The organism is Rhizobium grahamii CCGE 502 (assembly GCF_000298315.2).
Classification (GTDB): Bacteria; Pseudomonadota; Alphaproteobacteria; order Rhizobiales; family Rhizobiaceae; genus Rhizobium; species Rhizobium grahamii.
In genome coordinates this window covers 1-109,242 of sequence record NZ_AEYE02000010.1, presented here as the reverse complement: position 1 = coordinate 109,242, position 109,242 = coordinate 1, and the positions used below count along the sequence as shown (strand labels likewise).

120 protein-coding genes, 2 tRNA genes and 1 riboswitch (1 of these 123 only partly in view) are annotated in these 109,242 nt (G+C 59.7%); of the genes, 40 read left to right on the top strand and 82 right to left on the bottom strand.

What is annotated here, in order from left to right:
• The 3 genes from gatA to RGCCGE502_RS08030 all read right to left on the bottom strand — a co-directional run.
• Positions 1-579, bottom strand: the 5' portion of a protein-coding gene (gene gatA, locus RGCCGE502_RS08040) for an Asp-tRNA(Asn)/Glu-tRNA(Gln) amidotransferase subunit GatA (protein ID WP_016553654.1). 903 nt of this gene lie to the left of the window's left edge; 579 of the gene's 1,482 nt are visible here — the first part of the coding sequence; it begins with the start codon at positions 577-579; the stop codon falls past the left edge of the window.
• Between the two features lie 54 nt (positions 580-633).
• On the bottom strand, positions 634-921 hold the full coding sequence (gene gatC / locus RGCCGE502_RS08035; RefSeq protein ID WP_016553653.1) for an Asp-tRNA(Asn)/Glu-tRNA(Gln) amidotransferase subunit GatC: 288 nt from the start codon (positions 919-921) through the stop codon (positions 634-636).
• 124 nt (positions 922-1,045) lie between these two features.
• A complete protein-coding gene (locus RGCCGE502_RS08030) occupies positions 1,046-1,750 on the bottom strand; it encodes a metal-dependent hydrolase (protein WP_016553652.1) in 705 nt (234 codons plus the stop codon).
• Between the two features lie 118 nt (positions 1,751-1,868).
• Between RGCCGE502_RS08030 and ruvX the strand changes: the two genes are divergently transcribed.
• A complete protein-coding gene (gene ruvX / locus RGCCGE502_RS08025) occupies positions 1,869-2,363 on the top strand; it encodes a Holliday junction resolvase RuvX (protein ID WP_016553651.1) in 495 nt (164 codons plus the stop codon).
• Here the strand turns inward: ruvX and RGCCGE502_RS08020 are convergent.
• From RGCCGE502_RS08020 to RGCCGE502_RS08000, 5 genes are all read right to left on the bottom strand, one after another.
• The gene (locus tag RGCCGE502_RS08020; protein ID WP_016553650.1) at positions 2,300-2,632 is read right to left on the bottom strand and encodes a DUF6105 family protein; all 333 of its coding nucleotides are present in this window, start codon (positions 2,630-2,632) and stop codon (positions 2,300-2,302) included. The two genes, ruvX and RGCCGE502_RS08020, sit on opposite strands and share 64 nt — an antisense overlap.
• Positions 2,629-2,802: a hypothetical protein gene (locus tag RGCCGE502_RS37175; protein ID WP_016553649.1), complete on the bottom strand. Its 174-nt coding sequence runs from the start codon at positions 2,800-2,802 to the stop codon at positions 2,629-2,631. Before RGCCGE502_RS37175 ends, RGCCGE502_RS08020 begins: the two co-directional genes overlap by 4 nt.
• A 123-nt stretch (positions 2,803-2,925) precedes the next feature.
• Positions 2,926-3,588: a TetR/AcrR family transcriptional regulator gene (locus RGCCGE502_RS08010; RefSeq protein WP_040674200.1), complete on the bottom strand. Its 663-nt coding sequence runs from the start codon at positions 3,586-3,588 to the stop codon at positions 2,926-2,928.
• Positions 3,589-3,737: 149 nt separating this feature from the next.
• A complete protein-coding gene (locus tag RGCCGE502_RS08005) occupies positions 3,738-4,355 on the bottom strand; it encodes a GNAT family N-acetyltransferase (protein ID WP_016553647.1) in 618 nt (205 codons plus the stop codon).
• Entirely contained in the window at positions 4,355-6,004 is a 1,650-nt protein-coding gene (locus RGCCGE502_RS08000; protein ID WP_016553646.1) for an acyl-CoA dehydrogenase family protein, read from the bottom strand. Before RGCCGE502_RS08000 ends, RGCCGE502_RS08005 begins: the two co-directional genes overlap by 1 nt.
• A 181-nt stretch (positions 6,005-6,185) precedes the next feature.
• Between RGCCGE502_RS08000 and RGCCGE502_RS07995 the strand changes: the two genes are divergently transcribed.
• Genes RGCCGE502_RS07995 through dprA form a run of 4 tightly spaced genes read left to right on the top strand, consistent with a single transcriptional unit; the run spans position 6,186 to position 10,217 of the window.
• On the top strand, positions 6,186-7,142 hold the full coding sequence (locus tag RGCCGE502_RS07995; RefSeq protein WP_016553645.1) for an aspartate carbamoyltransferase catalytic subunit: 957 nt from the start codon (positions 6,186-6,188) through the stop codon (positions 7,140-7,142).
• Positions 7,139-8,428 carry a dihydroorotase gene (locus tag RGCCGE502_RS07990; protein WP_016553644.1) on the top strand — a complete coding sequence of 430 codons (1,290 nt, stop codon included), beginning with the start codon at positions 7,139-7,141 and terminating at the stop codon, positions 8,426-8,428. The genes RGCCGE502_RS07995 and RGCCGE502_RS07990 overlap by 4 nt, the downstream gene beginning before the upstream one ends.
• Before the next feature lie 18 nt (positions 8,429-8,446).
• Entirely contained in the window at positions 8,447-9,067 is a 621-nt protein-coding gene (plsY, locus tag RGCCGE502_RS07985; protein WP_016553643.1) for a glycerol-3-phosphate 1-O-acyltransferase PlsY, read from the top strand.
• Between the two features lies 1 nt (position 9,068).
• Positions 9,069-10,217 (top strand): DNA-processing protein DprA, encoded by a 1,149-nt coding sequence (gene dprA / locus RGCCGE502_RS07980; RefSeq protein WP_016553642.1) that lies wholly within the window; start codon positions 9,069-9,071, stop codon positions 10,215-10,217.
• A gap of 5 nt (positions 10,218-10,222) precedes the next feature.
• Here dprA and RGCCGE502_RS07975 read toward each other — a convergent pair whose 3' ends face one another.
• Positions 10,223-10,402 carry a hypothetical protein gene (locus RGCCGE502_RS07975; RefSeq protein ID WP_016553641.1) on the bottom strand — a complete coding sequence of 60 codons (180 nt, stop codon included), beginning with the start codon at positions 10,400-10,402 and terminating at the stop codon, positions 10,223-10,225.
• 258 nt (positions 10,403-10,660) lie between these two features.
• Between RGCCGE502_RS07975 and topA the strand changes: the two genes are divergently transcribed.
• The 5 genes from topA (at position 10,661) to rpmG (ending at position 17,890) form a co-directional block, all read left to right on the top strand.
• Complete coding sequence (gene topA / locus RGCCGE502_RS07970; RefSeq protein WP_016553640.1) at positions 10,661-13,315, top strand: type I DNA topoisomerase; 2,655 nt, start codon at positions 10,661-10,663, stop codon at positions 13,313-13,315.
• Complete coding sequence (gene rnr / locus RGCCGE502_RS07965) at positions 13,312-15,684, top strand: ribonuclease R (protein ID WP_016553639.1); 2,373 nt, start codon at positions 13,312-13,314, stop codon at positions 15,682-15,684. The genes topA and rnr overlap by 4 nt, the downstream gene beginning before the upstream one ends.
• A 32-nt stretch (positions 15,685-15,716) precedes the next feature.
• Positions 15,717-16,172, top strand: coding sequence for a DUF983 domain-containing protein (locus RGCCGE502_RS07960; RefSeq protein ID WP_016553638.1), 456 nt, complete (start codon positions 15,717-15,719; stop codon positions 16,170-16,172).
• A 269-nt stretch (positions 16,173-16,441) separates the two neighbouring features.
• On the top strand, positions 16,442-17,629 hold the full coding sequence (locus RGCCGE502_RS07955) for an MFS transporter (protein WP_016553637.1): 1,188 nt from the start codon (positions 16,442-16,444) through the stop codon (positions 17,627-17,629).
• 93 nt (positions 17,630-17,722) lie between these two features.
• A complete protein-coding gene (gene rpmG / locus RGCCGE502_RS07950) occupies positions 17,723-17,890 on the top strand; it encodes a 50S ribosomal protein L33 (RefSeq protein WP_003587245.1) in 168 nt (55 codons plus the stop codon).
• Positions 17,891-18,576: 686 nt separating this feature from the next.
• Here rpmG and RGCCGE502_RS07945 read toward each other — a convergent pair.
• Both RGCCGE502_RS07945 and RGCCGE502_RS07940 read right to left on the bottom strand, forming a co-directional pair.
• Positions 18,577-19,947: a PleD family two-component system response regulator gene (locus RGCCGE502_RS07945; protein WP_016553636.1), complete on the bottom strand. Its 1,371-nt coding sequence runs from the start codon at positions 19,945-19,947 to the stop codon at positions 18,577-18,579.
• Positions 19,948-19,965: 18 nt separating this feature from the next.
• Positions 19,966-20,337: a response regulator gene (locus RGCCGE502_RS07940; RefSeq protein WP_007531841.1), complete on the bottom strand. Its 372-nt coding sequence runs from the start codon at positions 20,335-20,337 to the stop codon at positions 19,966-19,968.
• A gap of 132 nt (positions 20,338-20,469) precedes the next feature.
• Between RGCCGE502_RS07940 and RGCCGE502_RS07935 the strand changes: the two genes are divergently transcribed.
• Together RGCCGE502_RS07935 and RGCCGE502_RS07930 are read left to right on the top strand one after the other, a co-directional pair.
• Positions 20,470-20,778 (top strand): DUF3572 domain-containing protein, encoded by a 309-nt coding sequence (locus RGCCGE502_RS07935; RefSeq protein ID WP_016553635.1) that lies wholly within the window; start codon positions 20,470-20,472, stop codon positions 20,776-20,778.
• Positions 20,779-20,780: 2 nt separating this feature from the next.
• Positions 20,781-21,452: a hypothetical protein gene (locus RGCCGE502_RS07930; RefSeq protein WP_016553634.1), complete on the top strand. Its 672-nt coding sequence runs from the start codon at positions 20,781-20,783 to the stop codon at positions 21,450-21,452.
• Here the strand turns inward: RGCCGE502_RS07930 and RGCCGE502_RS07925 are convergent.
• Complete coding sequence (locus tag RGCCGE502_RS07925; RefSeq protein WP_016553633.1) at positions 21,427-22,014, bottom strand: GNAT family N-acetyltransferase; 588 nt, start codon at positions 22,012-22,014, stop codon at positions 21,427-21,429. The two genes, RGCCGE502_RS07930 and RGCCGE502_RS07925, sit on opposite strands and share 26 nt — an antisense overlap.
• A gap of 75 nt (positions 22,015-22,089) precedes the next feature.
• Here RGCCGE502_RS07925 and RGCCGE502_RS07920 point away from each other — a divergent pair, with 75 nt between their 5' ends.
• On the top strand, positions 22,090-23,379 hold the full coding sequence (locus tag RGCCGE502_RS07920; protein WP_016553632.1) for a DNA polymerase IV: 1,290 nt from the start codon (positions 22,090-22,092) through the stop codon (positions 23,377-23,379).
• 94 nt (positions 23,380-23,473) lie between these two features.
• Entirely contained in the window at positions 23,474-24,709 is a 1,236-nt protein-coding gene (locus RGCCGE502_RS07915; RefSeq protein ID WP_016553631.1) for a L,D-transpeptidase family protein, read from the top strand.
• A 2-nt stretch (positions 24,710-24,711) separates the two neighbouring features.
• On the opposite strand, the gene dnaE is transcribed toward RGCCGE502_RS07915, so the two are convergent.
• A complete protein-coding gene (dnaE, locus tag RGCCGE502_RS07910; RefSeq protein ID WP_016553630.1) occupies positions 24,712-28,212 on the bottom strand; it encodes a DNA polymerase III subunit alpha in 3,501 nt (1,166 codons plus the stop codon).
• A 304-nt stretch (positions 28,213-28,516) separates the two neighbouring features.
• Here dnaE and RGCCGE502_RS07905 point away from each other — a divergent pair, with 304 nt between their 5' ends.
• Together RGCCGE502_RS07905 and RGCCGE502_RS07900 are read left to right on the top strand one after the other, a co-directional pair.
• Positions 28,517-29,101 carry a hypothetical protein gene (locus RGCCGE502_RS07905; protein WP_016553629.1) on the top strand — a complete coding sequence of 195 codons (585 nt, stop codon included), beginning with the start codon at positions 28,517-28,519 and terminating at the stop codon, positions 29,099-29,101.
• Positions 29,102-29,171: 70 nt separating this feature from the next.
• The gene (locus RGCCGE502_RS07900) at positions 29,172-29,636 is read left to right on the top strand and encodes a DUF5680 domain-containing protein (RefSeq protein WP_016553628.1); all 465 of its coding nucleotides are present in this window, start codon (positions 29,172-29,174) and stop codon (positions 29,634-29,636) included.
• Here the strand turns inward: RGCCGE502_RS07900 and RGCCGE502_RS07895 are convergent, their stop codons facing one another.
• The 25 genes from RGCCGE502_RS07895 to RGCCGE502_RS07770 all read right to left on the bottom strand — a co-directional run bounded on the left by RGCCGE502_RS07895 (position 29,637) and on the right by RGCCGE502_RS07770 (position 53,532).
• Positions 29,637-30,320 (bottom strand): ABC transporter ATP-binding protein, encoded by a 684-nt coding sequence (locus RGCCGE502_RS07895; RefSeq protein ID WP_016553627.1) that lies wholly within the window; start codon positions 30,318-30,320, stop codon positions 29,637-29,639.
• A 14-nt stretch (positions 30,321-30,334) separates the two neighbouring features.
• Positions 30,335-31,642 (bottom strand): lipoprotein-releasing ABC transporter permease subunit, encoded by a 1,308-nt coding sequence (locus RGCCGE502_RS07890; RefSeq protein WP_016553626.1) that lies wholly within the window; start codon positions 31,640-31,642, stop codon positions 30,335-30,337.
• Between the two features lie 16 nt (positions 31,643-31,658).
• Positions 31,659-32,981 (bottom strand): proline--tRNA ligase, encoded by a 1,323-nt coding sequence (gene proS / locus RGCCGE502_RS07885; protein ID WP_016553625.1) that lies wholly within the window; start codon positions 32,979-32,981, stop codon positions 31,659-31,661.
• Positions 32,982-33,557: 576 nt separating this feature from the next.
• The gene (locus tag RGCCGE502_RS07880; RefSeq protein ID WP_016553624.1) at positions 33,558-33,839 is read right to left on the bottom strand and encodes a DUF1467 family protein; all 282 of its coding nucleotides are present in this window, start codon (positions 33,837-33,839) and stop codon (positions 33,558-33,560) included.
• A 134-nt stretch (positions 33,840-33,973) separates the two neighbouring features.
• On the bottom strand, positions 33,974-34,378 hold the full coding sequence (gene mce / locus RGCCGE502_RS07875; RefSeq protein WP_016553623.1) for a methylmalonyl-CoA epimerase: 405 nt from the start codon (positions 34,376-34,378) through the stop codon (positions 33,974-33,976).
• 3 nt (positions 34,379-34,381) lie between these two features.
• Positions 34,382-36,052: a ribonuclease J gene (locus tag RGCCGE502_RS07870; protein ID WP_016553622.1), complete on the bottom strand. Its 1,671-nt coding sequence runs from the start codon at positions 36,050-36,052 to the stop codon at positions 34,382-34,384.
• 17 nt (positions 36,053-36,069) lie between these two features.
• Complete coding sequence (locus RGCCGE502_RS07865) at positions 36,070-36,834, bottom strand: biotin--[acetyl-CoA-carboxylase] ligase (RefSeq protein ID WP_016553621.1); 765 nt, start codon at positions 36,832-36,834, stop codon at positions 36,070-36,072.
• Positions 36,834-38,279: an NADH-quinone oxidoreductase subunit NuoN gene (gene nuoN, locus RGCCGE502_RS07860; protein ID WP_016553620.1), complete on the bottom strand. Its 1,446-nt coding sequence runs from the start codon at positions 38,277-38,279 to the stop codon at positions 36,834-36,836. The genes RGCCGE502_RS07865 and nuoN overlap by 1 nt, the downstream gene beginning before the upstream one ends.
• An 18-nt stretch (positions 38,280-38,297) precedes the next feature.
• Complete coding sequence (locus tag RGCCGE502_RS07855) at positions 38,298-39,809, bottom strand: NADH-quinone oxidoreductase subunit M (RefSeq protein WP_016553619.1); 1,512 nt, start codon at positions 39,807-39,809, stop codon at positions 38,298-38,300.
• A complete protein-coding gene (gene nuoL / locus RGCCGE502_RS07850) occupies positions 39,809-41,809 on the bottom strand; it encodes an NADH-quinone oxidoreductase subunit L (protein WP_016553618.1) in 2,001 nt (666 codons plus the stop codon). Before nuoL ends, RGCCGE502_RS07855 begins: the two co-directional genes overlap by 1 nt.
• Positions 41,810-41,816: 7 nt before the next feature.
• Positions 41,817-42,125, bottom strand: a complete 309-nt coding sequence (gene nuoK, locus RGCCGE502_RS07845; RefSeq protein WP_007531803.1) for an NADH-quinone oxidoreductase subunit NuoK — start codon at positions 42,123-42,125, stop codon at positions 41,817-41,819.
• Between the two features lie 29 nt (positions 42,126-42,154).
• Positions 42,155-42,769, bottom strand: coding sequence for an NADH-quinone oxidoreductase subunit J (locus tag RGCCGE502_RS07840; protein ID WP_016553617.1), 615 nt, complete (start codon positions 42,767-42,769; stop codon positions 42,155-42,157).
• 141 nt (positions 42,770-42,910) lie between these two features.
• The gene (gene nuoI, locus RGCCGE502_RS07835; RefSeq protein WP_007789671.1) at positions 42,911-43,402 is read right to left on the bottom strand and encodes an NADH-quinone oxidoreductase subunit NuoI; all 492 of its coding nucleotides are present in this window, start codon (positions 43,400-43,402) and stop codon (positions 42,911-42,913) included.
• A 40-nt stretch (positions 43,403-43,442) separates the two neighbouring features.
• Positions 43,443-44,486, bottom strand: coding sequence for an NADH-quinone oxidoreductase subunit NuoH (gene nuoH, locus RGCCGE502_RS07830; RefSeq protein ID WP_016553616.1), 1,044 nt, complete (start codon positions 44,484-44,486; stop codon positions 43,443-43,445).
• Positions 44,487-44,498: 12 nt separating this feature from the next.
• Positions 44,499-46,580: an NADH-quinone oxidoreductase subunit NuoG gene (gene nuoG, locus RGCCGE502_RS07825; RefSeq protein WP_016553615.1), complete on the bottom strand. Its 2,082-nt coding sequence runs from the start codon at positions 46,578-46,580 to the stop codon at positions 44,499-44,501.
• 218 nt (positions 46,581-46,798) lie between these two features.
• The gene (locus RGCCGE502_RS07815; RefSeq protein ID WP_016553614.1) at positions 46,799-47,431 is read right to left on the bottom strand and encodes a 5' DNA nuclease; all 633 of its coding nucleotides are present in this window, start codon (positions 47,429-47,431) and stop codon (positions 46,799-46,801) included.
• A 5-nt stretch (positions 47,432-47,436) separates the two neighbouring features.
• Complete coding sequence (gene nuoF, locus RGCCGE502_RS07810) at positions 47,437-48,741, bottom strand: NADH-quinone oxidoreductase subunit NuoF (protein WP_016553613.1); 1,305 nt, start codon at positions 48,739-48,741, stop codon at positions 47,437-47,439.
• A gap of 10 nt (positions 48,742-48,751) precedes the next feature.
• Positions 48,752-49,888, bottom strand: a complete 1,137-nt coding sequence (locus RGCCGE502_RS07805) for an NADH-quinone oxidoreductase subunit E (protein WP_016553612.1) — start codon at positions 49,886-49,888, stop codon at positions 48,752-48,754.
• A 16-nt stretch (positions 49,889-49,904) separates the two neighbouring features.
• Positions 49,905-50,177: a hypothetical protein gene (locus RGCCGE502_RS07800; RefSeq protein ID WP_016553611.1), complete on the bottom strand. Its 273-nt coding sequence runs from the start codon at positions 50,175-50,177 to the stop codon at positions 49,905-49,907.
• A complete protein-coding gene (locus RGCCGE502_RS07795; RefSeq protein WP_016553610.1) occupies positions 50,177-51,367 on the bottom strand; it encodes an NADH-quinone oxidoreductase subunit D in 1,191 nt (396 codons plus the stop codon). The genes RGCCGE502_RS07800 and RGCCGE502_RS07795 overlap by 1 nt, the downstream gene beginning before the upstream one ends.
• Before the next feature lie 73 nt (positions 51,368-51,440).
• Positions 51,441-52,043 carry an NADH-quinone oxidoreductase subunit C gene (locus RGCCGE502_RS07790; RefSeq protein WP_016553609.1) on the bottom strand — a complete coding sequence of 201 codons (603 nt, stop codon included), beginning with the start codon at positions 52,041-52,043 and terminating at the stop codon, positions 51,441-51,443.
• A 15-nt stretch (positions 52,044-52,058) separates the two neighbouring features.
• Positions 52,059-52,643, bottom strand: a complete 585-nt coding sequence (locus RGCCGE502_RS07785) for a NuoB/complex I 20 kDa subunit family protein (RefSeq protein WP_016553608.1) — start codon at positions 52,641-52,643, stop codon at positions 52,059-52,061.
• The gene (locus tag RGCCGE502_RS07780) at positions 52,634-52,999 is read right to left on the bottom strand and encodes an NADH-quinone oxidoreductase subunit A (protein WP_016553607.1); all 366 of its coding nucleotides are present in this window, start codon (positions 52,997-52,999) and stop codon (positions 52,634-52,636) included. Before RGCCGE502_RS07780 ends, RGCCGE502_RS07785 begins: the two co-directional genes overlap by 10 nt.
• A 327-nt stretch (positions 53,000-53,326) precedes the next feature.
• Positions 53,327-53,403, bottom strand: a tRNA-Asp gene (locus RGCCGE502_RS07775).
• Positions 53,404-53,455: 52 nt separating this feature from the next.
• Positions 53,456-53,532: transfer RNA gene (locus tag RGCCGE502_RS07770), tRNA-Asp, on the bottom strand.
• A gap of 347 nt (positions 53,533-53,879) precedes the next feature.
• On the opposite strand from RGCCGE502_RS07770, the gene RGCCGE502_RS07765 reads away from it, so the two are divergent.
• Positions 53,880-54,485, top strand: a complete 606-nt coding sequence (locus tag RGCCGE502_RS07765) for a class I SAM-dependent methyltransferase (protein WP_016553606.1) — start codon at positions 53,880-53,882, stop codon at positions 54,483-54,485.
• 6 nt (positions 54,486-54,491) lie between these two features.
• On the opposite strand, the gene RGCCGE502_RS07760 is transcribed toward RGCCGE502_RS07765, so the two are convergent.
• Positions 54,492-54,893 (bottom strand): (R)-mandelonitrile lyase, encoded by a 402-nt coding sequence (locus tag RGCCGE502_RS07760; protein ID WP_016553605.1) that lies wholly within the window; start codon positions 54,891-54,893, stop codon positions 54,492-54,494.
• 231 nt (positions 54,894-55,124) lie between these two features.
• Here RGCCGE502_RS07760 and RGCCGE502_RS07755 point away from each other — a divergent pair, with 231 nt between their 5' ends.
• The gene (locus RGCCGE502_RS07755; RefSeq protein WP_016553604.1) at positions 55,125-56,111 is read left to right on the top strand and encodes an aldo/keto reductase; all 987 of its coding nucleotides are present in this window, start codon (positions 55,125-55,127) and stop codon (positions 56,109-56,111) included.
• A gap of 68 nt (positions 56,112-56,179) precedes the next feature.
• Here RGCCGE502_RS07755 and RGCCGE502_RS07750 read toward each other — a convergent pair whose 3' ends face one another.
• The 6 genes from RGCCGE502_RS07750 to clpP all read right to left on the bottom strand — a co-directional run bounded on the left by RGCCGE502_RS07750 (position 56,180) and on the right by clpP (position 65,230).
• On the bottom strand, positions 56,180-58,378 hold the full coding sequence (locus tag RGCCGE502_RS07750) for an esterase-like activity of phytase family protein (protein WP_016553603.1): 2,199 nt from the start codon (positions 58,376-58,378) through the stop codon (positions 56,180-56,182).
• Positions 58,379-58,447: 69 nt separating this feature from the next.
• Positions 58,448-59,362, bottom strand: a complete 915-nt coding sequence (locus tag RGCCGE502_RS07745) for a DMT family transporter (RefSeq protein WP_016553602.1) — start codon at positions 59,360-59,362, stop codon at positions 58,448-58,450.
• A gap of 82 nt (positions 59,363-59,444) precedes the next feature.
• Positions 59,445-59,595, bottom strand: a riboswitch (FMN riboswitch).
• 122 nt (positions 59,596-59,717) lie between these two features.
• Positions 59,718-59,993 (bottom strand): DNA-binding protein HupB, encoded by a 276-nt coding sequence (hupB, locus tag RGCCGE502_RS07740; protein WP_007531759.1) that lies wholly within the window; start codon positions 59,991-59,993, stop codon positions 59,718-59,720.
• A 206-nt stretch (positions 59,994-60,199) separates the two neighbouring features.
• Entirely contained in the window at positions 60,200-62,614 is a 2,415-nt protein-coding gene (gene lon / locus RGCCGE502_RS07735; RefSeq protein ID WP_016553600.1) for an endopeptidase La, read from the bottom strand.
• Positions 62,615-63,029: 415 nt separating this feature from the next.
• Complete coding sequence (clpX, locus tag RGCCGE502_RS07730) at positions 63,030-64,307, bottom strand: ATP-dependent Clp protease ATP-binding subunit ClpX (protein ID WP_016553599.1); 1,278 nt, start codon at positions 64,305-64,307, stop codon at positions 63,030-63,032.
• Positions 64,308-64,600: 293 nt separating this feature from the next.
• The gene (gene clpP / locus RGCCGE502_RS07725) at positions 64,601-65,230 is read right to left on the bottom strand and encodes an ATP-dependent Clp endopeptidase proteolytic subunit ClpP (RefSeq protein WP_016553598.1); all 630 of its coding nucleotides are present in this window, start codon (positions 65,228-65,230) and stop codon (positions 64,601-64,603) included.
• 422 nt (positions 65,231-65,652) lie between these two features.
• Between clpP and RGCCGE502_RS07720 the strand changes: the two genes are divergently transcribed.
• Together RGCCGE502_RS07720 and RGCCGE502_RS07715 are read left to right on the top strand one after the other, a co-directional pair.
• Positions 65,653-66,858: a GGDEF domain-containing protein gene (locus RGCCGE502_RS07720; protein WP_016553597.1), complete on the top strand. Its 1,206-nt coding sequence runs from the start codon at positions 65,653-65,655 to the stop codon at positions 66,856-66,858.
• A 41-nt stretch (positions 66,859-66,899) separates the two neighbouring features.
• Positions 66,900-68,144, top strand: a complete 1,245-nt coding sequence (locus RGCCGE502_RS07715; RefSeq protein ID WP_016553596.1) for a cytochrome P450 — start codon at positions 66,900-66,902, stop codon at positions 68,142-68,144.
• A 76-nt stretch (positions 68,145-68,220) separates the two neighbouring features.
• On the opposite strand, the gene RGCCGE502_RS07710 is transcribed toward RGCCGE502_RS07715, so the two are convergent.
• The gene (locus RGCCGE502_RS07710; RefSeq protein WP_019279768.1) at positions 68,221-69,555 is read right to left on the bottom strand and encodes a dicarboxylate/amino acid:cation symporter; all 1,335 of its coding nucleotides are present in this window, start codon (positions 69,553-69,555) and stop codon (positions 68,221-68,223) included.
• Between the two features lie 241 nt (positions 69,556-69,796).
• On the opposite strand from RGCCGE502_RS07710, the gene RGCCGE502_RS07705 reads away from it, so the two are divergent.
• The gene (locus tag RGCCGE502_RS07705; RefSeq protein ID WP_040674197.1) at positions 69,797-71,659 is read left to right on the top strand and encodes a sensor histidine kinase; all 1,863 of its coding nucleotides are present in this window, start codon (positions 69,797-69,799) and stop codon (positions 71,657-71,659) included.
• Positions 71,656-73,017, top strand: coding sequence for a sigma-54-dependent transcriptional regulator (locus tag RGCCGE502_RS07700; protein WP_016553593.1), 1,362 nt, complete (start codon positions 71,656-71,658; stop codon positions 73,015-73,017). The genes RGCCGE502_RS07705 and RGCCGE502_RS07700 overlap by 4 nt, the downstream gene beginning before the upstream one ends.
• 68 nt (positions 73,018-73,085) lie before the next feature.
• Here the strand turns inward: RGCCGE502_RS07700 and RGCCGE502_RS07695 are convergent, their stop codons facing one another.
• The 3 genes from RGCCGE502_RS07695 to RGCCGE502_RS07685 form a co-directional block, all read right to left on the bottom strand.
• Positions 73,086-73,430: a cupin domain-containing protein gene (locus RGCCGE502_RS07695; protein WP_016553592.1), complete on the bottom strand. Its 345-nt coding sequence runs from the start codon at positions 73,428-73,430 to the stop codon at positions 73,086-73,088.
• A 4-nt stretch (positions 73,431-73,434) separates the two neighbouring features.
• Positions 73,435-74,718: an O-acetylhomoserine aminocarboxypropyltransferase gene (locus tag RGCCGE502_RS07690; RefSeq protein WP_016553591.1), complete on the bottom strand. Its 1,284-nt coding sequence runs from the start codon at positions 74,716-74,718 to the stop codon at positions 73,435-73,437.
• Between the two features lie 109 nt (positions 74,719-74,827).
• Entirely contained in the window at positions 74,828-75,256 is a 429-nt protein-coding gene (locus RGCCGE502_RS07685; RefSeq protein WP_016553590.1) for a CoA-binding protein, read from the bottom strand.
• A 104-nt stretch (positions 75,257-75,360) separates the two neighbouring features.
• Between RGCCGE502_RS07685 and RGCCGE502_RS07680 the strand changes: the two genes are divergently transcribed.
• Both RGCCGE502_RS07680 and RGCCGE502_RS07675 read left to right on the top strand, forming a co-directional pair.
• Positions 75,361-75,690 (top strand): hypothetical protein, encoded by a 330-nt coding sequence (locus tag RGCCGE502_RS07680; protein WP_016553589.1) that lies wholly within the window; start codon positions 75,361-75,363, stop codon positions 75,688-75,690.
• A gap of 412 nt (positions 75,691-76,102) precedes the next feature.
• On the top strand, positions 76,103-76,939 hold the full coding sequence (locus tag RGCCGE502_RS07675; RefSeq protein WP_016553588.1) for an EamA family transporter: 837 nt from the start codon (positions 76,103-76,105) through the stop codon (positions 76,937-76,939).
• Here RGCCGE502_RS07675 and RGCCGE502_RS07670 read toward each other — a convergent pair whose 3' ends face one another.
• Positions 76,940-77,773 carry an enoyl-CoA hydratase gene (locus RGCCGE502_RS07670; RefSeq protein ID WP_016553587.1) on the bottom strand — a complete coding sequence of 278 codons (834 nt, stop codon included), beginning with the start codon at positions 77,771-77,773 and terminating at the stop codon, positions 76,940-76,942. It abuts the gene before it with no gap.
• Positions 77,774-77,846: 73 nt separating this feature from the next.
• Here RGCCGE502_RS07670 and RGCCGE502_RS07665 point away from each other — a divergent pair, with 73 nt between their 5' ends.
• The 8 genes from RGCCGE502_RS07665 to RGCCGE502_RS07630 all read left to right on the top strand — a co-directional run bounded on the left by RGCCGE502_RS07665 (position 77,847) and on the right by RGCCGE502_RS07630 (position 83,610).
• Positions 77,847-78,278, top strand: coding sequence for a PaaI family thioesterase (locus RGCCGE502_RS07665; RefSeq protein ID WP_016553586.1), 432 nt, complete (start codon positions 77,847-77,849; stop codon positions 78,276-78,278).
• A 223-nt stretch (positions 78,279-78,501) separates the two neighbouring features.
• Positions 78,502-78,966: a 50S ribosomal protein L13 gene (gene rplM / locus RGCCGE502_RS07660; RefSeq protein WP_016553585.1), complete on the top strand. Its 465-nt coding sequence runs from the start codon at positions 78,502-78,504 to the stop codon at positions 78,964-78,966.
• A gap of 2 nt (positions 78,967-78,968) precedes the next feature.
• Positions 78,969-79,436 (top strand): 30S ribosomal protein S9, encoded by a 468-nt coding sequence (gene rpsI, locus RGCCGE502_RS07655; RefSeq protein ID WP_016553584.1) that lies wholly within the window; start codon positions 78,969-78,971, stop codon positions 79,434-79,436.
• A 135-nt stretch (positions 79,437-79,571) separates the two neighbouring features.
• Positions 79,572-79,874, top strand: coding sequence for a putative quinol monooxygenase (locus RGCCGE502_RS07650; RefSeq protein ID WP_016553583.1), 303 nt, complete (start codon positions 79,572-79,574; stop codon positions 79,872-79,874).
• 95 nt (positions 79,875-79,969) lie between these two features.
• Positions 79,970-80,929: an agmatinase gene (gene speB / locus RGCCGE502_RS07645; protein ID WP_016553582.1), complete on the top strand. Its 960-nt coding sequence runs from the start codon at positions 79,970-79,972 to the stop codon at positions 80,927-80,929.
• Between the two features lie 63 nt (positions 80,930-80,992).
• Positions 80,993-81,925 carry an N-acetyl-gamma-glutamyl-phosphate reductase gene (argC, locus tag RGCCGE502_RS07640; protein ID WP_016553581.1) on the top strand — a complete coding sequence of 311 codons (933 nt, stop codon included), beginning with the start codon at positions 80,993-80,995 and terminating at the stop codon, positions 81,923-81,925.
• 15 nt (positions 81,926-81,940) lie between these two features.
• Positions 81,941-82,732, top strand: coding sequence for a sulfite exporter TauE/SafE family protein (locus RGCCGE502_RS07635; RefSeq protein ID WP_016553580.1), 792 nt, complete (start codon positions 81,941-81,943; stop codon positions 82,730-82,732).
• Positions 82,733-82,833: 101 nt separating this feature from the next.
• The gene (locus tag RGCCGE502_RS07630) at positions 82,834-83,610 is read left to right on the top strand and encodes a bestrophin-like domain (RefSeq protein WP_016553579.1); all 777 of its coding nucleotides are present in this window, start codon (positions 82,834-82,836) and stop codon (positions 83,608-83,610) included.
• 15 nt (positions 83,611-83,625) lie between these two features.
• Here RGCCGE502_RS07630 and RGCCGE502_RS07625 read toward each other — a convergent pair whose 3' ends face one another.
• Entirely contained in the window at positions 83,626-84,033 is a 408-nt protein-coding gene (locus tag RGCCGE502_RS07625) for a DoxX family protein (RefSeq protein ID WP_016553578.1), read from the bottom strand.
• Positions 84,034-84,450: 417 nt separating this feature from the next.
• On the opposite strand from RGCCGE502_RS07625, the gene RGCCGE502_RS37750 reads away from it, so the two are divergent.
• The 4 genes from RGCCGE502_RS37750 (at position 84,451) to RGCCGE502_RS07610 (ending at position 86,307) form a co-directional block, all read left to right on the top strand.
• Entirely contained in the window at positions 84,451-84,603 is a 153-nt protein-coding gene (locus RGCCGE502_RS37750; protein ID WP_019279764.1) for a hypothetical protein, read from the top strand.
• A 7-nt stretch (positions 84,604-84,610) separates the two neighbouring features.
• Entirely contained in the window at positions 84,611-85,522 is a 912-nt protein-coding gene (gene dapA / locus RGCCGE502_RS07620; RefSeq protein ID WP_016553577.1) for a 4-hydroxy-tetrahydrodipicolinate synthase, read from the top strand.
• Between the two features lie 111 nt (positions 85,523-85,633).
• Positions 85,634-85,897 carry a hypothetical protein gene (locus RGCCGE502_RS37745; protein ID WP_019279763.1) on the top strand — a complete coding sequence of 88 codons (264 nt, stop codon included), beginning with the start codon at positions 85,634-85,636 and terminating at the stop codon, positions 85,895-85,897.
• A gap of 107 nt (positions 85,898-86,004) precedes the next feature.
• Positions 86,005-86,307 (top strand): DUF1883 domain-containing protein, encoded by a 303-nt coding sequence (locus RGCCGE502_RS07610; RefSeq protein WP_016553576.1) that lies wholly within the window; start codon positions 86,005-86,007, stop codon positions 86,305-86,307.
• On the opposite strand, the gene RGCCGE502_RS07605 is transcribed toward RGCCGE502_RS07610, so the two are convergent.
• Both RGCCGE502_RS07605 and RGCCGE502_RS07600 read right to left on the bottom strand, forming a co-directional pair.
• Complete coding sequence (locus tag RGCCGE502_RS07605) at positions 86,308-87,624, bottom strand: replication-associated recombination protein A (RefSeq protein ID WP_016553575.1); 1,317 nt, start codon at positions 87,622-87,624, stop codon at positions 86,308-86,310.
• Positions 87,621-89,024, bottom strand: a complete 1,404-nt coding sequence (locus RGCCGE502_RS07600; RefSeq protein WP_016553574.1) for a DegQ family serine endoprotease — start codon at positions 89,022-89,024, stop codon at positions 87,621-87,623. Before RGCCGE502_RS07600 ends, RGCCGE502_RS07605 begins: the two co-directional genes overlap by 4 nt.
• A gap of 138 nt (positions 89,025-89,162) precedes the next feature.
• Here RGCCGE502_RS07600 and RGCCGE502_RS07595 point away from each other — a divergent pair, with 138 nt between their 5' ends.
• Positions 89,163-89,552: a YkvA family protein gene (locus tag RGCCGE502_RS07595; protein ID WP_016553573.1), complete on the top strand. Its 390-nt coding sequence runs from the start codon at positions 89,163-89,165 to the stop codon at positions 89,550-89,552.
• A gap of 13 nt (positions 89,553-89,565) precedes the next feature.
• Entirely contained in the window at positions 89,566-89,916 is a 351-nt protein-coding gene (locus RGCCGE502_RS07590; RefSeq protein ID WP_141652302.1) for a lysozyme inhibitor LprI family protein, read from the top strand.
• A gap of 37 nt (positions 89,917-89,953) precedes the next feature.
• On the opposite strand, the gene ilvD is transcribed toward RGCCGE502_RS07590, so the two are convergent.
• Entirely contained in the window at positions 89,954-91,792 is a 1,839-nt protein-coding gene (gene ilvD, locus RGCCGE502_RS07585; RefSeq protein WP_016553571.1) for a dihydroxy-acid dehydratase, read from the bottom strand.
• 318 nt (positions 91,793-92,110) lie between these two features.
• On the opposite strand from ilvD, the gene msrP reads away from it, so the two are divergent.
• Entirely contained in the window at positions 92,111-93,058 is a 948-nt protein-coding gene (gene msrP, locus RGCCGE502_RS07580) for a protein-methionine-sulfoxide reductase catalytic subunit MsrP (protein ID WP_016553570.1), read from the top strand.
• A complete protein-coding gene (gene msrQ / locus RGCCGE502_RS07575) occupies positions 93,058-93,714 on the top strand; it encodes a protein-methionine-sulfoxide reductase heme-binding subunit MsrQ (protein WP_016553569.1) in 657 nt (218 codons plus the stop codon). The genes msrP and msrQ overlap by 1 nt, the downstream gene beginning before the upstream one ends.
• Before the next feature lie 49 nt (positions 93,715-93,763).
• On the opposite strand, the gene RGCCGE502_RS07570 is transcribed toward msrQ, so the two are convergent.
• The 28 genes from RGCCGE502_RS07570 to rpsJ form a co-directional block, all read right to left on the bottom strand.
• Complete coding sequence (locus tag RGCCGE502_RS07570; RefSeq protein ID WP_016553568.1) at positions 93,764-94,147, bottom strand: VOC family protein; 384 nt, start codon at positions 94,145-94,147, stop codon at positions 93,764-93,766.
• 176 nt (positions 94,148-94,323) lie between these two features.
• Positions 94,324-94,749, bottom strand: a complete 426-nt coding sequence (gene rplQ / locus RGCCGE502_RS07565; RefSeq protein ID WP_016553567.1) for a 50S ribosomal protein L17 — start codon at positions 94,747-94,749, stop codon at positions 94,324-94,326.
• 44 nt (positions 94,750-94,793) lie between these two features.
• Positions 94,794-95,804, bottom strand: a complete 1,011-nt coding sequence (locus tag RGCCGE502_RS07560) for a DNA-directed RNA polymerase subunit alpha (RefSeq protein ID WP_007787729.1) — start codon at positions 95,802-95,804, stop codon at positions 94,794-94,796.
• A gap of 100 nt (positions 95,805-95,904) precedes the next feature.
• Positions 95,905-96,294 (bottom strand): 30S ribosomal protein S11, encoded by a 390-nt coding sequence (gene rpsK, locus RGCCGE502_RS07555; RefSeq protein ID WP_003547577.1) that lies wholly within the window; start codon positions 96,292-96,294, stop codon positions 95,905-95,907.
• 135 nt (positions 96,295-96,429) lie between these two features.
• Positions 96,430-96,798, bottom strand: a complete 369-nt coding sequence (gene rpsM, locus RGCCGE502_RS07550) for a 30S ribosomal protein S13 (RefSeq protein WP_016553566.1) — start codon at positions 96,796-96,798, stop codon at positions 96,430-96,432.
• Positions 96,799-97,022: 224 nt separating this feature from the next.
• The gene (locus RGCCGE502_RS07545; protein WP_016553565.1) at positions 97,023-97,673 is read right to left on the bottom strand and encodes an adenylate kinase; all 651 of its coding nucleotides are present in this window, start codon (positions 97,671-97,673) and stop codon (positions 97,023-97,025) included.
• Positions 97,670-99,010 carry a preprotein translocase subunit SecY gene (secY, locus tag RGCCGE502_RS07540; RefSeq protein WP_016553564.1) on the bottom strand — a complete coding sequence of 447 codons (1,341 nt, stop codon included), beginning with the start codon at positions 99,008-99,010 and terminating at the stop codon, positions 97,670-97,672. The genes RGCCGE502_RS07545 and secY overlap by 4 nt, the downstream gene beginning before the upstream one ends.
• A 238-nt stretch (positions 99,011-99,248) precedes the next feature.
• Positions 99,249-99,722 (bottom strand): 50S ribosomal protein L15, encoded by a 474-nt coding sequence (rplO, locus tag RGCCGE502_RS07535; RefSeq protein ID WP_016553563.1) that lies wholly within the window; start codon positions 99,720-99,722, stop codon positions 99,249-99,251.
• Between the two features lie 16 nt (positions 99,723-99,738).
• Positions 99,739-99,948, bottom strand: coding sequence for a 50S ribosomal protein L30 (gene rpmD / locus RGCCGE502_RS07530; protein WP_016553562.1), 210 nt, complete (start codon positions 99,946-99,948; stop codon positions 99,739-99,741).
• Between the two features lie 14 nt (positions 99,949-99,962).
• Complete coding sequence (gene rpsE, locus RGCCGE502_RS07525; protein WP_016553561.1) at positions 99,963-100,532, bottom strand: 30S ribosomal protein S5; 570 nt, start codon at positions 100,530-100,532, stop codon at positions 99,963-99,965.
• Between the two features lie 134 nt (positions 100,533-100,666).
• Complete coding sequence (gene rplR / locus RGCCGE502_RS07520; protein WP_016553560.1) at positions 100,667-101,029, bottom strand: 50S ribosomal protein L18; 363 nt, start codon at positions 101,027-101,029, stop codon at positions 100,667-100,669.
• A gap of 12 nt (positions 101,030-101,041) precedes the next feature.
• Positions 101,042-101,575 (bottom strand): 50S ribosomal protein L6, encoded by a 534-nt coding sequence (gene rplF / locus RGCCGE502_RS07515; RefSeq protein ID WP_016553559.1) that lies wholly within the window; start codon positions 101,573-101,575, stop codon positions 101,042-101,044.
• Positions 101,576-101,617: 42 nt separating this feature from the next.
• Positions 101,618-102,016: a 30S ribosomal protein S8 gene (gene rpsH / locus RGCCGE502_RS07510; protein WP_003547562.1), complete on the bottom strand. Its 399-nt coding sequence runs from the start codon at positions 102,014-102,016 to the stop codon at positions 101,618-101,620.
• A 12-nt stretch (positions 102,017-102,028) separates the two neighbouring features.
• Positions 102,029-102,334 carry a 30S ribosomal protein S14 gene (rpsN, locus tag RGCCGE502_RS07505; RefSeq protein WP_016553558.1) on the bottom strand — a complete coding sequence of 102 codons (306 nt, stop codon included), beginning with the start codon at positions 102,332-102,334 and terminating at the stop codon, positions 102,029-102,031.
• Positions 102,335-102,366: 32 nt separating this feature from the next.
• A complete protein-coding gene (rplE, locus tag RGCCGE502_RS07500) occupies positions 102,367-102,924 on the bottom strand; it encodes a 50S ribosomal protein L5 (RefSeq protein WP_016553557.1) in 558 nt (185 codons plus the stop codon).
• On the bottom strand, positions 102,924-103,226 hold the full coding sequence (rplX, locus tag RGCCGE502_RS07495; RefSeq protein WP_016553556.1) for a 50S ribosomal protein L24: 303 nt from the start codon (positions 103,224-103,226) through the stop codon (positions 102,924-102,926). Before rplX ends, rplE begins: the two co-directional genes overlap by 1 nt.
• A gap of 12 nt (positions 103,227-103,238) precedes the next feature.
• Positions 103,239-103,607 (bottom strand): 50S ribosomal protein L14, encoded by a 369-nt coding sequence (rplN, locus tag RGCCGE502_RS07490; RefSeq protein WP_007787738.1) that lies wholly within the window; start codon positions 103,605-103,607, stop codon positions 103,239-103,241.
• 261 nt (positions 103,608-103,868) lie between these two features.
• Entirely contained in the window at positions 103,869-104,108 is a 240-nt protein-coding gene (rpsQ, locus tag RGCCGE502_RS07485) for a 30S ribosomal protein S17 (RefSeq protein WP_016553555.1), read from the bottom strand.
• Between the two features lie 4 nt (positions 104,109-104,112).
• On the bottom strand, positions 104,113-104,313 hold the full coding sequence (gene rpmC / locus RGCCGE502_RS07480; protein WP_016553554.1) for a 50S ribosomal protein L29: 201 nt from the start codon (positions 104,311-104,313) through the stop codon (positions 104,113-104,115).
• Positions 104,314-104,325: 12 nt separating this feature from the next.
• Positions 104,326-104,739 carry a 50S ribosomal protein L16 gene (rplP, locus tag RGCCGE502_RS07475; RefSeq protein ID WP_003573792.1) on the bottom strand — a complete coding sequence of 138 codons (414 nt, stop codon included), beginning with the start codon at positions 104,737-104,739 and terminating at the stop codon, positions 104,326-104,328.
• Positions 104,740-104,775: 36 nt separating this feature from the next.
• Positions 104,776-105,495, bottom strand: coding sequence for a 30S ribosomal protein S3 (rpsC, locus tag RGCCGE502_RS07470; protein WP_007531669.1), 720 nt, complete (start codon positions 105,493-105,495; stop codon positions 104,776-104,778).
• Complete coding sequence (rplV, locus tag RGCCGE502_RS07465; RefSeq protein ID WP_016553553.1) at positions 105,495-105,884, bottom strand: 50S ribosomal protein L22; 390 nt, start codon at positions 105,882-105,884, stop codon at positions 105,495-105,497. Before rplV ends, rpsC begins: the two co-directional genes overlap by 1 nt.
• 2 nt (positions 105,885-105,886) lie before the next feature.
• Positions 105,887-106,165 (bottom strand): 30S ribosomal protein S19, encoded by a 279-nt coding sequence (gene rpsS / locus RGCCGE502_RS07460; protein ID WP_007531666.1) that lies wholly within the window; start codon positions 106,163-106,165, stop codon positions 105,887-105,889.
• Between the two features lie 15 nt (positions 106,166-106,180).
• Complete coding sequence (gene rplB, locus RGCCGE502_RS07455) at positions 106,181-107,017, bottom strand: 50S ribosomal protein L2 (protein WP_016553552.1); 837 nt, start codon at positions 107,015-107,017, stop codon at positions 106,181-106,183.
• Positions 107,018-107,028: 11 nt separating this feature from the next.
• The gene (locus tag RGCCGE502_RS07450) at positions 107,029-107,322 is read right to left on the bottom strand and encodes a 50S ribosomal protein L23 (RefSeq protein ID WP_016553551.1); all 294 of its coding nucleotides are present in this window, start codon (positions 107,320-107,322) and stop codon (positions 107,029-107,031) included.
• On the bottom strand, positions 107,319-107,939 hold the full coding sequence (gene rplD, locus RGCCGE502_RS07445) for a 50S ribosomal protein L4 (protein WP_016553550.1): 621 nt from the start codon (positions 107,937-107,939) through the stop codon (positions 107,319-107,321). Before rplD ends, RGCCGE502_RS07450 begins: the two co-directional genes overlap by 4 nt.
• A 13-nt stretch (positions 107,940-107,952) precedes the next feature.
• Positions 107,953-108,594, bottom strand: a complete 642-nt coding sequence (rplC, locus tag RGCCGE502_RS07440) for a 50S ribosomal protein L3 (RefSeq protein ID WP_016553549.1) — start codon at positions 108,592-108,594, stop codon at positions 107,953-107,955.
• A 34-nt stretch (positions 108,595-108,628) separates the two neighbouring features.
• Positions 108,629-108,937: a 30S ribosomal protein S10 gene (gene rpsJ, locus RGCCGE502_RS07435; protein WP_003547547.1), complete on the bottom strand. Its 309-nt coding sequence runs from the start codon at positions 108,935-108,937 to the stop codon at positions 108,629-108,631.
• Positions 108,938-109,242: the final 305 nt, after the last annotated feature.

Genomic DNA, 109,242 nt, shown 5'->3' with positions numbered 1-109,242 from the left:
AGTGCCGGTGAAGGCTGCAGGCTGACGGATCGAGCCGCCGGTATCCGTTGCCGTGGCGCCGGCGCAGAGGTGGGCTGCAACGGCAGCCGCCGAGCCCCCGGAGGAACCGCCCGGTACGAGCTGTTGGTTGGAGCCGCCCGAACGCCAGGGGTTGATCACCGCGCCGTAGTAGGAGGTCTCGTTGGAAGAGCCCATCGCAAACTCGTCCATGTTGAGCTTGCCGAGCATGACGGCGCCGTCGTCCCAGAGGTTCTGCGTGACTGTCGACTCGTAGTGCGGCTTGAAACCATCGAGGATGTGGCTGCAGGCCTGCGTGTGAATGCCTTCGGTGGCAAACAGGTCCTTGATGCCGAGCGGAATACCTTCAAGCTCACCGCCCTTGCCGCCGGCGAGACGCGCGTCGGAAGCTTCCGCCATCTGCAGCGCCTTCTCGGGCGTGACCTTGATGTAGGCGTTGAGCTTGTCGTTGGCCGCTTCGATCGCCGAAATATAGGCTTCGGTCAGTTCGGTCGCTTTGATTTCCTTGGCGCGCAGCTTCGTGCGGGCTTCGGCAATGGTCAGGCTGGTGAGTTCGCTCATGGTAATTCGCTTCAAATCTGGAATGGCAACGGAGGTCGGAAAACGGCGATGACCTTATTCGACGACTTTGGGTACCAGGAAGAAATTCTGATCGGTGACAGGCGCGTTCGAGACGATGTCGGCAGCCTTGTTGCCGTCGGTCACGTCATCGGTGCGCTTCTTCATCTCCATCGGCGTGACCGATGTCATTGCCTCGACGCCTTCGACGTCGACTTCGGAGAGTTGCTCGACGAAGCCGAGGATACCATTCAGCTCACCCACCATGCGATTTGCCTCTTCTTCGGTGACGGCAATACGGGCAAGGCGCGCTACGCGCTTAACGGTGGCAAAGTCGACGGACATGGTATTCTCCGGATAGGATTTTTCCTACTCGCTATAAAGGCCACGCCCGCTGTGCGCAACGGGCATGTCCTTTGGATTGCGTAGAATTCCCTTGCCGAAATCGGAGCGGTTTTGCAGACGGAACCTAGACGGAAAGGCGCTCGCCCGGCTTCGGCGTCTTCACGGCGGTCTTCGATCCATCCATACCCGAGACAAACTTCTCCGGCGTCTGATCGATGATCGGGAAGGTGCCGTAGTGGCAAGGTATGGCTGTCTTGAAGTTGAAGTAGCGCTGGCAGGCAAGGGCTGCCACCGCGCCGCCCATCGTGAAGCGGTCCCCGACGGGCACGAACCCGATATCCGGCTGATGCAGTTCATTGATCAGGGCCATGTCCGAGAAGATGTCGGTATCGCCCATCGCGAGGATGGAAGCTTCCTCGTCGAAATGCAGCATCAGGCCGTTGGCATTGCCGAGTGCATGCGAGACGCCGTCCTCGGTGATCTGTGCGGAGGAATGCAGCGCGTTGGTGAAGGTTGCCGAGAAACCGTCGAACGAAACCGTGCCGCCGGTGTTGCCCATTTCCAGCTTCGTCAAGCCCTTCGAACCGAGCCACGAGGCAAGGTCGGCGTTGGCGAGAACGACCGCGCCGGTCTCCTTGGCGAGCGCGATGGTGTCGCCGACATGATCGCCGTGACCATGTGTCAACAGGATGTGGGTGACGCCGCTTGCGACATCCTTCGCGTTCTGTCCGGCGAAGGAGGAATTATGCGTGAGGAACGGATCCAGCAGGATTTTCGCCTTCCCGATCTCGATGCGGAAAGCGGAGTGACCGAGCCAAGTGATCTTCATAAAATGTCTCCTTCGATTATCGGATGCAAAAGCCAGCGTTGCTGGCTATGGACATATCGGATGCGGTCGCAAAGAAAAGCGTCACCGCTTCAATTTCTTTTGACGGGATGAAACGACGATGACGGTGCTGACGATCGAGGAACTCGCAACTGTGTTGCAGCCGGGGCAGGCGATTGCCGGTCTCGATCTCGGCACGAAAACGATCGGGCTTTCGATGTCCGATCTCGGTCGGCGCTTTTCCACACCCCGACCAGTCATCAAGCGTGAGAAATTCACGATCGATGCGACAATATTGCTGGAGTTTGCAGCCAAGGAGAAGGTCGCTGCCTTTGTGATTGGCCTGCCTGTCAACATGGACGGATCGGCTGGACCGCGGGTACAGGCTACGCGCGCCTTCGTGCGCAACATGGAGCAGAAGACGGATCTGCCGTTCGTCTACTGGGACGAGCGGCTGTCGACGGTCGCTGCGGAACGGGCTCTGCTCGAAATGGACGTATCACGCAGACAGCGCGCCGAGCGAATCGACTCGGCCGCGGCAAGCTTTATCCTTCAGGGCGCGCTGGACAGGCTTTCCTTGCTTGCGAGAGCGGCGTCGGACGATTTCGACGCGTGACGCGCCCGCCACCAGGCGGCGATCGCCTTACGTCGGCGGAACCCAATAATCGCGAAGACCACAAGGCTATCGACGACGATCGCGCGGGCGACCAGCGGCGGAATGGTTTCCGGCGGAATGCCGAGCACCTTGCCATAAATCTCGAAGGTCAAGTCATGCACCTGCCGGCTCAGCATGAAGATGCCGAAGTTCATGTCGTAGTAGGAAAGCCAGTACCATCCCGCCAGGAAGACAATGGGACCGGCCCAGAAGATCAGGAACCACTTCATGCGGTCGTCTCTCGTTCTCGTCGAACGGATAGTCCCTCGGAAGAAACCGCCCATATCGACAACGCCATCGAACCCAGAACCAGCGCCGGCACAGCGATATCCAGCGCAAGCACAGCGAAAAACATCATCGCGGCAACAAGAAACGCGGCTCTCGCGATTTTGGTTCCCATGGTCCCAGACACCCAATATTTTGGACTGCCTGCAAACTGACTTCTTAACCGGGAGCGCGCAACGTAAACCATTTGTTAAGGTTAACGCGCGCAGGGACACCTGTGGAAAGACTGCGCTCCGCCTCAGCCGTAAACGCCGCGAACGATGCGTTTCAGAGCCGTTGCAGCCTTCTCCCAATCCTTCGATGTTTTCAGAGCCAGCCCGGCGCACTGGCCGCCGGCGGATGCGGAAAGAACGAGATGCTGGATGGCCGCGATCAGAAGCGCATTGACGGCCACAACGTCGACGCCCTTTGGCGGCGTCAGCGATCCCCGCATGCGATCGAGCCAGTTTGCCAGGGCCTTCGACCGCGCCTCCGAAAGCCGCCTGACCTGCTCAGTGTTTTCGGAGACCTCCCAGGCGACGATCCGGCGGACAAGCGGATCATCCCGTAGCGCCTCGAGGAAAAGCAGCGATAGCCGCTCCATCAGATCGCCGTAGGTGAGGAGGAACATGCCGCCGGTATCCTCGGGAATGCGGTCCTTGACCCAATTGCCGAGATCGGCGCCGATCGCTTCCACGAGTCCGTTCAAGCCGCCGTAATAGCGGTAGATCAGCTGCTTGTCGCAACCGGCGCGGCGGGCAACCGCGTTGATGCCGAAATTCTGGAACCCCTCTTCCGCCAGCAACGACTTGGCTGCATTTAGAATTGCCTTCTCGGTGGCGCTTCGATCGCGGATACGCTTTTCCGGTTCTACGCGGATTGCGTCGGCAACGGGCGCAAGCACCATAGGGTCGTTCAGCATGAGGGATTCGGTCCAGTTGTCACTTTGCGGTGAGTAGCAACGCCACAGATCAGCGGCAACGGACATGTCTTGGAAAGATTGTGGACAGTTCACGAAAGACGGCAATGATTTCAAGACGTCACCATATGGCGACATTCCGCTGCCTGTCCTTATAGCCTCTGTCCAAACCAGACCGTTCGGTCGGAAGCGTCGACCAACGGCGGACCAATTCGGCTGAAACCGCGGGAGCCCCAAAAACGCAGAGCGCCATAATTGTTGGCATTGGCGCCGAGGTGGACGGCTTCAACACCGGCATCTCTTGCATTCGTCAGCCATCGGTCGAGAAGCCTGGTACCCATGCCCTGCCCCTGCAGACGCGGCAGCAGGTTCATATGGATATGGGCGGGAAAGACTTCGACGAGCGCAGCAGGCGCCGAAGACGGATGGTGGATCGCGGCAATGCGCTTCTGGTCCGCATCCCAGTTCTCGGGATCGCCCTGCGGATCGGTGTAGGCGTCGCGAAGTGCCGGCCACCAGTCGCGCTCAAGCTGCTCGTCGAAGGCGACCGTATCGAACACGCCGACGATGTAGCCAGCGACACCTTCGGCATCTTCCGCCACGAAGGCCGTTTCAGGGCTCAGCATCACATAAGGTGCGGAGTAGATGTGCCCGATCAGCTTGCCGTCGCGATGCAGCCCGGTCGCATCGCTGCCGGCATCGCCTGTCACCAGCGAGATTCGATAGAACTGTTCAAGATCGTCGGCGCGGACGGGACGTAGTACGGTCATCAGCTTGCCGGCGGATAGAGGAGATCAACGATGTAGCTGGCGTCGAAGCGTGAATCCAGCATGCCGTAGGTCGAGCGCCAGCCGCCTGCGAGGCGGGTTTCGATAAAGGCATCGGCGATCCGTCCTGCCCCCAGGCGATAAAGTTCGGCGGCACCGGCGGCGAGCGCCAGCTGTTCGACCAGCAGGCGGGCAGCACCCTCGTCGCGCTCGCAAAGCGCCATGGCGGCGCGCAGCACGTCGATGGTCTTCTTGCCGGCCGGCCCGAGGTCGCGTGCGAGCCCAGCAAAGACCGTCTCGAAGAGATCCTTGCCGCGGTTCAGGATGCGCAGCACGTCGAGCGCCATGACGTTGCCAGAGCCTTCCCAGATCGCGTTGACGGGTGCCTCGCGATAGTGGCGGGCGATCGGACGCTCCTCGATGTAGCCGCTGCCTCCGATGCACTCCATCGCCTCGTAAATCAGCGACGGCGCGATCTTGCAGCACCAGTATTTGGCAACCGGCGTCATGACACGGGCATAGGCTGCCTCTTCGGCACTGCCGCGTGCCCGGTCGAAGGCATCGGCGAGCCGGAAGGACAATGCCGTCGCGGCCGCCACATCGAGCGCCATATCTGCTAGGACGCGTGTCATGATCGGCTGGCTGACCAGCATCTTGCCGAAAACGCTGCGGCCGCGGGTATGATGCACGCCTTCAGCCAGCGAAGCGCGCATGATGCCCGAGGAGGCCAATGCGCAGTCGAGCCGCGTCAATGTCACCATGTCGAGAATAGTGCGGATACCGCCATCCGGCGTGCCGAGCAGGAAGCCGAAGGTATCGTTGAATTCGACTTCCGACGAGGCATTGGAACGATTCCCGACCTTGTCCTTCAGACGTTGGAAGTGCAGGCCATTCGCCGAGCCGTCCTCCAGCAGTCGAGGAACGAGGAAGCAGCCCATTCCATCCTTCGTCTGCGCCAGCATCACGAAGGCATCGCTCATCGGCGCCGACATGAACCACTTGTGGCCGGACAGGCGGTAGATGCCTTCGCTGACCTTCTCCGCCGCCGTCGTGTTGGCGCGGACGTCGGTGCCACCCTGCTTCTCGGTCATGCCCATGCCGATCGTCACGGCCGACTTCTGCATGGCAGGCTTGTTGGTGGAGTCGTATTTGCGCGACAGGATCTTCGGCGCCCAGTCCTTCTGCACGGCCGGCGAAGCCGACAGCGCCGCGACAGAAGCACTCGTCATCGTCAGCGGGCAGAGATGACCGGATTCGAGTTGCGCCGTCAGATAGAAGCGCGCTGCCCTGACCTTATGCGCCTGGTTTTTCGCCTCGGTGTCAGCCTGCGGATCCCAGACAGACGAATGCAGCCCCGACGACATCGAACGGCGCATCAGCGCGTGCCAGGCCGGATGGAACTCGACGACATCCAGCCGCTCTCCGCGCGGACCATGCGTGCGCAGTTGCGGTGTGCCCTGATTCGCCATCCGCGCCAGTTCCTGCGCCTCCGGCGAGGTCACGTATCGGCCCATGTTATCGAGGTCGTCGCGGATCCCGCGCGGCAGCGTGCCGGTGAGGTCGACGATCAGCGGATCGGACCTGTAGGCATTGATGCCGGACCACAGGCTCGGCTGGTTGAGTTCGGCAAGTTTCTCTTCGGCGGGAGTCATGAATCGCTTCTAGTGCAAGAGGCAGGCAAAGGGAAACCGGAAGTTACAATTTCCCTGTCCTCTGCAATAGTTGAATTCGGGCAAAATTGCAGGGGGAGACGGGCCTTTGCCCACAACACAAGCTTGCCGCCGCCCGGCGCACTCTTTATAGACCCCGCAGACGACAGCAAGAGGCAGGTTCATGGTCTTCTTTCCCCACCGCCACCTCATCGGTATCAAAGGGCTCACAGAGCAGGATATCACCTTTCTCCTCGACAAGGCCGACGAGGCCGTCAAGATCAGCCGGCAGAGAGAGAAGAAAACGTCGACCCTTCGCGGCCTGACACAGATCAATCTCTTTTTCGAGGCATCGACGCGCACGCAGGCCTCCTTCGAGCTCGCCGGCAAACGTCTCGGCGCCGATGTCATGAATATGTCGGTCGGCAATTCGTCGGTGAAAAAGGGCGAGACGTTGATCGATACGGCAATGACGCTGAATGCAATGCGGCCCGACGTGCTTGTCATCCGCCATTCCAGCGCCGGAGCCGCCGCCCTGCTCGCGCAGAAGGTCTCCTGCTCGGTGGTCAACGCCGGCGACGGCCAGCACGAGCATCCGACGCAGGCCCTCCTTGACGCCCTGACGATCCGCCGCGCCAAGGGCAAGTTGTCGCGGATCATCGTGGCGATCTGCGGTGACGTCCTGCATTCGCGCGTGGCGCGGTCGAACATCCTGTTGCTGAACGCCATGGGCGCACGTGTGCGCGTCGTAGCGCCAGCAACCCTGCTGCCGTCAGGTATCGCCGACATGGGCGTTGAGGTCTTCCATTCCATGAAGGAAGGGCTGAAGGACGCCGATGTCGTGATGATGCTGCGCCTGCAGCGCGAGCGCATGTCCGGAGCCTTCGTGCCGTCGGTGCGCGAATACTTCCACTTCTACGGGCTCGACGCGGAGACACTGAAGGCCGCGAAGGAAGATGCGCTTGTCATGCATCCCGGCCCGATGAACCGCGGCGTCGAGATCTCCTCCGAGGTTGCGGACGGGCCGCAGAGCGTGATTGCGGAACAGGTGGAAATGGGGGTCGCCGTGCGCATGGCCGTCATGGAGACGTTGCTGGTCTCGCAGAACCAGGGCCCCCGCACCGAAGGAGCCGGCGCATGAAGAACTCGATCGTCCTCAAGAACGTTCGCATCGTCGACCCTTCGCGCAATCTCGATGAAGTTGGCAGCATTATCGTCAAGGATGGCGTGATCGTTGCGGCCGGCGCCGATGCGCAGAACCAGGGAACGCCCACTGGCGCCGAGGTACGCGATTGCACCGGCCTCGTTGCCACGCCAGGCCTGGTGGATGCGCGTGTTCACATCGGCGAACCGGGTGCCGAGCATCGCGAAACGATCGCTTCGGCGAGCCGTGCGGCAGCGGCCGGCGGCGTTACGTCGATCATCATGATGCCGGATACCGATCCCGTCATCGACGACATCGCGCTTGTCGAGTTCGTCAAGAAGACGGCGAAGGACAATGCCCTGGTCAACGTCTATCCGGCGGCGGCGATTACCAAACACCTTGCCGGCGAAGAAATGACCGAGATCGGCTTGCTGATGGAAGCCGGCGCCGTCGCGTTTACCGACGGTCGTGCGAGCGTCCATGACACGCAGGTGCTGCGTCGCGTCATGACCTATGCGCGCGAGTTCGGCGCAGTTATCTCCTGCGAGACCCGCGACAAGTATCTCGGCGCCACGGGCGTCATGCATGAGGGACTGTTTGCCAGCTGGCTCGGTCTCGGCGGCATTCCGAAGGAAGCTGAGCTCATCCCGCTCGAACGCGACCTGCGCATCGCCAAGCTGACGCGCGGCAACTACCACGCCGCGATGATCTCCGTTCCGGAATCGGTCGAAGCGATCGAGCTTGCCAGCAGCCGCGGTGCGCACGTTACCTGCGGCGTCTCGATCAACAATCTCTCGCTGAACGAGAACGATATCGGCGAATACCGCACCTTCTTCAAGCTGTATCCGCCGCTGCGCTCCGAAGACGATCGGGTGGCGATGGTGGACGCACTGGCGCGCGGTGCGATCGATATCATCGTCTCGTCGCACGATCCGCAGGACGTCGACACGAAACGCCTGCCCTTCGGTGAAGCGGCCGATGGCGCGGTGGGTCTTGAAACGATGCTCGCAGCGGCGCTGCGCCTGCATCACAGCGGCCAGGTCAGCCTGATGCGGCTGATCGATGCCATGTCGACGCGGCCGGCGCAGATCTTCGGCCTCGAGGCCGGCACGCTGAAGCCGGGCGCGAAGGCGGATATCGCGCTGATCGATCTCGATGACCCTTGGCTTGTCTCGAAGGACATGCTTCTTTCCCGCTCGAAGAATACGCCGTTCGAAGACGCGCGCTTCAGCGGACGCGCCGTTGCGACCTACGTCGCCGGACGCTGCGTGCATACAATATAAAAGACCACCGGAGGGAACATGGTCTCGGATCTCATGACCTGGCAGATCACGCTGCCGATCGCGCTTGCGGCGGCCGCCATCGGCTACCTGCTCGGCTCCATCCCTTTCGGCCTGATCCTGACAAAGGCAGCAGGACTTGGCGACGTGCGCAGCATAGGATCCGGCAACATCGGCGCGACCAACGTGCTCAGAACCGGCAACAAGAAGCTTGCAGCCGCGACTCTCCTCCTCGATGCGCTGAAGGCATCGGCCGCCGCCTGGATCGTCGGCTACTTCCTGGGCAACGAAGCGGCCTTGATTGCGGGCTTCTTCGCCTTCATCGGACACCTATTCCCGGTCTGGATCGGCTTCAAGGGTGGCAAGGGCGTCGCCACCTATATCGGCACGCTGCTCGGCGTTGCGCCGATCATGGTCCTGGTCTTCGCGGTGGTCTGGCTGGCAGTCGCCTTCACGACCCGGTACTCGTCGCTTTCTGCACTGGTTGCAATGCTTGTCATTCCGGTTGCATTGTGGATACTGGGCGCCGAGAAGGTTGCAGCTGTCATGGCCATCATGACCGTCATCTCCTACTGGAAGCACAAGGCCAATATCTCTCGCCTGATGAGCGGGACGGAAACCAAGATCGGCGCGAAGGGATAGGATGGACGCTCGCAGCGCAAGGCCAAAGGGAATTGCGCTGACGGAACGCCAACGCATCGCGTGGCTGCGTCTCATTCGCTCGGACAATGTCGGGCCGGCGACCTTTCGTGACCTCATCAATCATTTCGGATCCGCAGAGACGGCGCTGGCCGCCCTGCCCGAGCTCTCCGCCCGCGGCGGCGCCACGCGCTCCATCCGGATCGCGACGGAGAGCGAAGCTCATAAGGAGCTGGAGGCCGCGCGGCGCTTCGGCGCCCGATTCGTCGGTATCGGCGAGCCGGAATACCCGCAGGCATTGAAGCAAGTCGATGGTGCTCCGCCGTTGCTCGCCGTCAAAGGCAATCTCGCCGTCTCCTCAAAGCCGGCCGTCGGCATCGTCGGCTCCCGCAACGCCTCGATCAGCGGCGCCAAGTTCGCCGCAACAATTGCACGCCAATGCGGTCAGGCAGGTTATGTCGTCGTCTCCGGTCTAGCCCGCGGTATCGACACGGCAGCGCATCGAGCAAGCCTCGACACGGGAACCGTGGCCGCAATGGCGGGAGGATTGGATCAGCCCTACCCGCCGGAGAATGCCGGTCTGCTTGACGACATATGGAACGGTAGCGGGCTTGCGATCAGCGAAATGCCGTTCGGCTGGGAGCCGCGGGCACGCGATTTTCCACGTAGGAATCGGCTTATCGCCGGTGTTTCGCTCGGCGTCGTTGTCGTCGAAGCGGCGATGCGCTCGGGCTCGCTCATCACGGCAAGACTGGCCAGCGAGTTCGGCAGGCTGGTTTTCGCGGTGCCGGGTTCACCGCTCGATCCCCGCTGTCATGGCACCAATGGATTGCTGAAAGACGGTGCGATGATTGTCACGACACCGGATGACGTCACCGAAGCTCTGGCACCACTCTCACAGATCGAACGCTACGCCCCGCCGGTTGCCGAGGAGCCGGAACGCGACGGCGGCCGCTCCATGCTCCCGCCTGATGATTCCGATCGCTCGCTTATCGTCGATGCACTCGGCCCGACGCCCGTCGAGATCGACGACGTCATCCGCCATACCGGTTTGCCGGCGGCTTCGGTCTATCTTGTCCTGCTGGAGCTTGATATCGCCGGACGGCTTCATCGCCATCCCGGCGGTTTCGTCTCTCTTGCGATGGGCGACTGAGATCCCTACATCCGGGCCTGAAGATCGCCAGCCTCCACATAGGCCATCTCGATCAGATAGCAGAGCATATCGGCGTTCTCCTTTTCCGCCACCCGCCGCAACTCAGCAAGCATCTGCCTGATGAAGGCGATGTTCTCATGCGAGCCGGATCGTCCGGTATCTTTCTTTGCGAACTTGGCCGCCATGGGATATTCTCTGAGGAAGGAGAAGCGCCGCCTTTCGGCTAGCTCGAACCACACTCCAAAAACGATACCTCAATTATCAGAAATTGCAATGCGTTTGTGATCTCGCATTGGTTGTATCGCGTTGTAATGCGTAAAAATGCAGTCAGACCACTTGACCGAAACGAATTCCCTGTCCATGTCGGAGAGCCGGTTATCTGGGCATCGCAGGGATTCCATCTGCTTATCCGCCGGCTTGGCACGTTTTTTTAGAGAATCATGATGAATGTTGTAGTGGTAGAATCGCCTGCCAAGGCAAAGACGATCAACAAGTATCTGGGCTCCGGATACAAGGTGCTCGCCTCCTTCGGCCATGTCCGCGATCTGCCTGCCAAGGACGGCTCGGTCCTTCCCGACCAGGATTTCGAGATGCTGTGGGAGGTCGATGGTGCATCGGCCAAGCGACTGAAGGACATCGCCGACGCGGTGAAGTCGTCCGACAGCCTGTTCCTCGCAACCGACCCGGATCGCGAGGGTGAAGCGATTTCCTGGCACGTCCTCGACATGCTGAACAAGAAGCGCGTCCTGAACGGCAAGACCGTGAAGCGGGTCGTTTTCAATGCGATCACGAAGAAGGCTGTCCTCGATGCCATGGCCGAGCCACGTGACATCGACGTGCCACTCGTCGATGCGTACCTCGCTCGCCGTGCCCTCGACTATCTCGTCGGCTTCAACCTGTCGCCAGTTCTCTGGCGCAAGCTTCCGGGCGCACGTTCGGCCGGCCGCGTTCAGTCGGTGGCGCTGCGTCTGGTCTGCGATCGCGAGTCCGAAATCGAGCGCTTCATCTCCGAGGAGTACTGGAACCTTTCGGCTCTCCTGAAGACGCCACGAGGCGACGAGTTCGAAGCAAAACTGGTTGCAGCGAATGGCAAGCGGTTGCAGGCTCGCTCGATCGCTAACGGCGAGGAAGCCGGCAAGCTGAAGGCGCTCCTGGAAGGTGCATCCTACGTCGTCGATACGGTCGAGGCGAAGCCCGTCAAGCGCAACCCGGGACCACCCTTCACAACCTCCACATTGCAGCAGGCGGCGTCCTCGAAGCTCGGCTTTTCCGCGTCGCGAACCATGCAGGTTGCCCAGAAGCTCTACGAGGGTGTCGACATCGGGGGCGAGACGGTCGGTCTGATCACGTACATGCGTACGGACGGCGTTCAGATGGCGCCCGAAGCCATCGATGCGGCGCGGAGCGCAATCGTCGATCAATTCGGCCAACGCTATCTGCCGGAGAAGGCTCGCTTTTATTCCACCAAGGCCAAGAACGCCCAGGAAGCACACGAGGCGATCCGCCCGACCGATTTCAATCGCTCGCCCGACCGCGTGCGGCAGTTCCTCGATGCCGACCAGTTGAGGCTTTACGACCTCGTCTGGAAGCGCGGCATCGCGAGCCAGATGGCCTCGGCCGAAATCGAGCGGACCACGGCTGAAATCACCGCCGACAATAACGGCCAGAAGGCTGGCCTGCGTGCTGTCGGCTCGGTCATTCGCTTCGATGGTTTCATCGCCGCCTATACAGACCAGAAGGAAGACGGCGAACAGAGTGACGATGGCGACGAGGATGGCCGCCTGCCCGAGATCAATGCACGCGAGAACCTCGCGAAGCAGAAGGTCAATTCGAGCCAACATTTCACCGAGCCGCCGCCGCGCTACTCCGAAGCAACGCTGATCAAAAAGATGGAAGAGCTCGGCATCGGGCGTCCGTCGACCTACGCCGCGACTCTGGCGACGCTGAGGGATCGCGAATACGTCACCATCGACAAGCGCAAACTCATCCCCCAGGCCAAGGGCCGGCTGGTGACCGCCTTCCTCGAAAGCTTCTTCACCAAATACGTCGAATACGATTTCACTGCTGATCTTGAAGAGAAGCTAGACCGGATCTCGGCCGGGGAGCTGAACTGGAAGCAAGTTCTGCGCGATTTCTGGAAGGACTTCTTCTCCCAGATCGAGGATACGAAGGAACTTCGCGTCACCAACGTGCTCGATTCACTCAACGAGGCACTGGCACCACTGGTCTTCCCGAAGCGGGAAGATGGAGGCGACCCTCGTATCTGCCAGGTGTGCGGCACCGGCAATCTGTCGCTGAAGCTCGGGAAATACGGCGCCTTCGTCGGCTGCTCGAACTACCCGGAATGCAACTATACCCGCCAGCTTTCGTCCGAAGGCGGTTCGGAAGCCGAAGGCGTTGCGCTGAACGAGCCAAAGAACCTCGGCACCGATCCTGTGACCGGCGAAGAGCTGACCCTGCGTTCTGGGCGCTTCGGCCCCTACATCCAGCGCGGTGACGGCAAGGAAGCAAAGCGTTCCTCGCTGCCGAAGGGCTGGAAGCCAGAGGATATCGACTATGAGAAGGCGATGGCGCTGATTTCGCTGCCACGCGATATCGGCAAGCATCCGGAAACCGGCAAGATGATTTCTTCCGGCATCGGTCGCTACGGACCCTTCCTGCTGCACGACGGCGGCTACGCCAACCTCGAAAGCGTCGAAGACGTCTTCTCGATCGGCCTCAACCGCGCCGTGACCGTGATTGCCGACAAGGCGAGCAAGGGACCTGCCGGACGCGGCCGGACTGCGGCTACAGCGCTCAAGGAACTGGGCGACCATCCTGATGGCGGCGCGATCACCGTTCGCGACGGCAAGTATGGTCCCTATGTGAACTGGGGCAAGGTCAATGCGACCCTGCCGAAGGGCACCGACCCGCAGGCCCTGACCGTCGAAGAAGCGCTGGCGCTGATCGCCGCCAAGGCAGGCAAGGCACCGGCATCGAAGAGCAAGGCAAAGCCGAAGGCGAAAGCCGCCTCGGCTGAAACCAAGACGAAGACCGCCGCCAAGCCGAAGACGACCAAAGCCAAGACGCCGGCAAAGACGAAGAAGAGCGAAGAGTGAGCAAAATCCCGCGGGAAAGAACGAAGGGCATGGGCAAACGTCCCGGCAAGATCGGACGCGCCAGCCAGCAACCCGCAGCCGAACCGCTGAATATCGCTCATGGGGCGCTACCCTCCCGCGAAGTGATTCTGCGCTTTATCGCCGACCATCCGCAAAAGGCGTCGAAGCGTGAGCTCGCGAAGGCCTTCGGACTGAAAGGCGACAGCCGCGTCGAACTGAAGCACCTCCTGCGCGAACTGGAGCAGGAAGGCATGCTCCAGAAGACGCGAAAGTCGCTGATCCGGCCCGGCGCACTGCCGCCGGTCACAGTGCTCGACATCACGACACGCGACAAGGATGGCGAACTGATCGGCCGGCCCGCGGAATGGCCGGAGGAGATGGGCGTTGCGCCCGCCGTCGCCATCCGCCAGTCAACGTCAGCAGCAGGTCGCAACGGCAAGGGCAAGGCTCCCGTTGCCGGCATGGGCGACCGTATTCTGGCGAAGATCTTTCCGGCCTCCGATCGCGGCGGCCCGGCCTACACCGCTCGCATCATCAAGATTTTGGACAAGCGCCGCGGCGCACTGCTCGGCGTCTTCAAGGATGCACCGGGCGGTGCCGGTCGTCTGCTGCCGATCGAGCGGCGTGGTGAGGAAATGGTGATCGACCCCGAGTACAAGGGCGAGGCCAAGGACGGCGATCTTGTTGAAGTCGAAGTCGCCCGCCTAGGTCGCTTCGGCCTGCCGCGTGCCAAGGTGCTCTCGATCATCGGCTCCGTCGCATCCGAGAAGGCGATCTCGATGATCGCCATCCATGCCCATGGCATCCCTTATACATTCCCGCCTGCCGTTGTCGCGGAAGCCGACGATGCCAAGCCCGCGACGATGTCGCATCGCGAGGACTGGCGTGATGTTCCGCTGATCACCATCGATCCGGCTGATGCGAAGGATCATGACGACGCCGTCTATGCCGAGGCGGATCCGTCTCCCGACAATCTCGATGGGGTCATCGTTACCGTCGCCATTGCCGACGTCTCCTATTACGTCCGCCCGAACTCCCCGCTCGACCGCGAAGCCCTGAAGCGCGGCAACTCGGTTTATTTCCCCGACCGGGTCGTCCCGATGCTGCCGGAGCGCATCTCGAACGATCTCTGCTCGTTGAGAGAGGGTCAGGATCGGCCGGCGCTTGCCGTTCGCATGATGTTTTCGAAGGAAGGCCGAAAGATCGGCCATACCTTCCATCGCGTCATGATGAAGAGCGCCGCTAAGCTCTCCTACCAGCAGGCGCAGGCGGCGATCGACGGCACGCCTGACGATAAGACGGGACCGCTTCTCGAACCGATCCTGAAGCCGCTCTGGAATGCCTACCGGATCATGACGCGCGGCCGCGAACGTCGGCAGCCGCTCGAGCTCGACATGCCGGAACGCAAGATCCTGCTGAAGCCTGACGGCACCGTGGACCGCGTCTTCGTGCCGCCGCGCCTCGACGCGCACAAGCTGATCGAGGAAATGATGATCCAGGCCAACGTCTCGGCAGCCGAAACGCTGGAGAAGAAGCGGCAGGTGCTGATTTACCGCATCCATGACGGTCCGACGCTCGCCAAGCAGGAAGTGTTGCGCGAATTCCTGGCGACGCTTGGGATATCGCTTCCCAAGGGCGGCAACATGCGCGCCAACAATTTCAACATGATCCTCGCCAAGGCGGACGACACGCCGCACCAGACCATGGTCAACGAGATGGTGTTGCGCTCCCAGAGCCAGGCTATCTACAGCCCTGAGAATATCGGGCACTTCGGCCTGAACCTGATGAAGTACGCGCACTTCACCTCACCGATCCGCCGTTATGCTGATCTGATCGTGCATCGTGCACTGGTCGGTTCTCTCGGCTTCGGTGAAGGCGGTATTGCGCCAGACGAAGAAGCCGCACTCGACGACATTGCTGCCGAGATCTCGACCTTCGAGCGCCGCGCCATGGCGGCCGAGCGCGAGACGGTGGATCGCCTGATTGCGCACCACCTTGCCGGCCGTGTCGGCGAGGAATTCGAAGGGCGCGTAGGAGGCGTGACGAAATCGGGACTATTTGTCGCCCTGCCGGACTATGGAGCGGACGGCTTCATTCCTATATCTACGCTCGGAACGGACTACTTCATCTATGATGAGGCGCATCAGGCGCTGTCTGGCGAGAAAACCGGCCTCGGATATCGCCTGGGGGACAGCGTTACGGTGAGACTTGCGGAAGCCATTCCGCTTGCCGGCGCGCTTCGTTTCGAGATGATCAGCGAGGGGCGAAAGATGCCCACTGCTGTACGGTCGTTCCATAAGGCTGGCCGGCGCGACGCAAGCCGCGCGCGCAAACAGGCCGGAACAAGGCCGCCGAGAGGGCGGCGATAGGCGTGTAGGGACGCCGCGAAAGGAAACGTGCGATGACCACCACCTCGACCGACCAGGCGATCCGTTACGGAGCAAGCGAGGAGGTGGAACGTCCGCTCGGCCGTTCTATCAAGCGCGGCATGCTGAACACCTGCCCCAACTGCGGCACCGGCAAACTGTTCAAGAGCTTCTTGAAGCCCGTGGACAACTGCGCCGTCTGTGGGGAGGCAATGCATCACCATCGCGCGGACGATCTGCCGCCTTACCTCACGATCGTCATCATCGGACACCTCATCATCGGCGGCTACATGGCGACCGATCTTGTTTGGCCTATGCCGCTCTGGCTTACCTTCGCGATCTGGACGCCCATTACCCTGATTGCCACGCTGCTGATCATCCAGCCGATCAAGGGCGGTGTCATCGGTCTGCAGTGGGCGCTGCGCATGCATGGCTTCGGCGGACAGAGCAGCGATACCGACGAATATGAGATTCCCGGCCGCAGGCGCTAAGCGCCTGCCTGCCTGGTCTTCACCTTCACGACACAATTTGCGTGTAGTGGCACGCCCCAACTGCAGTGCAGTTCAATAGCCGCAGGGCGAAATCTTAGGCGTATTCGGTAAGCTTCTTTGATTGAATCAATTCAAGATCATCCAGGTTATTGCCGCCAGCGCGTTTCATCTTGTAAAGCACAGCCGTCATTTGGATTTGGCACTACCGTGCCTTTCTATGGTGCTTTGCGGTGAGCGATTCTCCGCAGCAAGTCTCTAAGGATGGATACATGTCTCAGCCGCGAAACGGCACAACACCAGGCGATGTCGAGGAAATCCATTGGCCTTCACTGGTGGCAGCCGTCTCGTCCATTTCGGCTGTCGGCATAGCAATCGGCCTCGGACTTCCGCTGCTGAGCATCATCCTCGAAAAGCGCGGCATTCCCTCGACGCTTATTGGACTGAATACGGCGATGGCGGGCGTTGCCGCGATGGCGGCGGCTCCGATCACCACGAAGCTGGCACACAAATACGGCGTCGCCCCGACCATGATATGGGCGGTGCTGATCTCAGCCGTAAGTGCGCTTGGGTTCTACTATGCCCAGGATTTCTGGATGTGGTTCCCGCTGCGTTTCGCCTTTCACGGCGCAACAACGACGCTCTTCATCCTGTCGGAGTTCTGGATCAACGCAGCCTCGCCGCCCTCCAAACGGGGCTTTGTGCTCGGGATCTACGCCACCGTTCTCTCACTCGGGTTTGCGGGCGGCCCACTGCTCTTTTCTATTCTCGGCAGCGATGGCGTGCTGCCGTTTGCCGTCGGCGCCTGCGCCGTCCTCCTAGCTGCAATTCCGATTTATATCGCACGGTACGAAAGTCCGGTACTCGAAGAAAAGCCGGAACTGCATTTCATGCGCTACGTTTTCCTGGTACCGAGCGCAACGGCTGCCGTCTTCATCTTCGGCGCCGTAGAAGCCGGTGGCCTGGCCTTGTTCCCGATTTACGCGGTGCGCGCCTCCTTTACCGAATCGCAGGCAGCTCTGCTGCTGACCGTGATGGGAATCGGCAACGTAATCTTTCAGATCCCCGTCGGCCTGCTTTCGGACCGCATGAAGGACAAGCGACCGCTGCTGGCCGCTATGGCCTTCATGGGCCTGATCGGCTCTCTGATGCTGCCGGTTCTTGTCCACAGCTGGATCTTGATGGCGACCGTTCTTCTCTTCTGGGGCGGCTGTGTTGCGGGGCTCTATACCGTCGGCCTCAGTCACTTGGGCTCGCGCCTGACCGGTTCGGACCTTGCTGCCGCCAACGCGGCCTTTGTGTTCTGTTATGCAGTGGGTACCGTGGCTGGCCCGCAGGTGATCGGCGCCGCCATCGACGTTGCCGGCAACGACGGTTTCGCCTGGGCAATCGCCGGATTCTTCGGCCTTTATGCCCTGCTTTCCTCCATCAGACTGCTTTTCCTCCGAAAGCGGGCTTGACTTTTCGAGCGAGATTCGTAGTTTCGCGCCAGAATTTGCCGTGGAGCCAATCCGGCCTGCCACGGCTTTCATTTTATTGAAGGCAGGACGACCATGGCCAAGGCTACCACAATCAAGATCAAGCTTCTGTCGACGGCCGACACCGGTTTCTTCTACGTCACGACGAAGAACAGCCGCACGATGACCGACAAGATGACGAAGACCAAGTACGACCCGATTGCTAAGAAGCACGTCGAGTTCAAGGAAACCAAGATCAAGTAATCACCTGATCTGACGTTCTTCAAAAAGGCGCGCGCCCATGGCTGCGCGCCTTTTTGTTTGCCGGCTCTACAGACTTGGTCTCGATCCAGAAAACAGAAACGCCGTCCTTCCCGAAAATGCGGAACGGACGGCGTTTTCTTGAAAGGGGGTCGACCAGCAAGCAACGCGGCACGAGGAACCGCTGAATGTTGCAAACCAGCCGACCGACCCCACGACCCAGGAGATGCGGCGGACCTGAGCATCATGGGGTATCTCGGACTCCTCACACGGAGTGCTTATCTCTTATGTGCCGATAATTTGCTCGAAAATGAAAGAAAATCAACAAATTCTTAATGGTTAGATTTCCGAGGTTGATTTTATGGTTAAAAGTACGGCTTTGGGACAGCTTTTAGACCGCTGAATCGGATACATTGGCAAGAACAGCGCCGAATTGGCAAAGAAAGGCGAAACTATAGACCAATAGTATTAGCCTACGTGGCTGCGGCCAGCAGATCAGTTCGCGTCACTATTTCCGTACAATGCCGGCTAGTATGATTAAACCTCACATTTTCCCTAGGCCGGCGACGAATCTGCTTGTGACGATATCGAATGCCAATAAATCAACGATTCAAGCGACCGGCTAAGCAGTCAAATTACTTGCTGGTTCGCAGCTGTGGATGACCCGAAATATGTCATGGAAGCGTTATTCAAGCGGCCGCGACGACGCGATTCCGGCCGCCCGTTTTTGCGTCGTACAGTGCGAGATCGGCCTGCTTCATCAACTGTCCTGGAGTGATGACGGAGGAGATCCGTGACGAAATTCCGAACGAAGCGGTAACGCTCAGTTCCTGCCCAGATGACTTCAGCAAGAACGGCACTGTCTCGACCGCGGAACGCAGCCGTTCCGCGACAGCCGCGGCTATCTCGGGCGACGTGTCAGGCATGACGACCACGAATTCCTCGCCACCATAGCGGCAGGCAAGATCGGCGCCGCGGACGGTGGAGCGAATGCGGCTCGCGAACTCCCGCAGCACATCGTCGCCGGCATCGTGCCCGTAAGTGTCGTTGACCTGTTTGAAGCGATCGATGTCGGTGATCAGCACGGACAGCGGGCGGCCCCGCGCCATCGATCGATTGAAGAGTGTGCTCAGGTGATTATCCAGGTAGCGACGGTTGCTGAGCCCGGTCAGTGGATCCGTGACCGCGAGTTCGATTGTCTGCTTCACGCTTGCGCGCAGGCGATCATTGTAACGCTTGCGGCGCATCTGCGTGAGGCTGCGGGCCACCAGTTCGTTGGGATCGACCGGCCTTACGATGTAGTCGTTGACGCCAAGTTCCAGCGCCCGGATCACCATGTCGTCATCGCCCTGCTCGGTGATAATCAGGATGGGCAGAAAGCGCGTGCGCTCCAGCGAGCGAAGCTGAGAGCATAGGCGGAGCGGATCGTAGTCGTCAAAGTTGGCATTGACGATGACCAGTTCAAACGGATTTTCCGAGGCCTCGAAGAGCGCGCCTTGTGGGTCCGAAATCGCAGAGACATCGGCGACAGGCTTCAAGGCCTTGATGATGCGCTCCTGGGAATTGGCGCGCCCATCAACCAGCAGCACTTGGCCAGCTTCGTCGCCCCGCCCCTCGCCCGAACGGAGCAGCTCGTCGATCCCCATTGTATGGGCGGTCTCGGCGCGAATGCGCAATTCGTCACTGAGCGTCTTCAGCCTCAGGAGGCTTTTCACCCGCGAAATCAGTTGGAGGTCGTTGACCGGCTTGGTGAGAAAATCATCGGCGCCGGCCTTAAGGCCACGCACGCGATCGGTCGGCTGATCCAATGCGGTTACCATGACCACAGGTATGTGCGAGGTCTTTGGATTGGCTTTCAGCCGCTCGCACACTTCGAATCCGTCCATCCCTGGCATCATGATATCGAGAAGGACGAGATCGACCTGGTTACGCTCGCAGATTGCCAGCGCCTGATAGCCGTCGCCGGCGGTCAAAACGTCGAAGTACTCGGCAACAAGCCGAGCCTCAAGCAACTTGACGTTAGCCGGAATGTCATCAACCACGAGAATGCGCGCAGTCATAGGCTTCTTTCCGATGCGTCAGGCATCGCCCAGATAGGTCTTGATCGTCTCAATGAATTTAGGAACGGAAATGGGTTTGGAGACATAGGCCTCACAACCGCCTTGGCGGATGCGCTCCTCGTCTCCCTTCATGGCAAATGCTGTAACGGCGATAACAGGAATGACGTGCAGATCATCATCTTCCTTCAGCCATTTGGTAACCTCGAGACCAGAAACCTCGGGGAGCTGAATATCCATCAAAATCAGATCGGGCCGGTATTTGCGCGCGAGATCGAGCGCTTCCATGCCGTTTCGGGTCTGAATTGTCGTGTAACCGGACGCCTCGATAAGGTCGCGAAAGAGCTTCATGTTGAGCTCGTTATCTTCTACAATCATCACCTGCTTGGGCATGACACGCGTCCTACGTCCGTTCTGGTACCGCTTCCCCGCATGAAGAAGACTTCTGCGATGGCATGGTTCCATAGAACCGATGGCTGCACACTATCGGTATTTGGTTGAAAAATAGGTAACTTACCCAGAGAAATGCAAAGCAACTTCAAGTCTTCCAAACAACTCGCGGCCGATCCCCAGCAGACTGCTGTCACCGTCCTCGCCTGGCTTGCCAACGAGCCGGATCTGTTCGGCCGTTTCCTTGCATTAACCGGCGTCGAGCCGGCACAGGTGCGCCACGCGATCAACGATCCCGGGTTTCTTTCCGGCATGATGGACTTCATCATGCAGCACGAGCCGACGGCGATGGCCTTTTGCCAGGCGACCAGTACCGCGCCCGAAGCGTTGAATGCGGCATGGCTGCATTTCTCGCCGCCGGGACTTGGCTCGGGAGAATATTGAGCATGGATTTTGCAACCAGCGTCAGCCAGGTGCGGCTCGCCGACCGGCCTTTGGTCGTCTGCGACATTGACGAAGTGGTCCTTGAGTTCCTCACTCCGTTTACCGCTTTCCTGCGCTCGCACAGCTACGACCTCCTGCCCCGGTCGTTCCGCCTGTACGGCAATATCGTATCGCTCCTCGACGGCAGCGAATTGGACAGAGCCTCGGTCGATTCGTTTGAGGAAATGTTCTTCGCGAACCAGCACCTCTGGCAGAAGCCGGCGGAAAAGGCCGTCGAAACACTGCAGTCGCTTTCGGTCGACGCCGACATCGTCTTCTTGACCGCAATGCCGCCTCGGCACCACGGCATCCGGCGCGAATTTCTCAATCAACTCGACCTCTCTTTCGACCTGATCGCCACCGAGGAGCCCAAGGGCCCTGTCGTGGCAACACTGCATGATCGCCGAAGCCTGCCGGTTGCCTTCATCGATGATATGCAACGCAATCTCCTTTCCGTTGCCGATCATGTGCCCGACTGCCTCCTCCTGACCATGATGGCCAACGCCGACTTCAAGCCGTTCGCGCCGCCGCCTGCTGGAAGCATTGTAGAGGCATCCGGCTGGGGCCATGCCGCAGAGCTACTAAGGGCACATTTCGCGGCGAATGTTCTCACGAGCGCAAATCCAGCCGCATAAGCGGTCGGCCATCCTTTCGTTTTGCCACGGTCTCGAATCCGGCAGCGTCGAAGATCGCGGTCGAGCCCGTACAGAGCGTCACCGATTTCGATTGTTTGACCTGGTCGATTGGACAGCCTTCGAGATAGCGAGCGCCGTGGCGTCGGGCATGATCGATCGCACCGGCAAGGAGACGGTGGCTCAGCCCCCGCCCCCGCAAACGCGACGTGAGGAAGAAACAACTCACCGCCCAGCATGACGGATCGTGAGCGTCGCCCTCCTCCACCGGTCGGGATACCGTCCTCGGCGAATTGAATTGCGGTACGTCGTACCGCGGCCCGACCTGGACCCATGCGACCGGTTCGTCATCGCCATAGGCCAGAATGCCCGGTGGCGGCCCGACAGCGATCCGGCCGAGCATGTGCGATTTCCGCTCGTCCGGCCCCATTTTCGTTCGGACGGAATGAGGCAGGCGAAGTGCGACACACCAGCAATCATAAAAGGCTCCACGGGGACCGAAGAGCTGTTCGAAGTCAGCCCACCGGTCTGCCGTCACCGGCTCGAAACGGAGATCGATGTCCAACGCAAACCTCCCGGCCTCTCTTGAGACTCAAAAGCTTAGAGGCTAATGTTGCAATGTTCAATCTTTGTTCTCATCATGACACCTGTAAGCGCCACGACACCCGGCTTCTGTCGCGACTGCCTTGCCGAGCAGAAGGCCGAAATGCGCCGCTGCAGGGCCTGTGGGAGTCCCCGTCTTGTGCGGCATCAGGAGCTTTATCAGCTGACACTGGCGCACATCGATTGCGACGCCTTCTATGCGACGATCGAGAAGCGCGACAATCCAGAGCTTGCCGACAAACCCGTTATCATCGGCGGCGGCAAGCGCGGGGTGGTCTCGACCGCCTGCTATATTGCGCGGATCCACGGTGTTCGCTCCGCGATGCCGATGTTCAAGGCCTTGGAAGCCTGCCCGCAGGCCGTGGTGATCCGACCGGACATGGACAAATACGCCAAGGTTGGACGTGAGGTCCGCACTTTGATGCAGGAGCTAACACCGCTCGTTCAGCCGCTTTCGATCGACGAGGCATTTTTGGAACTTGGTGGCACTGAGCGGCTGCATCACGATCCGCCGGCGCGCACGCTTGCCAAATTTGCTCAGCGCATCGAGAAGGAGATCGGCATAACCATCTCCGTCGGCCTCTCCTACTGCAAGTTTCTCGCAAAGGTCGCGTCCGACCTTCATAAGCCTCGGGGCTTCTCGGTCATCGGTCGAGAGGAAGCGGTTTCCTTCCTCGCACCCCGACCGGTGACGACAATATGGGGTGTCGGCAAGGCATTTGCGGCCACGCTCGAGGCTGACGGTATCCGCACCATCGGGCAGTTGCAGATGATGGAGGAGAACGACCTCATGCGCCGATATGGCAGCATGGGGCAGCGGCTTGCGCGCCTTTCCCGCGGGGTCGACGATCGCGAGGTGCACCTGAACGATGCAGCAAAGAGCGTTTCGTCGGAAACCACCTTCTTCGATGATATCTCCCGCCATGACGAGCTCGTTCCTATCCTCCGCAGTCTTTCCGAGAAGGTCGCCTGGCGGCTAAAGAAGCACGATATCGCCGGCCATACGGTGGTTCTGAAAATGAAGACGGCAGACTTCAAACTGCGCACCCGCAATCGCAAGCTCGAAGACCCGACCCAACTTGCCGACCGGATCTTCCGCACCGGGTTGGAGCTCCTCGAGAGGGAAACGGACGGGACGAAGTTTCGCTTGATCGGAATCGGCGTGACGGATCTTTGCGATCCCGCTCGCGCCGATCCGCCCGACCTCATCGATGTGCAATCTGGCCGCAGGGCAGCTGCCGAAGCTGCAATGGACAAACTGCGCGACAAGTTCGGCAAAGGCACTGTTCAGACCGGATACACCTTCGGTGGTAAGCGCGATCACTAATATGTGAGCCGTGCTCAAGACCCATCATTTCAAGTTTTCATTAAGCTTCGCCGCTTAGGCTGGCGCTTCACGTATTGCGTATCGGTTGAATCATATGTTGTCGCGTCTCGTCCTTGGCCTCGGCTTGCTGTCGGCCACTGCATTGGTGCACCCCGCGCTCGCGGCGGATGCACGCACGCTGCAGATCTTCGTTTCGAAGGATGCGCAGTCGCTGACGCTGTACGACGGCGCCGAGGCCGTTGCGACTTCGAAAGTGTCGACGGGCAAACCGGGGCATACAACGCCGAGCGGCATCTTTTCCGTCATCGAGAAGCAGAAATATCACGAGTCCAACATCTATTCGGCTGCGCCGATGCCGTTCATGCAGCGACTGACCTGGTCCGGGATTGCACTTCACGAGTCGAACGCCGTGCCGCACTATCCTGCATCACACGGCTGCGTTCGCATGCCGGCAGCTTTTGCCAAGCAACTCTACAAGATGACGGCGATGGGGGTGCCGGTTGTCATAACCGACGCCGAATTGACACCTGAAGCAATCGATCATCCGACGCTCTTCCGGCCGGACATGCCGACGCCGCCGGCACTGCTTTCCGAGGCTGCTTTGCGGCCGGCGATCGGCCAAGTTCCTGTTCAGGTCGCCATGAACGACGTTGCGATGTCGTCTCGCGAGATTCCAGCTGCAACCCCACCGGCAAACGACACGCCGATCCGCATTCTCATTACGCGCCGCAGCCAACGAGAGGAAGTCATCGACCTCCAGACCTATCTGAATGAACTCGGATTCGCCGTGGGCGAACCAGACGGCTTGCTCGGATCGGCAACGCTGCAGGCGATCAGCGATTTCAAGTTGAAGTATCCGGTCGAACCGACGGCAGACAAGTCACCAGTGAGCGACGTCCTCCTCAAGGCCGTCTATGCCGCGGCTGGCAAGGGAACGCCACCGAACGGCGTTATCATGATCCGCCAAGGATTCCAGCCCGTTCTTGAAGAGCCGATCTCGATCGTGAACCCGGGCCTCGCGCTCGGCACGCATTTCTTCTTTGTCCATGACGTGGATTTCGAAACCGGCTCGGCGGCCTGGATGGGCGCGACACTTCCCAACACACTCTCGCGCGCGACCATGACAGGGCTTGGTATTAGCAGTCTCGAGAGCTCGATCATATCAGGCACGCCGATCGCCAACGCATTAAACCGTATCGATATTCCGGAGGAGACGCGGCGCAAGATCAACGCGATGTTGACCTCAGGATCAACACTGACGATCTCCGACACCGGCCTCGGACCCGAGACCGGCAAGGGCACGGACTTCATTACCCTCACAAGGGGTTGACGTCAGACCAGCTCGACATCGATGACGCCGGGTGCAGCGCGAAGCGCGGCGGCAATCTCGGGCGTGATGCGATACTTCTGCGGAAGCTCGACCTCCACCTCGCGCTTGCCCTCCTCCTTGATGACGATGAAGGACACAAGACCATCACCCTTAGCATTGAGGTGTGCAGCGACTGCTCGCAGCGGTCCGGAATCGCGCACATAGACACGCAGAGCCTTCTGCATCTGTAGTGACTTCTCTTCCAGCGACTGAATGGTCTGCAAGCGAAGGCCGATACCCTCGGGCCGCTCCTCTCCCGTCGCCGTGATTACGAAGGACTTCCCGGATTCCAACACGTCACGGTATTGGTTCAGCATCTCGGAGAATAGGACGGCTTCGAACTGCCCAGAGGAATCTGAGAACACGATGATGCCCATCTTGTTGCCGGTTCGCGTCTTGCGCTCCTGCTTCGAGATGACGGTGCCCGCAAGGCGGCCGTTACTCGCTCCCTGCTTCACTGCGGCCGAAAACTCCGCAAAGGTCTGAACGCGCATCTTCTGCAGAATGCTCTGATAGCTGTCGAGCGGATGCGCCGTCAGATAGAAGCCAAGGACCTGAAACTCCTTGAGCAGCTTCTCCGAGGCCAGCCACGGCGAAAACGGCGGCAGCGAGATTTTCTCCGGGCCTGACGACAGGGCACTGCCGAAGATATCCGACTGGCCGCTCAGCTTGTTTTCCTGCGCACGCTGCGCGTAGCCCATGATCCGGTCGAGGCCGCCCGCCAGCTGCGCGCGGTCGAGCTCAAAGCAATCGAAAGCGCCGGCGAAGATCAGGCTTTCCAGCACACGCCGGTTTACCTGCTTGGGATCGATGCGCAGGCAGAAATCCTCAAGGCTTGCGAATGGCGTATCGCCACGAACCTCGACGATATGATCGACGGCCGATTCGCCGACCCCCTTCAACGCCGCCAGCGCGTAGTAGATGCGGTTTTCGCCGGTTTCGAAGTGGCGGAAAGAGGTCTGAACCGACGGCGGGATCACCTCGATCTCAAGCCGCTTGGCGTCCTGGCGGAAGTCGTTGACCTTTTCGGTGTTCGACATATCGAGCGTCATCGACGCGGCGAGGAACTCGACCGGGTAATGCGCCTTCATGTAGGCCGTCTGGTAGGAGACGATCGCGTAGGCGGCGGCGTGCGACTTGTTGAAGCCGTAGTTGGCGAACTTTGCGAGCAGTTCGAAGATGTTGTCGGCCTGCGGCTTTGACACGCCGTTCTTCACTGCACCGACGACGAAGCGCTCACGCTGCTGGTCCATCTCCGCCTTGATTTTCTTACCCATGGCGCGGCGCAGAAGGTCGGCCTCGCCGAGCGAATAGCCGGACAGGACCTGGGCGATCTGCATCACCTGCTCCTGGTAAACAATAACGCCCTGCGTTTCCTTCAGCAGGTAATCGATCGTCGGATGGATCGACTCGATTTCCTCTTCGCCGTGCTTGCGGGCGTTGTAGGTCGGGATGTTTTCCATCGGGCCCGGGCGATAGAGGGCCACGAGCGCGATGATGTCCTCGATGCAGTCCGGCTTCATGCCGATCAGCGCCTTGCGCATGCCCGCACTTTCCACCTGGAACACGCCGACGGTTTCGCCGCGCGAGAGCATCTCGTAGGTCAGCTTGTCGTCGAGCGGGATCGAGGCAAGGTCGACCTTGATGCCGCGCTTGGCGACGAAATCGACGGCGACCTTCAACGTGGTCAGCGTCTTCAGCCCGAGGAAGTCGAACTTGACCAGACCGGCCTGCTCGACCCACTTCATGTTGAACTGGGTAACCGGCATGTCGGAGCGCGGATCGCGGTACATCGGCACCAGCTTCGACAGCGGCCGGTCGCCGATGACGATACCGGCAGCGTGGGTCGATGCGTGGCGGTAGAGACCTTCGATCTTCTGCGCGATATCGAGCAGGCGGGCGACGACAGGCTCCTTGTCGGCCTCTTCCTGCAGCTTCGGCTCTTCCTCAATCGCCTTCGACAGCGGCGTCGGATTGGCTGGGTTGTTGGGAACCAGCTTGCAGATCTTGTCGACCTGACCGTAAGGCATTTCCAGCACGCGGCCTACGTCGCGCAGTGCCGCGCGCGCCTGCAGCGAACCGAAGGTGATAATCTGCGCCACCTGCTCGCGGCCGTATTTCCGCTGCACATAACGGATCACCTCTTCGCGGCGATCCTGGCAAAAGTCGATATCGAAGTCCGGCATCGAGACGCGTTCCGGGTTGAGGAAGCGTTCGAAGAGCAGCGAGAAACGCAGCGGATCAACGTCGGTGATGGTCAGAGCGTAGGCGACGAGCGAGCCCGCACCCGAGCCGCGGCCCGGGCCGACGGGGATGTCATGCTGCTTCGCCCATTTGATGAAGTCCGAAACGATGAGGAAGTAGCCAGGGAACTTCATGCGCTCGATAACGCTGAGTTCGAATTCCAGGCGTTCGCGGTAGTCCTTCTCCTCATAGCCGGGCGACATGCCGAGTGTGGCCAGGCGACTATCCAGCCCCTCCTCTGCCTGCCGGCGTAATTCCAGAGCCTCTTCGCGTTCGGCCTCCTCCGGATCGGCCGTCGCGCCGGTGAAGCGCGGCAAGATCGGCTTGCGCGTCTTCAGGATGAACGCGCAGCGCCGCGCGATCTCGACGGTGTTTTCCAGGGCTTCAGGCAGGTCCGCGAACAGCTTGGCCATTTCGGCGCGGCTCTTCAGGTAGTGATCGGGTGTCAGGCGGAACCGGGTATCATCCGAGACAATGGCGTTGTGGGCGACGGCCATCAGGGCGTCGTGGGCATCATAGTCCTCACGGGTCGGGAAGAAGGCTTCATTGGTGGCGACCAGCGGCAGGTCGTGCTCGTAGGCAAGGCCGACCACCTTCTGCTCGTGGCGCTTGTCGTAGGTGCCGTGCCGCTGCAGCTCCACATAAAGCCGGTCGCCGAAATGACGCTTCAGCAGCAGAAGGCGTGCTTCCGCCTGGGCGGTATGTCCGTCCTTAAGCGCCATGTCGATCGGCCCCGTCAAGGCGCCGGTCAGAGCGATCAGACCGCCGGTACCGATCTCATCGAGCCAAGAGGCGCGAATGTGAATCGATTGACCGTTGCCCTCGCCACCGAGATAGGCGCGGCTGACAAGGTCCACCAATCGCTCGTAGCCGGCATCGGTGGCCGCCAAGAGCACCAGCGACGGGAGCTTGACAAGTGCCTGCTGGCCGCCTCGCCGTTCCGTCTCAAGACCGTCTTCCATATCGATCGAGACCTGGCAGCCAATGATCGGCTGCAGCCCCTCATCCATCGCCTTCTGCGAAAATTCGAGGGCGACGAACAGATTGTTGGTATCGGTGATCGCGATCGCTGGCTGACTGTCGCCCGACGCCTTGTAGAGGATCTTCTTGAGTGGCAGCGCGCCTTCAAGCAGCGAGTAGGCTGAGTGAACCCGGAGGTGAACGAAGCCCGGCGTGCCACCGATAAAACCGCTTGCCGCGTCTTTCTCCGCACCCGCCATGACATGCCTTCCAATCACCTGAATCAATCAGGTCTATTCTCAGCATTGAGGGGTCGATGTCCAGAGAAGCGATCGGGTTCGGACCGCATGGCAGCCATGCGGTCCCCTGAATTCTTACATTGCCATGCAGATCAGCGAGAAGCTGGCAACGAACATTGCGATGGAGGTGAATGCTGCGATATCACGGATCATGTCAGTCATTTGGCTCTCCTGTTCTCTTATGTTTTCAATTTGTTCCGCTATTGTTCTATTGTCAACAGGATTCTTTTCCGCTCTGCTGGCTGCGTGGCACGGGGAGAAAAGCATGTTTAAGTTTGTCTTAATTGTTGGATTGACTTGGTCGGCAGCATTTACCGCTCGGGCCGAACAAATCGATCCTGCGCGCATCATTGACGCGACGACGGGCGATTGGGACGGCGACGGGCATGAGGATCTCGCGCTGCTGGTTGCTCCGGCAGATGATGCCCGCGACGATCAGATCGGCATCTACCTTTACCTTCGCGACAGCGATCACGAGCTTCTGCGACTTTCGCTTACCGCGCCTGGCAAGATTTGGGGCAGCACCAATGCTGATGGCGTCTTCGGGCAGGAGCCGTCATTGAAAGCCATCGGCAAATCCTCGATCGCCATCCACTCACAGAACAGTGCGATCGGACGCGACCGCTGGGACCAGACGCTGACAGTGGCCTACCGCAACAAGCAGTTTGTCGTCGCCGGCTATACCTACAATCACTACGACACGCTCGACCCGAATGCCGCCGGCTCCTGCGACTACAACGCGTTGACCGGGAAGTTGCAGAAGGATGGCAAGGACGTCAAAGCCGAGCCACGTGTCCTGCCGATCGCTGAATGGAACGACGAGACCGGGCAAACCATCTGCGGTCAGTAAGCCATGTTCCCTTTTTGTTCTTTACAATTGGCACCCTTTTTGACACGCTACCGAACGAAGGGGATAGCCCATGGATATTGCTGCATTGAACCGGTTCATCGTCGAGGCGAAGGCCCGTACCTATGTTGGCGGCGGCCCCCCTGCACCCGCCTGCCGGACACGATCGCATGACATGGGTTATCAGCGTGAACAGTGGCGCTATCTCGACAGCTATTTCGGCGGCGCCGATTTCGCCGGGCAAGAAGTGGTTTGGCGGGACGGCGAACCGGTCTGGGCGATGAACTACTTCGGACGCATCATCGAGCATTCGTTGATCGACGGGGAAAGAGCGGGAACGGTGATTAAGGCTGCACTGTCAAAAATGTATGCCGAGTATCGACGTTTTCTCGGCGGCATGGAATTCGAGCATGCTTTCGGTTTCTATGCCGATCAAAACACAGGCGACTGCAGCCATTTCAGCGGTCGTGAAGTGATCGTCGTGAATGAACGCAGGGCCTATGAACTGGACTACCGTGGTGGTCTCATCCAACCCTGATCAGAAATCCACGACCTTGCCGTCGGTGATTGTGACGCGGCGGTCCATGCGCCCGGCGAGTTCATGATTGTGGGTGGCGATGAGTGCCGCGAGGCCTGATTGGCGCACCAGCGCCTCCAGTGCGTCGAAGACATAGCTCGCCGTTTCTGGATCAAGGTTGCCCGTTGGCTCATCCGCCAGAAGCAGGCTTGGCGCATTGGCGACGGCACGGGCAATCGCCACGCGCTGTTGCTCGCCACCGGAAAGCTCCCCGGGGCGGTGCGCACCGCGATGGCCGATACGCATATAGTCGAGCAACTGGCCGGCTCGTTCCTTCGCCTCCTTGCGCGGCAACCCGGCGATCATCTGCGGCATCATGATATTCTCGATCGCAGAAAACTCCGGCAGCAGGTGATGGAACTGGTAGACGAATCCGATTTCGCTACGGCGGATCGCCGTACGCTTATCATCCGGCAAACCGTCACAGGCATTTCCGTTGATGATAACCTCGCCGCCATCGGGATGCTCGAGCAGACCGGCAACGTGCAGAAGCGTCGACTTGCCGGTCCCTGATGGAGCGACGAGCGCAACGATTTCGCCACTGTTCAGCGTGAAATCCGCACCCTTCAAGATCGAGAGCAGCGTCTCGCCCTGGCCATAGTGGCGCTCGACGCCGGAAAGCTTGAGAACGGTATTCCGCTTCATGAAGAGAGCATTCCTTATTCGTAGCGCAGGGCTTGCACGGGATCGAGCTTGGAGGCTCGCCATGCCGGAAAGATCGTCGCGATGAAGGACAGCGTCAACGCCATGATCACGACGGACATGGTCTCGCTGAAGCTCATCTCGGCGGGCAGTTGGCTGAGGAAATAGAGCTGCGGGTCAAACAGCACCGTACCGGACACCCAAGAGAAAAACTCGCGGATCGTCTCGATATTGACGCAAACAAGAACCCCAAGCAGCACACCGGCGAGTGTCCCAACGAGGCCAATGGCAGCGCCCGTCATAAAGAAGATGCGCATAATCGCGCCAGAACTTGCGCCCATCGTGCGCAGGATCGCGATGTCACTGCCCTTGTCCTTCACCAGCATGATGAGGCCGGAGATGATATTCAGCGCCGCAACGAGAACGATGAGCGTCAGGATCATGAACATGACATTGCGTTCGACCTGAAGGGCCGAGAAGAATGTCTGGTTGCGCTGACGCCAGTCGGTGATCGCGATCTGGCGGCCGGCCGCTGCCTCGACCTTCGGCCGCATGCTGTCAATATCGTCTGGATTGTCGACGAAGAGCTCGATGGATTGAACCAGCCCCTCTGCATTGAAATAGAGCTGCGCTTCCTCAAGCGGCATATAGATGATCGTCGCGTCGTATTCCGACATGCCGATCTCGAAAATGCCGGAGACCTTGTAGGATTTGACCCGCGGATTGACGCCCATCGGCGTGACGTCACCTTCCGGCGATATCAACGTGATGGTGTCACCTGCCTGAAGACCGAGCTGTGTCGCCATACCCGAGCCGATAAGGACACCCTGTCCCGCGGCAAAACCGACAAGGTCGCCGGACTTGATGTTGCCCGAGACCGTCTTAACCTTTTCCAGGTCCTCGGGCCGAATGCCGCGCACCAGCGCGCCCGTGCCCGCACCGCCCTGCCCTGAAGCCAATGTCTGGCCCTCGACCAGCGGCAAGGCGAGCTTTATGCCCGGCACGCCGGCAAGCTTGTCGGTCAACGCCGGATAGTCGTTGAACGGTGTATCGACCGGCTGAACGATCATGTGGCCGTTGATGCCGAGAATGCGGGAGATCAGCTCCGTGCGGAAGCCGTTCATGACCGCCATGACGATGATCAGCGTAGCAACGCCAAGCATAATGCCGATGAAGGAAAAGCCGGCGATCACCGAGATAAACGCTTCCTTGCGGCGGGCGCGCAGATAGCGCCACGCCACAAGCCGTTCGAAGGCGGAAAATGGCCGGCTGGCCGGCGCCGAGCCGGATTTAGAACCCTGCTGGCTCACCGCTACATCTGCCATCCTGCCTCCTGCCTTCTCAGCCCAAGAGCTTGTTGATCGCCGCGTCGATGGTCATCGTTTCGCGGGCGCCCGTCTTGCGGTCCTTCACTTCGACTTCGCCGCTCGCGACCGCACGCGGGCCGGCAATGATCTGCACCGGAACGCCGATCAGGTCGGCGGTCGCAAACTTCGTTCCGGCGCGGTCGTCCGTATCGTCGTAGAGGACGTCCTTGCCGGCGCTGGACAGTGCCGCATAGATCTTCTCGCAGGCAGCATCGCACGCCGCATCACCGGCCTTCATGTTGATCACCACTGCATCGAACGGCGCCACCGACGCCGGCCAGATGATTCCGTTCTCATCATGCGATGCTTCGATGATGGCGGGAACAAGGCGGGTCGGGCCAATCCCGTAGGAACCCATGTGGACATTGTGCTCCTTGCCATCGGGTCCCTGCACCTTCGCGCCCATCGGCTCGGAATACTTCGTGCCGAAGTAGAAGATGTGGCCGACTTCGATACCGCGGGCCGAAAGGCGATCGCTCTCAGGAATGGCATCGAATGCGGCCTCGTCGTGCATTTCGGACGTGGCCGCGTACACGGACGTCCACTTCTTGAAGATCGCGTCCAGACCGGCGACGTCGTCGAAATCCGTATCAACAGCCGGAATGTCGAAATCGACGAAGTCCTTGTGGCTGTAAACTTCAGACTCTCCGGTGTCGGCAAGAATGATGAACTCGTGGCTGAGATCGCCGCCGATCGGGCCCGTATCGGCGCGCATGGGAATGGCACGCAGCCCCAGGCGATCGAAGGTGCGCAGGTAGGCGGTGAACATCTTCTTGTAGGAATGCTCCGCACCCTCGCGCGTCAGGTCGAAGGAATAGGCGTCCTTCATCATGAATTCGCGCGAACGCATGGTGCCGAAGCGCGGACGGATCTCGTCGCGGAACTTCAGCTGGATGTGATACAAATTGAGCGGCAGGCTCTTGTAGGACTTTACGTAGGACCGGAAGATATCCGTGACCATTTCCTCGTTCGTCGGACCGTACAGCATCGGGCGATCCTGGCGGTCCTTGATGCGGAGCATTTCCTTGCCGTAGGCGTCATAGCGACCGCTTTCCTGCCAGAGTTCGGCAGACTGCAGCGTCGGCATAGACAGTTCGATCGCGCCGGCGCGGTTCTGCTCATCACGAATGATATTGTTGACCTTGTCCAGGACTCGCTTTCCGAGCGGCAACCAGGAATAGATGCCCTGCGACTGCTGCCGGATCATGCCGGCGCGCAGCATCAGCCGGTGAGAGACGATTTCCGCCTCCTTGGGATTTTCCTTCAGGATGGGCATGAAATAGCGAGACAGGCGCATGGCGAATTCCAGAGCTGTTGGGACACCGCAGGGCGCGGAATCGAAGCGATCACAAATATTGGCAGCGTTCATAACTGCTTCGCGAAAGGAAAGAAACCCGCGACGGACTTAAGCGGCCTTCCGTTAAAGCATGTTCGCACTTGCGAAGCAGACAATCTAAGAAAAAGGCGAAATTATAATGGCTTGTACGAAATTCTTATCAACAGAAAAAAATTGCTGAAGTGTAGCAAAAATGCAAAAAAAGCTGATGACAAAGCCCATTCTTTGAGCTAGTTTTAGCCCACAAAACAGGCAAGGAGCTCAAATCCTTGTCGATTTCGCGGTCAAGTCTTGGGAGGATCAGATCTTAGGCGCGCTCGTCGCAGCCCCGGCAACGGATAAGGATCACGCGATACTTAAAACAAGGCTTTTAGCCTTGTTTTTTTTTGCTTTTTGTTACTTTCAACAAGCCTCTGACTTTGCCTCATCTGACGCAACGCAAGGTCCATATCACCTAACGGCAACTCCATGCCGCAACTTGATGACAGGTGTATGACAGCCAATATCCGCATTCGCCCAAAAACTGGGCAAACGCCCTTAGACGTTGGAGAACGAAGGGCCAATTTGTGGTAGTGCGTCGAAACCCCATCCGAAGTAATTCGAAGCGATATACCAGAGAGCATATATGATGGCGGAAATGAGCGTCGTCATCGAAAAGACGAAGGCGGCGCGGAACCGGGTCGGCGCACTATGAACCGTTCCCAGCACGATGTCGTTGTCTTCCGCTTGTGTCCGCAGACCGATCGGGAGAACGGCGAAGAGCGTGATCCACCACACGATAAAGTAGACGGCAAAGCCCTGTAGAAATATCTGCAGCATCGAATTGTCCCGCTAGGCTCTCTGCGACAATCGCAGTTGCCGTGCTTATAGGCCGAAAGACCCGTCAACTCAAAGCCGCTTTCGGGCGCACTCCCGACTTTCCGGCACTTTCGGTCACTCTGCCGCAGGCCTGCTCAGACCTGTTCCAGCTCGATCAGGGTGCCGAAGAAATCCTTCGGATGCAGGAAGAGCACCGGCTTCCCGTGCGCGCCGATCTTCGGCTCGCCGGTGCCAAGCACCCTCGCCCCACCTTGGATCAATTGGTCGCGGGCCGCGAGGATATCGCCAACCTCGTAGCAAATATGGTGCATCCCGCCGGACGGGTTCTTGTCCAGGAAGGCGGCAATCGGCGAGTCCGTTCCGAGCGGCTGCAGCAGTTCGACCTTCGTGTTCGGCAACTCGACGAAGACAACCGTGACGCCGTGTTCCGGCAGAGCTTGCGGGGCAGAAACGGTCGCGCCGAGCGTATCGCGGTATGACGCCGTTGCGGCCGCAAGGTCAGGAACTGCAATAGCGACATGGTTGACCCGGCCGAGCATGCGTCAGACCTTCGTAACGAAAACCGTGACGACAGGCTTCTTGCCCCAGGTTTGGTTGGCGGTCGCTCGGATGGCACGGCGAACCGACTCCTGCAGCAGGTCGAGATCCTTCCGTCGGGCCCGCGGTATACTCTCGATGGCGCCAACAGCCGCGTCGTAAAGCGTGTCTTCCATCTCGTCGCCTTCGTCGTCATAGACAGGAAGGCCAATTGCGACAAGATCGGGATCACCGACGATGTCGTAGCGGCTATCGATCACCACGTTGACCGCGACGTGGCCGACATAGGAGAGCTTCTTGCGCTCGCCAATGCCCATCTCGTCGAAATCGCCGATCAGCGAACCGTCCTTGTAGATACGGCCGTGCGGCGCCTCGTCGATGACCTCGACCGGCCCCGGCGCCAAGCGAAGGATGTCGCCGTTGCGCACGCGCGGCACGATCGAGATGCCGGATTGCTCCGCAAGTTCCTTGTGCGCCGTCAGGTGTGTCGCCTCGCCGTGCACGGGCACGACGATCTTCGGTCGGGTCAGCTCGTACATCTTCTGCAGCTCATTGCGGCGCGGATGTCCGGAAACGTGAACGAGGGCCTCGTTGTCGGTGATCACGTGGACACCCTGCTCGATGAGGCCGTTCTTGATATCCTGGATCGCCTTCTCGTTACCGGGGATAGCGCGCGAGGAGAATACCACGATGTCGCCTGATGCCAGCGCCACATTGCGCATCTCGTCGCGCGACAGTTTCGCAAGGGCAGCGCGTGGCTCGCCCTGGCTACCGGTCAGAATGACCACCACCTTGTCGCGCGGGACGTAGCCGTATTCCTCCTCGGAAATGAAGGGCTTGATGCCTTCCATCAGACCTATATCGCGGGAAACGTCGACGACCCGCTTGAGCGAGCTGCCAAGCAGAAGGACTTCGCGGCCTTCAGCCTCTGCCGCCTCGGCCACGGTGCGGATACGGCCGACGTTCGATGAGAATGTCGTCACCGCAACGCGGCCTTCCGCATTTTCGATGATCTTGCGCAGGCTCGCCGAAACGTCCTTCTCCGACGGCGATACGCCATCCCGCAGAGCATTGGTGGAATCGCACATCAACGCCAGGACACCTTCATCGCCGAGTTGGCGGAACCGGGTCTCGTCGGTCAGCGGACCAAGCGAAGGCTCATGGTCGATCTTCCAGTCGCCGGTGTGGATCACATTGCCGAGTGGCGTACGGATCACCAGCGACATCGGCTCGGGAATGGAATGGTTGACCGCCACCCCCTCAACACTGAACGGACCGGCATTGACGGTATCGCCCGCCGTAAACAGCGTCACCGGGATCTCGCCAATCGCCGATTTCTCGAAGTTGCGCTTTGCCTCCAGCAGGCCAGCGGTAAAGGCGGAGGCATAGACCGGCACATTGAGGCCCGGCCACAGATCAGCGAGCGCGCCATAGTGGTCTTCATGGGCGTGGGTGATAAAGATCGCCTTCAGGCTCTTGCGCTCGCTAGCGAGATAACGAATGTCGGGCAACACAAGATCGACGCCCGGCAGGTCCGGTCCCGGGAAGGTGACGCCGCAGTCGACCATGATCCACTGGCGGTGGTCCGGCGGGCCGTAGCCGTAGAGGGCGAGATTCATTCCGATCTCGCCAACGCCGCCCAACGGCAAAAATACCAGTTCGTCCTGCTTCGCCATATTTTTCGTTTTTCCAATCAACCAAAGAAGACGTCGCCGGCGGCAATCGTCATCATCCTGCCTGCGCCGGTATCGAGCATCAACAGGCCATTATCATCAATTCCGGCGAAGTGGCCGGAAATCGACCGGTCCGGCAGGTTCACAGTTATCTTTTCGCCGATACCACAGGCGACCCGGCGCCAGCGCTCGGTGATTTCCCGTACACCGCGGCCGCGATCCCATGCCTCCAGGACCTCAGCCATCGATGCATAAAGATGGGCAAAAACCTCTTCAGGGGAAGCCGAGCTCCCCTGCTCGCGCAGGCAGGTGACCGGGTAGAGCGGGTTATCAGGCATGAGTGCGACGTTGATGCCGATGCCGATGACGAGCGAATGACGCCCGTCCGGCAGGGCTTCGCCCTCGACAAGAATGCCGCAAGTCTTCTTTCGTCCGATCAGGATATCGTTCGGCCACTTCACTTCGAGCGGCTCGGCCGTATGCGGCAGCACATGGCGAACGGCTTGGTGTACCGCGACGGCAATTGCCAGTGGCAAAGAGCCAAGGCGCTCCATGGGCGCCGGATCGATGAGAAGAAGCGAGGCATAGAGATTGCCCCTCTCGGAAACCCACGGGCGTCCCCGGCGGCCACGGCCGCCGGTCTGCTTTTCCGCCGTGATCCAGAGAAGACCGCGGTCCCCTGCCCGCGCACGGGCAAGGCATTCGCTGTTCGTGGACGATGTCTCCGACAGAGCCTCGTGCCTGAAATCGTCGAGCGATATCCGGCGCCGTGCCTCAGAGTTCATCAAAAGAGCGTCGCAGCTGCAAGCTCGGCCGCGCCGCCGATCGGCCCGCCGATGAAGACATAGGCGAGAATGAAGAGGCCAGACAGACCAAAGACAAGACGGAGCGAACCCGAGACCCGAGCAAACTCGCCCGTTGCTTCATCGAACCACATCAGCTTGATGACGCGCAGGTAGTAGTAGGCGCCGACGACCGATGCGAGAACACCGATGATGGCAAGAGCATAGAGCTTCGCTTCGATCGCAGCGACAAACACGAAGTACTTCGCAAAGAAGCCTGCCAGCGGAGGAATGCCCGCCAGCGAGAACATGAGGATGGTCATAACCGTCGCCATGAACGGATTGGTGGTCGACAGGCCAGCCAGATCGTTGACTTCTTCGACGACCGTGCCGTCCTTCCGGCGCATCGACATGATGATCGCGAAGCCGCCGAGTGTCATCACCATGTAGATGACCATGTAGAGCATGACGCCGGAGACGCCGGTCTGGTTACCGGCAGCCAGGCCAACAAGCGCATAGCCCATGTGACCGATCGACGAATAGGCCATCAGTCGCTTGATGTTCTTCTGGCCGATTGCGGCAAAGGAACCAAGCAGCATGGAAGCGATCGAAATGAACACCACGACCTGCTGCCAATCAGCCACGACCGGCTGGAAGGCAGTGATCACAATACGGGTCAACATAGCCATCGCCGCAACCTTCGGAGCGCTGGCAAGGAATGCCGTGACCGGGGTCGGCGCGCCTTCGTAAACATCCGGTGTCCACATATGGAACGGAACAGCGGAGATCTTGAAGGCGATACCGGCAAGGATGAAGACCAGGCCAAAGATGAGACCGAGCGAACGGGCGCCGTCAACGCTCAATGCCTGGGCGATCGCAGCGAACTGGGTGTGACCGGTGAAGCCATAGACCAGCGACATGCCGTAAAGCAGCATGCCCGAGGAAAGCGCTCCGAGTACGAAGTACTTCAGGCCGGCTTCCGTCGACTTGACGCTATCGCGATTGATTGCAGCAACGACGTAAATCGCCAGCGACTGCAGCTCAAGGCCGAGGTAGAGCGAGATGAGATCGTTGGCCGAAATCATCAGCAGGATACCGAGCGTGCAAAGCAGGAGGAGTACCGGAAACTCGAACTTGTCGAGCTGGTTTTCCTTGGCGAGACCAAGCGACATGAAGAGGGCTGCAATCGAGCCAACCAGTGCCGTAATCTTCATGAAGCGACCGAAGCCGTCCGACAGGAAGACACCGCCATAGGCAAGGCCTTCGCTCGGCACGAAGATCAGCCACAAGGCGGCTGCCGCCAGCACGATCATCGCGAGAACGCTGACCATGCGGCCAGAGCGCTCTCCGGAGAAGACGCCGATCATCAATAGAACCAAGGCGCCGACCGCGAGGATCAGCTCCGGAATGGAAAGATGCAGGCTTGCGAGAATAGTTTCAGAGGTCATGTCCCAAAAGTCCCGTCATCATTTCATCGACAGCGCAACGTCGTGCGCTGCCTGGACTGCGGCCGTATAGCTATGGATCAGCTGGTCAACCGAAGCCGCGGTCACATCGAAGACCGGAGCCGGATAGACGCCGAAGAAGATGGTCAGCGCGATCAGCGGATAGAGGGTCAGCTGTTCACGCGGCGAAAGATCGAGCAGCGCCTTGAGCTTTTCCTTTTCCAGCGCGCCGAAGATCACGCGGCGATAGAGCCAGAGCGCATAAGCGGCGGAGAAGATTACGCCTGTTGCAGCGAAGAGTGCGACCCAGCTGTTGACGCGGAAGACGCCAATCAGGGTCAGAAACTCACCGACGAAACCCGAGGTGCCCGGCAGGCCGACGTTTGCCATCGTGAAGACCATCATCGCAACGGCGTATTTCGGCATGTTGTTGACCAGACCGCCATAGGCCGCGATCTCGCGGGTATGGGTTCGGTCGTAGATCACGCCGACGCAAAGGAAGAGCGCGCCGGATACAATGCCGTGCGACAGCATCTGGAAGATCGAGCCCTGCAGACCCTGCGCATTCGCCGCAAAGATACCCATCGTCACGTAACCCATGTGGGCAACCGATGAATAGGCGATCAGCTTCTTCATGTCGTCCTGCATCAACGCGACCAGCGAGGTGTAGATGATGGCGATGACAGACAGCGCGAAGACCAGCGGCGCGAAAAATTCCGAAGCAACCGGGAACATGCCGAGCGAGAAGCGGATCAGGCCGTAGCCGCCGAGCTTCAGAAGCACGCCTGCCAGGATGACCGAGCCTGCGGTCGGCGCCTGGACGTGCGCGTCCGGAAGCCAGGTGTGAACCGGCCACATCGGCATCTTGACAGCGAAGGACGCGAAGAATGCAAGCCACAGCCAAGTCTGCATCTGCGGCGGGAACTTATAGGCAAGCAGCGCCTGAATATCGGTCGTTCCGGCCTGCCAGTACATCGCCATGATGGCGAGCAGCATCAGAACGGAACCGAGCAGCGTGTACAGGAAGAACTTGTAGCTGGCGTAAACGCGATCCTTGCCACCCCAAACGCCGATGATCAGGAACATCGGAATGAGGCCCGCTTCGAAGAAGACGTAGAAGAGAACGATGTCGAGCGAGACGAAGACGCCAACCATCATGACTTCCAGGATCAGGAAGGCGATCATGTAGTCCTTCAGGCGCTTCTCGATCGACAGCCAACTCGCCAGTATGCAGAACGGCATGAGGAAGGTCGTCAGGATCACGAAGAGCATCGAGATCCCGTCAACGCCGAGATGATAGCTGATGCCGGTGCCGAGCCAGCCATGCTTTTCGATCATCTGGAAGCCCGGATTCGCATTGTCGAAACCGATCCAGATGAAGAGCGACAGGACGAAAGTGGCGATCGTCGTGATCAACGAGATGTTGAGCACGTTGCGGCGGCCACTCGGACCGTTTTCATTCATCAGCAGCAGGAGCACCACGCCGACGAGCGGCAGGAAGGTGACCGTTGAAAGAATAGGCCAATCGGTCATCAGACGGAACTCCCGAGCATCATCCAGGTAACAAGCGCCGCAACACCGATCAGCATGGCGAACGCGTAGTGATAGAGGTAACCGGTCTGCAAGCGCACGACGCGGTTGGTGACATCGACAACGCGGGCAGCAACGCCGTTCGGGCCGTAGGTGTCGATGACCCCGACGTCACCCTTCTTCCACAGGAAGCGACCGAGCGCCTTTGCCGAACGGACGAAGAGGAAGTCGTAGAGTTCGTCGAAGTACCACTTGTTGAGCAGGAAGTGGTAGAGCACCCGATGCTGCTTCGCCAGGACACGCGGCGTCGACGGCGACTTGATGTACATGTACCAAGCCGTGATGAAGCCGACGAGCATCGCGATGAACGGGCTCAATCCAACCCAAGCCGGAACGTGATGGAATTCTTCCAACAGTTCGTTGTGCTCCGAGGTGAAGAGCGCGCCCTTCCAGAACTCTGCATACTCTTCGCCATAGAAGCGGCCCTCGAAAAGGACGCCTGCGAGAACCGCACCGGCAGCAAGAATATACAGCGGCACCAGCATGACCTGCGGAGATTCATGAACGTGGTGCATCACTTCGTGTGAGGCGCGCGGCTGGCCAAAGAAAGTCATGAACGCCAAGCGCCAGGAATAGAAGCTGGTAAACAGAGCGGCGATCACCAGGAGCGTGAAAGCAAACCCCGCGACCGGCGAATGCGATGCGTAAGCTGCCTCGATGATCACGTCCTTCGAGAAGAAGCCGGCAAAGCCGATTGCCGTGAAAGGAATGCCGACGCCCGTCAGTGCCAGCGTACCAATCGTCATCATCCAGAAGGTGACCGGGATATGCGTACGCAGGCCGCCCATGTAACGCATGTCCTGCTCACCATCGACGGCGTGGATCACAGAGCCGGCACCGAGGAACAGCAGCGCCTTGAAGAAAGCGTGCGTGAACAGGTGGAAGATCGCAGCGCCGTATGCGCCCACACCGAGAGCAACGAACATGTAGCCAAGCTGCGAGCAGGTTGAGTAGGCGATGACGCGCTTGATGTCGTTCTGCACGAGACCGACAGTTGCCGCGAAGAAGGCCGTGATCGCACCGATCGTCGTTACGAAGACCAACGCATCCGGTGACAGTTCAAACAACGGCGACATGCGGGCGACGAGGAACACGCCTGCGGTCACCATCGTTGCTGCATGGATGAGCGCCGACACCGGCGTCGGGCCTTCCATGGCATCCGGCAGCCAGGTGTGCAGCAGGAACTGTGCCGACTTACCCATCGCGCCCATGAAGAGCAGCAGGCAGGCGCCGGTCAGTGCGTGCGCCTTGTCGAGATGCAAGCCGAAGAGGTTGAGAACGACCTCGCCGCCTTGGCCACCGGCTTCCGCCGGCGCAAAGCTCGCAGCGTTTGCGAAGATCGTATCGAAGTTGATCGCACCGAAGAGAACGAAAAGGCTGGCAATACCGAGGATGAAGCCAAAGTCGCCAACACGGTTGACGATAAAGGCCTTCATCGCGGCGGCATTTGCCGACGGCTTTTTGAACCAGAAGCCGATGAGCAGATACGAGGCCAGACCAACACCTTCCCAGCCGAAGAACATCTGGGCCAGGTTGTCGGCGGTCACCAGCATCAGCATGGCGAAGGTAAACAGCGACAGATAGGCGAAGAAGCGCGGGCGATGCGGATCATGATGCATGTATCCGATCGAATAGACGTGCACGAGCGTCGAGACCGTGTTGACGACGATCAGCATGACCGAGGTCAGCGTGTCGACGCGCAGCGACCAGGACACGTCGATGCCGCCGGACTGGATCCAGCGCAGCACTTCGACCTTAATCGGGCCGCCTTCATGGTGACCCATGCCGACGGTGATGAAGACATACCACGACAGGACCGCAGCGATGATCATCAGGCCCGACGTGAGGTATTCCGATGCCTTGGCGCCGATCGCGCGGCCGAAGAGGCCCGCGATGATCGCGCCGATCAGGGGAAGAAAGACGATAGCCTTATATAAAAACATAGCCTTATCAGCCCTTCATCATATTGACGTCTTCGACGCCGATCGAGCCGCGGTTGCGGTAGAAGACGACGAGAATTGCAAGACCGATTGCCGCTTCAGCCGCAGCGACGGTCAGAATGAACAATGCGAAAACCTGGCCGACGATGTCGTTGAGGAACGACGAGAAAGCGACCATGTTGATGTTGACCGCAAGCAGAATGAGCTCGATCGACATCAGGATAACGATGATGTTCTTCCGGTTCAGGAAGATGCCGAAGACGCCGAGCGTGAAGAGGATGGCGCTGACCGTCAGGTAATGGGAAAGTCCGATGACCATTGTATTTGTTCCTTAAGCTCGCGCCTGCCTCAAACGCCCTGACCCGGCTTGACCTTGACCACTTCAACGGCGGTCTGAGGGTTGCGGGCGACCTGTCGGGCGATGTTCTGCCGCTTGATGTTCTGGCGATGCTTGAGCGTCAGCACGATCGCACCGATCATCGCGACGAGCAGCACCAGACCAGCGATCTGGAAGAAGTAGACGTAATTCGTATAGAGCACGTCGCCGAGTGCGGCGGTGTTGGTGCGCTCGGTCAGCGCCGGGATTGGCATCGCAACCGTCTTGGCGATCTCCGGCGAAATGACGCTGCCGCCGACAACAACGATCAGCTCGGCCGCGAGGATCAAGCCGATAACCGCACCGATCGGCGCATATTCGAGAACCCCTGCACGCAACTCCGTGAAGTCGATGTCGAGCATCATAACCACGAAGAGGAAGAGAACGGCCACGGCGCCGACGTAAACGACGAGCAGGATCATCGCGAGGAATTCAGCGCCCAGCAGCAGGAACAGGCCAGCCGCGTTGAAGAAAACCAGGATCAGGAAGAGAACCGAATGAACCGGATTCTTCGACCAGATGACCATGAACGCCGACGCTACCGCGACAAAGGCGAAAAGATAGAAAAATAGAGCCTGCAGACCCATGTTGGTGCCTTTTTCATCTTCCCCCGGGCAGCCGGGAGTTTCCCTGCCCGATGAAGCTTCGCGCGGAACTAGCCAGCAAAGCCTCGGTGCATGTTGACCGGGAGCCGCGCAAGTGGCGACACTCCGGCATTTCAATTTCGATCAACGGTACGGTGCGTCCAGCGCGATGTTGCGCGCGATTTCGCGCTCCCACCGGTCGCCGTTCTCCAGAAGCCGCGCCTTGTCGAAGTAGAGTTCTTCGCGGGTTTCCGTCGCAAATTCGAAATTCGGACCTTCGACGATCGCATCGACCGGGCAAGCCTCCTGGCAGAAGCCGCAGTAGATGCACTTTACCATGTCGATGTCGTAACGAACCGTGCGGCGCGTGCCATCGTTGCGGCGGGGGCCGGCCTCGATGGTGATTGCCTGGGCAGGACAGATCGCCTCGCAGAGCTTGCAGGCGATGCAGCGCTCTTCGCCGTTGGGATAACGACGCAGTGCGTGTTCGCCGCGGAAGCGCGGGCTGACCGGTCCCTTCTCGAACGGGTAGTTGATCGTTGCCTTCTGCTTAAAAATGTACCGGAAGGTCAGCCAGAACGCACTGACGAACTCCTTCAGGAACAGCGAGCTGACCGCGTTGGACAAGCCTGCCATCTTCAACCTCCAATATTGCTTGAAACGAGGGCCGGCATGATCATGCCCAACCCGTCAGCTTCAGCACGAATGCAACGATTACGACCATGGCGAGCGACAGCGGAAGGAAAACCTTCCAGCCGAGGCGCATCAGCTGATCGTAGCGGTAGCGCGGGACGAATGCCTTGACCATCGCGAACATGAAGAACACCAGGCACGACTTCAGCGTAAACCAGATGACGCCCGGGACCCAGTTCAGGAACCACACGTCGACCGGCGGCAGCCAGCCCCCGAGGAACAGGATCGTCGTCAGCGAGCACATCAGAACGATGGCCGCATATTCGCCGAGCATGAACATCATGTAGAGCGAGGAACCGTACTCGACCATGAAGCCGGCAACGAGTTCCGATTCAGCTTCCGGAAGGTCGAAAGGCGGACGGTTCGTCTCGGCGAGTGCCGAAATGAAGAAGACGATGAACATCGGGAACAGCGCCAGCCAATGCCAGTCCAGGAAGGAGGCCGGCAAACCGAGGCGCGTACCGAGGCCGGACTGCTGGGCATGGACGATGTCCGTCAGGTTCAACGAACCCACGCAGAGCAGAACGGTGACGATGACGAAGCCGATCGAGACTTCGTAGGAAACCATCTGTGCGGCGGAGCGTAGCGCGCCAAGGAACGGGTACTTCGAGTTCGAAGCCCAGCCACCCATGATAATGCCGTACACTTCAAGCGACGAGATCGCGAAGATGTAGAGGATGCCGACGTTGATGTTGGCGATGACCCAGCCATCGGCGAGCGGCACGACCGCCCAGGTCGACAGCGCCAGCAGCACGGTCACGAGCGGCGCCAGAAGGAAGACTGCCTTGTTGGCGCCAGCCGGAATGACCGGCTCCTTGAAGACGAATTTCAAAAGATCGGCGAAGGACTGGAAAAGGCCCCACGGACCCACCACATTCGGACCCCGGCGCAGCTGAACCGCTGCCCAGACCTTTCGGTCGGCCAGCAGGATATAGGCGATGAAGACGAGCAGGCAGACCAGGAGAAGAAGCGACTGACCGACCATGAGGAGGCCAGGCAAGAGATAAGTTGAAACAAACGATTCCATAGTCCCCTGCCCTTACTCTGCCGCGACTTTGAAGTTGTTGCGGGCCAATGCCGAGCACTCGGCCATCACTGCCGAAGCGCGTGCGATCGGGTTCGTCAAATAGAAGTCTTTGACCGGCGACGCAAACCCGGATTTGTTCATCTTGCCGGCTTTTTTCGCGACTGCGGCAATTTTGGCGCTGTCGCTCTCGGCGATCTCGTCGAGCGCTGCGAAATGCGGGAATGCTGCATACAGCTTTGCACGCAATTCGCTAAGCGAATCAAACGGAAGCTTCTTCCCGAGCACGTCGGAAAGCGCACGCAGGATCGCCCAGTCTTCGCGGGCGTCGCCAGGCGCAAAGCCGGCACGATTGCCCATCTGGACGCGTCCCTCGGTGTTGACCCAAGTGCCGGACTTTTCGGTGTAGGCAGCCGCCGGCAGGATGACGTCGGCATTGTGCGCGCCGTTGTCGCCGTGCGAGCCGATGTAAACAGTCAGCTTTGCTTTCTTGGCGGCAAAATCGAGTTCATCGGCGCCGAGGAGGAAGAGAACGTCCATCGACGACAGCATTTCCGCGGCGTTGACGCCCTTTGCACCCGGAACGAAGCCGAGATCGAGGCCACCGACCCGCGATGCCGCGGTGTGGAGCACGGCAAAGCCGTTCCAGCCTTCAACGACCGCACCCACCGTGCCGGCAAGCTTTGCGGCAGTCGCAAGAACGCCAGCACCATCGGTGCGCGACAGTGCGCCTTGGCCGATGAGGATCATCGGCTTCTTGGCATCGGTCAGAACCTTCGCAAAAGCATGGGTGCCATCAGCGAGATCCTTCAGCGTGTCCGGGCCAGCGCCAAGATATTCATAGTCGTAGCGCAGTTCGCCAGCTTCGCCGATCACGCCGATCGGGAAGTTGCCGCGACGCCAGCGCTTGCGAATGCGAGCGTTGAGAACGGCGGCTTCAAAGCGCGGGTTCGCGCCGATAATCAGCAGCGCGTCAGCCTGTTCGATGCCTTCGATCGTCGGATTGAAGATGTAGCTTGCGCGGCCGAGCGACGGATCAAGTGCCGTCCCATCCTGACGACAGTCGAGGTTCTCGGAACCCAGCGACTTCACGAGCTCCGACAGGGCGTACATTTCTTCGACGGATGCGAGGTCGCCTGCAATCGCGCCGACCTTCTCACCGCTGGTTGCGGCAATGGCAGCCTTGATCGCGCCAAAGGCTTCGCCCCAAGTCGCAGGCTGCAGGCGGCCATCCTTGCGAACGTATGGGCGGTCGATACGCTGCGTCTTCAGGCCATCCCAAATGTAACGGCTCTTGTCGGAGATCCACTCTTCATTGATCTGGTCGTTGACGCGCGGCAGCACGCGCATGACTTCGCGGCCACGGGTATCGACGCGGATCGCAGAACCGAGGGCGTCCATCACGTCGATCGACTCGGTCTTGTTCAGCTCCCACGGACGGGCCGTGAAGGCGAAGGGCTTGGAGGTCAGCGCGCCGACCGGGCAGAGGTCAACGACGTTGCCCTGCAGCTCGGAGGTCATCGCCTGCTCGAGGTAGGTGGTGATTTCGGCGTCCTCGCCGCGGCCGATCAGGCCGAGTTCAGAGATACCGGCCACTTCGGTCGTGAAGCGAACGCAGCGCGTGCAGTGAATGCAGCGGTTCATGACCGTCTTGACGAGCGGTCCGATGTACTTGTCTTCGACGGCGCGCTTGTCTTCCTGATAGCGCGAGCTGTCGATACCGAAGGCCATTGCCTGGTCCTGCAGGTCGCATTCGCCGCCCTGGTCGCAGATCGGGCAATCGAGCGGATGGTTGATCAGCAGAAATTCCATCACGCCTTCGCGGGCCTTCTTGACCATCGGCGTGTTGGTGAAGACTTCCGGAAGTTCGCCATTCGGGCCGCCGCGGATATCGCGCACTCCCATGGCGCAAGATGCCTGCGGCTTCGGCGGACCACCCTTCACCTCAACGAGGCACATGCGGCAGTTGCCGGCAACCGAAAGGCGCTCATGGAAGCAGAAGCGCGGAACTTCAGCACCGGCTTCCTCACACGCCTGAATGAGGGTGTAATGATCCGGAACTTCGATCTCGTTGCCGTCAATCTTCAGTTTTGCCATCGTCACTCAGTCCTGTTTTCCGTTTGCCGGATGGCGGCAAACAAACCCACTTTGCAACAGTTTCGCTGCCAGGCCGGATTCTTATCCCGTTGGCATCGGTGTCGCTCAAATTCTCCGCCAATCCCGAGATCCGGGATCGGCTTTCGGCCTCTGCAGCTTCGGACCCCTGCCCTCCACTCTTCAGCCTTGACCTTGCTCCGGCCGTTTCGGCCGAAAAATCACTTCCGCTTTCGCCCCTTGGCAAGAAGCGCCTTGGCCTGCGCAACCCAACCGTCGCGGACGATCCGCCCATCGAAACCGAATTCGGTGTCGATGCGTGCCGCATCCTCGTCAGACCAGCCGGCGATCACCGCAAAGGAGCGAATGCTCTTGGCGTTCAAAACCTGCTCGATTTTCGGGCCGATCCCGGAAATCTGCTTCAGATCGTCGGACTTGCGGGGGCGCAAAGCGGGCGTGGCCGCCACTTCAGGCTTTACATCCGGCTTCGCGGGAACAACCGAGAGTTTGACCTTGGCTGCAGCGTTTGTGGCAGGCGCCGGGCGAACGTTTTCCGGCCGGATTTCCACTTCAGGCTTGGCCTCATCTGGCGGCGTTTCATCGAGAACCGCGGCAAACTTGCTCGTTGCGTCGAACGCACCCTGCAGCGCCCCGAAGAATGCGCCTGCCATCTGGGTCGAAAAACCGAAACCGATCGCCGTCGCCGCGGCCACGGCCGCCGCCGGATTGACCATCACAGGCGGTACCGGCAGCGCGCGGGCATTCTCCAGCATCTCGGCAGCAAGACGACCAAAGTCAGCCGAAAAATCAGCCGCTTCCTCTTTCCTCACGCTGTCCGATGCCTTCGTCGTCATCGCGCTTACTCCGCAGCCTCCAGAACAGCACCGTGATCCAGTGCGCTCGCCGTATACTGGTCTATCCGTGCTTCGATCTCGTGACGGAAGTTGCGGATCAGCCCCTGCACCGGCCACGCAGCAGCATCGCCGAGCGCACAGATGGTGTGACCCTCGATCTGCTTGGTGACCTGGAACAACATGTCGATTTCGCGCTTCTGGGCGTTGCCCTTGGCCATGCGCTCCATGACGCGCCACATCCAGCCAGTACCTTCACGGCATGGCGTGCACTGACCACAGCTCTCGTGTTTGAAGAAGGCCGAGATGCGAGCGATCGCCTTGATGACATCCGTGGACTTGTCCATAACGATTGCGGCCGCGGTACCGAAGGAGGAACCGACAGCACGCAGGCCGTCGAAATCCATCGGGCAGTCGATGATGTCCTTGGCCGGAACGATCGGGCACGATGCGCCACCCGGAATGACGGCAAGCAGGTTATCCCAGCCGCCACGAATACCGCCAGCGTGGCGGTCGACGAGTTCGCGGAAGGTGATGCCCATTTCTTCTTCGACGGTGCACGGCTTGTTGACGTGGCCGGAGAGCATGAAGAGCTTGGTGCCGACGTTGTTAGGGCGACCGATCGAGGAAAACCAAGTCGCGCCGCGACGCAGGATCGTCGGGGCAACGGCGATCGACTCGACGTTGTTGACGGTGGTGGGGCAGCCGTAGAGGCCCATGTTTGCCGGGAACGGCGGCTTCAGGCGCGGCTGACCCTTCTTGCCTTCGAGGCTTTCGAGCAGCGCGGTCTCTTCGCCGCAGATGTAGGCGCCGGCGCCGTGGTGGACGTAGATGTCCATCGGATAGCCGAGCTTGTTGCTCTTGCCGAGCAGGCCGTAGTCATAGCACTCGTCGATCGCGGCCTGGAGCGCTTCGCGTTCACGGATGTACTCACCACGGACGTAGATGTAGGCAGCATTCGCACCCATGGCGAAGCTTGCGATCACGCAGCCTTCGATCAGCGTGTGCGGATCGTGACGCATGATGTCGCGGTCTTTACAGGTGCCCGGCTCCGACTCGTCGGCATTGACGACGAGGTAGTGCGGACGACCATCCGATTCCTTCGGCATGAAGGACCACTTGAGACCGGTCGGGAAGCCTGCGCCGCCGCGACCACGAAGACCGGAGGCCTTCATCTCGTTGATGATCCAGTCGCGACCCTTTTCGAGGATCTGCTTGGTGCCGTCCCAGTGGCCGCGGCTCATCGCGCCCTTCAGGGACTTGTCCTTGAGGCCGTAGATATTGGTAAAGATGCGGTCTTTATCTTGTAACATGCTTCACCTCTTACCGCGGCTTCTTACCGAAGACCTTGATATATTCCGCTTCGCCGCCCTTGGCGAGCGCCTTGGCCTGCTTGATCCAGTCGTCGCGCTCGATGCGGCCCTTGAAATTCAGGTAGCCGTCGACCCATTCGCGCTCAGCCTTTTTCCAACCCGCGACCTGCGCGAAGGTGAAAATGCCGATCTCATGCAGGGTTGCCTCGATCTTCGGGCCGACGCCGGAGATCATCTTCAGATCGTCTGATGTCTCTGGCTTTTCGATGCCTGCCGGACGGTTCTTGTCGGTCAGGGACGGCTTGGCTGGTGCCGCAACCTGCGCGGCCGTGGCGGGCGCCGGCTGCTCTTCCGCAGCCTTGGCATTCTTCGCGGCCGCCTTCGGAGCCGTGACCGGGGTCTTCAGGGCCGCATTGGTCTCGGCGTCGGTGCTCTTCGCACGAGCTGCCTCGGACGGGGGAACCGGTGCGGCGTCGACGGTTGCCGTAACAGCTTCCTCAACAGCCTTTTTAGCCGAAACCTTCTTTGTCTTTGGCTCTTCCGCCAGAAGCGACGTCGGGCCACCTTCCGGGGATGAGAAGTGACGGTCGATCTGCGGACCGACCTTGATGCTTGCGCCGTTGCCGGCTTCAAAAGTGTCGATGATTTCCTCGAGGCGTGCTGGCGTCAGGTCCTCGTAGGTATCCTTGCCAATCATCACCATCGGTGCGTTGACACAGGCCCCAAGACATTCGACCTCTTCCCAAGACAGCGTGCCATCGGCATTCCGCTCAAAGGGATGATGGTGAATCTTGCTCTTGCAGACCGCCATGAGGCTTTCCGAGCCGCGCAGCATGCAGGGCGTCGTGCCGCATACCTGGATGTGGGCGCGCGTGCCCACCGGGTTCAGCTGGAACTGCGTGTAGAAGGTCGCAACTTCGAGAACGCGGATGTAGGCCATGTCGAGCATGTCGGCGACCTTTTCGATCGCGGCACGCGTGACCCAACCATCCTGCTCCTGCGCCCGCATCAACAGCGGAATCACCGCGGATTGCTGACGGCCTGCGGGATATTTCTGGATCGTCTTATCCGCCCAAGCTGCGTTCTCGTCATTGAAGGCGAACGCGGCTGGCTGGAATTGATCTTCGGCTAATCGACGAACGGACATTCTTCCTCACGCCTTGTCAGTTTATGGTCCCGCACTGCGATGCCGTCAGAGACTTCATCTCGCATGCGTAGGCCGACTGGTCTTTTTGCAAAAACACAACGAACTTGCCGCCGTTCGGAACGGCGGCCTTGATTTCATAGCCCTTGGACAAAAGCTCGCCCATGGAGGCTTTTGCCGCCGGCGGCTGCACCTCGCCCTGGCCCAACTTCGGGCCCATTCCACCGACTTCCTGGGCCAAGGCCCCGGACGCAGCAAAAAGAACCATCGCGGCAAGCGGCAACAACTTCATCAGCGGTCCACCTCGCCGAACACGATGTCGAGCGAACCGAGCACGGCCGTCACGTCAGCGAGCATGTGACCCTTGCAGAGGAAATCCATTGCCTGCAGGTGAGCATAACCCGGCGCACGGATCTTGCAGCGGTACGGCTTGTTGCTGCCATCGGCAACGACGTAGACGCCGAATTCGCCCTTCGGCGCTTCGACGGCCGCATACACTTCGCCGGCCGGCACGTGATAGCCTTCGGTGTAGAGCTTGAAGTGGTGGATGAGCGCTTCCATCGAACGCTTCATCTCGCCGCGCTTCGGCGGAACCACCTTGCCGTCGATCGACGAGACGGGGCCGGTCTTGGCGCTGCCCATGAGGCGCTCGACGCACTGCTTCATGATGCGAACCGACTGGCGCATCTCGATCATACGGATCAGGTAGCGGTCGTAGCAGTCGCCATTCTTACCGATCGGAATGTCGAACTCCATATCGTTGTAGCACTCGTAAGGCTGCGAGCGACGCAGGTCCCAGGCTGCACCCGAGCCGCGAACCATCACGCCCGAGAAGCCCCACGACCAAGCATCCGCTAGCGACACGACGCCGATATCGACGTTGCGCTGCTTGAAGATACGGTTGTCCGTCAGCAGGCCTTCGATATCGTCGAGGATCTTGAGGAACGGATCGCACCACTTGCCGATATCCTCGACAAGCTCCGGCGGGAGATCCTGGTGAACACCGCCCGGACGGAAATAGGCCGAGTGCATACGGGCGCCACAGGCGCGCTCGTAGAACACCATCAGCTTTTCGCGCTCTTCGAAGCCCCAGACCGGCGGCGTCATCGCGCCGACGTCCATGGCCTGCGTCGTCACGTTCATGATGTGCGACAAGATTCGGCCAATTTCGGAATACAGAACTCGAATCAGCTGACCGCGAATCGGAATTTCGAGCTTCAGCATCTTTTCGACGGCGAGCGCGAAAGCGTGCTCCTGGTTCATCGGCGCGACGTAGTCGAGACGATCGAAATAAGGAACGGCCTGAAGGTAGGTCTTCGTCTCGATCAGTTTCTCGGTGCCGCGGTGCAAAAGGCCGATATGCGGATCGACGCGCTCGATGATTTCGCCATCGAGCTCAAGCACGAGACGCAGAACGCCGTGCGCAGACGGATGCTCCGGTCCGAAATTGATCGTAAAGTTGCGAACGTTATGTTCAGTCATAGCGACGCGCTCCGCGCTGGCAATTGGCATGAGACGGCGAACAGAGAGGCTTCAAGAAATCCGAGCCTCATCGTCACTTCGCCGCCTTTTCGTCTCCCGGCAGCACGTATTCAGTGCCTTCCCAGGGGGACATGAAGTCGAAATTGCGGAATTCCTGCTTCAGCTCGACGGGTTCGTAAACGACACGCTTGGCAGCATCGTCATAGCGTACCTCGACGTAGCCGGTTGTCGGGAAGTCCTTGCGCAGGGGGTGACCTTCAAAGCCGTAATCAGTGAGAAGACGACGCAGGTCAGCATGGCCCGAGAACGGAATGCCGTACATGTCCCAAGCTTCACGCTCGAACCACTCGGCGCCCTTGTAGACTGATGTAGCTGATGGAACCGACTCACCATCAGCGACAGCAACCTTGACGCGGATGCGCAGGTTCTGCTTCGGCGACAGGAGGTGATAGACGACATCGAAACGCTTCTCGCGCTGTGGCCAGTCGACGCCGCAGATATCGATCATGCTGATAAAGCCGCAACGTGCGTCGTCGCGCAGGAACGTCAGCAGCGCCAGAATCGTCTCCGGCGTAGCGGTTACGTTCAGCTCGTCATAGCTGATGGATGCATCAAGAAAGAGATCGCCACGCATCTCACGGAGATACGAGGACAATTCGCTCAAGGCTTCACTCATGACAGTCCTCCGCCCTTAGCGCTCGATCGTTCCGGTTCGACGGATCTTCTTCTGCAGAAGCAGCACCCCGTAGAGCAGCGCTTCTGCCGTGGGGGGACAGCCCGGCACGTAGATATCGACAGGAACGACACGGTCGCAACCACGAACGACCGAATAGGAATAATGATAGTAACCGCCGCCGTTGGCGCAGGATCCCATGGAGATCACGTAGCGCGGCTCAGGCATCTGGTCGTAGACCTTGCGCAGCGCGGGCGCCATCTTGTTGGTCAGCGTACCGGCAACGATCATGACGTCGGACTGGCGCGGCGACGCGCGCGGAGCAACACCGAAGCGCTCCATGTCGTAACGCGGACCGGAGACCTGCATCAAGCCTTCAACGGCGCAGCAGGCGAGACCGAACTGCATCCACATCAGCGAGCCGGTACGGGCCCAGGTGATAAGGTCGCGGGTCGAGGTAACGAGAAAGCCCTTGTCGGCCAACTCATCGTTGATTTCGCCGAAGAACGCACTGTCGCTGCCGATCGGCTTGCCCGTTGCCGGGTCGATGACGCCTTTCGGATGCGGCGCCACGAGCGCCTTGTCGGTTGGGGCTACTCCCATTCCAGGGCTCCCTTTTTCCATTCATAAATAAAGCCGATGGTCAGCACGCCAAGGAAGACCATCATGGACCAGAAGCCGAACCAACCGATCGCACCGAAGGACACTGCCCACGGGAAGAGAAAGGCGACTTCAAGGTCGAAGATGATGAAGAGGATCGACACTAGATAAAAGCGGATATCGAACTTCATACGAGCGTCGTCGAATGCGTTGAAGCCGCATTCGAAGGCCGAAAGCTTTTCCGAATCGGGCGCCTTGAAAGCAACAGCAAACGGCGCAATCAACAGCGCCAGGCCGATGACAAGGGCGATACCAATGAAAATAGCGATCGGAATGTAGGAACTGAGCAGTCCAGTCATCAGGTTCTTCCCTGCTTGCGGGCTGCGCCGGGAGGCGCAAGTGGGCAATTGCCCGGCAAGCGAACGTGCGTTGCGACAGAGCCGTGGTTAGCGCAGCCAGCGCCACGGCGCAAGACTTTTAGAGTAGCAAATTCGACTGTCGAGGCGCGACATTATCAAGCAGATGCAATGATGTCGCGACAAATCCACACAAGTTGATTCAGGCTGCATGCCAGCCCACCGGATATTGCATGGCTCACGGCAAAAGACAAAGCTAAGCGACGACAACGAAACGGCAATCGATCATGACTGCTAACAGAGAGGGTAGATACCCGGCTTGGGAAGAAATGGCGCGAGTGACGGGGCTCGAACCCGCGACCTCCGGCGTGACAGGCCGGCACTCTAACCGACTGAGCTACACCCGCGCATGATGGACAGAAGGACCGGACCAGGTGCCAATTGGCGCTTACCTTGAAATGGCGCGAGTGACGGGGCTCGAACCCGCGACCTCCGGCGTGACAGGCCGGCACTCTAACCGACTGAGCTACACCCGCATTCATTTCAAGCGATCCGGAAGCTTTCGCATCCGTGTCAAAGCAGCCTTGCCGCTTCGATGAGCGGCTAACTAAGGGGTTCGCATTTGAGTGTCAAGCAGCTTTGGAGACAAAACGATGACACTCCGCGAATTGTTTTTGGAGAACGAAAATCCGCGGGCAAATTCAGTGCATTATTAACAGCGTAACATTCGGTCTGCGCTATGACGATCAGTTTCCCCAGCTCCTCGCCCTCCCTCGCTTGCAGCTTGCAGGCTCGATCGAGGGTAGCCAATCGCCCGAGAGGCCCGCTATATGGAAGACCGAGGCTCAGTCCGGGCATTTCTACAAGCAGCAGAGACATCATCATGAAAACACGCGAGGAACGGCAGGCACAAAGAGCGAGCATGCCGCGCACACAGTTGAGCGCACACCATTTGGAGAATGCGCGGTTGCTGCCGGACCGAGGCGAGCTCCTCTATCGCATTCCCAATGGTGGCATCGGCCTAGAGATCGGGGCGGCGTTCGGAGAATATACGGCCGAGATACTGGAGAAGAACCGGCCCGCGCAGCTTTATCTGATCGACCCCTGGAGCATGGACCGCTACAGCTCGGGTCTCGATCGGATTCACACCCAGTTCAAGCGCGAAATCGAGTGTGGGCAGCTGCGCCTGATGCAGGGCACCTCTCTCGAAAAGCTCGCCGAGTTCGAGGATGACTTTCTCGACTGGGTCTATATCGACACCGATCATTCCTTCGAGCTTACCTGGCAGGAACTGCTGCTCTGCGAGCGGAAGGTCAAACGCACGGGAAGAATCGCCGGGCACGATTTCTGCACTGGAAACACCGTGAAGCCGATCGTCTATGGCGTCGTCGAAGCGGTCACCAAGTTCTGCAAGGATTATGGCTGGCAATTCGAGTTCCTGACGGTCGAATCGCACGCGCACTTTTCCTATTGCCTGAAGCGCCTCTGATCCGCGTCACCCCTTTCCGGCGTACTGCTCGTCGCTGACCTGTTCCATCCAGTCGGCGGCGCTGCCGTCCAGCGCTTCGTGGATCGCGATGTGGGTCATTGCGGTATCAGGTGCCGCACCGTGCCAGTGCTTTTCACCAGGGGCAATCCAGACCGTGTCGCCCGCGCGGATTTCGCGGAGCGGGCCGCCTTTGCTTTGCGCCAGACCTTTTCCGGAGGTGACGACAAGCGTCTGGCCGAGCGGATGCGTGTGCCAGGCGGTTCGGGCACCAGGCTCGAAGGTAACGCTGACCGCCCTGACCCGTGCCGGGCTCGGCGCCTCCATCAATGGGTCCTGCAGGACTGAACCGGTGAAATATTCCGCGGGCGCCTTTATCGAGGGCCGTGATCCGCAGGGTTTGATCTCCATCTGACTTTCCCTTCCATACCTAACTTTGCGTTTCCGCCGACTGCGCCGGCTGCGTTTCTGCTGACCGGAGCCTCGCCAGGTCACCAAGCGGTGACTAATAGTTGCGTGGCAAGGCCGCTGCTCGAAGAAATGCCGACGCTTGCGCCTCGTCGCCCTATCTCCGCTTCAGGCGCTTGCTAGTGGTCGGGGCGACTGCTAGTGCCGGGGCATTTCATCACGCGGAGGATTTCCATGAAACAGCATTCTTTCGGCCACCTGCCCCATACCGTCACAAATATCGGCTTCGGCGCATGGCAGATCGGCGGCGCCTGGGGCGACGTCAGCGAGGCCGACGGCCGCGACGCGCTGAATGCCGCGCTCGATGCCGGCATGACCTTCATCGATACCGCCGATGTCTACGGAGACGGCCGGTCGGAAAAGATCATTGCGGACGTTCTCGATGGCCGCGGCGGCGAGCGGCCGATGGTTGCCACCAAGGCGGGTCGCCGGCTCAATCCGCATGTCGTCGAGGGTTATACCAAGGCCAACCTCGAGGGCTTCATCGATCGAAGCCTGAAAAACCTGCGTGTTGAAAGCCTCGACCTTGTGCAACTCCATTGCCCTCCGACCGAAGTTCTCTATCGCCAGGAGGTCTTTGAGGGCCTGAATGAGCTGCAGAAAGCCGGCAAAATCATGGGCTACGGCGTCAGCGTCGAAAAGGTCGAGGAAGCGCTGAAGGCGATCGAGTATCCTGGAGTCGTCAGCATCCAGATCATCTACAACATCTTCCGCCAGCGGCCCGATCACCTGTTTTTCCAAGAGGCTCGGCGGAAGAACATCGCCGTTATCGCCCGCGTGCCGCTCGCAAGCGGGCTACTGTCCGGGAAGATCAGCCGCGAGACGAAATTTGCCAGCGATGACCACCGCAATTTCAATCGCCATGGCGAGGCTTTCGATGTCGGCGAGACCTTTGCCGGGGTTCCCTTAGAGGCCGGCCTGCAGGCTGTAGAGGAAGTGCGCAAGCTCGTTCCATCAGGTGCGACAATGGCGGCCTTCGCATTGCGCTGGATCCTAATGAGCGATGCCGTCACCGTCGTTATTCCTGGCGCACGCAACGCCGAGCAAGCACGCGCAAACGCCGCGGCGGCGAGCCTCGCTCCCCTCTCTCACGAGGTGATGGGCGCCACACGCGAGATCTACGAGCGGCTGGTCGCTCCCCATGTCCACCAGCGCTGGTAAGACAAACGATCACAAGAAAAATGGCCGGGCATAGGCCCGGCCATTTTTGTTTCATAGCTCAACCAATCTCAGTTCGTGCCCACGAGGTCGACTTGGAAGAACAGCGTTTCACCCGAGGAATCGTCGACACCATCATTGTCCGTGACGGCATAGGCCTTGCCGGAGGCGTCGAAGGCGAAGCCTTCGAGCTTGTCGAGGACATAGCCATTGGTGGCGGTCTTCAATTCCGGAAGGAAGTCATGGGCTTCCGTCTTCTTGACGAGCGGCAGTTCGCCGCCGAGCTTGGCGGGCTTCAGATCCGATACCGCGACCTTGTAGAGCTTCTTCAGTTTGGCTGCATTACCGACGAGGTTGTCGCGCTCGATGATATAGACGCTGTCGCCCTGAGCGGAGATCTCTGACAGGCCGATCCAACCGGCTTCGGACTTGTCGAGCGGATAGCGAACCGCGCCCCACTCCTTACTCTTCGGGTTGTAGGAAACAAGCTTCACGAAGCCCTTCTCGTCATCCTTCCATTCGCGCTGAACAGCCATCCACAGGGTCGCATCGTCACCGGAGCCGACGATCGTCACGCCTTCGAACCCGTAGCGGATTTCGTTGGCGGTCAGTTCGCTCGGCAGAGCGATTTCTTCCTTGATCTCGCCCTTCGGGTTTACGTGGTATAGCGCGTGCGGCACGAGCTTCTCGCTGTTGCCTTCGGAGGCCAGCCAGAACCAACCCTTCTCGTCAACGGCGACACCTTCGATATCGAGCTTCTGTGCCGGCTGGCCATCGCGCTTGACGGTCAGCGTCTCGGTGATGACGGCCGGCTTCTTGGTGGCGTCGATGGTGTAGATCGTCGGCTGCATGCCGAGAACGCTATCGCTGACGGCAAACAGATGACCCGGCTTTTCGGGCACAGCGGCAAGACCGGAGAGTGCTGCAAAGCCAACGGGATTCCCATCCTTCTCAGCCGCAACGATCTGCGGATAGGCCATTTCGCCTTCGCCGAGTTCATAGATCATGACGTGAGACCGCGGGCCGCCATCCTTGCCGAGATCGACTTCGTTGGCGGTGGCGAGAAGATTGCGGGACGGGACGGCTACGCCTCCCTCGGGCGATACGCCGGACGGAAGAATCTGGACGAGTTGTGGTTCGGCGCCGGTATCCTTGTAGACACCGACGACGGAAGCGCGTTCCGAAAGCAAGAAGATGTACTTCTGGCCGTCGAAGGTCGCGACCTCCAGACCTTCCGGCTCGACGCCCTTGGCAGACGAACGCTTGTCGGGATATTGGCCGGTATCGGCGACCGCGCGCTCGAACGAAGCGCCGGATTCATAGAGGACCTTGCCAGTCTTGTCGAAGATCGTGAAGCCTCGCGAGCCCCCCTGGTAATCGCCCTCGTTCGCGACGACCAGACGGTCGTTGTCCAGCCACTTCACGGCGTCGGGTTCACGCAGGACACCCTTGAGTTCGCTGGTGAACTTCAGCGCGCCGTCGCGCTTCGTGTCGATGCCGGTCAGATCGACGCTGCCGGCAGAGAAGTGTCCCTTCACCGCCGCGGTCGCCGCATCGATGATGACGATCTCGTTGTTTTCCTGAAGGGTCAGGGCGATCTCGTTCCGATCGTTGAAGGAGACGAATTCCGGTTCCGGATCCTCCGGCGCAATCCCGGCAAGGCCGGTCAGCGTCACGTGCTTGATCGAACCGCAATCGACCGCGCCGTTCTTGACCTGGAACACGACAAGGTCGCCTGCCGGAATCTGCGGTATCTTGCCATCGTTGACGTCTTCGTCGCGTTCGTTTTCGATCGCAATCGTGCCGAGTGTCTTGTCCTTGTTGAGCGCGATCGAATCCGGCTGTCCCCCGAGGTCGCAGGTGTTTTCGATCTTCTTGGTGGCAACGTCGACGATCGCCAGGTGCCCGGACGGCTTAGCCTTGCTCTCCGAGGTGTTGACGGCAACCAGCGCCTTGCCGGCGGCTGATGTCACGGATGTGGGCTCGCCGTCCATCATCAACGCGCCCGCAGCCTTCGGCGACTTGGCGTCGGAAATGTCGACGAATCCGATCGCGCCGAGCGGGCTGTCGCTGTAGATCAGCGTCATGCCATCATCGGTCGCCGTAATGATTTCAGCCGACGTGGTCGAGAGCTTGTCTTTTCCTTCGGGCAGGTTGGATGCCACCGGAAAGGTTGCGATGCGGTTGAAAACGGGCTCCGCGGCGGCCGGAAACGCGGCTGTCGTCAGAAGCGCCGCAACGAGCACAGTCTTGCGCGATAAAGTTGTCATGAAATCCCCCATGAATTCAAACAGAGCGGTTTTGCGGGATTGGCATGACACCGGAATGACACGGCCGACTTATTCCGACGATACCAGGTGGCTCCCCTGCTCCTTCTTCATTTCGTTCCGCATGATGAAGAGCGATGCTCCAAGGATCAGCAATGCGCCCAACCAGAGATATCCAGTTGGCGCATAGCCGAAGACCAACCAGCCAGCGAGAACGTTCAGCGGGAGCTTGAGATCGTCGAAAGGCTGCACGTAAGCGGCATCGGCGGCGGTATAGGCGAGCGTCAGGAAATATTGCGCCAGTACGGTCAGCAGACCGGCGACGGCAAAAAGCAGCAGAGTGGTGCCGGTAGGAACGCTGAAGCCCGCGGCCATCGCCAATCCACCGTTGATCGGCGTGAGGAGAGCCAACAGCCAGACTGTTATGGTTTCCGGCGGCTCGACGCCAGTCAGGCTTTTGGTGATCAGCGACGACGCACCCCACAAGAGGGCTGAGAGGATCGGCAGAAGCGCTGCCCAGTTGAAGCTGTCCGACCACGGCTGCAAAATGATCATCGCGCCGATGAAGCCGACACTGGTCGCGGCCCATCTTGCAGCGCCGATGCTTTCGCCAAGGAAAACACGCGCGCCCATGATGATGAAGAACGGGGAGGTCATCACCAAGGCAATCGCCTGCCAAATTGGTACCGCCGCCAGACCGGCGACCCACGTGGTGACGCCAAAGGCGGCGAAGCCGACGCGAACGATGTGGCGCCAGGGATAACGCGTTCGCATTGCCCCGAGACCGGCGCGCCGGAGAAAGGGCAGCGAGAAGACCAAAGCAAATGCATATTGCCAGAAGGCTGCCGAGGCGGCTGGGAAAGCGAGCTTCATCGTCAGCCACTGCGTGACGATGTTGAGGATCGAGAAGGCAATGCCTGCAGCAACCATCCAGGCGGCGCCGACCATTGCTCGCGAAGCGGAAAATGTATGGGAAGTCTGATTCATGTCTTTCTTTCCGAAACCAACACAAATCAGGACGCATGAGCGCAATACCGCAGCCAGGACGGATTCCGCCCTCGCCCGTTCCGCTCATTCTCTTTCATCCGGACTGTAACCGTCGGCTCCGGAATTGCACCGGATCTGCTGACCCTTTCGGCATATTTGCAAAAAGGCGCTCGCGGGCTCGAGCAAAAGCTCTTACCGCCGGTGGGGACTTTCACCCCGCCCTGAGAACGAGCATTTCGTAAGGCATCCCCAGCGTGCCGACAAGGGCGCGAAATGCAAAAAGGGTTCGGCCGGAGCCGAACCCTTCGAAACTTGTACCGCCGGTCTCGTTGCCCGGCCGCCAAGCAAATTCCTATCAGCCGTTGACGGCGTCCTTCAGGCCCTTGCCGGGCGTGAACTTCGGCACGTTGCGAGCCGGAATATCGACTTCTGCGCCCGTGGACGGGTTGCGGCCCTTCGTGGCAGCGCGATGGGAAACGGTGAAGCTACCGAAACCAGCGAGGCGAACGTCGCCCTTGCCCTTCAGTTCGGCCTGGACAACTTCGAAAACAGCGTCAACTGCGGAAGCAGCATCGGTCTTCGAGAGTCCTGCCTTTTCAGCAACTGCGGACACGAGTTCATTCTTGTTCATGTTTCCACCCCTTTCTAATGGTTCGAAACGACTCAAATCTATAAGCTAGGCGCAGAATAGAGTTCATCAGGCCCGCCGCACCCCAAAGACCCTGCAAATCAAGGAAATGCAAGAGTCCGCCGGTCGATTTCACAAAAAAAGGCTGGCGAAAACGCCAGCCTTTTCAGGGTTTTTAAGCAATTAGGCGCGAATGTGGCAAACATGGCTCAGTGAGCTATGGTTGCGCCCGTATCGTCGAGCCCTTCGACCGTTGCAATGACCGGCGTCTCCACCGTGCCATCCCACTCGATCGCCTCCGGTCTGCGGACCAGAGCATGCTTGATCACCTCGCCCATGCGGGATACCGGGATGATCTCCATGTTGTTCTTCACGTTATCCGGAATCTCCGCCAGATCCTTGGCGTTCTCTTCCGGAATCAGCACCTTCTTGATGCCGCCGCGAAGCGCTGCGAGCAGCTTTTCCTTCAGACCGCCGATCGGCAGCACGCGACCACGAAGGGTGATTTCGCCCGTCATCGCCACGTCCTTGTTGACCGGAATACCGGTCATGATCGAGACGATCGCGGTTGCCATGGCAACACCGGCCGACGGACCATCCTTGGGCGTCGCACCTTCCGGCACGTGCACGTGGATGTCGCTCTTGTCGAAGAGCGGCGGCTGGATGCCGAAATCGACAGCGCGCGAGCGGACATAGGATGCCGCTGCGGAAATCGATTCCTTCATGACTTCCTTCAGGTTGCCGGTTACGGTCATCCGACCCTTGCCCGGCATCATGACGCCTTCGATCGTCAGCAGTTCGCCGCCGACTTCCGTCCAGGCCAGACCGGTAACGACACCGACCTGATCTTCACGCTCGGCTTCGCCGTGGCGGAAGCGCGGAACGCCCAGGTAGTCGTCGATGTTTTCGGCCGTCACATGAACGGACTTCGTCTTGCCCTTGATGATCTCGGTGACCGCCTTGCGGGCGAGCTTCATCAATTCGCGTTCGAAGTTACGGACACCGGCTTCGCGGGTGTACTGCTGGCTAATCGCCATCAGGGCGTCGTCGCTGACCGAGAATTCATTCGGCTGCAGCGCATGTTCCTTGATGGCCTTCGGCAGCAGGTGCCGCTTGGCGATTTCGCGCTTTTCGTCCTCGGTGTAGCCGGCGATACGGATGACTTCCATGCGGTCCATCAAAGGTGCCGGAATGTTCAGCGTGTTCGCCGTCGTGATGAACATCACGTCCGACAGATCGTATTCGACTTCCAGGTAGTGATCCATGAAGGTCGAGTTCTGAGCCGGATCCAGCACTTCGAGCAGAGCCGACGACGGATCACCACGGAAATCCTGGCCCATCTTGTCGATTTCATCGAGCAGGAAGAGCGGGTTGGACTTCTTCGCCTTCTTCATCGACTGGATGACCTTGCCGGGCATCGAACCGATGTAGGTGCGGCGGTGACCGCGAATTTCAGCTTCGTCCCGAACGCCGCCGAGAGCCATGCGGACATACTCACGGCCGGTCGCCTTGGCGATCGACTGGGCGAGCGAGGTCTTGCCGACGCCCGGAGGGCCGACGAGGCACAGGATCGGACCCTTGATCTTGGTCGCGCGAGCCTGGACAGCCAGATACTCGACGATGCGTTCCTTGACTTTGTCGAGACCGAAGTGATCGGCTTCGAGGATCTTCTCGGCGTTGTTGAGGTCCGTCTTGATCTTCGACTTCTTGCCCCACGGAATGCCGAGCAGCCAGTCGAGGTAGTTGCGGACAACCGTCGCTTCGGCCGACATCGGGCTCATCTGCCGCAGCTTCTTCAGCTCGGCATCGGCCTTTTCACGGGCTTCCTTCGACAGCTTGGTCTTGGAGATGCGCTCTTCCAGTTCGGCCATCTCGTCGCGGCCTTCCTCGCCGTCGCCGAGCTCCTTCTGGATCGCCTTCATCTGTTCGTTCAGGTAGTACTCGCGCTGGGTCTTCTCCATCTGGCGCTTGACGCGCGAGCGGATGCGCTTCTCGACCTGAAGGACCGAGATCTCACCTTCCATGAAACCGAGAGCCTTTTCGAGGCGGGCCTTGACGCTGGTGGTTTCCAGCATCTCCTGCTTCTCGGTGATCTTGATCGACAAGTGCGAAGCAACCGTATCGGCGAGCTTCGAGTAGTCGTCGATCTGGCTGGCGGCGCCAACGACCTCAGGAGAGATCTTCTTGTTGAGCTTCACGTAGCTCTCGAATTCGGAGACGACTGAGCGGCTGAGCGCTTCAAGCTCGACCGGATCGTCATGCGGCTCTTCGAGAACGTGACCAAGGGCTTCGTAAAAGTCCTCGCGATCCGTGTAAGCGTCGATCTCGGCGCGCGCGCGACCTTCGACCAGAACCTTGACGGTGCCATCAGGCAGCTTCAGCAGCTGCAACACGTTGGCGACGGTGCCGACATTGTGGATGGCGGACGGTTCAGGATCGTCATCGCTCGCGTTGATCTGTGTGACGAGCATGATCTGCTTGTCCGACCCCATGACTTCTTCGAGCGCACGGATCGACTTCTCGCGGCCGACGAACAGCGGCACAATCATATGCGGGAAGACGACGATGTCGCGCAGGGGCAATACCGGATATGCGATGCTCGCAACTGACGTTTTCTTCGTCATTTTATTTCCTTTCCATCGTCCCGTTTCCGGGCTCTTCTGGCGCGGCCACTAGAACCGGGCCGCACTCCACTTGAGACAACAAGTGGAGGTTCTGACTATGCTTTTCAAGCTGCGCCATGGCCGGCGTCCCCCTGGACATGACAGCTATGCGACAACGGAACACCTTCACTCTGGAGCACCAGCCTGGACCGGCGCTTGCCACTTCCGCGCCGGCTAACACACAAGGCGGAAACACACCAACGGAATCATTCCATAATTGCCACGGACGTTAGAATCCGCAACGGCAGCAGAGGTGCTTTCAGACCTCTTTAGCAAGATTTATCAGGGTCGTGCACTGGTTTTGAAATAGAAAGGGGCCTGCCGACCGCAAGCCCCTCAAATTCACGGTTCGTATCGTAAAGATATCTCTAATGGCTTACGCCGAAGCGTTGGCCTTCTCGTCCTGACGGTCCGCGTAGATGTAGAGCGGACGCGCAGAGCCGCGGGCCACCTCTTCAGAAATGACGACCTCGCGGACGCCTTCCAGCGCCGGCAGTTCGAACATCGTGTCGAGCAGGATCTTCTCCATGATCGAGCGAAGGCCGCGAGCACCGGTCTTGCGCACGATTGCCTTGCGGGCGATCTCGCGAAGTGCGTCCTCGTGGAAGGTCAGTTCCACATCTTCCATCTCGAACAGGCGCTGGTACTGCTTGATCAGCGCGTTCTTCGGCTCGGAGAGAATCTGGATCAGTGCATCCTCGTCGAGGTCCTCGAGCGTCGCCAGGACCGGCAGACGGCCGATGAATTCCGGGATGAGGCCGAACTTCACCAGGTCTTCCGGCTCGAGCTCGCGCAGCACTTCGCCGACGCGGCGGTCGTCCGGGGCCTTAACGGTTGCACCGAAACCGATCGAGGTCTTCTCGCCGCGGGCGGAGATGATCTTGTCGAGACCAGCAAAGGCGCCGCCGCAGATGAACAGGATGTTCGTCGTGTCGACCTGCAGGAATTCCTGCTGCGGATGCTTGCGGCCACCCTGCGGGGGAACCGAGGCAACCGTGCCTTCCATGATCTTCAGAAGCGCCTGCTGGACACCCTCGCCCGACACGTCGCGGGTAATCGACGGGTTGTCGGACTTGCGCGAGATCTTGTCGACTTCGTCGATGTAGACGATGCCGCGCTGGGCGCGCTCGACGTTGTAGTCGGCGGCTTGCAGCAGCTTCAGGATGATGTTTTCGACGTCTTCACCGACATAGCCGGCTTCCGTCAGCGTCGTCGCATCGGCCATCGTGAACGGAACATCGATGATGCGGGCGAGCGTCTGGGCAAGATAGGTCTTACCGCAGCCGGTCGGGCCGACGAGCATGATGTTCGACTTCGCCAACTCGACTTCGCCGTTCTTGGAAGCGTGCGCGAGGCGCTTGTAATGGTTGTGAACGGCAACGGACAGGATCTTCTTCGCCTGGCGCTGGCCGATGACATACTCATCGAGGACCTTGATGATGTCCTGCGGCGTGGGAACGCCGTCACGGGACTTGACCATCGAGGATTTGTTTTCCTCGCGGATGATGTCCATGCACAATTCGACGCATTCATCGCAGATGAAAACGGTCGGTCCGGCAATCAACTTCCGGACTTCGTGCTGGCTCTTTCCGCAGAAGGAGCAGTACAGGGTGTTTTTAGAGTCGCCGCCGTTGCTGCCGCTGACTTTGCTCATATCACTTTCCTTCCAGCACGCCGTATTTCAAGGTGAAATAACGGTCTACTCATTGGCCTGCTCCAACTTTGGAGCCCCAGCCGGCCAAGGCCGTTAAGGGGTACGAACCGGTCCAAACTAAGCTGTCCTGGGTCCGGCGGCAACGAATTCCCCTTCGACTGCCGATGCTATGTCATAAAAATTCAACATAGCATTAATACTTGAGATTGCCGCACCCGCCACCGGGTTTCTTCCTTTGTTCGATCACAAATGAGATAGAACTGTGGCGGATACAACACCATCCCTACTTCTCACTAGGCCGCATCGCCTTCCATCTCGATGCGAGACGTCAGAACCTTGTCGATGACACCCCAGGCCTGAGCCTCGTCGGCGTCCATGAAATGGTCGCGATCGAGGGTCTTCTCGACCTCCTCGTATGTGCGGCCGGTGTGCTTGACATAAACCTCGTTGAGGCGGCGCTTCATCTTCAAGATGTCGCGGGCATGACGCTCGATGTCCGATGCCTGGCCCTGGAACCCGCCCGAGGGCTGGTGAACCATGATGCGGGAGTTCGGGGTGGCGAAGCGCATGTCCTTGTGGCCGGCAGCCAAGAGCAGCGATCCCATCGAGGCAGCCTGGCCGATGCAGAGCGTCGAGACAGCCGGCTTGATGAACTGCATCGTGTCGTAGATCGCCATGCCGGCGGTGACGACACCGCCCGGCGAATTGATGTAGAGCGCGATTTCCTTCTTCGGGTTTTCCGCCTCGAGGAAAAGCAGCTGGGCGCAGACAAGCGTCGCCATGTGATCCTCGACCGGGCCTGTCAGAAAGATGATGCGTTCCTTCAGCAGGCGGGAATAGATGTCGTAGGAGCGTTCACCGCGATTGGTCTGTTCCACAACCATCGGCACGAGGGCCATAGCGGTATCGACTGGGTTTCTCATGTGCGTCCTTTGTCAACGTCTGCCGGCTGTGGCCGGGAATCAAAGAAATTGCCTTATCCCTTACATAGAACTTCCCTGCCCTCCTCTTCAAGACGCGCTGACGGATAACATCAAGAGGGCTGGTGCGGAGCGAATGCCTTCGCCCGATGTAGGTTCATTCACGCAAGCGATGATGAAGAGCGAGCGCCGATCCTAATGCCGCACAGCTTTTGTCGGCATCAGTATGAACGAATTCTGAATCTGTTTGCGACTGCGCTGCGTTTACAGACCAGAAAGCCTAACACCAACTCAGCGCAAAAATGCGCCAAGGGAGAAGCGCAATTAATGAAGTTGCCAGCTTCTTCCGAAACAATACGCGCAATGCAAGGGGTATTGCCGTGTTCAATGTTACGACTGGATTAGCCATTTGGTGCTCGGAAGCCATGACGCTCGCTTTGGTCGCGTTCATGGCCTGGCGCCACAATGTCCGAAACAAGACCTATTTCTATTGGGGAATGGGCTTTCTTCTTAGTGGCGTTGGTTTCGCAATGGTGGCGCTGCGGGGACAGATACCCGCTATTCTCTCGATCGAGATCGGCAACACGATTGCACTATGTGGACAAAGTGCATGGGTTGCCGGGTACCTGGCACTCGACCGTCGCAAGCTCGAATGGTGGGCATTGCTGCCGCCGCTCGTTTGGCTGGGCGGCGTCTTCCTGCCGTGGGTCAACGACGACTACACCAATCGCGTCATTCTCTACAACCTGGCCTCGGCCACCGGCGCAACCGCGCTTGCGATGGCAGTCGGCGCGGCAGGCCAACCCAACGAAGGCTCCAGACGAACGCTCGGCGCTATCTTCGTGGTCCAGAGCTTCCTGTGCTTCGGTACGGCGATGACAATGGCAATCATCGGCCCAACCGAGGCTGAAGCCGCCAACTTCGCCGGCGGCGCTGCGATGGCAACGGGCTTCATGCTCACTTTTGCATGCGCTCATACCTGCCTTCTCATCATGGAGCGCTCGGAGAAGCATCTTCGCATGCTCAGCCTCACCGATTCCCTCACCGGCGTATTGAACCGACGCGGCCTTTTCGGACGGTTCGATGCCATTCAGGAGAATGCATTCCACAATAACCGCCAGGTCGCCGTACTGCTCTTCGACCTCGACCATTTCAAACGCGTCAACGATCGGTTCGGGCACCAGGCCGGAGACATCGTACTGACGGTCTTTGCCCGCATGGCCCGCCAATTCGTTCCTGCCGGCGTCTTCGGCCGCATGGGCGGGGAAGAGTTCGCCGCCTTCACGACGGTTGCCGACCAAACTGAAGCGGAAGCGTTGGCGGAATCGATCCGTGCCGAATTCTGCCGCGTTCCCGTCAGTACCGGCGATGCGATCATTCCGGTCACCGTCAGTATCGGCGTCGCCATCGCCTCTTCCATCGAGGCAAACAGGGACAAGCTGGTTTCGGCGGCCGATCGCGCTCTCTACGCCGCCAAGGCAGCCGGCCGCAACTGCACCATCATCTTCGGTGAAAGTGAATCCGCTGCACCGCCGCCGGTCGAGCCCGATCATACCGGCGGTGAGCTCGTCCCCACGCTCGACGATCAGATCCATGCGCTTCGCCGCGTCGGATCCCTGTCCAGAGGTTGAGCATCTTTTCGAGGCTTGGCAAATCCGCTAAGCCTCGAAGCATGATGATCCCACCTTTTCTTTCCATCGATGCCGCCACACGCCACGTCTCGCTCGACGCCAGCAATCCGGCGTTCTACAGCGACCCGAACTCGGTCTACGCCGCTCTGCACGCGCATTGTCCCACATTCTATTGGGAGCAGCAGAAGCAGTGGTTTTTCACAGGTTACGACCACGTCAACGGCTTGCTGCGCGATCGCCGCTTCGGCCGCCAGATCCTGCACATCGCAAGCCGCGAGGAACTTGGACTTCCCGAGCCGGACCAGCATGTGGCGAAGTTCGACCTCGCCGAACGGTACTCCTTGCTCGAACTGGAGCCGCCCGAGCACACGCGTCTGCGAACACTCGTCAACCGCGCCTTCGTCTCTCGCCACGTCGAGAAGATGAAGCCTGAGCTTGCCGAACTCGCCAACAAGCTCATCGACGGCTTCGAGAAGAACAGCGAAGTCGAGCTGCTTTCGGCATTTGCGGACATTACTCCGGTGACGATGATTGCCCGCATGATCGGCATTCCGGAGGAAATGGGGCCGCAGCTCCTGAAGTGGTCGCACGCCTATATTCGCATGTATCTTTTCGGTCGCACGCGAGAAGATGAGGACGGTGCCGAGAGGGCGGCGAAGGAATTCTCCGACTATGTGAAGACGGTTATCGCCGAGCGCCGCGCCAACCCGCAAGACGACCTTTTGACCCACATGATCCATACGGAACACAAGGGGCAATACCTGACCGAGGACGAACTCGTCTCGACGACGATCGTGCTGCTCAATGCCGGTCACGAGGCGACGGTCCACCAGATCGGCAATTCAGTCCGCATTATCCTGGAGAGTGGGCACAGTCCGGCGGACCTCTTTAAGGACGAGGCGACAACCGAACGAGCCGTGGAAGAGTCTCTGCGTATCTGCGCGCCCGTTCACATTTTCCAGCGATGGGCGTTGGAACCGGTCGAGATCGACGGCATTTCGTTCAAGCGGGGTGACAAGGTGAGCCTCATTCTGGCGGCAGCCAATCTCGATCCGACGAAATACGGCGATCCGCTTAGCTTCAAGCCCGACCGCAACGAGGCGCCTAACCTCTCGTTTGGCGCCGGCATCCATTTCTGCATCGGAGCGCCGCTGGCGCGGCTGGAATTGAACGTCGTCCTACCAATTCTCTTCGAGCGGCTGCCTCGACTGAGGCTTGCCCGGACGCCCGTCGTGAAAGATGTCTATCATTTCCACGGTCTAGATCGCCTCGACCTTGCTTGGTAGGTCAGCAATGGAAAAATCCGCGCCCCGGAGGACGCGGACCCTTTTCGTCGCTTTTTTGAAAGCAAGGCAGTGAGCGCTATTCCGCGGCCTGTAGCGCCGGCACTCCATCCAGCGGTTCCTGCGGCAGCTTGCCGGCCATGGCAGCAGCAAACTTCGTCTGGTCAAGCTCATTTTCCCAGCGGGCGACGACAACCGTTGCGACCGCGTTGCCGACAAAGTTCGTCAAGGCGCGGCATTCCGACATGAAGCGGTCGATACCGAGGATCAGCGCCATGCCGGCAACGGGGACAGAAGGCACCACGGAAAGCGTTGCGGCAAGCGTGATGAAACCGGCGCCGGTGATGCCGGCAGCACCCTTCGAGCTCAACATCGCGACCAGCAGAAGCAGAATTTGGTCCGCCAGGGTGAGCGGCGTGTCCGTTGCCTGAGCGATGAAGAGCGCGGCAAGCGTCATATAGATGTTCGTGCCGTCGAGGTTGAAGGAGTAGCCGGTCGGAATGACGAGACCGACCACCGAACGCTTGCAGCCCGCCTGCTCCATCTTGGCCATGAGACCGGGAAGTGCTGCTTCCGAAGAGGACGTGCCGAGCACGAGCAGCAGCTCTTCCTTGATGTAGCGAATCAGCGCGAGGATCGAGAACCCGTTGTAGCGGGCGACCGCACCCAGAACGACGAGCACGAAGAGCAGCGACGTCAGGTAGAAGGTCCCGATCAACATTGCCAGATTGGCAATGGAGCCGATGCCATATTTGCCGATCGTGAAGGCCATGGCGCCGAACGCGCCGATCGGAGCAGCCTTCATCAGCACTGCCACCAGCTTGAACACCGGCGCCGTCAGGGCCTGCAGAAAATCGACAACGGGACGTCCGCGATCGCCGACCATGGCAAGCGCGATGCCGAACAAGACCGAGAAGAACAGTACCTGCAGAATATCACCGTCGGCAAACGCGCCCACGATCGTGTTCGGAATGATGTTCATCAGGAAGCCCGTGACGGTCGAGTCATGAGCTTTTTCCGCATAGCTTGCGACGGCCTTGGCATCCAGCGTCGCCGGATCGATATGCATGCCGGCACCCGGCTGTATGACGTTAGCGACCAGCAGACCAACAGCCAGTGCCAGCGTCGAAAAGACCAGGAAGTAAAGCATTGCCTTGCCGGCGACGCGCCCAACCTTCTGCAGGTCGGACATGCCGGCGATACCGGTCGCAACCGTCAAGAAGATGACGGGGGCGATGATCATTTTGACAAGCTTGATGAAAGCGTCGCCAAGCGGCTTCAGAGCCGTGCCGATGTCGGGATAGAAATGACCGAGCAGGATGCCAGCGCAGATGGCGGCAAGAACCTGCACGTAAAGAAGCCGATAAAAAGGAACCTTGCCGCGTGGCTCCGCGACCGGAAGTGCTGCACCCATGACGTCCTCCATGTGCCCCAAAACCAAAGCGGCCTCCCGGGGCGATTTGCGTTACCAAGTCAACAACCGCGCAGGCTGTTTGGTGAGGTTTTGCAACATGCGTGCCAACTCCGATACGGACGCTTAAGTCATTGCTTCCAAATCTCTTTTTTCAGGATGAGCTTTACTGCCCTTAAGCGATCGAGCGTATTTTCGCACAAATTGATTTGACGGAAGTGCGGAATTACGCACAAACTAGATGATGCTTCAGTCGGCACCGACAACTGGTTTTGGCTCCCTCGATCGCGTCCGCCGGCGCGCACGGCGGCTGTGGATTCTGTTTGCCTCCATTTCGGCCGTGCTCATCGTTACCGTGCTGTTTGGCGCGGAGGCTTATGGTCGTCGCTCCGCCATTGACGCGATCGCAGGCCAAGGCCGGACCGACGCCAGCCTGAAAGTCGCGCTCCTGAACGCAGTCCTGGAGAGGCCACGCGCACTGCCGCTGCTTCTTGCCGAAGACCAACAAGTTCTCGATAGCCTTTCGTCCGAAGGCAGCGATGCGATCGACATATTGAACCGGAAGCTCGAGCGGCTGGTCACAGGAACGCAGGCCGCCGTGCTCTACGTCATCGGCCCCAACGGCATTGCCGTGTCCTCGAGCAATTGGCGGGAGCCCGTCAGCTTTGTCGGCAACGACTACACCTTCCGCGACTACTTCACAAAGGCGATGGAAGACGGAGCGGCTGAGCATTTTGCCCTCGGCAGCGTCAGCAAGCGCCCAGGCCTCTACATTTCTCGCCGCGTGGGAAGTGCGGCGGCGCCGCTCGGCGTCGTCGTGGTCAAACTTGAGTTCGATCGGCTTGAGAGCGATTGGCGCGACACGCATCGCCCTGTCTATGTCACCGATGATCGCGGCGTCGTTCTCATCACCAGCATCCCCTCCTGGCGCTTTATGATGAACAGCCCGGTGCCGGAGGCTGACCTTGCTGCCATCCGCAATAGCCTGCAGTTCGGCGATGCGCCGCTGGCGACGCTGCCGGTCATGCGCCCTCGGCCCGTTGACGCCGAGGCGTCGCTCGTTTCCGCCGTGCTACCGGGCAGCGGCGAAGGCGAGTATTTGCGCCTAACGACACCCGTTCCCACCACGCCTTGGCATCTCGAATACCTTGTACCCACTGATGCGCCGGTTGCCGCGTCCGTTCGCGAAATGCGCCTGTTGTCACTGGCCGTCCTTCTGCCCGTTCTCGCAATCGCGGCGTTAATTCTGTGGAGGCGCCAAGCGGCAGCAACCAAGATCGCGGAAGAACAGGGCATGCGCGAAGAGTTGGAGCGACGGGTCACCGCGCGAACCGACGATCTCAGCCGGGCACGCGACCGTTTGCAGGCCGAAATCTCTGACCATAGAGAGACGGAAGCGAGGCTGCAGGTTGTTCAGCAGGAACTTGTGCAGGCGAACCGGCTCGCAATCCTCGGACAGGTCGCGGCAGGCGTCGCGCATGAGATCAACCAACCGGTCGCGACGATACGCGCCTATGCGGACAATGCCCGGGTGTTCCTGGAGCGCAAACAGACCACCCCCGTGGACGACAATCTTGAAGCGATTGCCGGCCTCACCGAACGGATCGGCGCGATTACCGACGAGTTGAAGGCATTCGCTCGAAAAGGTCGCGTAGCGCCGGAGCCGGTGGAACTGCGTGGCGTTATTGATGGGGCGGTGGTTCTGCTGAAAAGCCGATTTGCCGGTCAACTGAATGCACTCAGCATCCGGCTGCCGCCAGCGGGCCAATGTGTGCTCGGCAACCGCATTCGCCTTGAGCAGATTCTGATCAACCTGTTCCAGAACGCCTTGGAAGCGCTCGACGGGCGCGCGGACGCGAAGGTTGATGTCTCCGTCACCGAAACGGATGATGAGGTTGCGATCGACGTCGCCGACAACGGCCCCGGTATTTCGCCCGTTATCCTGAAGTCCCTCTTTACGCCGTTCAACACCTCCAAGGAAAAAGGCCTTGGTCTCGGTCTCGTTATTTCGAAGGACATTGTCGCCGACTATGGCGGCCGCATCGACGTGACGAGCGACGAAACCGGAACCTGTTTTACGGTACACCTGCGGAAGGCCAAGGCATGAACGATGCGACGCCGATCTTTCTAATCGATGATGACAAGGACTTGCTGCGCGCAACCAAGCAAACGCTCGAGCTCGCGGGTTTTTCGGTTTCCGCCTTTTCCGACGCCGGCGAAGCCCTGGCGGCATTGAGCCCGGATTTTGCAGGTGTTGTCGTCTCCGATATCCGCATGCCTGAAATCGACGGCCTCCAACTCTTCGGCCGCGTACGACGGCAGGACGAGGATTTGCCGGTTATCCTGGTCACCGGCCACGGGGACATTCCGATGGCGGTCAAAGCCATGCAGGACGGCGTTTACGACTTCATCACGAAACCCTTCGCGACGGACCGGCTCATTCAGAGCGTGCGGCGCGCTGCCGAAAAGCGCCGTCTCGTGATGGAAAACAGATCTCTGCGCAAAGCGACAGACGAGGCGCGCGACGACCTGCCGCTGATCGGTCAGACGCCGGCAATGGAAAGGCTGCGCCACACCCTACGGCAGATTGCCGACACCGATGTCGACGTGCTCCTGATGGGTGAAACCGGCAGCGGCAAGGAAGTCGTGGCAAGCCTGCTCCACCGCTGGAGCCGGCGCGCGTCCGGTAATTTCGTTGCCCTGAACTGCGGAGCGCTGCCGGAAAGCGTTGTCGAAAGCGAACTTTTCGGACACGAACCCGGCGCTTTCACCGGCGCTCAAAAGAAGCGTGTGGGCCGCATAGAATATGCGAGCGGCGGAACGCTGTTCCTCGACGAGATCGAGAGCATGCCGCCGGCAACGCAGGTGCAGATGTTGCGCGTGCTCGAAATGCGTGAGGTTGCCCCACTAGGCACCAACGAGGTCCGACCGGTCGATTTGCGTGTCGTCGCGGCCTCCAAGATCGATCTCGGCGATCCCCGCCAACGCGGCGACTTTCGCGAAGATCTCTATTACCGCCTCAACGTGGTGACGATCTCTATTCCGCCGCTCAAGGAGCGCCGAGATGACATTCCGCTTCTCTTCGGTTACTTCGCCGAGCGCGCCGCGAGCCGCTTCAAGCGCGACGTGCCCGCGATCCCCTCGTCGATCCATCGCCACTTGAGGGAATACGACTGGCCCGGCAACGTGCGCGAACTGTCACATTTTGCCGAGCGGTTCGTGCTCGGTGTCGGGCAGGCCTCGGATCGTGTTCCGGCGTCGGAACCGGAGACGGACGGAACCCTGTCGCTCCCAGACAGGCTCGAACGCTACGAAGCCCACATCATTCGCGAAGCTTTGAACGCCAACGACGGCGACGTCCGCCGCACGATCGCGGATCTCGGCATTCCTCGGAAAACATTCTACGACAAGCTGCAGCGCCACGGCATCGTCCGCAGCGATTTCGCGTCTTCCGACAGGAGCTAGCTCCATCAGAACGGCGCGCGATCGGCGCCGATCTCCTTCGGCCGCCGTCGGCTGTCCCAGTCCTGAAATCAGAGTCGGATGACGTAGTCCTTGCAAGTCGTTTCAACGACTTCCCAGGTTCCCTTAAAGCCGGGCCTGAGGATCATCCGATCGCCGGCCCGAAGATGCACGGCCTCGCCGCCGTCCTCCGTGACAAGAGAGTAGCCCGAAAGCACGCTAAAATATTCCCACTCGTCATAGACGATGCGCCACTTGCCGGGCGTCGCCTCCCATATGCCGGAATAGAGGCCACCATCGATCTCCTCCAGATTCCAGGTCCTGAACTGCGGGTCGCCGGCCAGTATGCGGTCGGCATCCGGGGCGCCGAACTCCGGTTCGACGCCGTTGATGTCAAAAGTCAGGTAATTTGCCATGGCCTCAGATCTTCGCCAGCGATTGCTCGAGATCGGCGATGATATCCTTCACGTCCTCGATCCCGATCGAAAGACGGACGACGTCCGGACCGGCTCCGGCGGCAATCCTCTGCTCGTCCGTCAATTGCCGGTGCGTGGTCGATGCCGGATGGATCACCAGCGAGCGCGTATCGCCGATATTGGCGAGATGCGAGAACAGCTCCAACCCCTCGACCAACGTCTTGCCAGCCTCGTAGCCGCCCTTGACCCCGAAGGTGAACACGGAGCCGGCCCCCTTCGGAGAGTAACGCTGCTGCAGCGCATGGTTGGGGTCGTCTTCGAGGCCCGCATAGTTCACCCAGGCGATCTTGCTGTGCGCCTTCAACCACTTTGCGACCGCGATCGCGTTGTCGCTGTGACGCTGCATGCGCAGCGGCAACGTCTCGATGCCCGTCAGGATCAGGAACGCATTGAAGGGTGAAATGGCAGGACCAAGATCGCGCAGGCCAAGCACGCGGCAAGCGATGGCGAATGCAAAATTGCCGAAGGTCGAGTGTAGCACGACGCCATTGTATTCCGGGCGCGGGCTGGAAAGCATTGGGTAGTTGCCGGATTTCGACCAGTCGAAGGTTCCGCCGTCGACAATCACCCCGCCCATCGAATTGCCGTGACCACCGAGGAATTTCGTCAGCGAATGCACGACGATGTCGGCGCCGTGTTCGATCGGCCGGATGAGATAGGGACTGGCCATTGTATTGTCGACGATGAGCGGCAGCCCGTGCTTATGCGCCACCGCGGCGATAGCGGCAATATCGACGAAGGTACCGCCGGGGTTGGCGAGGCTCTCGATGAAGATTGCCCGCGTCTTGCCATCGATCTGGCTTTCGAAGCTCGCCGGATCGGCGGAATCTGCCCAGCGAACCTGCCAGCCATAATTATCAAAGGCATGGCCAAACTGGTTGATAGACCCTCCATAGAGCCGCTTCGCAGCCACGAAGTTTTCGCCGGCGCGCATGAGCGTGTGGAAGACGACCACCTGTGCCGCATGACCGGAAGCAACCGCAAGCGCGGCAGTGCCACCCTCGAGCGCCGCGACCCGCTCTTCGAGCACCGCCTGGGTCGGGTTCATGATGCGAGTGTAAATGTTGCCGAATTGCTGCAGGCCGAAGAGAGCGGCTGCATGATCCGAATCATTAAATACATAGGCAGTCGTTTGATAGATCGGCGTGGCGCGTGCGCCGGTCGCGGGGTCCGGCTGAGCTCCCGCATGCACTGCCAACGTATTGAAACCCGGACCGTTCTTGGCCATGAAGCCCTCCCCTTCGGTTGATCGAATGGCGGCGAGCATAGCCGACGGTCGCGAAAAGTTAATCGCGTTCTATTTCAACCCAGGCACGTTATTTGAAAAATCCACCCACTCAGCCGATAAGCCGCGGATATTCGATGGCCGGACAGCGATCCATGACGACCTTGATGCCGGCTGCCTCAGCCTTTGCCGCTGCCGCGTCATCGCGGACGCCAAGTTGCGCCCATATCACCTTCGGCAGCGGGTTCATTGCCAATGCCTCATCGACGACGCCCGATAGATATTCCGAGGCCCTAAAGACCTCTACCATGTCGACTGTTCCAGGGACGTCGGCAAGCCGGGCGTGAACCGGCTGGCCCTGGATCTGCTTGCCTGCCTGCCCCGGGTTCACTGGGATGACTTTGTATCCCCTGGACAGCAGATACCCCATCACGCCGTTACTCGGTCGGGCGGGATTGGGCGAAGCGCCCGTCAGGGCAATGGTCTTCACGGAACGCAGAATGTCGAGGATGTAGTCATCCTCATATCTATCGTGATTCAAGAACGTCGACCTCCAATAACAATCGCGTTTACGTGGCAATTCGTTGAAACCGCCAGCTAGTTTCCGCGTATATAGGAACTAGGGCGCCTAAGGAGGTAGTTTCCATGAAAAAATTGCTTGTTGTAATCGCCTTCGTCATGGCGGCCTCTCCGGCGCTTGCAATCTCCCGATATAATTCGCTCAGCATCAGCTGCCAGGCGGCACGCGCCTCGATCCATAACGAGGGCGCGGTGATCCTCCGGTATCCGTCGAAGCGGGTGAGCGGCATGACGTTGTTCGACCGCTACATTCGCGACAGTACCTATTGCGACGCCCACCAATATGCTGAATGGACGACCATCCCGACGAAGGACAATCCGAGGTGTCGCGTGCTGAATTGCCAGAACATCGACAACTTTGACGGGATGTTTCTCGCCCCTTATAACACGCTCTGAAACAGCGTGGCTCCAGAGCAAAATCGTGATCCGCGAGCCTGCGAATACAATCGCGCCCGTTGCTTACCCACTTAGGGATCGACTGATTCCGTGACGGGTTTGTCACACTATTGTAAAATTTGCGGCGACCCAGCTTCGCGCACCATCACTGTTCTATGTATATCCTGTATATGTTCGCATATGTTCATGCGTATGTTAGAGACGCCTCATAGTTGAAATGATGGCCGGGCGATGAATACCTCTGGTGTACGTTCCTCTTTTTGGTTGGCGGCCACACGGCATCTTCCGGTTGCTACAGGCGCAGGACCTGCTTGAACGCTATTCTTCACTTCATCGAACGGGATTGCTTTTTGCCGACAGCCGCGTAACAAGCATCCAGCAGTCTGTTTTTCACACCATCTGGTGGTCTTTTTTGCCCCTCCACGTCATCTTACTCGTTCTGTTTGGTGCCTTGCTGCACGCAACCTGGAACGCCATGATCAAGGCGGGCACTGATAAGTCGCTGGATGCAAGCCTGATATCGGCTGGCGGGGCAGTCTGCGCGCTTCCGTTTCTGCTGTTCCTGCCGTTGCCGAATTCGGCCGCATGGCCCTTCATCGGCGCTTCAGCTATTCTGCAGTTCGTGTATTTCCAGCTCGTTGCCGGCGCCTATCGCGCGGGCGATATCGGCCTTGTCTATCCGCTGATGCGCGGGTGCGCGCCGCTCTTGATTGCGGCCACCAGCGGTTTCATCCTGAACGAAACGTTGTCGACAGGCGCCCTCATTGGCACGATGACGATCTGCGCCGGCATCCTGACACTGGCCTTCGAAGCACGAAAAGGCGGCGGGCACGCCATCCGGCTGGCGCTCGCGAATGCCTGCGTGATTGCGACCTATACCTATGTCGACGGAATCGGCGCCCGCATCTCCGGCAATGCGGTGTCCTATACGCTATGGATGTCGCTGCTGCCGCCGGTACTGCTATTCGCCTGGGCTATCGGCAAGCGCGGTAGCGTCGCAGTCGCCGTGCATGTCCGCTACAACTGGTGGCGTGGTCTGATTGGCGGTGGCGGATCTATCGCGTCCTACGGTCTCGCGCTTTGGGCAATGACCAAGGCGCCGGTCGCCACCGTTGCGGCGCTGCGCGAGACGTCGATCCTCTTTGCGCTGCTGATTTCCGTGATCGTGCTGAAGGAAAAGGCCAGCCCATGGCGCTATCTCGCCGGCGCGATCATCGCGCTCGGCGGGTTGGTCCTGAAACTCGGCTAGCTATTCGCCCGTCCACTGCGGCATGCGCTTGGAAAGGAAGGCTCCGATCCCCTCTTCGGCATCGGCCGTCAGCATATTGTCGACCATGACCTGAGCGGCATAGCTGTAGGCCTCCTCGAGCGGCATTTCGAGTTGGCGGTAGAATGCCTCCTTGCCGATCTTCAGCGTCAGCGGCGATTTGCTTGCGATGACGGAGGCATACTTGGTGACGACCTGCGTCAGGTACTGCTTCGGCACAATCCGGTTCACCAGGCCGAAATCCTTGGCAGTGGACGCATCAATCGTCTCGCCGGTAAGCAGCATTTCCATTGCCTGCTTGCGATGCGCTGCTCGCGAGACTGCCACCATCGGGGTCGAGCAGAACAGGCCGATATTGACGCCCGGCGTACAGAAGGTTGCTGTATCGGTGCAGATCGCCAGATCGCAGGAGGCGACAAGTTGGCAGCCGGCAGCCGTTGCGAGACCATCGATCTCGGCGATGACAGGTTTTGGCAAGCGGGTGATTTCCAGCATGAGATCGGCAGCCAGCGCAAAGGTCTCCTCAAAGAATGCCTCGCCGCCGTCCTCGTCGGCGCGATGCGCGGTCAGTTCCTTGAGGTCGTGGCCGGCAGAAAAGACATTGCCGGTCGACGCGATGATGACCACGCGAACGGCAGCGTCCTCGGCGGCGCTCTGTAGCTCACCGATCAGGGTTTCCATCACGGCGATCGAGAGCGCATTCGCAGGCGGGTTGCTTATCGTCAGCCGCAGCACGCCATCGCTCAATAGCGGGACGACGAGCGCACCCTCACCCGCTTTGCTCGAGTCCTTCCGGAAGGATACGACTTCGGCCATGGTCTAACTCCCTGCATTGTTCTTTCGTGCTAGTTGTTCTGCCACAAGCGACAAGCAATTTCGAGGCAAACTCATGCAGCCAATCATGACGATCGATGAGCTTCACCGATTTTTGGACACGGATTTTCCGCAGATCCACACAGACGGGCGCGTGTTCACGATCACCGCGATCAGCCCAGGTAGTGTGTCGATGCGGCTGGACCCTAGCGAAAGGCATTTGCGACCCGGCGGCACCGTATCCGGTCCAGCCCTCTTCACCTTGGCGGATGTGACAGCCTATGCGGCAGTGCTCGCACATATCGGACCGGTGGCTCTGGCTGTTACCACCAATCTCAGCATCAATTTCCTGCGCCTGCCGAAGCCAAGACCGACGACCTGCACCTGCCGAATTCTCAAGCTCGGCAAGCGCCTCGCGGTTATCGAGGCGTCGATTTTCCAGGAAAATGCGGATGAGATGATCGCACACGCAACCGCCACTTACTCGATTCCACCTCGCGAAATTTGAGGTATCATAATACCACATAATTAACATATTGATTTTACTTTATTATTTTTACAGACGCGCAATCCGTTGTCATTGACCACGCAGCCCTTTGCCTTTATACACACCGCCAGAAACGCAGCCTTCCGGGCTGCTTTCTTTTTGGCGCGTCTTCGGGCCGCCAAACCAAGCAACAAGAAACGCCCTCTCGCCTTCGGGCTGAGGGATCCAAAAGAGAGTAACTACTATGGCAACTTTCTCCCAGAAGCCTGCAGAGGTGGAGAAGAAGTGGGTCATCATCGACGCCGAAGGGCTGGTCGTTGGCCGTCTCGCTTCCATCATCGCTATGCGTCTGCGCGGCAAGCACAAGGCAACCTTCACTCCCCACGTTGACGACGGCGACAACGTCATCGTCATCAATGCCGACAAGGTCGTATTCACCGGCAAGAAGTACTCCGACAAGGTTTACTACTGGCACACGGGTTACGCCGGCGGCGTCAAGGAGCGTACCGCTCGCCAGATCATCGAAGGCCGCTTCCCGGAGCGCGTTCTAGAGAAGGCCGTTGAGCGCATGGTTCCGCGTGGCCCGCTCGGCCGTCGTCAGATGAAGAACCTCCGCGTTTATGCTGGTTCCAACCATCCCCACGAAGCACAGCAGCCTGTCGTTCTCGACGTCGCCAAGCTGAACAAGAAGAACGTAAGGAGCGCCTAAGAATGGCTGACCTCTCCTCCCTGAAGGATCTCGGCACGTCCGCTGAAGCTGCTGCTCCGGCTCACGTCCGCAAGGTCGACTCGCTTGGCCGTTCCTACGCGACCGGCAAGCGCAAGAACGCCGTTGCCCGCGTTTGGGTCAAGCCGGGTTCCGGCAAGATCATCGTCAACGGCAAGGAATTCGCGGAATACTTCGCACGCCCGGTTCTGCAGATGATTCTGCGTCAGCCGATCGTCGCTGCTGCCCGTGACGGCCAGTTCGACATCGTTGCAACGGTTGCCGGCGGCGGCCTCTCCGGCCAGGCCGGTGCCGTTCGCCACGGTCTGTCCAAGGCCCTCACCTACTTCGAGCCGGGCCTGCGCTCGGTCCTGAAGAAGGGTGGCTTCCTGACCCGCGACAGCCGCGTCGTCGAGCGTAAGAAGTACGGTAAGGCCAAGGCCCGCCGTTCGTTCCAGTTCTCCAAGCGTTAATCGCTTCGGAATACGGAAATGCGAAGGCCGGGCTATTGCCCGGCCTTTTCTTTTTGCGGCCGCTTGAAGCGGCGCGTTCCCTTGCCAGTTCTATCGCATTCCAGGCGCTTCAAGCGCGTGCCAAGGGAGGCAGGAATGACCAAGCAAGCAATCTATGTGGAACTGAAAGCAAAATCCGGCAAGGAAGAGGAAGTCGCGACATTCCTGAAAAGCGCGCAGGCGCTGGTGGAACAGGAGCCTGGTACGGTGACGTGGTTTGCGGTTCGCTATGACCGGAGCACATTCGCTATCTTCGATGCGTTCAATGATGAGGCGGGCCGGCAGGCCCATCTGAACGGCAAGGTGGCTGCAGCGCTGATGGCCCGAGCGGAGGAACTGCTTGCCGAGGCCCCGCAACTGAGGACGCCCGAAGTGCTGGCCGACAAGCTGCCGGGGTAAAACCGGTCCGGCCGAGCGACCGGCACCGTTTTGCCCTTTCGGTTTGAGATTCGTTTCTGGTAGGCATAGCAACCAACACCTTCGAGGAGCATGTCTTGGCCAACAAGTCGATCGACCACGCTTTTACGGCAACGAGCCTCACATCGGCAGCCACCGACCCGACCTTCGCCGGCGTGCTGTCGTTCATGCGACGTCGCTTCACCAAGGACCTGGCTGGCGCGGATGCCGTCGTCTGGGGCATCCCCTTCGATGCCGCAACCTCCAATCGGCCGGGAACGCGGTTCGGACCGCAGGCGATACGGCGCGCGTCGGCGATCTTCGACAACGACCCGCAATATCCTTTCAACCGCGACCTCTTTGCCGAGATGGCTGTGATCGACTATGGCGACTGCCTGCTCGACTACGGCAACCACCACGAGACGCCTGCGGCAATCGAGCGGCAGGCAAAGACCATTGTCGACAGCGGCGCCTTCATGCTGACCCTTGGCGGGGACCACTTCGTCAGCTGGCCGATCCTCAAGGCGCACGCAGCCAAGCACGGCCCGCTGGCGCTCGTCCAGTTCGATGCTCACCAAGACACCTGGTTCGACGACAACAGGCGGATCGACCATGGCTCGTTCGTGGCGCGGGCTGCGCGGGACGGCATCATCGATCCGGATCGGTCGATCCAGATCGGTATCCGCACGCATGCGCCAGAGGATTTCGGCATTCATATTCTTTATGGTCATCAGCTTGAAGAGATGAGTGCGAGCGATATCGCCTCGACGATCATCTCACATACCCATGGTGCGCCGGCCTACCTGACCTTCGATATCGACTGCCTCGACCCCGCTTACGCGCCCGGCACCGGTACACCCGTATCCGGCGGCCCCTCGAGCGCCAAAATTCTCTCGGTTCTGCAGCGTCTGCACCAGCTGGACATCAGGGGCGCCGACGTCGTTGAGGTGTCACCGCCCTATGATCACGCGGATATCACTGCCATTGCGGGGGCGACGGTCGCGATGTATATGCTTGGTCTATATGCCGAGCGCCGCGCGAGCGCGTCACACGGCTGACTCATCCCTCTTACAAAATGATTCCGGACTTCTTTCTAACCTATTGAAAGTGTGAGCGAGACAATGGCACCGAAGATCTTCATCGATGGCGAACACGGCACGACGGGCTTGCAGATCCGCACGCGCATGGCCGGCCGTCGCGATGTCGAGCTTCTGTCGATCCCGGAAGCCGAGCGTCGCAACGCCGCGATGCGCGAGGATATGCTGAACAGCGCCGATGTCGCGATCCTCTGCCTGCCGGATGATGCTTCGAAGGAAGCCGCGCAGATGGTTGCAGGCAACAACAACGTGCGGGTCATCGATACCTCCACCGCCTTCCGCGTCAACCCGAGCTGGGCCTATGGTTTCGCGGAGATGGACAAGCAGCAGGCCGAAAAGATCAAGGCGGCACGCTTCGTCGCCAACCCGGGCTGCTACCCGACCGGCGCGATCGGCATCATTCGGCCGCTGCGCGCCGCTGGCATCCTGCCGGACGGCTACCCGGTCACCGTCAACGCGGTCTCCGGCTACACCGGCGGCGGCAAGCAGATGATTGCGCAGATCGAAGACCAGAGCCGTGACGATGCGATCTCGGCTCCGCACTTTCTCTATGGATTGACGCTGACGCACAAGCACGTGCCAGAGATGAAGATCCACGGTCTTCTGGACCGCGCGCCGATCTTCTCCCCGTCCGTCGGGAAGTTCCCGCAGGGAATGATCGTTCAGGTGCCGCTGCATCTCGACGATCTTGCCGAGGGCACGACGCTCGAAAGCATCCATGCCGCTCTTGTCGCCCACTATGCTGGCCAGGAGATCGTGACAGTTGTGCCGCTGGACGAGAGCCGCAAGCTGCCCCGCATCGATGCCGTCGAGCTTGCCGGCAAGGATACGATGAAGCTCTTCGTGTTCGGCACTCCCGGTGCTTCGCAGGTCAACCTCGTCGCGTTGCTCGACAACCTCGGCAAGGGTGCGTCGGGCGCCGCCGTCCAGAACATGGACCTCATGCTCGCCTCCTGATTTCGGAACCAATCGATGTCGTTTGACACGCTGCTGGCGAACACGAGCGCATGGTTTGTCGCCGCCTTGCCGGATCAGGGCATTCTGTCGCTCGTTGCTATTGCCTTGATTGCCGGGCTCGCGCGCGGCTTCTCCGGATTCGGTGCAGCGCTGATCTTCGTTCCGCTGGGTGGAGCCATCATCGGCCCAAAGCTGATCTCGCCCGTCCTGCTTGTCATAGACGGACTGGCAACGCTCGGAATGATCCCACCGGCCTGGCGCAGTGCCAACCGCCGCGAAGTCTTCACGATGGCTGCAGGCGGGGTTCTCGGCGTACCGGCGGGGACCGCAGCGCTCGCGCTGATGGATCCGCTTGCCTTGCGCTGGGCGATTACCGCGATTGCCGTTTGTCTGCTTGGGTTGCTTGTCTCAGGTTGGCGATATCATGGCGAACCGCGCACATACCTGACTTCCCTGACCGGTCTCTTTGCCGGTCTCTTCAGCGGCGCCGCGCAGCTCGGCGGGCCGCCGGTCGTCGCCTACTGGCTCGGCGGTAAGACTGATTTTGGCCGGGTGCGAGCAAACATCATCCTTTATTTCGCGATCTCGACTTGCTTCAGTGTTGTCAGCTACTACTTCGGCGGACTTTTCGTAGACGCCGTCTTTGCTCTGACCATTGTCATCCTGCCGAGCTACGCCATCGGCCTCTATGCCGGCTCGAAGCTGTTCGGGCTCGCCAAGGAGAGCACGTTCCGGACGATCTGCTATCTGCTGATCGCAGCCTCCGCCATTTTGGGAATGCCGGCGCTCGATGGAATCTTGCGATAGATCGACGCCCTCGAAGCGGTAGAGCCGCGCTGCGCCACAACCATCGTTGATCAAAATTCGTCCGCCGCCTAAAGTCACCAGTGACCTTGGGGGGAGCGCGCATGACCGCCGTTGTCTTGTTTGGCATCGCCTTTGTTGGCGGGACGATCGTCGTAACGCTCAGCTTCTACTTTCTGATGCGCCTGATCATGGGCGCCGATCCGACCGGCAGGGACAGAGAGCTTGCCGGCGCCATCGTCATGAGAATCGCCTCACTGCATGCGCTGATCCTCGCCCTCGTCTTCGCGCAGGAGATGATCGAGTATCAGCAACTGAAGTTCGAGAGCGTCACCGAAGCGAATGCCGTTGCCGACATTTATTTCGATGCGAACCGCTACGGCGCCGATGAGAAAGCCGCCCCAATCCAGCAAGCGCTCTTCGAATACGTGCAGATTGTTGTCGATGAAGAGTGGCAAATGCTTGGACGAACCGGGCAGCTCTCTCCGACGGCTTGGAACAAGTGGGACAATGTCTACCAACGAGTGCTCGACCTGACGCCAACCAATGCTCGCCAACAAAGCATTCGCGAGCACATGCTGACTGACGTCCACAGCATCGCTGAGTCACGGGATAAGCGCGAAAACAGCGGCACCGACTCGATCAGCAGCATCTTCTGGTTCGCAGCAGTCTCGGGCGTCGTATTCATGGCGCTCGGCTACTATCCCTATCCGCCCGATGCACGAAACCTGCTGCTGCTGTCGGTGCTCGGCGCGTTCACAGGCATCATCCTCTTCTTCATCTACGCGTTCTCTGATCCTTACAATCCGCCGGCGACCCTGAAGCCGACGGCGTTCGAACGCCTGCTCGAAGAATTGGCGACACCGCCCGCCTCCGGATAGCGCGACCGTCCGGTGCTACCGAGCCAGGAGCGGCGACCGCGTCCTGACGACCAGTGTGTCTCCCGGACCGTGAACGGCTGCAAATAGCAAGCCGGCCAGTAAGGTGAAGTGATCGATAAAGAAGCCGAACTCTGCCTGATTGCCGCTCCAGTGGCTCGGGCCATGGAACGCAAAGGCCAGAAACACGACGTAGATGCCGGCAAGGAAGGAGGCTTCCGAAAAGAAGGCTCCTGTCAGGAAGGCCAGCGTCAGAGCCAGCTCGAAGAAGGCCGCCACCCACGCCAGAAAAAGCGGGAATGGAAAGCCTGCCGCAGCGATATAGCTTGCGGTGGATTGCATATCCATGAACTTGAAGCTCATGGCCATCGCGAAAACGGCGCCGAAGATCAATCGCGCCAGCAGAACTGCAAATGTCTTGCTCATGTCATCTCTCCCTCGGCCGAAGCCGTTCAGCAAAATTGTCGAGGCTTCCGGCTTCCCACATCAACGATGGGCGATGCCTTCAGCCTTCGCCCAAAGGACGCCGCCGGATGCTCCCATCCGACAAACCGCGACCATTATTTCTTCTGGCGGGCCGATACTCCCAGCGACATACTGTTCGAGTTTCGCGACCGAGATCAACCCTGGGTTCGCCTTCTACTCTCCGACGATGAATCAAGTCGTTAAGACGATAATTCGGAAATTTCCGATAACCATCTGCAATTTAAGGAATTTTACCTAAAGTGTTCGGCTTGGCGCGGCCCACCTTTATGGAATTTCTATATCCGCGCGCGCGCAGCTGAATGGAATTCCTACCGTGGACGGCGTTAGCCTTCCCTGGAAATGCGAAGGTAGAATGCCATGCGAGACTTCATGCTATCAAACGCGCCGATCACCCGCCCGCGCCGCGCAGCAAAACGACAAATGCGCGAACGACGGACCGCCCGGGCGCTGGTCCTGTTCGGCCTCGTGCTTGCCGCGGTCGAGCTTTACGTCATCCTCGGCGGCTTTTGAGCCAAGCATGCAGGTAGACAGGGCATTGCGGCTCGGCGCTACAACGACGGCACTTGTTACGCCGTTTTGTGAGGGAACGGTCGACCTTTCCGCACTGGAACGACTCGTCGAGCGGCAGATCCACGGTGGCGTTGACGGACTTGCGGTCTGCACACCGACCGGGGAAGGACCGACGCTCACTAGAAGCGAGCGCGCCGCAATTATCGTTACCTGTGTCCAGGCCGCCGGCGGGCGTGTTCCCGTGATTGCGGCAACCGGCACGAATGCGACCGCAAGCACGATCGCCTTGACACGCGATGCCGAAGAGCTGGGTGCGGCGGCTGCCCTTGTGACCCTGCCCTACTATTCAAAGCCGAGTCAGAAAGGGATCGCCGGTCATTTTGCTCAGCTTGCCTCCGCAACCAGCCTCCCGCTGATCGTCGAGAACAATCCGCTCCGGACAGCGATCGACATGACGTTATCGACGTTGAAGGCCCTCGCCGATATCCCGTCAGTCATCGGCTTTCTCCTTGCTGATGGCAGCGCCGCCGCACTTGCCATGCCGCCGGAGTGGCGTCAGCGTTTCTTGCTTCTTTCCGATAGCGACGCAACGGCGCTCCCTTTTCTGAGCACAGGCGGCAGCGGTGTCATCTCGGCCGGCGCGAACCTTTGCCCGCGTCTCTATGCATCGCTCCAGCAGGCGGCCCGCGGCGGCAACCTGCCGGCTGCGCGCCGACTGGAAGACAGGTTGGCGCCGCTGACAGCGGCTTTGGGCGCCGATGGTGACCCAGCTGCGATCAAATACGCCCTCCAGACCTTGCGTTTGATTGATCCGGAGGTCCGTCTGCCGCTTCTGGCCGTCGATGCGAACGAGAAACAGTCGCTATCGCAAGCCATGCTGTACGCTTCTGGCGCTCGCAATTCATACTTATCCATATGATATTTTTATATTTTCTCCTATCCGGTCCAATGGAAGACGCATGCGGGTCTCATTAGCTTCATGCATGTGGCACTGCCCTTCAGGGCAGGAGACAATTCGAAAGGAAAATCGATGCCTTCTCTTCAAGCTGCTTCCAGAATCGAACCTCTTCAACGTCAGGGTTCAGCACGTTTTACAATTGGCCAGGATCGAAGCGGCCGCTGGGTCGTACAGGACCGTCAGGGGCTCGTTGGAGGCGTATTCATCAGCGAGCACGCCGCCCGGCATTTTGCAGCAGACGAGTGTGATCATCACCCCGAGCAGATTTGCCGCGCAGCCGATGGCATTATCTTGCCGTTCACAGCGCTCGACCGTGGCGACAGCGACATCCACTGATACGACCTTCGCGGCGGCGGGCTGTTTGGCTCGCCGCAAGATGACAAACGCTTCCTTAACTGGAATGGCCCTATGGTGCAGGCAGAGACGAGCCCCGCCACAGACCGATGCCGAAACCAAATTTCCGCTTTACCCACTACGATCTGAATGAGCAGCGCGCCGGAACGATCATCGAGGTGACGTTGAACGCCGTTGCGAACGTACGCCTGATGACAGCACCGAACTATCAGCGCTTTACCGAAGTCCTCGACTTCAAATATGTCGGCGGCGTCGCGCGGAAATCACCGATCCGTCTTTCCATTCCCGACAGCGGCCACTGGCATCTCGTCGTGGACATGGAAGGCCATCACGGCCTGGCGGAATCCGCCGTAAAGCTCGTCGCGCCTGCGGGGCAGATGCGCGCTTCCTGATCAGCGCTGATTGCGCTCTTTCCTGAGCTTCGCCCACCACTCAAGCCGCTTGCGGATATCCCGTTCGAAACCACGCTCCGCCGGATCGTAAAAGGTTTGCCGGCCCATCTTCTCCGGGAAATAGTCCTGGCCGGAAAAGGCGTCTGGTTCATCGTGATCGTAGCGATAGCCCTCGCCGTAGCCTTCCCCCTTCATCAGCTTCGTTGGGGCGTTCAGGATGTGCTTCGGCGGCAGAAGCGATCCATTCTGCTTGGCAGCCATCGTCGCAGCCTTGAAGGCAGTGTAGACCGCGTTCGACTTCGGCGCGGTCGCCAGATAAACGCATGCCTGCGCCAACGCCAGCTCGCCCTCGGGCGAGCCGAGGTAGTCATAGGCATCCTTCGCGGCATTGCAGATCACTAGCGCTTGCGGATCGGCAAGGCCGATGTCCTCGACTGCCATGCGGACGAGACGCCTCCCGAGGTAAAGCGGATCTTCGCCCGCGTCGAACATGCGAGCGAGATAGTAGAGCGCCGCGTCGGGGTCGGAGCCGCGAACGGACTTGTGCAGTGCTGAAATGAGATTGTAGTGGCCATCCTGGGCCTTGTCATAGACGGGGGCGCGCCGCTGCACGATCCGCGTCAGGCCCTCGGTATCGAAGGTTTCTTTCTCTCGCGCAGCGCGCCACACCTCCTCGGCAAGCGTCAGTACGGCGCGCCCATCCCCGTCTGCCATTCGCAGCAGACTTGCCCGCGCATCGTCCGTCAGCGGCAGCGCTTTTCCTTCCGCCGCCTCGGCACGCTTCAGCAACTCCTGGAGACTGTCATCGTCGTGCGACTTGAAGGTCAGTATACGTGCGCGCGACAACAACGCCGCGTTCAGTTCGAAAGAGGGATTCTCGGTCGTCGCGCCGACGAGGATGACGGTGCCGTCTTCCATTACCGGAAGGAAGCTGTCCTGCTGCGCCCTATTGAAGCGATGGATCTCGTCGACGAAGAGGAGTGTCTGCCGGCCGTCCATCCGACGCAAACGCGCCGCCTCGAATACCTTCTTGAGGTCCGCCACACCGGAAAAGATCGCCGATATCTGCTCGAACGCAAGGCCGGCTTCGCCTGACAACAACCGGGCAACGGTTGTCTTGCCGGTTCCGGGCGGCCCCCAGAAAATCATCGAGCCGAGCGAACCGCTCTCGATCATCCGTCGCAACACGCCATCCTCTCCGGTCAAATGCTCCTGACCGGTGACTTCCGAAAGCGAACGTGGCCGCAGGCGATCGGCGAGAGGCCGCCGATTAGCGACCTCTTCGGGAATGCGAGGTGCAAAGAGGTCGTCGCTCATCGGAAGAACTGTCGGATGCGCTGACCATCGCGCTCGATCTCGACGCGCCAGAAGTTGGGATCCTCGTCGGCGACCGCCGCGAGTTCCTTGGTGGTCTTCACTTCGGCACCATTGATCGAAATGATGATGTCCTTGGGCTCAAAGCCGAGACGGGCAGCAAGGGAGTCCTCCGTGACTTCGGAAACCACAACGCCGGTCGATTCCGAGGGCATGCGCAGTTCGTCGGCGACGCGAGGCGAGAGGTTTTCGACCACGGCGCCGGTAAAGGGCGTACGGCCGCCAATCGTGCGCTGATCGCGCGGGGCGGTCTCAGGGGCCCTGTCGAGTGCCAGGGCGATTTGTTGCTCGCGGCCGTTCTCCACGACGGTCAATTGCACCGATTTGCCGAGACCGGCTGTCGTCAGGCGATAGAGAAGCGCGTCCGGGTGCTCGACCGGAATGCCATCGACGGCGGACACGATCTGCCCTGCCTTCAATCCGGCCTTTGCCGCCGGGCTGCCGTCGGTCACCTTGACGATGAGGGCGCCGCGCGCCTTGTTGAGCCCGAGCGCTTCGGCAACCTCGGATGTCACCGCATCGAACGTGGCGCCGACATAAGGGCGCTCAAACGACTTCACTCCGGCATCGGCCGAGGCGAGGAATACCTTGACGAGATTGGCAGGAATCGCAAAGCCGATTCCGTTTGAGCCGCCACCGCGCGAGAAGATCGCCGTGTTGATGCCGATCAGTTCGCCCTTCATGTTCATCAGCGCGCCGCCGGAATTGCCAGGGTTGATCGACGCGTCAGTCTGGATGAAGAAACCGAACTCGTTCTTCACGACCTGGTTGCGCGCCAGAGCCGAAACAATACCGCTCGTGACTGTCTGGCCGACGCCAAATGGGTTGCCGATCGCCAGCACCAGATCACCGACTTCGACGGCATCGGAATTACCAAGCTGGAGCGTCGGGAAGGTTTCCTTCGTATCGACCTTGAGAACGGCGAGGTCGACCCGGTCGTCTCTCAAGACGACCTTGCATGGAAACTCGCGTCCGTCGGAGAGCGCGATCTTGATATCATCTGCGCCTTCCACGACGTGGTTGTTGGTAACGATCGTGCCGTTCGCCTCAACGATGACGCCCGATCCCAGTGACGATTGCTTCTCGCTGCGGTTCGGCATCTGCTGGCCGAAGAACTGCTCGAAGAAGGGATCGCCGGCAAAGGGAGATTGTCGGCGCACCGTCTTCTCGGCATAAACGTTCACCACAGCCCCCGCTGTCTGCTTGACGAGCGGCGCAAAGGAAAGCTGCATTTCCGTCTGGCTCTGCGGTACGGTCTTCGCGGTTTGAGCGTTGGCGGAAACCGGTAGCGCGATCACCAGAGCCAGGAAAGGCAGGGCTGCGCGCTTCAACAGGTCATGCATGGGTATTCCTTCTGAAATTCTCTTGTGAAGACGTTGTAGCGCCGGACGCTAGAAAGGAAAGAGGGCGGAAGCATGGAAGAATGAGGCAGCTCACGAACTGCTGAGCGCAGTTGCCAAATTGATTCAGGAACGGCCGGTATGCATCTGATATCAAAGCTCAAAGTATGGGCAAAGTCACTGAAGCGTGACATCGTTGCGCTGTGGCTTGCCGCGCGCGACCCACGCGTGCCCTGGCCTGCGAAGGCCGTCGCCGGTGCGGTTGCGGCCTACGCCCTTTCGCCGGTCGATCTGATCCCCGATTTTATACCTGTGCTCGGATACCTCGACGATCTGGTGATCGTACCGCTTGGCATCATGCTGGCCATTCGCCTCGTTCCAGCTGATGTCATGGAGGACCTGCGTACAAGAGCGGCAGCGCGCCTCGACCGGCCGTCGAGTCGCCTCGGCTTGATCTTTATCCTTGCCCTATGGGCATGCTGCATCATCTTCGTCGTGACGGCTCTTTCCGGCCGGATGGTCAGCAAATAGGAACCTATGCATGATGCAATCTCGCAAGCTCCCACTCCCGATAACCGCCCTCGCCCTGTTGATGCTACCGGGCTTGGCGCAGGCCGCGAGTTTCGACTGCGATGCAAAAGAGTTGAAGCCGGACGAGAAGATGATCTGCGAGAACCGCGCCTTAAACGACGCCGATGTCAAGATGGTCACGACATTCGACCTGCTATCCGGACTGATGGCGATGGGCTCGCGTGGTACGTTGCAGGACGAGCAGACGGCCTGGCTGACGAAGCGCCAGGAATGCGGACCGGACGCAGCCTGCATCAAGGCCGCATACGACGCGCGCCTGAAACAGTTGGATGAAACCTACAAAAAAATAAACCGGCCACTTTAGCGGCCGGTTTATTTCACGTTCCTTTTGAAGAAGAAGCTCAGCGGCTGCCGAGATCGCGAACGGCGCCCCGATCGGCGCTGGTGGCGAAAGCGGCGTAAGCCTTCAGCGCAGTCGTGACGTTACGCTTGCGCTGCTCGGCCGGATGCCAGCCCTTCTCCTCCTGCACGGCGCGGCGGTTTGCCAGTTCCTTGTCGTCGACACGCAGGCTGATGATGCGGTTCGGGATGTCGATGTCGATCATGTCGCCTTCGCGAACCAGACCGATCGTGCCGCCGTTTGCCGCTTCCGGCGAAACGTGACCGATGGACAAACCCGAGGTGCCGCCGGAGAAGCGGCCATCGGTGATCAGCGCACAGGCCTTGCCCAGGCCCTTCGACTTCAGGTAGCTCGTCGGATAGAGCATTTCCTGCATGCCTGGACCGCCCTTCGGGCCTTCGTAGCGGATGACGACCACATCGCCGGCAACCACTTCATTCGAGAGGATCGCCTTTACGGCCGCATCCTGGCTTTCATAGACCTTGGCCGGGCCTGAGAACTTCAGGATGGATTCGTCGACGCCCGCCGTCTTCACGATGCAGCCGTCCAGCGCCAGATTGCCCTTCAGCACGGCAAGCCCGCCGTCCTTGGAGAAGGGATGCTCGACGGAGCGGATGACGCCCTTTTCGCGGTCGGTATCGAGCTCGTCCCAGCGTGCTTCCTGGCTGAAGGCAACCTGGGTCGGAATACCGCCCGGGGCCGCGCGGTAGAACTTGCGGACGGTCTCGCTGTTGGTGCGCGTGATGTCCCAGCGATCGATCGCGTCCCCGAGCGTTTCGGCGTGAACGGTCGGGCAATCGCGGTTGAGCAGGCCGCCCTTATCGAGCTCGCCCAGGATCGACATGATGCCGCCGGCGCGGTGAACATCTTCCATGTGGACGTCACTCTTTGCGGGCGCGACCTTCGAGAGGCACGGAACGCGACGCGACAGCCCGTCGATGTCGGCCATCGTAAAATCGATCTCGCCTTCGTGTGCTGCCGCCAGGATGTGCAGGACGGTATTTGTCGAACCACCCATGGCGATGTCGAGAGCCATGGCATTCTCGAACGCTTGCTTGGAGGCGATCGTGCGCGGCAGAGCCTTGACGTCGTCCTGCTCGTAGTAACGGCGGGCGAGATCGACGATCAGGTGGCCAGCTTCCACAAACAGGCGCTTGCGGTCGGCATGGGTTGCGAGCGTCGAGCCGTTGCCGGGAAGCGACAGGCCGAGCGCTTCGGTAAGGCAGTTCATGGAGTTGGCCGTAAACATGCCCGAGCAAGAACCGCAGGTCGGACAGGCGGACCGTTCGATGATCTTGACGTCCTCGTCGCTGATCTTGTCGTCGGCAGCGGCAACCATGGCATCGACGAGGTCGAGCGCATGAGTCTTGCCATGAAGGACGACCTTACCGGCTTCCATCGGGCCGCCAGAGACAAAGACCGTCGGGATGTTGAGGCGCAGCGAGGCCATCAGCATGCCGGGCGTGATCTTGTCACAGTTCGATATGCAGACCATGGCGTCGGCGCAGTGGGCGTTGACCATGTATTCGACGCTGTCGGCGATCAGTTCGCGCGAGGGTAGCGAATAGAGCATGCCGTCATGGCCCATCGCGATACCGTCGTCGACGGCGATCGTGTTGAATTCCTTGGCAACACCACCGGCGGCCTCGATTTCGCGGGCGACGAGCTGGCCGAGATCCTTCAGGTGCACGTGGCCGGGCACGAACTGGGTGAAGGAGTTCACCACCGCAATAATCGGCTTGCCGAAGTCCGAATCCTTCATGCCCGTTGCGCGCCAAAGGCCGCGCGCACCCGCCATATTGCGGCCGTGGGTCGTGGTTCTGGAACGATAAGCTGGCATTGGTGTATTCCTTGCGTGTCGGAAATCGTCGGCGATGCGGGGCGCTGAAGCGTCCAGGCTATCGCTGCTTTTGCAATTGTCGTAATGCAAACGGTATTGGCTGTCACTACCGGGAAGGCCGAAACCGGTACGCCTGCGCTGCCGGGTGCATCGACCATATACGGTTGGAACAGTGGTTTTGTTACAGACTATTGCATCAAGCGGCGTACACAAAAAGTTGGCTTTCCGCAGCCAGGCCAGTGGGCATAAACAATGATCCAAAGACGCATTCTATGCGTTGAAGGTTTATACCGAGCTCTCATGCTCAGGAGGTTTCCGATGCCAGCCTACCGTCCCCCCAAGATCGCCTCCTCGGAGATTACACCGCAGCAGGTTTATCTGAGGCGTCGTGAGTTCCTTGGCGCCACAACGCTGGGCGCCATGGCGCTTTACGGCGCCGGCAAGGCCAGCGCTGCGGCGCTATCGGTCATCGACAGCAAATATACGGTTGACGAGAAGGCGACGCCGCTCAAGGACGTGACGACCTACAACAACTTCTACGAATTTGGTCTCGACAAGGGTGATCCGTCGGCGCTCTCCGGCGACTTCAAGCCGCTGCCCTGGACAATCAAGGTCGACGGCATGGTCAATAAGCCGGGCACGTTCGATATCGAAGCGCTGATGAAGGAATTCCCGATCGAGAACCGCACCTATCGGATGCGCTGCGTCGAGGCGTGGTCGATGGTCATTCCGTGGGACGGCTTCCCGCTCGCTTCGCTACTCAACAAGGTGGAACCGCTCGGGAGCGCAAAGTACGTCGCCTTCGAAACCGTCGTACGCCCAGACGAGATGCCGGGGCAGAAGGGCATCTTCCAATCGCTCGATTGGCCTTATGTCGAGGGCCTGCGGCTCGATGAGGCTCGCCACCCGCTGACGCTGCTCGCCGTCGGCCTTTATGGCCAAACGCTGCCGAACCAGAACGGCGCGCCGATCCGCTTGGTCGTGCCGTGGAAATACGGCTTCAAGGGCATCAAGTCGATCGTTCGGATCACGCTGACCGACAAGGAGCCGAAGAACACCTGGCAGGTGACCAATTCGCAGGAGTACGGCTTCTACGCCAACGTCAATCCGGAGGTCGATCACCCGCGCTGGAGCCAGGCGAGCGAACGGCGCATCGGCGAAAGCGGCTTCTTTGGTGCGAGACGCCACCCCACGCTGCCGTTCAACGGCTATGCCGACGAGGTCGCCAGCCTCTATAGCGGCATGGATCTGCGGAAGAACTTCTGATGACCGGCTTTTCGTTCAGTCTGCCGAAGCGCTGGCAGTCGGCCTCCGTCTGGGCTCTCTACGCTGTCGGGCTGCTGCCTGCCGCGTGGACCTTTTATCTCGGCGCCAGCGATCAGCTTGGCGCGGACCCAGTGAAGACTTTCGAGCTGTTCCTCGGTCTCTGGACGATCCGCTTCCTCATCCTGACGCTGGCCGTCTCGCCCGCGCGCGACCTGCTCGGATGGAACTACCTTCGCTATCGCCGCGCGCTAGGACTTCTAACCTTCTACTATGCCTTGATGCACTTCACGGTCTACATGGTGCTGGACCAGGCGCTCGATCTCTCCGCGGTCGTGAACGACGTGCTGAAGCGGCCGTTCATCATGTTCGGCATGGCGGGGCTTGCCTTGCTCATTCCGCTCGCGGTGACGTCCAACAACTTCTCGATCCGTCGCCTCGGCCCGAACTGGGTGCGGCTGCACCGCCTCGTTTACATCATCGCCGCCGCGGGTGCCGTGCATTTCGGGCTTTCGACGAAGATCCTCGACCTCGAGCAATACATCTATGTCGGCCTGATCATCGTGCTCATCCTCTACCGCTCGTGGCGGCCGATCGCGCGCAGCCGCAAGCGCGGTCAGGGACGCGAACGCACCCGGGCAGCGGCAACCGTATCGTGATATTGCAGAGGCTCCTACAACGGATCGCCCTCAAGGCAACGGGCCCCACTCAAGCTTCTGTGCCTGGCTGATTGATCATGGCTTCGATGTTGTAGCCATCAGGATCGAGAACGAAGCAGGCGTAATAATCGGGCGTGTACTCTGGGCGTGGGCCGGGCGCCCCGTTGTCCTTGGCACCAGCCTCGAGGGCGGCCTGAAAGAACGCTTCGACCTCGACCCTACTGCGAGCGCGGAAGGCGACATGCACACGCGTCAAAGGCGGCGCGCTGTCGGCCTGCTGAATCTCGAACAGGCAGCCATTGCCGATATCGAACGCCCAGAACACGCTCTCCTTGCCGAAGGAAAGCTTATATCCCAGCGGTGCGAAAGCCTTCTCATAGAAGAGCTTGCTCTTTCCCAAGTGGCTGACTGCGACGGTTACGTGATCTATCATCAATGCACTCCCTGAGACACTGGAGGAAATCACGACGCTAGCTCCGAACTCAACGGCGCTCAACGGGCTGGAGAAACTAAACAGCCTGAACGAGGGATGTCTGCGGGCAAGGTGGGCAAACGAAAACAGCCGGGCTTTTCAGCCCGGCTGTTTTGCTTCCGGCGGACCGGAAAGGATTAAGCGGCTTCAGCAGCTGCTGCTTCAGCTTCAACGCGAGCCTTGTCAGCTGCGCCCTTGGCATAGGTGTCGCGGTCAACGAATTCGATGACTGCGAGAGCAGCGTTGTCGCCCTGGCGGAAGCCAGCCTTCATGATACGCAAGTAGCCGCCGTTGCGGGTTGCGTAACGCGAAGCGATCGTGTCGAAGAGCTTCGCAACGACAGCGGCGTCGCGGATCTGCGAGATCGCCTGACGACGAGCGTGCAGGTCGCCACGCTTGCCGAGGGTGACGAGCTTTTCAACGATCGGACGGATTTCCTTTGCCTTCGGCAGGGTCGTCACGATCTGCTCATGGGTGATGAGCGAAGCCGCCATGTTGGCAAACATTGCCTTGCGGTGGCTAGCGGTTCTGTTCAGCTTGCGGCCGGCTTTACCGTGGCGCATTGCTATTCTCCTTCACTTGCAGGCATCCGCCTGCCGTTTGAATGTTAGTACTGGTCTTCGTAACGCTTGGCGAGATCTTCGATGTTCTCGGGCGGCCATGCCGGCACTTCCATGCCGAGGTGCAGGCCCATGGAAGCGAGAACTTCCTTGATTTCGTTCAGCGACTTGCGACCAAAATTCGGCGTGCGGAGCATTTCTGCTTCGGTCTTCTGAATGAGGTCGCCGATGTAGACGATGTTGTCGTTCTTCAGGCAGTTTGCCGAGCGAACAGACAGTTCGAGTTCGTCCACCTTCTTGAGGAGCGCCGGGTTGAAAGCGAGTTCGGTGACTGCTTCCTCTTCGGTTTCCTTCTGCGGCTCGTCGAAGTTGACGAACACGCCAAGCTGATCCTGCAGGATGCGCGCCGCGAAAGCGACGGCATCTTCGCCGGAGATCGAACCGTCAGTTTCGATCGTCATGTTCAGCTTGTCGTAGTCGAGAACCTGTCCTTCGCGGGTATTTTCAACCTTGTAGGACACCTTCTTGACCGGCGAATAAAGGCTGTCGACCGGGATGAGACCGATCGGAGCATCTTCCGCACGATTGCGATCGGCCGGAACGTAGCCCTTGCCGTTGTTGACGGTGAATTCCATACGGATTTCGGCGCCCTCGTCGAGCGTGCAGATCACATGCTCGGGGTTGAGGATTTCGATATCACCGACGGTCTGGATGTCGCCAGCCGTTACAACGCCCGGGCCCTGCTTGCGCACGACCATGCGCTTTGCGTCATCGCCATCCATCTTGATGGCGATTTCCTTGATGTTGAGGACGATGTCCGTGACGTCTTCGCGGACGCCCGGGATCGACGAGAATTCATGCAGCACGCCATCGATCTGCACGGCCGTCACTGCGGCACCGCGCAGCGAGGACAGCAGAACGCGGCGAAGCGCGTTGCCGAGGGTGAGGCCGAAACCGCGCTCTAGCGGCTCTGCTACGAGCGTCGCCTTGGTGCGCGAGCTCGAAGAGAACTCGACCTTGTTCGGCTTGATCAATTCCTGCCAGTTTTTCTGAATCATATTTTTGCCTTCCGTTCGTTACCACCATCCAATCGTGGCAACCGAGCTTGAGAAGCACCGGGAGCGAAAAGCCGCTCACCGGTGTTGTGAATGGCGATGATCAGACGCGGCGCTTCTTGCGCGGGCGGCAACCATTGTGCGGGATCGGCGTCACGTCGCGGATGGACGTGATCATGAAACCGGCAGCCTGGAGCGCGCGCAGAGCGGATTCACGACCCGAACCCGGACCGCAAACTTCAACTTCCAGCGACTTCATGCCATGTTCCTGAGCCTTCTTGGCGCAGTCTTCAGCAGCGATCTGAGCAGCGAACGGGGTCGACTTGCGCGAGCCCTTGAAGCCCTTGGCGCCAGCAGACGACCAGGCAATCGCATTGCCCTGTGCGTCGGTGATCGTGATCATCGTGTTGTTGAAGGTCGAGTTGACGTGAGCTACGCCAGACGAAATGTTTTTACGTTCGCGACGGCGAACGCGTACGGCTTCCTTGGCCATTTAAAATCCCTTTCTTGGATCTCCGCACCGCCGTAATGCCAGCGGCTACACCGGAACGAGACCTTGCGGCCCTGCCCGAAACTCAAAAGAGGCCGGCGCAGACCGCCAGCCCCCTCACCTCCGGTTTCCCGGAAATTACTTCTTCTTACCAGCGATCGCCTTTGCCGGTCCCTTGCGGGTACGAGCATTGGTGTGCGTGCGCTGACCGCGGACCGGCAGGCCACGGCGATGACGCAGGCCGCGGTAGCAACCGAGGTCCATCAGGCGCTTGATATTCATCGAGGTCTCGCGACGCAGGTCACCTTCGACCTGATAGTCACGGTCGATGGTTTCGCGAATCTGCAGGACTTCGGAGTCCGTCAGCTGATGGACGCGCTTGTCAGCCGACAGGCCGACCTTTTCCATGATTTCCTGCGCGAATTTCGGACCGATCCCGTGGATATACGTCAGCGCGATTACAACGCGCTTTGCAGTCGGGATGTTGACGCCAGCGATACGTGCCACGCCTATTCTCCTTGCGTTCCAGTTGCCATCCGGCAAGTGGTGTCTCGTTACACGACCCAGAGAGGTCGCAATTACAATTCAGGTTCTCAACAAGTCAAAACGATCGAACCCGGAATTCCCTTGGGAAGTCCGCGCCGATCGCATGAGATATCGCGAGTTGGCGCGGTGTTTAGCGGAATCAGCGCTTAAAAGCAACCGCTTCCGCCAAGTTTATTTCCAAAGCCCTAAAGCTTCGAAAGAATGGCTTCGATCTCGTTCGTGACGTGATCGATGTCTGCCATGCCGTCAACCGACTTCAACTTGCCCTTGGCATAGTAGTAGCCGATCAGCGGAGAGGTTTCCTTGTAGTATGCCTGGAGGCGCGTGACGACCGTTTCGCGGTTGTCATCCGGGCGGCGCTTGAAGTGAGTCGAACCACAGCGATCGCAGACACCGTCGACCTTCGGCTTCACGTTCGTATCGTGATAGCCGGCGCCGCAATTGGCGCAGGTGTAGCGACCGGATACGCGATCGGCCAGCACCTTGTCGTCGACCTGGATCTCGATCACGGTCGAGAGCTCGAGCCCCTTGCCCTTCAGCATGCTTTCCGTCGCGTCAGCCTGAACCAAGGTGCGCGGATAGCCGTCAAGAATAAAGCCCTTGGCGCAGTCTGGAGCGTCGAGACGCTCGGAAACGATTGCATTGACGATCTCATCCGAGACAAGCTTGCCAGCGTCCATAACGGCCTTCGCACGCTTGCCTACTTCCGTGCCTGCCGCAACGGCTGCGCGGAGCATGTCGCCCGTGGAGAGTTGCGGAATTCCGTACTTCTCCACGATCCGCTGAGCCTGGGTCCCCTTACCCGCGCCCGGCGGCCCTAACAGTATGAGTCTCATCGCCCCCTCTTTCCTCCGCGCAACTTCGATTTCTTGATCAGACCTTCGTACTGCTGTGCGATCAGATGACCCTGAATCTGTGCCACCGTATCGAGAGTTACGCTAACCACGATCAAGAGAGAAGTGCCACCCAGGGACAACGGAATGCCCGTTTGCGACACAAGAATTTCCGGCAGGATGCACACGAAGACGAGGTAGATCGCGCCAATCACCGTAATGCGGGTCAGCACGTAATCGATGTATTCGGCAGTCCGCTCGCCCGGACGGATGCCCGGAATGAAACCACCATGCTTCTTCAGATTGTCGGCGGTGTCCTTCGGATTGAAGACGATAGCCGTGTAGAAGAAGGCGAAAAACGCAATCAACAGGCCGTAGAGCAGCATGTAGAGCGGCTGGCCATGGCCGAGCGCGGCCACGATCGAGGTTGCCCATGCAGGCAATGACGTGGTGTTGGCGAAGCCCGCGAGCGTCGCCGGCAGCAGCAGCAACGAGGACGAGAAGATCGCCGGGATGACGCCCGAGGTGTTGAGTTTCAGCGGCAGATGCGAGGTATCGCCCTGGAACATGCGATTGCCGACCTGGCGCTTCGGATACTGGATCAGCAGGCGCCGCTGTGCACGCTCGACAAAAACGATGATGGCGATGACAGCAATCGCAATGATGATCACAGCGAGAATCAGTGTCGTCGACAGAGCGCCGGTGCGGCCAAGTTCCAGTGTACCGGCGAGAGCCTGCGGCAGGCCTGCAGCGATACCTGCGAAGATGATCAGCGAAATACCGTTGCCGATACCGCGCGAGGTGATCTGCTCACCGAGCCACATGAGGAACATGGTGCCGCCGAGGAGCGTGACGACCGTCGAAATGCGGAAGAAGATGCCCGGATCAACAACGAGGCCGTTGCCGCTCTCAAGGCCGACGGAAATGCCGTAGGCCTGCAGCGCACCGAGCAGCACCGTGCCGTAGCGCGTGTACTGGTTGATGATCTTGCGACCCTGCTCACCTTCCTTCTTCAGGTTCTCGAGCGCCGGGACGACCGAGGTCATCAGCTGCACGATGATCGAAGCGGAAATATAAGGCATGATGCCGAGCGCAAAGATTGCCATGCGCTGCACGGCGCCGCCCGAGAACATGTTGAAGAGGCCGAGAATGCCGCCTGCCTGGCCACGGAAGGCCTGGGCATAAGCTTCTGGATTGAGGCCAGGGAGCGGAATGTGGGTACCGAGCCGGTAGACGAGGAGAGCTGCCAGTGTGAACCACAGGCGCTTCTTGAGATCCTCGGCTTTGGCGAAGGTCGAGAAATTGAGGTTGGAAGCCAACTGTTCCGCTGCAGACGCCATGCGATTCTCCGCGCTACCGATTTCGGGCTCTAGCCAAGCGAGGTGCAGGACCCGGAATCAGCATTCTAAATTATTCAAAAGCGGGCTTCGGACGGATTGCGAACGCAACCTATGCCTCACCCTTGTGTTCGTTCCTACCGTTTATGACGCACGTGCGTCCAGCCGGTTTTTGTGAGGCTCACATATGGGAGCAAAATCGCCCGGTGTGAAGCACCCCGGGCGACTTATCATAGATTAATTATTCTGCAGCTGCGGCAGAAAGAAGCGTGACGGAACCGCCAGCCTTTTCGATCTTTTCGACGGCAGGCTTGGAAGCGCCGGCTACTTCGAACTTGACCTTTGCCTTCAGCTCGCCGTCGGCGAGAACGCGAACGCCGTCCTTGACGCGACGGATAACGCCGGCAGCCTTGAGAGCTGCTGCATCAACCGTGGACTTGGCGTCGAGCTTGCCAGCGTCGATCGCAGCCTGAACACGCTCCAGGGACACGACAACGAAGTCGGCCTTGAAGATGTTGTTGAAGCCGCGCTTCGGCAGGCGACGGTAGATTGGCATCTGACCGCCTTCGAAGCCGTTGATGGCTACGCCCGAACGGGACTTCTGACCCTTGACACCGCGACCACCGGTCTTGCCGGAGCCCGAACCAATACCGCGGCCGAGGCGCTTGCGGCTGTGGGTCGAACCTTCGTTGTCTTTAATTTCATTGAGTTTCATAGCGAATACTCCCGGCTTACTTCTCGTCGACGATGCGAACGAGATGCTGGACAGCACGGATCATGCCACGAACGGAAGGGGTATCTTCCAGCGTGCGACGACGGTGCATCTTGTTGAGTCCGAGGCCGATCAGCGTGCGCTGCTGGACATCCGGACGACGAATCGGGCTGCCGATCTGTTCGACAGTAACCGTCTTCGCTTCAGTCTTCTTGGTAGCCTTAGCCATCTGTCAGACTCCTCTTATTCTTCAGAGGCATTGCCGGAAGCGGCACGGCGAGCCTGGAGCGTTGCATACTTGATGCCGCGCTGAGCTGCGATGTCCTTCGGGTGAACCTGGTGCTTCAGAGCGTCGAAGGTAGCGCGAACCATGTTGTATGGGTTCGAGGAACCGGTCGACTTGGCGACAACGTCGTGAACGCCGAGCGTTTCGAAAACGGCGCGCATCGGACCACCGGCGATGATACCGGTACCGACCTTGGCCGAACGAAGCAGAACCTTGCCGGCGCCATGGCGGCCATGAACGTCGTGATGCAGCGTACGGCCGTCACGCAGCGGTACGAAGATCAGTTCGCGCTTGGCAGCTTCAGTCGCCTTGCGGATTGCTTCCGGCACTTCGCGTGCCTTGCCGTGACCGAAGCCGACGCGGCCCTTCTGGTCACCAACGACGACGAGAGCGGCGAAACCGAAACGACGGCCGCCCTTAACAACCTTAGCAACGCGGTTAATCGCGACCAGCTTGTCGACGAATTCGCTATCGCGTTCTTCGCGGTTCTGGCGATCGTCGCGAGAACCTCTTCTTTCCTGTGCCATTGTCCTTTTCCTTTTTCTTTTGCGGGTGGAACGGCAGACAAAACGAGGACCGCATCAGCCTCCTCTATCGAAGAGCGTTTGCGGTCCGGTGAGCATCCGGCCGGAAGCTCGAAGGCTCCGGCCGGAAATCTTAATCAGAAGGACAGACCGCCTTCGCGGGCTGCTTCTGCCAGGGCCTTGATACGGCCGTGGTAGATGAAGGCGCCACGGTCGAATACGACGTCCTTGACGCCAGCCTTCGAGCCGCGCTCAGCAACGAGCTTGCCTACGAGGGCAGCTGCTGCCGTGTCAGCACCGGTCTTCAGAGAACCGCGCAGGTCCTTGTCGAGGGTCGAGGCGGACGCAAGCGTCTTACCGGCGACATCGTCAATGATCTGAGCGTAGATGTTCTTCGACGAGCGATGAACCGACAGGCGCGGACGGCCGTTGGCCACCGACTTGAGGTGACGACGCACGCGGTTGGCGCGACGTGCAAGTGCTTCTTTCCTGCTAGCCATTTCGCGTGATCCTTACTTCTTCTTGCCTTCTTTGCGGACGATCCGCTCTTCGGCATACTTGACGCCCTTGCCCTTGTAGGGCTCAGGACCGCGGTATTCGCGGATTTCAGCGGCAACCTGGCCGACCTGCTGCTTGTTGATGCCGGTGACGACGATTTCCGTCGGCTTCGGCACAGCGATCGTGATGCCCTGCGGCGGCTCATAAACAACGTCATGGCTGAAACCGAGTGCCAGCTGCAGGTTCTTGCCCTGGAGCGACGCGCGGTAACCGACGCCGTTGATTTCGAGCTTGCGCTCAAAGCCGTCCTTGACGCCCTTGAAGATGTTCTCGATCATCGTGCGGGACATGCCCCACTTTGCACGAGCATTCTTCGTCTGGGTGAGCGGCGTTACGACAACCGCATTGTTTTCGAGCTTCACGCCGACTTCGTCGTTTGCGACGAAGAACAGCTCGCCCTTCGGGCCCTTAGCGGTAACCTTCTGGCCATCGACCGTAGCCGTGATCCCAGCAGGCACCTGAACGGGCTTTTTACCGATACGAGACATGTTTCAATCCTGTCTGTTCGCTATGGAGATCCTTACTCAGCCTTAGAAGACCGAGCAAAGAACCTCGCCACCAACGTTCTGTTCGCGAGCTTGGTGATCGGCCATCACGCCCTTCGGGGTCGAAAGGATGGTAATGCCGAGGCCGTTCGCGACCTGCGGAATGGACTTGACCGAGACATAAACCCGGCGGCCCGGCTTGGACACACGGCCGATCTCACGGATCACCGATGCGCCTTCATAGTACTTCAGCTCGATGCTGAGCTCCGACTTGCCATTGCCGAAATCGACAACGGAATAGCCACGGATGTAGCCTTCGGACTGCAGAACATCGAGAACGCGTGCACGGAGCTTCGAAGCAGGCGTCGAAACCGACGACTTGCGGCGAGAAGCGCCGTTGCGGATGCGAGTGAGCATATCGCCCAACGGATCAGTCATTGTCATCTAACCTGCTCCTTACCAGCTCGACTTGACGATGCCCGGCACCTTGCCGAGATTGCCGAGTTCACGCAGCGCGATACGCGACATGCGCAGTTTGCGGTAGTATGCGCGCGGACGGCCCGATACTTCGCAGCGGTTGCGAATGCGGGTCTTGGATCCATCGCGCGGCAGGGATGCCAGCTTGATCGAGGCCTTGAACCGGTCTTCGATCGGAAGAGCCTGGTTCATGATGATCGCCTTAAGAGCTGCGCGCTTGGCAGCCTGGTTAGCGACCGTGGTACGGCGGCGCTTGTTCTTTTCAACTGCGCTTGTCTTCGCCATGTGCGGTTCCTTTTCTACGCTCGTCGTTACGGTTACTGACGGAACGGGAAGTTGAACTCTGTCAGCAGAGCCCGTGCTTCGTCGTCCTTCGTTGCCGTCGTGCAAACGATGATGTCCATGCCCCACATCTGATCAACCTTGTCGTAGTTGATCTCAGGGAACACAATGTGCTCCTTGATGCCCATGGCGAAGTTGCCACGGCCGTCAAAGCTTTTCGGGTTCAGGCCGCGGAAGTCGCGAACGCGCGGAAGCGCGATGTTCACGAGACGGTCCAGGAACTCGTACATGCGAGCGCCGCGCAGGGTAACCTTTGCGCCGATCGGCATCTGCTCACGGACCTTGAAGCCCGCGATGGAGTTGCGTGCACGGGTGATGACCGGCTTCTGGCCAGCGATAGCGGCCAGGTCAGCTGCAGCAACAGTCGGCTTCTTCGAATCAGCCGTTGCTTCACCAACACCCATGTTGATTACGATCTTGTCGAGCTTCGGGATCATCATTTCGTTGGCGTAGGAGAACTTCTCCTGCATCGCCGCACGAATGCGCTCGACATATTCCTTCTTGAGCCGCGGCTCGTACTTTGCGTCAGCCATCAGATCACCTCACCGGAACGCTTGGCCACACGGACCTTCTTGCCGTCAACAACCTTGAAACCAACGCGGGTCGGCTTGCCGTCCTTGTCGACGATTGCAACGTTAGAGAGGTGAACAGCGGCTTCCTTGTTGATGATGCCGGCTTCCTGGCTCTGCGTCTGGCGCTGATGGCGCTTTACGACGTTGATGCCACGAACAACGGCACGATCTTCCTTGGGCAGAACCTGGAGGACTTCGCCAGTGCGGCCCTTGTCCTTGCCTGCGAGCATGACGACCTTGTCGCCCTTACGAATCTTTTGCATCGTTCGCGCTCCTTACAGTACTTCGGGAGCCAGCGAGATGATCTTCATATGGTTCTTGGCGCGAAGTTCGCGCGGAACCGGTCCGAAGATACGGGTGCCGATCGGCTCTTTTTTGTTGTCGATGAGGACTGCTGCATTCGTGTCGAAGCGGATGATGGAACCATCAACGCGACGGATTTCCTTGGCGGTACGAACGACCACCGCCTTCATCACGTCACCCTTCTTCACGCGGCCGCGCGGGATCGCTTCCTTGATCGAAACGACGATAACGTCGCCGATCCCGGCATACTTGCGCTTCGAGCCGCCCAGCACCTTGATGCACATGACACGACGTGCGCCGGAATTATCCGCCACGTCGAGGTTTGTTTGCATCTGAATCATATCAGGTCGCCTTTTTGGTTTACCGGAATGGTTGGGCTCAGAGCCCCCTTCCCCGGCTTATGAAAATTGTCAGCCGGCCGCTTGCTACGAGAGCAGGCGAAAACACGGCATAGCTTGAATAGCGCGGGATCGATCGTGCCAGGGTGGTTTCCCCAATGGGACCTTCCGTGCGCTCAAAGCAAAAGAACGCTCGACGAACGAGCGTTCTGACGCTGCTTCATACAGATATTTCCGTGAGACGCAAGGCCTCGCGCAAAAATCTTACTTGGCCTGGGCGGAAACGACCGTCCAACGCTTGTCCTTGGAGATCGGCGCGCATTCCTCGATGGATACGGTATCGCCAATCTTGTACTGATTGTTTTCGTCGTGGGCCTTGTACTTCTTGGAACGACGAACGGTCTTCTGCATCAGCGGATGAGCGAAACGACGCTCTACGCGGACAACTACAGTCTTCTCGTTCTTGTCGCCAACGACGACGCCCTGCAGGATGCGCTTCGGCATATTCTTAGGCCTTTGCTTCTGCCGCCTTCTGGCGGGCAATGGTTTTCACGCGGGCGATGTCCTTGCGGACTTCGTTGACGCGGGAGGACTTTTCCAGCTGACCGGTTGCCTTCTGGAAGCGCAGGTTGAACTGCTCCTTCTTCAGGTCGGCGAGCTTGTCCTTGAGCTGATCGGCCGTGAGGCCGCGTACTTCTTCGGCTTTCATCTGCCTTGCTCCTTACTCTGCAATGCGCTGAACGAAGCGCGTCTTGACCGAGAGCTTGGCAGAGCCGAGGCGAAGCGCTTCACGAGCGATTTCTTCGCTGACGCCGTCGATTTCGAACATCATACGGCCTGGCTTGACCTTGCATGCCCAGTATTCGACAGAGCCCTTGCCCTTACCCATACGGACTTCGGTCGGCTTTGCGGTTACCGGAACATCCGGGAACACGCGGATCCATACACGGCCGGCGCGCTTCATGTAACGCGTGATCGCGCGGCGTGCCGCTTCGATCTCGCGTGCATTCACGCGGTTCGGCTCCTGAGCCTTAAGGCCGAATTCACCGAAGGCCAGGTCAGAACCACCCTTGGCGACGCCCTTGATGCGGCCCTTAAATTGCTTGCGGTACTTGGTACGCTTTGGCTGCAACATTTTCTTATTCTCCGAACTTATCTGCCACCAACGCTATTAAGCGTTGTCGCGGCGACGATCGCGATCACGGCTTGCCGGACCCTGAGCGTCACCCTCGAGTGCGCGGCGCTCGGAGGCCATCGGATCGTGCTCAAGGATTTCGCCCTTGAAGATCCAGACCTTGATGCCGCAGATGCCGAAAGCGGTTTCCGCTTCAGCAGTGCCGTAGTCGATGTCAGCGCGCAGCGTGTGCAGCGGAACGCGACCTTCGCGGTACCATTCCGTACGAGCGATTTCAGCACCGCCGAGACGGCCTGCGCAGGTGATCTTGATGCCTTCGGCGCCAAGACGCATTGCAGACTGAACGGCACGCTTCATGGCGCGACGGAAAGCAACACGACGCTCAAGCTGCTGAGCGATCGACTGTGCGACGAGCGTAGCGTCGACTTCCGGCTTGCGCACTTCAACGATGTTGAGGTGCGTTTCGGAATTCGTCATCTCCGACAGCTTCTTGCGGAGCTTGTCGATGTCTGCGCCCTTCTTGCCGATGATCAGGCCCGGACGAGCCGAGTGGATCGTGACGCGGCACTTCTTGTGCGGACGCTCGATAACCACCTTGGCGATACCGGCCTGCTTCAGTTCGCTCATGACGAACTTGCGCATCTTCAGGTCTTCGTGCAGCAGCTGGCCGTACTCGGCATTGTCCGCAAACCAGCGGCTATCCCAGGTACGGTTGATGCCAAGACGGAAACCGATTGGATTAATTTTCTGACCCATTATGCGGCCTCCTCTTGTGCCTGCACTTCGCGGACAACGATCGTCAGGTGCGCAAACGGCCTCTCGATGCGAGAAGCGCGGCCGCGGCCACGAGCGTGGAAACGCTTCATGACGATCGACTTGCCTACGTAGGCTTCTGCCACGACGAGCGTGTCAACGTCGAGATCATGGTTGTTCTCGGCGTTTGCGATCGCAGATTCGAGCGTCTTCTTGACGGCGCCTGCGATACGCTTGCGGGAGAATTCCAGCTCAGCGAGTGCACGATCGACCTTCTTGCCGCGGATAGCCGCAGCAACGAGGTTGAGCTTCTGTGGGCTGACGCGGAGCGTGCGGGCGACTGCTTGCGCCTCGTTGTCCTTCAGCCGGCGTTCGGCTTTTGCCTTGCCCATTGTTACTTCCTCTTTGCCTTCTTGTCCGCACCGTGACCGTAGTAGGTCCGGGTCGGAGAGAATTCACCGAATTTGTGACCGACCATGTCTTCATTGACGCTGACCGGAACATGCTTGCTGCCGTTGTAGACGCCGAAGGTGAGACCGACGAACTGCGGCAGGATCGTGGAGCGACGGCTCCAGATCTTGATTACTTCTGCACGTCCGCCTTCACGAACCTTCTCAGCCTTCTTGAGAAGATAGCCGTCAACGAACGGACCTTTCCATACTGAACGAGCCATTGGAGACTTCCTCTCTTACTTCTTACGCTGATGACGCGAGCGCATGATCATCTTGTCAGTCGACTTGTTCGACCGAGTGCGCTTGCCCTTGGTCGGCTTGCCCCACGGAGTAACCGGATGACGACCACCAGAGGTGCGGCCTTCACCACCGCCGTGCGGATGGTCAACAGGGTTCATGACAACACCGCGGTTATGCGGACGCTTGCCGCGCCAAACCGTACGACCAGCCTTGCCGTCGTTGATGTTGGCGTGATCCGGGTTCGAAACCGCACCGATCGAAGCAAGGCAGGTGCCGTGCACGAGGCGCTGTTCGCCCGAGTTCAGGCGAAGGATCGCCATGCCCTGGTCGCGACCGACGAGCTGTGCGTAACCGCCAGCCGAACGTGCGATCTGGCCACCCTTGCCCGGCTTCATTTCCACGTTGTGGATGATGGAACCGACCGGGATGAACTGCAGCGGCATGGTGTTGCCGGGCTTCACGTCGACAGCCTTCTCAGACGAGATGACCTTGTCGCCAGCAGCAAGACGCTGCGGAGCGAGGATGTAGGCCTGTTCGCCGTCGGCGTAGGAGACGAGCGCAATGAACGCGGTCCGGTTCGGATCGTATTCGATACGTTCGACCGTGCCTTCAACGTCGAACTTGCGACGCTTGAAGTCGACCAGACGGTACGTGCGCTTGTGACCACCGCCGATGAAGCGAGCCGTGATGCGGCCGAGGTTGTTACGACCGCCGCTCTTGGTCAGACCTTCCGTCAGCGCCTTGACCGGCTTGCCCTTGTAGAGGCCAGAACGATCGACGATGACCAGCTGACGCTGGCTCGGGGTCGTAGGATTGAATGTTTTCAATGCCATTGTTTTATTCCTCAGAGACCGGTGGAGACGTCGATCGTCTGGCCTTCAGCCAGCGTTACGACAGCCTTCTTCACGTCCTGCTGCTTGCCGACAAAACCCTTAAAACGCTTGGTCTTGCCCTTGCGGAGCAGCGTGTTGACGGCCGTGACCTTAACGCCGAAGAGCGCCTCGACTGCAGCCTTGATTTCCGGCTTCGACGCCTTCTTGGCGACATTGAAAACAACCTGGTTGTTTTCCGATACCAGAGTGGACTTTTCGGTAATCGCCGGCGAGACGATCACATCATAGTGGCGAAGATCGGTCACTTGAAACGCTCCTCTAGAGCTTCAACGGCAGCCTTGGAAAGCACGAGCTTGCCGCGGCGCACGATGTCATAAACGTTGATGCCCTGGATCGGCAGAACATCGATGTTCGGGATGTTCTGTGCTGCGAGCTTGAAGTTGCCATCAAGTTCAGCGCCGCCGATGAAGAGCGCATTGGTCAGGCCGAGCGTCTCGAAAGTCGATGCCAGTGCCTTGGTCTTTGCTTCAGCAGCAACCAGGCTATCGATGATGATGACATCGTCGGACTTCAGCTTGGCCGAGAGGGCGTGACGCAGGCCGAGAGCGCGAACCTTCTTCGGAAGGTCGTGTTCGTGGCTGCGAGCGACCGGGCCGTGGGCCTTACCACCGCCGCGGAACTGCGGAGCGCGAGCCGAATGGTGACGAGCGCGGCCCGTACCCTTCTGCTTATACATCTTGGCGCCGGTGCGCGAAACGTCCGCGCGGCCCTTTGCCTGGTGCGTGCCCTGCTGCTTCTTGGCAAGCTGCCAGCGGATGACGCGGGCAAGAATGTCTTCGCGGGGCTCGAGGCCGAAAATCGCGTCAGAAAGAGAAACCTTCCCTGCGTCTTTTCCCTCGAGGGTCTTGACGTTGAATTCCATTGGTCCGGCTCCCTTACTTCGCTGCCGACTTGACGGCATCGCGCACGATGATCCAGGCACCCTTGGAACCGGGTACTGCACCCTTGATCAGGATCAGACCACGATCTTCGTCGGTCGAAACCACTTCAAGGTTCTGAGTCGTTACGCGCGTCTGGCCCATGTGACCAGCCATCTTCTTGTTCTTGAAAACCCTGCCCGGGTCCTGGCGCTGACCGGTCGAACCGTGCGAGCGGTGCGAAACCGAGTTACCGTGAGTGGCGCGGCCACCGGCGAAATTGTGACGCTTCATGACGCCGGCAAAGCCCTTACCGATCGTCGTACCCGTCACATCGACGAGCTGACCAGCGGCGAAGTGACCAGCCTTGAGCTCGGTGCCAACCTCGAGGAGGTTGTCTTCCGTGACGCGGAATTCCGTCAGCTTGGCCTTCGGCTCAACGTTGGCAACAGCAAAGCTGCCACGCAGTGCCTTCGACGTATTCTTGACCTTCGCCGTGCCAGCACCGAGCTGGACTGCGGCGTAGCCGTTCTTTTCAACAGTGCGCTGGGCCACAACCTGGCAGCCATCCAGACGCAGTACTGTTACCGGGACATGTTCGCCAGCGTCGTTGTAGACGCGGGTCATGCCCACCTTCTGTGCAATCACACCTGAACGCATCGGTTCAATCCTTCCAAATCCGCTCGAGCAATGCTCAGAGCTTGATCTCAACATCGACACCGGCGGCGAGATCGAGCTTCATCAGCGCGTCTACCGTCTGCGGGGTCGGATCTACGATGTCGAGGAGGCGCTTATGCGTGCGCATCTCGAACTGCTCGCGGCTCTTCTTGTCGATGTGTGGGGACCGGTTGACCGTAAACTTCTCGATGCGAGTCGGAAGCGGAACGGGGCCCCGGACGCTGGCGCCGGTGCGCTTCGCCGTCGACACGATCTCGCGCGTCGAAGCGTCGAGAATGCGGTGATCGAACGCCTTCAGGCGAATGCGGATATTTTGGCCGTTCATTCGACGTTATCCTTGTGTTTGTTATCCTGCGCGCCCTTCGGGTAGGCACAGGCTGTTCTTATTCCTAAGGCGGACCACCGGTTTCAAAGATCGAGAGAGGCTCCGGGTTACCGTGCCCCTATCTAGTCTTCAGGCCTTTCAGCCCACCTTATTGTTTGCTGTAGTCACCCGCTTCGATGAGCGAAGCAGGGCGCAAATAGCGCTCGCGCGCCATGTGCAACATTTTCTTGTAATAAGCAAGCGGCCAAAGCCACTTGCTTCATAATATTGTCATCGAAGCGGCCACCCGGTTGAGGTGGCCGCTG

Excerpts from the sequence above, each read along its gene's own strand:
- msrP (WP_016553570.1), top strand. The coding sequence starts at position 92,111 with ATGCCAGCCTACCGTCCCCCCAAGATCGCCTCCTCGGAGATTACACCG.
- rplD (WP_016553550.1), bottom strand. The coding sequence starts at position 107,939 with ATGGAATTCAACGTCAAGACCCTCGAGGGAAAAGACGCAGGGAAGGTT.
- secY (WP_016553564.1), bottom strand. The coding sequence starts at position 99,010 with ATGGCGTCTGCAGCGGAACAGTTGGCTTCCAACCTCAATTTCTCGACC.
- ruvX (WP_016553651.1), top strand. The coding sequence starts at position 1,869 with ATGACGGTGCTGACGATCGAGGAACTCGCAACTGTGTTGCAGCCGGGG.
- rplB (WP_016553552.1), bottom strand. The coding sequence starts at position 107,017 with ATGGCATTGAAAACATTCAATCCTACGACCCCGAGCCAGCGTCAGCTG.
- rpsC (WP_007531669.1), bottom strand. The coding sequence starts at position 105,495 with ATGGGTCAGAAAATTAATCCAATCGGTTTCCGTCTTGGCATCAACCGT.
- RGCCGE502_RS07995 (WP_016553645.1), top strand. The coding sequence starts at position 6,186 with ATGGTCTTCTTTCCCCACCGCCACCTCATCGGTATCAAAGGGCTCACA.
- RGCCGE502_RS07625 (WP_016553578.1), bottom strand. The coding sequence starts at position 84,033 with ATGAGCAAGACATTTGCAGTTCTGCTGGCGCGATTGATCTTCGGCGCC.
- msrQ (WP_016553569.1), top strand. The coding sequence starts at position 93,058 with ATGACCGGCTTTTCGTTCAGTCTGCCGAAGCGCTGGCAGTCGGCCTCC.
- RGCCGE502_RS07765 (WP_016553606.1), top strand. The coding sequence starts at position 53,880 with ATGAAAACACGCGAGGAACGGCAGGCACAAAGAGCGAGCATGCCGCGC.
- RGCCGE502_RS07890 (WP_016553626.1), bottom strand. The coding sequence starts at position 31,642 with ATGGCAGATGTAGCGGTGAGCCAGCAGGGTTCTAAATCCGGCTCGGCG.
- rplQ (WP_016553567.1), bottom strand. The coding sequence starts at position 94,749 with ATGCGCCACGGTAAAGCCGGCCGCAAGCTGAACAGAACCGCTAGCCAC.
- RGCCGE502_RS07785 (WP_016553608.1), bottom strand. The coding sequence starts at position 52,643 with ATGGGAGTAGCCCCAACCGACAAGGCGCTCGTGGCGCCGCATCCGAAA.
- RGCCGE502_RS07750 (WP_016553603.1), bottom strand. The coding sequence starts at position 58,378 with ATGACAACTTTATCGCGCAAGACTGTGCTCGTTGCGGCGCTTCTGACG.
- rpsN (WP_016553558.1), bottom strand. The coding sequence starts at position 102,334 with ATGGCGAAGACAAGCGCAGTTGAAAAGAACAAGCGCCGCCGTACCACG.
- RGCCGE502_RS07955 (WP_016553637.1), top strand. The coding sequence starts at position 16,442 with ATGTCTCAGCCGCGAAACGGCACAACACCAGGCGATGTCGAGGAAATC.
- RGCCGE502_RS07545 (WP_016553565.1), bottom strand. The coding sequence starts at position 97,673 with ATGAGACTCATACTGTTAGGGCCGCCGGGCGCGGGTAAGGGGACCCAG.
- rplX (WP_016553556.1), bottom strand. The coding sequence starts at position 103,226 with ATGCAAAAGATTCGTAAGGGCGACAAGGTCGTCATGCTCGCAGGCAAG.
- RGCCGE502_RS07610 (WP_016553576.1), top strand. The coding sequence starts at position 86,005 with ATGCCGAAACCAAATTTCCGCTTTACCCACTACGATCTGAATGAGCAG.
- hupB (WP_007531759.1), bottom strand. The coding sequence starts at position 59,993 with ATGAACAAGAATGAACTCGTGTCCGCAGTTGCTGAAAAGGCAGGACTC.
- rplM (WP_016553585.1), top strand. The coding sequence starts at position 78,502 with ATGGCAACTTTCTCCCAGAAGCCTGCAGAGGTGGAGAAGAAGTGGGTC.
- RGCCGE502_RS07870 (WP_016553622.1), bottom strand. The coding sequence starts at position 36,052 with ATGGCGAAGCAGGACGAACTGGTATTTTTGCCGTTGGGCGGCGTTGGC.
- RGCCGE502_RS07700 (WP_016553593.1), top strand. The coding sequence starts at position 71,656 with ATGAACGATGCGACGCCGATCTTTCTAATCGATGATGACAAGGACTTG.
- nuoG (WP_016553615.1), bottom strand. The coding sequence starts at position 46,580 with ATGGCAAAACTGAAGATTGACGGCAACGAGATCGAAGTTCCGGATCAT.
- RGCCGE502_RS08005 (WP_016553647.1), bottom strand. The coding sequence starts at position 4,355 with ATGACCGTACTACGTCCCGTCCGCGCCGACGATCTTGAACAGTTCTAT.
- RGCCGE502_RS07755 (WP_016553604.1), top strand. The coding sequence starts at position 55,125 with ATGAAACAGCATTCTTTCGGCCACCTGCCCCATACCGTCACAAATATC.
- rplN (WP_007787738.1), bottom strand. The coding sequence starts at position 103,607 with ATGATTCAGATGCAAACAAACCTCGACGTGGCGGATAATTCCGGCGCA.
- dnaE (WP_016553630.1), bottom strand. The coding sequence starts at position 28,212 with ATGGCGGGTGCGGAGAAAGACGCGGCAAGCGGTTTTATCGGTGGCACG.
- RGCCGE502_RS37745 (WP_019279763.1), top strand. The coding sequence starts at position 85,634 with ATGCCTTCTCTTCAAGCTGCTTCCAGAATCGAACCTCTTCAACGTCAG.
- rpmC (WP_016553554.1), bottom strand. The coding sequence starts at position 104,313 with ATGAAAGCCGAAGAAGTACGCGGCCTCACGGCCGATCAGCTCAAGGAC.
- rplE (WP_016553557.1), bottom strand. The coding sequence starts at position 102,924 with ATGGCTGACGCAAAGTACGAGCCGCGGCTCAAGAAGGAATATGTCGAG.
- RGCCGE502_RS07920 (WP_016553632.1), top strand. The coding sequence starts at position 22,090 with ATGACACCTGTAAGCGCCACGACACCCGGCTTCTGTCGCGACTGCCTT.
- dapA (WP_016553577.1), top strand. The coding sequence starts at position 84,611 with ATGCAGGTAGACAGGGCATTGCGGCTCGGCGCTACAACGACGGCACTT.
- RGCCGE502_RS07930 (WP_016553634.1), top strand. The coding sequence starts at position 20,781 with ATGGATTTTGCAACCAGCGTCAGCCAGGTGCGGCTCGCCGACCGGCCT.
- rpsE (WP_016553561.1), bottom strand. The coding sequence starts at position 100,532 with ATGGCACAGGAAAGAAGAGGTTCTCGCGACGATCGCCAGAACCGCGAA.
- RGCCGE502_RS08020 (WP_016553650.1), bottom strand. The coding sequence starts at position 2,632 with ATGAAGTGGTTCCTGATCTTCTGGGCCGGTCCCATTGTCTTCCTGGCG.
- rpsH (WP_003547562.1), bottom strand. The coding sequence starts at position 102,016 with ATGACAATGACTGATCCGTTGGGCGATATGCTCACTCGCATCCGCAAC.
- RGCCGE502_RS37750 (WP_019279764.1), top strand. The coding sequence starts at position 84,451 with ATGCGAGACTTCATGCTATCAAACGCGCCGATCACCCGCCCGCGCCGC.
- RGCCGE502_RS07650 (WP_016553583.1), top strand. The coding sequence starts at position 79,572 with ATGACCAAGCAAGCAATCTATGTGGAACTGAAAGCAAAATCCGGCAAG.
- rplV (WP_016553553.1), bottom strand. The coding sequence starts at position 105,884 with ATGGGCAAGGCAAAAGCCGAACGCCGGCTGAAGGACAACGAGGCGCAA.
- RGCCGE502_RS07710 (WP_019279768.1), bottom strand. The coding sequence starts at position 69,555 with ATGGGTGCAGCACTTCCGGTCGCGGAGCCACGCGGCAAGGTTCCTTTT.
- rpsS (WP_007531666.1), bottom strand. The coding sequence starts at position 106,165 with ATGGCTCGTTCAGTATGGAAAGGTCCGTTCGTTGACGGCTATCTTCTC.
- plsY (WP_016553643.1), top strand. The coding sequence starts at position 8,447 with ATGGTCTCGGATCTCATGACCTGGCAGATCACGCTGCCGATCGCGCTT.
- RGCCGE502_RS07630 (WP_016553579.1), top strand. The coding sequence starts at position 82,834 with ATGACCGCCGTTGTCTTGTTTGGCATCGCCTTTGTTGGCGGGACGATC.
- dprA (WP_016553642.1), top strand. The coding sequence starts at position 9,069 with ATGGACGCTCGCAGCGCAAGGCCAAAGGGAATTGCGCTGACGGAACGC.
- rplR (WP_016553560.1), bottom strand. The coding sequence starts at position 101,029 with ATGGCTAGCAGGAAAGAAGCACTTGCACGTCGCGCCAACCGCGTGCGT.
- RGCCGE502_RS07715 (WP_016553596.1), top strand. The coding sequence starts at position 66,900 with ATGATGATCCCACCTTTTCTTTCCATCGATGCCGCCACACGCCACGTC.
- RGCCGE502_RS07745 (WP_016553602.1), bottom strand. The coding sequence starts at position 59,362 with ATGAATCAGACTTCCCATACATTTTCCGCTTCGCGAGCAATGGTCGGC.
- ilvD (WP_016553571.1), bottom strand. The coding sequence starts at position 91,792 with ATGCCAGCTTATCGTTCCAGAACCACGACCCACGGCCGCAATATGGCG.
- rpsI (WP_016553584.1), top strand. The coding sequence starts at position 78,969 with ATGGCTGACCTCTCCTCCCTGAAGGATCTCGGCACGTCCGCTGAAGCT.
- rpmG (WP_003587245.1), top strand. The coding sequence starts at position 17,723 with ATGGCCAAGGCTACCACAATCAAGATCAAGCTTCTGTCGACGGCCGAC.
- RGCCGE502_RS07670 (WP_016553587.1), bottom strand. The coding sequence starts at position 77,773 with ATGGCCGAAGTCGTATCCTTCCGGAAGGACTCGAGCAAAGCGGGTGAG.
- RGCCGE502_RS07590 (WP_141652302.1), top strand. The coding sequence starts at position 89,566 with ATGCAATCTCGCAAGCTCCCACTCCCGATAACCGCCCTCGCCCTGTTG.
- RGCCGE502_RS07960 (WP_016553638.1), top strand. The coding sequence starts at position 15,717 with ATGACCACCACCTCGACCGACCAGGCGATCCGTTACGGAGCAAGCGAG.
- RGCCGE502_RS07600 (WP_016553574.1), bottom strand. The coding sequence starts at position 89,024 with ATGCATGACCTGTTGAAGCGCGCAGCCCTGCCTTTCCTGGCTCTGGTG.
- nuoN (WP_016553620.1), bottom strand. The coding sequence starts at position 38,279 with ATGACCTCTGAAACTATTCTCGCAAGCCTGCATCTTTCCATTCCGGAG.
- RGCCGE502_RS07760 (WP_016553605.1), bottom strand. The coding sequence starts at position 54,893 with ATGGAGATCAAACCCTGCGGATCACGGCCCTCGATAAAGGCGCCCGCG.
- nuoH (WP_016553616.1), bottom strand. The coding sequence starts at position 44,486 with ATGGAATCGTTTGTTTCAACTTATCTCTTGCCTGGCCTCCTCATGGTC.
- RGCCGE502_RS07865 (WP_016553621.1), bottom strand. The coding sequence starts at position 36,834 with ATGAACTCTGAGGCACGGCGCCGGATATCGCTCGACGATTTCAGGCAC.
- RGCCGE502_RS07605 (WP_016553575.1), bottom strand. The coding sequence starts at position 87,624 with ATGAGCGACGACCTCTTTGCACCTCGCATTCCCGAAGAGGTCGCTAAT.
- topA (WP_016553640.1), top strand. The coding sequence starts at position 10,661 with ATGAATGTTGTAGTGGTAGAATCGCCTGCCAAGGCAAAGACGATCAAC.
- gatC (WP_016553653.1), bottom strand. The coding sequence starts at position 921 with ATGTCCGTCGACTTTGCCACCGTTAAGCGCGTAGCGCGCCTTGCCCGT.
- RGCCGE502_RS37175 (WP_016553649.1), bottom strand. The coding sequence starts at position 2,802 with ATGGGAACCAAAATCGCGAGAGCCGCGTTTCTTGTTGCCGCGATGATG.
- RGCCGE502_RS07805 (WP_016553612.1), bottom strand. The coding sequence starts at position 49,888 with ATGTCCGTTCGTCGATTAGCCGAAGATCAATTCCAGCCAGCCGCGTTC.
- rplC (WP_016553549.1), bottom strand. The coding sequence starts at position 108,594 with ATGCGTTCAGGTGTGATTGCACAGAAGGTGGGCATGACCCGCGTCTAC.
- rpsQ (WP_016553555.1), bottom strand. The coding sequence starts at position 104,108 with ATGCCGAAGCGCATCCTGCAGGGCGTCGTCGTTGGCGACAAGAACGAG.
- RGCCGE502_RS07595 (WP_016553573.1), top strand. The coding sequence starts at position 89,163 with ATGCATCTGATATCAAAGCTCAAAGTATGGGCAAAGTCACTGAAGCGT.
- clpP (WP_016553598.1), bottom strand. The coding sequence starts at position 65,230 with ATGAGAAACCCAGTCGATACCGCTATGGCCCTCGTGCCGATGGTTGTG.
- RGCCGE502_RS08030 (WP_016553652.1), bottom strand. The coding sequence starts at position 1,750 with ATGAAGATCACTTGGCTCGGTCACTCCGCTTTCCGCATCGAGATCGGG.
- proS (WP_016553625.1), bottom strand. The coding sequence starts at position 32,981 with ATGCGCCTGTCTCGCTATTTCATGCCCATCCTGAAGGAAAATCCCAAG.
- RGCCGE502_RS07800 (WP_016553611.1), bottom strand. The coding sequence starts at position 50,177 with ATGAAGTTGTTGCCGCTTGCCGCGATGGTTCTTTTTGCTGCGTCCGGG.
- RGCCGE502_RS07720 (WP_016553597.1), top strand. The coding sequence starts at position 65,653 with ATGACGCTCGCTTTGGTCGCGTTCATGGCCTGGCGCCACAATGTCCGA.
- mce (WP_016553623.1), bottom strand. The coding sequence starts at position 34,378 with ATGCTCGGCCGGGTCAACCATGTCGCTATTGCAGTTCCTGACCTTGCG.
- lon (WP_016553600.1), bottom strand. The coding sequence starts at position 62,614 with ATGACGAAGAAAACGTCAGTTGCGAGCATCGCATATCCGGTATTGCCC.
- rplO (WP_016553563.1), bottom strand. The coding sequence starts at position 99,722 with ATGAAACTCAATGAAATTAAAGACAACGAAGGTTCGACCCACAGCCGC.
- nuoF (WP_016553613.1), bottom strand. The coding sequence starts at position 48,741 with ATGTTACAAGATAAAGACCGCATCTTTACCAATATCTACGGCCTCAAG.
- RGCCGE502_RS07945 (WP_016553636.1), bottom strand. The coding sequence starts at position 19,947 with ATGACTGCGCGCATTCTCGTGGTTGATGACATTCCGGCTAACGTCAAG.
- RGCCGE502_RS07680 (WP_016553589.1), top strand. The coding sequence starts at position 75,361 with ATGAAAAAATTGCTTGTTGTAATCGCCTTCGTCATGGCGGCCTCTCCG.
- RGCCGE502_RS07840 (WP_016553617.1), bottom strand. The coding sequence starts at position 42,769 with ATGGGTCTGCAGGCTCTATTTTTCTATCTTTTCGCCTTTGTCGCGGTA.
- RGCCGE502_RS08000 (WP_016553646.1), bottom strand. The coding sequence starts at position 6,004 with ATGACTCCCGCCGAAGAGAAACTTGCCGAACTCAACCAGCCGAGCCTG.
- RGCCGE502_RS07900 (WP_016553628.1), top strand. The coding sequence starts at position 29,172 with ATGGATATTGCTGCATTGAACCGGTTCATCGTCGAGGCGAAGGCCCGT.
- RGCCGE502_RS07705 (WP_040674197.1), top strand. The coding sequence starts at position 69,797 with ATGCTTCAGTCGGCACCGACAACTGGTTTTGGCTCCCTCGATCGCGTC.
- RGCCGE502_RS07690 (WP_016553591.1), bottom strand. The coding sequence starts at position 74,718 with ATGGCCAAGAACGGTCCGGGTTTCAATACGTTGGCAGTGCATGCGGGA.
- argC (WP_016553581.1), top strand. The coding sequence starts at position 80,993 with ATGGCACCGAAGATCTTCATCGATGGCGAACACGGCACGACGGGCTTG.
- clpX (WP_016553599.1), bottom strand. The coding sequence starts at position 64,307 with ATGAGCAAAGTCAGCGGCAGCAACGGCGGCGACTCTAAAAACACCCTG.
- RGCCGE502_RS07795 (WP_016553610.1), bottom strand. The coding sequence starts at position 51,367 with ATGACTGAACATAACGTTCGCAACTTTACGATCAATTTCGGACCGGAG.
- RGCCGE502_RS07780 (WP_016553607.1), bottom strand. The coding sequence starts at position 52,999 with ATGACTGGACTGCTCAGTTCCTACATTCCGATCGCTATTTTCATTGGT.
- RGCCGE502_RS07940 (WP_007531841.1), bottom strand. The coding sequence starts at position 20,337 with ATGCCCAAGCAGGTGATGATTGTAGAAGATAACGAGCTCAACATGAAG.
- RGCCGE502_RS07665 (WP_016553586.1), top strand. The coding sequence starts at position 77,847 with ATGCAGCCAATCATGACGATCGATGAGCTTCACCGATTTTTGGACACG.
- nuoL (WP_016553618.1), bottom strand. The coding sequence starts at position 41,809 with ATGTTTTTATATAAGGCTATCGTCTTTCTTCCCCTGATCGGCGCGATC.
- RGCCGE502_RS07570 (WP_016553568.1), bottom strand. The coding sequence starts at position 94,147 with ATGATAGATCACGTAACCGTCGCAGTCAGCCACTTGGGAAAGAGCAAG.
- RGCCGE502_RS07880 (WP_016553624.1), bottom strand. The coding sequence starts at position 33,839 with ATGCTGCAGATATTTCTACAGGGCTTTGCCGTCTACTTTATCGTGTGG.
- rplP (WP_003573792.1), bottom strand. The coding sequence starts at position 104,739 with ATGTTGCAGCCAAAGCGTACCAAGTACCGCAAGCAATTTAAGGGCCGC.
- RGCCGE502_RS07855 (WP_016553619.1), bottom strand. The coding sequence starts at position 39,809 with ATGACCGATTGGCCTATTCTTTCAACGGTCACCTTCCTGCCGCTCGTC.
- RGCCGE502_RS07695 (WP_016553592.1), bottom strand. The coding sequence starts at position 73,430 with ATGGCAAATTACCTGACTTTTGACATCAACGGCGTCGAACCGGAGTTC.
- rplF (WP_016553559.1), bottom strand. The coding sequence starts at position 101,575 with ATGTCTCGTATCGGTAAAAAGCCCGTTCAGGTGCCTGCTGGGATCACG.
- RGCCGE502_RS07895 (WP_016553627.1), bottom strand. The coding sequence starts at position 30,320 with ATGAAGCGGAATACCGTTCTCAAGCTTTCCGGCGTCGAGCGCCACTAT.
- nuoK (WP_007531803.1), bottom strand. The coding sequence starts at position 42,125 with ATGGTCATCGGACTTTCCCATTACCTGACGGTCAGCGCCATCCTCTTC.
- rpsK (WP_003547577.1), bottom strand. The coding sequence starts at position 96,294 with ATGGCCAAGGAAGCCGTACGCGTTCGCCGTCGCGAACGTAAAAACATT.
- RGCCGE502_RS07915 (WP_016553631.1), top strand. The coding sequence starts at position 23,474 with ATGTTGTCGCGTCTCGTCCTTGGCCTCGGCTTGCTGTCGGCCACTGCA.
- RGCCGE502_RS07990 (WP_016553644.1), top strand. The coding sequence starts at position 7,139 with ATGAAGAACTCGATCGTCCTCAAGAACGTTCGCATCGTCGACCCTTCG.
- RGCCGE502_RS07905 (WP_016553629.1), top strand. The coding sequence starts at position 28,517 with ATGTTTAAGTTTGTCTTAATTGTTGGATTGACTTGGTCGGCAGCATTT.
- RGCCGE502_RS07790 (WP_016553609.1), bottom strand. The coding sequence starts at position 52,043 with ATGAGTGAAGCCTTGAGCGAATTGTCCTCGTATCTCCGTGAGATGCGT.
- nuoI (WP_007789671.1), bottom strand. The coding sequence starts at position 43,402 with ATGGCAGGCTTGTCCAACGCGGTCAGCTCGCTGTTCCTGAAGGAGTTC.
- rpmD (WP_016553562.1), bottom strand. The coding sequence starts at position 99,948 with ATGGCTAAGGCTACCAAGAAGACTGAAGCGAAGACGGTTACTGTCGAA.
- RGCCGE502_RS07635 (WP_016553580.1), top strand. The coding sequence starts at position 81,941 with ATGTCGTTTGACACGCTGCTGGCGAACACGAGCGCATGGTTTGTCGCC.
- RGCCGE502_RS07560 (WP_007787729.1), bottom strand. The coding sequence starts at position 95,804 with ATGATTCAGAAAAACTGGCAGGAATTGATCAAGCCGAACAAGGTCGAG.
- RGCCGE502_RS08010 (WP_040674200.1), bottom strand. The coding sequence starts at position 3,588 with ATGCTGAACGACCCTATGGTGCTTGCGCCCGTTGCCGACGCAATCCGC.
- rpsJ (WP_003547547.1), bottom strand. The coding sequence starts at position 108,937 with ATGAACGGCCAAAATATCCGCATTCGCCTGAAGGCGTTCGATCACCGC.
- RGCCGE502_RS07815 (WP_016553614.1), bottom strand. The coding sequence starts at position 47,431 with ATGACGACGAAGGCATCGGACAGCGTGAGGAAAGAGGAAGCGGCTGAT.
- RGCCGE502_RS07975 (WP_016553641.1), bottom strand. The coding sequence starts at position 10,402 with ATGGCGGCCAAGTTCGCAAAGAAAGATACCGGACGATCCGGCTCGCAT.
- RGCCGE502_RS07935 (WP_016553635.1), top strand. The coding sequence starts at position 20,470 with ATGCAAAGCAACTTCAAGTCTTCCAAACAACTCGCGGCCGATCCCCAG.